This is a genomic window from Plantactinospora mayteni, from assembly GCF_016862935.1.
Lineage (GTDB): Bacteria > Actinomycetota > Actinomycetes > Mycobacteriales > Micromonosporaceae > Plantactinospora > Plantactinospora mayteni.
Genome location: NZ_BONX01000007.1, coordinates 57,202 through 170,651, shown reverse-complemented (window position 1 = coordinate 170,651; position 113,450 = coordinate 57,202). Strand labels below are relative to the sequence as shown.

General features: G+C 72.3%; 106 protein-coding genes (2 of these 106 only partly in view). 46 read left to right on the top strand and 60 right to left on the bottom strand.

All coding sequences use genetic code 11. The annotated features are described in order from the left end of the window. The 6 genes from Pma05_RS06500 to Pma05_RS06475 form a co-directional block, all read left to right on the top strand. Positions 1-310, top strand: the 3' portion of a protein-coding gene (locus tag Pma05_RS06500; RefSeq protein ID WP_203856372.1) for a hypothetical protein. Its footprint begins 239 nt before the window's first position; only the last 310 of its 549 coding nucleotides appear in the window; its start codon lies off the left edge, out of view; it ends in the stop codon at positions 308-310. A gap of 165 nt (positions 311-475) precedes the next feature. Further along, on the top strand, positions 476-1,009 hold the full coding sequence (locus Pma05_RS06495) for a SigE family RNA polymerase sigma factor (RefSeq protein WP_203856371.1): 534 nt from the start codon (positions 476-478) through the stop codon (positions 1,007-1,009). After that, positions 1,006-2,487: a hypothetical protein gene (locus Pma05_RS06490; RefSeq protein ID WP_203856370.1), complete on the top strand. Its 1,482-nt coding sequence runs from the start codon at positions 1,006-1,008 to the stop codon at positions 2,485-2,487. Before Pma05_RS06495 ends, Pma05_RS06490 begins: the two co-directional genes overlap by 4 nt. 94 nt (positions 2,488-2,581) lie before the next feature. Then, positions 2,582-2,767 (top strand): hypothetical protein, encoded by a 186-nt coding sequence (locus Pma05_RS06485; RefSeq protein WP_203856369.1) that lies wholly within the window; start codon positions 2,582-2,584, stop codon positions 2,765-2,767. Between the two features lie 158 nt (positions 2,768-2,925). Then, positions 2,926-3,471: a hypothetical protein gene (locus Pma05_RS06480; protein ID WP_203856368.1), complete on the top strand. Its 546-nt coding sequence runs from the start codon at positions 2,926-2,928 to the stop codon at positions 3,469-3,471. 51 nt (positions 3,472-3,522) lie between these two features. Continuing rightward, on the top strand, positions 3,523-4,326 hold the full coding sequence (locus tag Pma05_RS06475) for a hypothetical protein (RefSeq protein ID WP_203856367.1): 804 nt from the start codon (positions 3,523-3,525) through the stop codon (positions 4,324-4,326). Between the two features lie 48 nt (positions 4,327-4,374). Here Pma05_RS06475 and Pma05_RS06470 read toward each other — a convergent pair whose 3' ends face one another. Continuing rightward, positions 4,375-5,307 (bottom strand): helix-turn-helix domain-containing protein, encoded by a 933-nt coding sequence (locus Pma05_RS06470; protein ID WP_203856366.1) that lies wholly within the window; start codon positions 5,305-5,307, stop codon positions 4,375-4,377. A 505-nt stretch (positions 5,308-5,812) separates the two neighbouring features. On the opposite strand from Pma05_RS06470, the gene Pma05_RS06465 reads away from it, so the two are divergent. The 8 genes from Pma05_RS06465 to Pma05_RS06430 all read left to right on the top strand — a co-directional run bounded on the left by Pma05_RS06465 (position 5,813) and on the right by Pma05_RS06430 (position 12,562). Next, the gene (locus Pma05_RS06465) at positions 5,813-6,064 is read left to right on the top strand and encodes a flavin reductase (RefSeq protein WP_203856365.1); all 252 of its coding nucleotides are present in this window, start codon (positions 5,813-5,815) and stop codon (positions 6,062-6,064) included. A 188-nt stretch (positions 6,065-6,252) separates the two neighbouring features. Next, entirely contained in the window at positions 6,253-6,471 is a 219-nt protein-coding gene (locus Pma05_RS06460; protein WP_203856364.1) for a hypothetical protein, read from the top strand. 10 nt (positions 6,472-6,481) lie between these two features. Beyond that, a complete protein-coding gene (locus tag Pma05_RS06455; RefSeq protein WP_203856363.1) occupies positions 6,482-7,534 on the top strand; it encodes an AAA family ATPase in 1,053 nt (350 codons plus the stop codon). A gap of 92 nt (positions 7,535-7,626) precedes the next feature. After that, the gene (locus tag Pma05_RS06450) at positions 7,627-8,637 is read left to right on the top strand and encodes a DUF58 domain-containing protein (protein WP_203856362.1); all 1,011 of its coding nucleotides are present in this window, start codon (positions 7,627-7,629) and stop codon (positions 8,635-8,637) included. Between the two features lie 10 nt (positions 8,638-8,647). Continuing rightward, complete coding sequence (locus Pma05_RS06445; RefSeq protein WP_203856361.1) at positions 8,648-9,607, top strand: VWA domain-containing protein; 960 nt, start codon at positions 8,648-8,650, stop codon at positions 9,605-9,607. A 56-nt stretch (positions 9,608-9,663) separates the two neighbouring features. Further along, positions 9,664-10,569, top strand: a complete 906-nt coding sequence (locus Pma05_RS06440) for a S1C family serine protease (RefSeq protein WP_203856360.1) — start codon at positions 9,664-9,666, stop codon at positions 10,567-10,569. Between the two features lie 9 nt (positions 10,570-10,578). Further along, the gene (locus tag Pma05_RS06435) at positions 10,579-11,259 is read left to right on the top strand and encodes a response regulator transcription factor (protein WP_203856359.1); all 681 of its coding nucleotides are present in this window, start codon (positions 10,579-10,581) and stop codon (positions 11,257-11,259) included. A gap of 37 nt (positions 11,260-11,296) precedes the next feature. Continuing rightward, a complete protein-coding gene (locus tag Pma05_RS06430; protein WP_239311782.1) occupies positions 11,297-12,562 on the top strand; it encodes a sensor histidine kinase in 1,266 nt (421 codons plus the stop codon). A 122-nt stretch (positions 12,563-12,684) separates the two neighbouring features. Here the strand turns inward: Pma05_RS06430 and Pma05_RS06425 are convergent, their stop codons facing one another. The 4 genes from Pma05_RS06425 to Pma05_RS06410 all read right to left on the bottom strand — a co-directional run bounded on the left by Pma05_RS06425 (position 12,685) and on the right by Pma05_RS06410 (position 17,756). Beyond that, on the bottom strand, positions 12,685-13,425 hold the full coding sequence (locus Pma05_RS06425) for a D-Ala-D-Ala carboxypeptidase family metallohydrolase (RefSeq protein WP_203856358.1): 741 nt from the start codon (positions 13,423-13,425) through the stop codon (positions 12,685-12,687). A gap of 210 nt (positions 13,426-13,635) precedes the next feature. Next, a complete protein-coding gene (locus Pma05_RS06420) occupies positions 13,636-15,732 on the bottom strand; it encodes an MMPL family transporter (RefSeq protein WP_203856357.1) in 2,097 nt (698 codons plus the stop codon). Between the two features lie 131 nt (positions 15,733-15,863). Continuing rightward, positions 15,864-16,586: a response regulator gene (locus tag Pma05_RS06415; protein ID WP_203856356.1), complete on the bottom strand. Its 723-nt coding sequence runs from the start codon at positions 16,584-16,586 to the stop codon at positions 15,864-15,866. A 45-nt stretch (positions 16,587-16,631) separates the two neighbouring features. Beyond that, positions 16,632-17,756, bottom strand: a complete 1,125-nt coding sequence (locus tag Pma05_RS06410; protein ID WP_203856355.1) for a sensor histidine kinase — start codon at positions 17,754-17,756, stop codon at positions 16,632-16,634. Positions 17,757-17,939: 183 nt separating this feature from the next. Here Pma05_RS06410 and Pma05_RS06405 point away from each other — a divergent pair, with 183 nt between their 5' ends. The 3 genes from Pma05_RS06405 (at position 17,940) to fmdA (ending at position 19,903) form a co-directional block, all read left to right on the top strand. After that, the gene (locus tag Pma05_RS06405) at positions 17,940-18,224 is read left to right on the top strand and encodes a DUF427 domain-containing protein (protein WP_203856354.1); all 285 of its coding nucleotides are present in this window, start codon (positions 17,940-17,942) and stop codon (positions 18,222-18,224) included. Between the two features lie 123 nt (positions 18,225-18,347). Beyond that, positions 18,348-18,629: an FmdB family zinc ribbon protein gene (locus Pma05_RS06400; RefSeq protein ID WP_203856353.1), complete on the top strand. Its 282-nt coding sequence runs from the start codon at positions 18,348-18,350 to the stop codon at positions 18,627-18,629. Positions 18,630-18,649: 20 nt separating this feature from the next. Then, positions 18,650-19,903, top strand: a complete 1,254-nt coding sequence (fmdA, locus tag Pma05_RS06395; RefSeq protein WP_203856352.1) for a formamidase — start codon at positions 18,650-18,652, stop codon at positions 19,901-19,903. 60 nt (positions 19,904-19,963) lie between these two features. Here fmdA and Pma05_RS06390 read toward each other — a convergent pair whose 3' ends face one another. The 5 genes from Pma05_RS06390 to Pma05_RS42355 all read right to left on the bottom strand — a co-directional run bounded on the left by Pma05_RS06390 (position 19,964) and on the right by Pma05_RS42355 (position 27,667). Then, a complete protein-coding gene (locus tag Pma05_RS06390; protein WP_203856351.1) occupies positions 19,964-20,920 on the bottom strand; it encodes a diacylglycerol kinase catalytic domain-containing protein in 957 nt (318 codons plus the stop codon). Next, the gene (locus Pma05_RS06385; RefSeq protein ID WP_203856350.1) at positions 20,917-21,972 is read right to left on the bottom strand and encodes an SPFH domain-containing protein; all 1,056 of its coding nucleotides are present in this window, start codon (positions 21,970-21,972) and stop codon (positions 20,917-20,919) included. Before Pma05_RS06385 ends, Pma05_RS06390 begins: the two co-directional genes overlap by 4 nt. Before the next feature lie 209 nt (positions 21,973-22,181). Then, on the bottom strand, positions 22,182-22,934 hold the full coding sequence (locus Pma05_RS06380) for an ABC transporter permease (RefSeq protein ID WP_203856531.1): 753 nt from the start codon (positions 22,932-22,934) through the stop codon (positions 22,182-22,184). A gap of 187 nt (positions 22,935-23,121) precedes the next feature. Beyond that, a complete protein-coding gene (locus Pma05_RS06375) occupies positions 23,122-24,105 on the bottom strand; it encodes an ATP-binding cassette domain-containing protein (protein ID WP_203856349.1) in 984 nt (327 codons plus the stop codon). A gap of 118 nt (positions 24,106-24,223) precedes the next feature. Continuing rightward, on the bottom strand, positions 24,224-27,667 hold the full coding sequence (locus Pma05_RS42355) for an AfsR/SARP family transcriptional regulator (RefSeq protein WP_239311778.1): 3,444 nt from the start codon (positions 27,665-27,667) through the stop codon (positions 24,224-24,226). 104 nt (positions 27,668-27,771) lie between these two features. Here Pma05_RS42355 and Pma05_RS06365 point away from each other — a divergent pair, with 104 nt between their 5' ends. Both Pma05_RS06365 and Pma05_RS06360 read left to right on the top strand, forming a co-directional pair. After that, on the top strand, positions 27,772-28,293 hold the full coding sequence (locus Pma05_RS06365; protein WP_203856348.1) for a 2Fe-2S iron-sulfur cluster-binding protein: 522 nt from the start codon (positions 27,772-27,774) through the stop codon (positions 28,291-28,293). Next, positions 28,290-29,279, top strand: coding sequence for an FAD binding domain-containing protein (locus tag Pma05_RS06360; RefSeq protein ID WP_203856347.1), 990 nt, complete (start codon positions 28,290-28,292; stop codon positions 29,277-29,279). Before Pma05_RS06365 ends, Pma05_RS06360 begins: the two co-directional genes overlap by 4 nt. Positions 29,280-29,583: 304 nt before the next feature. Here the strand turns inward: Pma05_RS06360 and Pma05_RS06355 are convergent, their stop codons facing one another. Both Pma05_RS06355 and Pma05_RS06350 read right to left on the bottom strand, forming a co-directional pair. Beyond that, a complete protein-coding gene (locus tag Pma05_RS06355) occupies positions 29,584-29,805 on the bottom strand; it encodes a hypothetical protein (RefSeq protein ID WP_203856346.1) in 222 nt (73 codons plus the stop codon). Between the two features lie 305 nt (positions 29,806-30,110). Next, positions 30,111-31,109, bottom strand: a complete 999-nt coding sequence (locus Pma05_RS06350; RefSeq protein WP_203856345.1) for a bacteriocin fulvocin C-related protein — start codon at positions 31,107-31,109, stop codon at positions 30,111-30,113. Between the two features lie 488 nt (positions 31,110-31,597). Between Pma05_RS06350 and Pma05_RS06345 the strand changes: the two genes are divergently transcribed. The 4 genes from Pma05_RS06345 (at position 31,598) to Pma05_RS06330 (ending at position 37,302) form a co-directional block, all read left to right on the top strand. After that, on the top strand, positions 31,598-32,872 hold the full coding sequence (locus Pma05_RS06345) for a chymotrypsin family serine protease (protein ID WP_203856344.1): 1,275 nt from the start codon (positions 31,598-31,600) through the stop codon (positions 32,870-32,872). A 656-nt stretch (positions 32,873-33,528) separates the two neighbouring features. After that, complete coding sequence (locus Pma05_RS43405) at positions 33,529-35,865, top strand: AfsR/SARP family transcriptional regulator (RefSeq protein WP_203856343.1); 2,337 nt, start codon at positions 33,529-33,531, stop codon at positions 35,863-35,865. A 73-nt stretch (positions 35,866-35,938) separates the two neighbouring features. Further along, positions 35,939-36,778 (top strand): aldo/keto reductase, encoded by an 840-nt coding sequence (locus Pma05_RS06335; RefSeq protein ID WP_203856342.1) that lies wholly within the window; start codon positions 35,939-35,941, stop codon positions 36,776-36,778. Positions 36,779-37,005: 227 nt separating this feature from the next. After that, positions 37,006-37,302 carry a hypothetical protein gene (locus Pma05_RS06330; protein ID WP_203856341.1) on the top strand — a complete coding sequence of 99 codons (297 nt, stop codon included), beginning with the start codon at positions 37,006-37,008 and terminating at the stop codon, positions 37,300-37,302. 3 nt (positions 37,303-37,305) lie between these two features. On the opposite strand, the gene Pma05_RS06325 is transcribed toward Pma05_RS06330, so the two are convergent. From Pma05_RS06325 to Pma05_RS06290, 8 genes are all read right to left on the bottom strand, one after another. After that, a complete protein-coding gene (locus tag Pma05_RS06325) occupies positions 37,306-39,030 on the bottom strand; it encodes a sensor histidine kinase (protein WP_203856340.1) in 1,725 nt (574 codons plus the stop codon). A gap of 41 nt (positions 39,031-39,071) precedes the next feature. Further along, positions 39,072-39,782 (bottom strand): 2OG-Fe(II) oxygenase, encoded by a 711-nt coding sequence (locus Pma05_RS06320; protein WP_203856339.1) that lies wholly within the window; start codon positions 39,780-39,782, stop codon positions 39,072-39,074. Next, a complete protein-coding gene (locus Pma05_RS06315; RefSeq protein ID WP_203856338.1) occupies positions 39,715-40,695 on the bottom strand; it encodes a class I SAM-dependent DNA methyltransferase in 981 nt (326 codons plus the stop codon). Before Pma05_RS06315 ends, Pma05_RS06320 begins: the two co-directional genes overlap by 68 nt. Then, a complete protein-coding gene (locus Pma05_RS06310; protein WP_203856337.1) occupies positions 40,692-41,963 on the bottom strand; it encodes a response regulator in 1,272 nt (423 codons plus the stop codon). Before Pma05_RS06310 ends, Pma05_RS06315 begins: the two co-directional genes overlap by 4 nt. A gap of 324 nt (positions 41,964-42,287) precedes the next feature. Continuing rightward, positions 42,288-43,382: an FAD-dependent oxidoreductase gene (locus Pma05_RS06305; protein ID WP_203856336.1), complete on the bottom strand. Its 1,095-nt coding sequence runs from the start codon at positions 43,380-43,382 to the stop codon at positions 42,288-42,290. A 52-nt stretch (positions 43,383-43,434) separates the two neighbouring features. Beyond that, positions 43,435-43,902 (bottom strand): hypothetical protein, encoded by a 468-nt coding sequence (locus Pma05_RS06300; RefSeq protein ID WP_203856335.1) that lies wholly within the window; start codon positions 43,900-43,902, stop codon positions 43,435-43,437. A 112-nt stretch (positions 43,903-44,014) separates the two neighbouring features. Further along, on the bottom strand, positions 44,015-44,629 hold the full coding sequence (locus Pma05_RS06295; RefSeq protein WP_203856334.1) for an FMN reductase: 615 nt from the start codon (positions 44,627-44,629) through the stop codon (positions 44,015-44,017). Continuing rightward, entirely contained in the window at positions 44,626-45,720 is a 1,095-nt protein-coding gene (locus tag Pma05_RS06290; protein ID WP_203856333.1) for an LLM class flavin-dependent oxidoreductase, read from the bottom strand. Before Pma05_RS06290 ends, Pma05_RS06295 begins: the two co-directional genes overlap by 4 nt. Before the next feature lie 323 nt (positions 45,721-46,043). Between Pma05_RS06290 and Pma05_RS06285 the strand changes: the two genes are divergently transcribed. The 5 genes from Pma05_RS06285 (at position 46,044) to Pma05_RS06265 (ending at position 52,710) form a co-directional block, all read left to right on the top strand. Continuing rightward, the gene (locus Pma05_RS06285) at positions 46,044-48,179 is read left to right on the top strand and encodes an exo-alpha-sialidase (protein WP_203856332.1); all 2,136 of its coding nucleotides are present in this window, start codon (positions 46,044-46,046) and stop codon (positions 48,177-48,179) included. Positions 48,180-48,350: 171 nt separating this feature from the next. Then, a complete protein-coding gene (locus Pma05_RS06280) occupies positions 48,351-49,706 on the top strand; it encodes a sensor histidine kinase (RefSeq protein ID WP_425567651.1) in 1,356 nt (451 codons plus the stop codon). Positions 49,707-49,779: 73 nt separating this feature from the next. Next, on the top strand, positions 49,780-50,517 hold the full coding sequence (locus Pma05_RS06275) for a response regulator (protein ID WP_203856330.1): 738 nt from the start codon (positions 49,780-49,782) through the stop codon (positions 50,515-50,517). Positions 50,518-50,686: 169 nt separating this feature from the next. Next, a complete protein-coding gene (locus Pma05_RS06270) occupies positions 50,687-51,571 on the top strand; it encodes an ABC transporter ATP-binding protein (RefSeq protein ID WP_203856329.1) in 885 nt (294 codons plus the stop codon). A 95-nt stretch (positions 51,572-51,666) separates the two neighbouring features. Beyond that, complete coding sequence (locus Pma05_RS06265) at positions 51,667-52,710, top strand: ABC transporter permease (RefSeq protein WP_203856530.1); 1,044 nt, start codon at positions 51,667-51,669, stop codon at positions 52,708-52,710. Between the two features lie 14 nt (positions 52,711-52,724). On the opposite strand, the gene Pma05_RS06260 is transcribed toward Pma05_RS06265, so the two are convergent. The 6 genes from Pma05_RS06260 to Pma05_RS06235 form a co-directional block, all read right to left on the bottom strand. Then, positions 52,725-53,822: a CapA family protein gene (locus Pma05_RS06260; protein ID WP_239311776.1), complete on the bottom strand. Its 1,098-nt coding sequence runs from the start codon at positions 53,820-53,822 to the stop codon at positions 52,725-52,727. A gap of 229 nt (positions 53,823-54,051) precedes the next feature. Further along, positions 54,052-54,678 (bottom strand): bifunctional 4-hydroxy-2-oxoglutarate aldolase/2-dehydro-3-deoxy-phosphogluconate aldolase, encoded by a 627-nt coding sequence (locus Pma05_RS06255; protein WP_239311774.1) that lies wholly within the window; start codon positions 54,676-54,678, stop codon positions 54,052-54,054. Then, entirely contained in the window at positions 54,675-55,427 is a 753-nt protein-coding gene (locus tag Pma05_RS06250) for an IclR family transcriptional regulator (RefSeq protein WP_203856328.1), read from the bottom strand. Before Pma05_RS06250 ends, Pma05_RS06255 begins: the two co-directional genes overlap by 4 nt. Positions 55,428-55,443: 16 nt before the next feature. After that, positions 55,444-56,442, bottom strand: a complete 999-nt coding sequence (locus Pma05_RS06245) for a sugar kinase (protein WP_239311772.1) — start codon at positions 56,440-56,442, stop codon at positions 55,444-55,446. Positions 56,443-56,679: 237 nt separating this feature from the next. Continuing rightward, entirely contained in the window at positions 56,680-57,057 is a 378-nt protein-coding gene (locus tag Pma05_RS06240) for an ArsR/SmtB family transcription factor (RefSeq protein ID WP_239311770.1), read from the bottom strand. 96 nt (positions 57,058-57,153) lie between these two features. Further along, positions 57,154-58,215, bottom strand: a complete 1,062-nt coding sequence (locus Pma05_RS06235; protein WP_203856327.1) for a DUF2332 domain-containing protein — start codon at positions 58,213-58,215, stop codon at positions 57,154-57,156. Between the two features lie 266 nt (positions 58,216-58,481). On the opposite strand from Pma05_RS06235, the gene Pma05_RS06230 reads away from it, so the two are divergent. Then, positions 58,482-59,744, top strand: coding sequence for a multidrug effflux MFS transporter (locus Pma05_RS06230; protein WP_239311767.1), 1,263 nt, complete (start codon positions 58,482-58,484; stop codon positions 59,742-59,744). A 76-nt stretch (positions 59,745-59,820) separates the two neighbouring features. Here the strand turns inward: Pma05_RS06230 and Pma05_RS42340 are convergent, their stop codons facing one another. Beyond that, positions 59,821-60,717, bottom strand: a complete 897-nt coding sequence (locus Pma05_RS42340; RefSeq protein WP_239311847.1) for a pentapeptide repeat-containing protein — start codon at positions 60,715-60,717, stop codon at positions 59,821-59,823. 231 nt (positions 60,718-60,948) lie between these two features. On the opposite strand from Pma05_RS42340, the gene Pma05_RS06220 reads away from it, so the two are divergent. Next, positions 60,949-62,154, top strand: coding sequence for an esterase-like activity of phytase family protein (locus Pma05_RS06220; RefSeq protein WP_203856326.1), 1,206 nt, complete (start codon positions 60,949-60,951; stop codon positions 62,152-62,154). 92 nt (positions 62,155-62,246) lie between these two features. Here the strand turns inward: Pma05_RS06220 and Pma05_RS06215 are convergent, their stop codons facing one another. From Pma05_RS06215 to Pma05_RS06175, 9 genes are all read right to left on the bottom strand, one after another. Beyond that, positions 62,247-63,074, bottom strand: coding sequence for an ArsR/SmtB family transcription factor (locus Pma05_RS06215; RefSeq protein ID WP_239311765.1), 828 nt, complete (start codon positions 63,072-63,074; stop codon positions 62,247-62,249). A 203-nt stretch (positions 63,075-63,277) separates the two neighbouring features. Further along, positions 63,278-64,930, bottom strand: a complete 1,653-nt coding sequence (ptsP, locus tag Pma05_RS06210) for a phosphoenolpyruvate--protein phosphotransferase (RefSeq protein WP_203856325.1) — start codon at positions 64,928-64,930, stop codon at positions 63,278-63,280. Next, positions 64,923-65,207 (bottom strand): HPr family phosphocarrier protein, encoded by a 285-nt coding sequence (locus Pma05_RS06205; RefSeq protein ID WP_107256135.1) that lies wholly within the window; start codon positions 65,205-65,207, stop codon positions 64,923-64,925. Before Pma05_RS06205 ends, ptsP begins: the two co-directional genes overlap by 8 nt. A gap of 13 nt (positions 65,208-65,220) precedes the next feature. After that, a complete protein-coding gene (locus Pma05_RS06200) occupies positions 65,221-66,261 on the bottom strand; it encodes a zinc-dependent dehydrogenase (RefSeq protein ID WP_203856324.1) in 1,041 nt (346 codons plus the stop codon). Then, a complete protein-coding gene (locus Pma05_RS06195; protein ID WP_203856522.1) occupies positions 66,261-66,707 on the bottom strand; it encodes a PTS mannitol transporter subunit IIA in 447 nt (148 codons plus the stop codon). Before Pma05_RS06195 ends, Pma05_RS06200 begins: the two co-directional genes overlap by 1 nt. Position 66,708: 1 nt before the next feature. After that, positions 66,709-67,017 (bottom strand): PTS sugar transporter subunit IIBC family protein, encoded by a 309-nt coding sequence (locus Pma05_RS06190; protein WP_203856323.1) that lies wholly within the window; start codon positions 67,015-67,017, stop codon positions 66,709-66,711. 31 nt (positions 67,018-67,048) lie between these two features. Beyond that, positions 67,049-68,224, bottom strand: a complete 1,176-nt coding sequence (mtlA, locus tag Pma05_RS06185) for a mannitol-specific PTS transporter subunit IIC (RefSeq protein WP_203856322.1) — start codon at positions 68,222-68,224, stop codon at positions 67,049-67,051. Between the two features lie 126 nt (positions 68,225-68,350). Then, positions 68,351-69,295, bottom strand: a complete 945-nt coding sequence (gene pfkB, locus Pma05_RS06180; RefSeq protein ID WP_203856321.1) for a 1-phosphofructokinase — start codon at positions 69,293-69,295, stop codon at positions 68,351-68,353. Further along, a complete protein-coding gene (locus tag Pma05_RS06175) occupies positions 69,292-70,053 on the bottom strand; it encodes a DeoR/GlpR family DNA-binding transcription regulator (protein WP_203856320.1) in 762 nt (253 codons plus the stop codon). Before Pma05_RS06175 ends, pfkB begins: the two co-directional genes overlap by 4 nt. 563 nt (positions 70,054-70,616) lie before the next feature. Here Pma05_RS06175 and Pma05_RS06170 point away from each other — a divergent pair. After that, positions 70,617-71,000: a ribonuclease domain-containing protein gene (locus Pma05_RS06170; RefSeq protein WP_203856521.1), complete on the top strand. Its 384-nt coding sequence runs from the start codon at positions 70,617-70,619 to the stop codon at positions 70,998-71,000. A gap of 100 nt (positions 71,001-71,100) precedes the next feature. Then, positions 71,101-71,514 carry a barstar family protein gene (locus Pma05_RS06165; protein ID WP_203856319.1) on the top strand — a complete coding sequence of 138 codons (414 nt, stop codon included), beginning with the start codon at positions 71,101-71,103 and terminating at the stop codon, positions 71,512-71,514. Positions 71,515-71,637: 123 nt separating this feature from the next. Here Pma05_RS06165 and Pma05_RS06160 read toward each other — a convergent pair whose 3' ends face one another. Continuing rightward, a complete protein-coding gene (locus tag Pma05_RS06160) occupies positions 71,638-72,438 on the bottom strand; it encodes an SDR family oxidoreductase (protein ID WP_239311763.1) in 801 nt (266 codons plus the stop codon). Between the two features lie 119 nt (positions 72,439-72,557). Here Pma05_RS06160 and Pma05_RS06155 point away from each other — a divergent pair, with 119 nt between their 5' ends. Both Pma05_RS06155 and Pma05_RS06150 read left to right on the top strand, forming a co-directional pair. Continuing rightward, positions 72,558-72,986, top strand: a complete 429-nt coding sequence (locus Pma05_RS06155; RefSeq protein ID WP_203856318.1) for a hypothetical protein — start codon at positions 72,558-72,560, stop codon at positions 72,984-72,986. Beyond that, complete coding sequence (locus tag Pma05_RS06150; RefSeq protein WP_203856317.1) at positions 72,983-74,533, top strand: multicopper oxidase family protein; 1,551 nt, start codon at positions 72,983-72,985, stop codon at positions 74,531-74,533. Before Pma05_RS06155 ends, Pma05_RS06150 begins: the two co-directional genes overlap by 4 nt. A gap of 9 nt (positions 74,534-74,542) precedes the next feature. On the opposite strand, the gene Pma05_RS06145 is transcribed toward Pma05_RS06150, so the two are convergent. Further along, a complete protein-coding gene (locus Pma05_RS06145; RefSeq protein WP_203856316.1) occupies positions 74,543-75,154 on the bottom strand; it encodes a TetR/AcrR family transcriptional regulator C-terminal domain-containing protein in 612 nt (203 codons plus the stop codon). Positions 75,155-75,389: 235 nt separating this feature from the next. Between Pma05_RS06145 and Pma05_RS06140 the strand changes: the two genes are divergently transcribed. Together Pma05_RS06140 and Pma05_RS06135 are read left to right on the top strand one after the other, a co-directional pair. Beyond that, on the top strand, positions 75,390-77,138 hold the full coding sequence (locus Pma05_RS06140) for a DEAD/DEAH box helicase (protein WP_203856315.1): 1,749 nt from the start codon (positions 75,390-75,392) through the stop codon (positions 77,136-77,138). A gap of 123 nt (positions 77,139-77,261) precedes the next feature. After that, positions 77,262-78,017 carry a class I SAM-dependent methyltransferase gene (locus Pma05_RS06135; protein WP_203856314.1) on the top strand — a complete coding sequence of 252 codons (756 nt, stop codon included), beginning with the start codon at positions 77,262-77,264 and terminating at the stop codon, positions 78,015-78,017. 29 nt (positions 78,018-78,046) lie between these two features. On the opposite strand, the gene Pma05_RS06130 is transcribed toward Pma05_RS06135, so the two are convergent. Next, the gene (locus tag Pma05_RS06130; RefSeq protein WP_203856313.1) at positions 78,047-79,330 is read right to left on the bottom strand and encodes an SGNH/GDSL hydrolase family protein; all 1,284 of its coding nucleotides are present in this window, start codon (positions 79,328-79,330) and stop codon (positions 78,047-78,049) included. A 353-nt stretch (positions 79,331-79,683) separates the two neighbouring features. On the opposite strand from Pma05_RS06130, the gene Pma05_RS42330 reads away from it, so the two are divergent. The 3 genes from Pma05_RS42330 (at position 79,684) to Pma05_RS06120 (ending at position 83,054) form a co-directional block, all read left to right on the top strand. Further along, on the top strand, positions 79,684-80,766 hold the full coding sequence (locus tag Pma05_RS42330; RefSeq protein WP_239311761.1) for a glycosyltransferase family 2 protein: 1,083 nt from the start codon (positions 79,684-79,686) through the stop codon (positions 80,764-80,766). After that, positions 80,763-82,058, top strand: a complete 1,296-nt coding sequence (locus tag Pma05_RS42325; protein ID WP_307836838.1) for a lysylphosphatidylglycerol synthase domain-containing protein — start codon at positions 80,763-80,765, stop codon at positions 82,056-82,058. Before Pma05_RS42330 ends, Pma05_RS42325 begins: the two co-directional genes overlap by 4 nt. Before the next feature lie 99 nt (positions 82,059-82,157). Further along, a complete protein-coding gene (locus Pma05_RS06120; protein ID WP_203856312.1) occupies positions 82,158-83,054 on the top strand; it encodes a class I SAM-dependent methyltransferase in 897 nt (298 codons plus the stop codon). Here the strand turns inward: Pma05_RS06120 and Pma05_RS06115 are convergent. The 3 genes from Pma05_RS06115 to Pma05_RS06105 form a co-directional block, all read right to left on the bottom strand. Continuing rightward, positions 83,014-83,820 carry an AfsR/SARP family transcriptional regulator gene (locus Pma05_RS06115; RefSeq protein ID WP_203856311.1) on the bottom strand — a complete coding sequence of 269 codons (807 nt, stop codon included), beginning with the start codon at positions 83,818-83,820 and terminating at the stop codon, positions 83,014-83,016. The genes Pma05_RS06120 and Pma05_RS06115 overlap by 41 nt on opposite strands. 94 nt (positions 83,821-83,914) lie before the next feature. After that, a complete protein-coding gene (locus tag Pma05_RS06110) occupies positions 83,915-84,631 on the bottom strand; it encodes a polysaccharide deacetylase family protein (protein ID WP_239311759.1) in 717 nt (238 codons plus the stop codon). Positions 84,632-84,701: 70 nt separating this feature from the next. Next, positions 84,702-85,700 (bottom strand): glycosyltransferase family 2 protein, encoded by a 999-nt coding sequence (locus tag Pma05_RS06105; RefSeq protein WP_203856310.1) that lies wholly within the window; start codon positions 85,698-85,700, stop codon positions 84,702-84,704. Positions 85,701-85,979: 279 nt separating this feature from the next. Here Pma05_RS06105 and Pma05_RS06100 point away from each other — a divergent pair, with 279 nt between their 5' ends. The 3 genes from Pma05_RS06100 to Pma05_RS06090 are packed head-to-tail and all read left to right on the top strand — an operon-like array spanning position 85,980 to position 89,325. Continuing rightward, complete coding sequence (locus Pma05_RS06100; protein ID WP_239311843.1) at positions 85,980-87,293, top strand: aspartate aminotransferase family protein; 1,314 nt, start codon at positions 85,980-85,982, stop codon at positions 87,291-87,293. Next, positions 87,287-88,306, top strand: a complete 1,020-nt coding sequence (locus Pma05_RS06095) for an NAD-dependent epimerase/dehydratase family protein (RefSeq protein WP_203856308.1) — start codon at positions 87,287-87,289, stop codon at positions 88,304-88,306. Before Pma05_RS06100 ends, Pma05_RS06095 begins: the two co-directional genes overlap by 7 nt. A gap of 38 nt (positions 88,307-88,344) precedes the next feature. Beyond that, positions 88,345-89,325: a UbiA prenyltransferase family protein gene (locus Pma05_RS06090; protein ID WP_203856307.1), complete on the top strand. Its 981-nt coding sequence runs from the start codon at positions 88,345-88,347 to the stop codon at positions 89,323-89,325. Here the strand turns inward: Pma05_RS06090 and Pma05_RS06085 are convergent. After that, complete coding sequence (locus Pma05_RS06085) at positions 89,322-90,515, bottom strand: RNA-guided endonuclease InsQ/TnpB family protein (RefSeq protein WP_203856306.1); 1,194 nt, start codon at positions 90,513-90,515, stop codon at positions 89,322-89,324. The genes Pma05_RS06090 and Pma05_RS06085 overlap by 4 nt on opposite strands. A gap of 132 nt (positions 90,516-90,647) precedes the next feature. Here Pma05_RS06085 and Pma05_RS06080 point away from each other — a divergent pair, with 132 nt between their 5' ends. From Pma05_RS06080 to Pma05_RS06065, 4 genes are all read left to right on the top strand, one after another. Next, positions 90,648-91,661, top strand: coding sequence for a glycosyltransferase family 2 protein (locus Pma05_RS06080; protein ID WP_203856305.1), 1,014 nt, complete (start codon positions 90,648-90,650; stop codon positions 91,659-91,661). Next, positions 91,658-92,719, top strand: a complete 1,062-nt coding sequence (locus tag Pma05_RS06075; RefSeq protein WP_203856304.1) for a glycosyltransferase family 2 protein — start codon at positions 91,658-91,660, stop codon at positions 92,717-92,719. The genes Pma05_RS06080 and Pma05_RS06075 overlap by 4 nt, the downstream gene beginning before the upstream one ends. Continuing rightward, positions 92,716-94,059 carry an endonuclease/exonuclease/phosphatase family protein gene (locus tag Pma05_RS06070; RefSeq protein WP_239311757.1) on the top strand — a complete coding sequence of 448 codons (1,344 nt, stop codon included), beginning with the start codon at positions 92,716-92,718 and terminating at the stop codon, positions 94,057-94,059. Before Pma05_RS06075 ends, Pma05_RS06070 begins: the two co-directional genes overlap by 4 nt. Positions 94,060-94,340: 281 nt before the next feature. Continuing rightward, complete coding sequence (locus Pma05_RS06065; protein ID WP_372441433.1) at positions 94,341-95,870, top strand: amidohydrolase family protein; 1,530 nt, start codon at positions 94,341-94,343, stop codon at positions 95,868-95,870. Positions 95,871-95,938: 68 nt separating this feature from the next. Here Pma05_RS06065 and Pma05_RS06060 read toward each other — a convergent pair whose 3' ends face one another. The 17 genes from Pma05_RS06060 to Pma05_RS05975 form a co-directional block, all read right to left on the bottom strand. Further along, positions 95,939-96,961: an ABC transporter substrate-binding protein gene (locus tag Pma05_RS06060; RefSeq protein WP_203856302.1), complete on the bottom strand. Its 1,023-nt coding sequence runs from the start codon at positions 96,959-96,961 to the stop codon at positions 95,939-95,941. 587 nt (positions 96,962-97,548) lie between these two features. Then, the gene (locus Pma05_RS06055; RefSeq protein ID WP_203856301.1) at positions 97,549-98,658 is read right to left on the bottom strand and encodes a zinc-binding dehydrogenase; all 1,110 of its coding nucleotides are present in this window, start codon (positions 98,656-98,658) and stop codon (positions 97,549-97,551) included. Between the two features lie 50 nt (positions 98,659-98,708). Continuing rightward, positions 98,709-99,899 carry a DODA-type extradiol aromatic ring-opening family dioxygenase gene (locus tag Pma05_RS06050; protein WP_203856300.1) on the bottom strand — a complete coding sequence of 397 codons (1,191 nt, stop codon included), beginning with the start codon at positions 99,897-99,899 and terminating at the stop codon, positions 98,709-98,711. 23 nt (positions 99,900-99,922) lie between these two features. Then, entirely contained in the window at positions 99,923-100,177 is a 255-nt protein-coding gene (locus tag Pma05_RS06045; protein ID WP_203856299.1) for a hypothetical protein, read from the bottom strand. Continuing rightward, on the bottom strand, positions 100,174-100,881 hold the full coding sequence (locus Pma05_RS06040) for an alpha/beta fold hydrolase (protein WP_203856298.1): 708 nt from the start codon (positions 100,879-100,881) through the stop codon (positions 100,174-100,176). The genes Pma05_RS06045 and Pma05_RS06040 overlap by 4 nt, the downstream gene beginning before the upstream one ends. Then, positions 100,878-102,101 (bottom strand): formaldehyde dehydrogenase, glutathione-independent, encoded by a 1,224-nt coding sequence (gene fdhA / locus Pma05_RS06035; protein WP_203856297.1) that lies wholly within the window; start codon positions 102,099-102,101, stop codon positions 100,878-100,880. Before fdhA ends, Pma05_RS06040 begins: the two co-directional genes overlap by 4 nt. A 69-nt stretch (positions 102,102-102,170) precedes the next feature. Further along, positions 102,171-103,214 carry a Rieske 2Fe-2S domain-containing protein gene (locus Pma05_RS06030; protein WP_203856296.1) on the bottom strand — a complete coding sequence of 348 codons (1,044 nt, stop codon included), beginning with the start codon at positions 103,212-103,214 and terminating at the stop codon, positions 102,171-102,173. Positions 103,215-103,297: 83 nt separating this feature from the next. Next, positions 103,298-104,296: a PDR/VanB family oxidoreductase gene (locus Pma05_RS06025; protein WP_239311755.1), complete on the bottom strand. Its 999-nt coding sequence runs from the start codon at positions 104,294-104,296 to the stop codon at positions 103,298-103,300. 241 nt (positions 104,297-104,537) lie between these two features. Next, positions 104,538-105,212 (bottom strand): response regulator, encoded by a 675-nt coding sequence (locus Pma05_RS06020; protein WP_203856295.1) that lies wholly within the window; start codon positions 105,210-105,212, stop codon positions 104,538-104,540. After that, positions 105,199-107,019, bottom strand: a complete 1,821-nt coding sequence (locus Pma05_RS06015) for a histidine kinase (RefSeq protein WP_203856294.1) — start codon at positions 107,017-107,019, stop codon at positions 105,199-105,201. The genes Pma05_RS06020 and Pma05_RS06015 overlap by 14 nt, the downstream gene beginning before the upstream one ends. A 131-nt stretch (positions 107,020-107,150) precedes the next feature. Continuing rightward, on the bottom strand, positions 107,151-108,857 hold the full coding sequence (ilvD, locus tag Pma05_RS06010; RefSeq protein ID WP_203856293.1) for a dihydroxy-acid dehydratase: 1,707 nt from the start codon (positions 108,855-108,857) through the stop codon (positions 107,151-107,153). Then, positions 108,854-110,392, bottom strand: coding sequence for an FAD-dependent oxidoreductase (locus Pma05_RS06005; protein ID WP_203856292.1), 1,539 nt, complete (start codon positions 110,390-110,392; stop codon positions 108,854-108,856). The genes ilvD and Pma05_RS06005 overlap by 4 nt, the downstream gene beginning before the upstream one ends. Before the next feature lie 57 nt (positions 110,393-110,449). Further along, positions 110,450-110,701 carry a hypothetical protein gene (locus Pma05_RS06000; protein WP_203856291.1) on the bottom strand — a complete coding sequence of 84 codons (252 nt, stop codon included), beginning with the start codon at positions 110,699-110,701 and terminating at the stop codon, positions 110,450-110,452. Beyond that, a complete protein-coding gene (locus Pma05_RS05995) occupies positions 110,698-111,876 on the bottom strand; it encodes a hypothetical protein (protein WP_203856290.1) in 1,179 nt (392 codons plus the stop codon). The genes Pma05_RS06000 and Pma05_RS05995 overlap by 4 nt, the downstream gene beginning before the upstream one ends. Continuing rightward, positions 111,873-112,409 carry a UGSC family (seleno)protein gene (locus tag Pma05_RS44305; RefSeq protein WP_425567654.1) on the bottom strand — a complete coding sequence of 179 codons (537 nt, stop codon included), beginning with the start codon at positions 112,407-112,409 and terminating at the stop codon, positions 111,873-111,875. The genes Pma05_RS05995 and Pma05_RS44305 overlap by 4 nt, the downstream gene beginning before the upstream one ends. Positions 112,410-112,639: 230 nt before the next feature. Beyond that, entirely contained in the window at positions 112,640-112,960 is a 321-nt protein-coding gene (locus Pma05_RS05980) for a muconolactone Delta-isomerase (protein ID WP_203856287.1), read from the bottom strand. A gap of 150 nt (positions 112,961-113,110) precedes the next feature. Then, a protein-coding gene (locus tag Pma05_RS05975) for a 4-carboxy-4-hydroxy-2-oxoadipate aldolase/oxaloacetate decarboxylase (protein ID WP_203856286.1) crosses the window boundary here: on the bottom strand, positions 113,111-113,450 show its end. 455 nt of this gene lie beyond the right edge of the window; the window shows 340 of its 795 coding nt (coding positions 456-795); its start codon lies beyond the right edge, outside the window; it ends in the stop codon at positions 113,111-113,113.

Below are 113,450 nucleotides of genomic sequence, written 5' to 3'. Positions count from 1 at the left end.
CGACAGGTACGCCCTGAAGATCACCTTGACGGCGACCAAGGGCAAGGGCGCCACGGTCGGGACGTACCGCCACGACGTCCTGGACAGCGACGGTACGTGGTGCGCCGGGAAACTGAAGCTGGTGGGGAGCCAACCGGAAGACCTCGAACTCGAGATGGAACGGACCAGCGGCACCGCACGAGCGCTCGGCGGACCCTCCTGTGCGGTGCACACCGAGGTACATCTGCGGATGCTGCCGGATGGAAGAGCCGCCTATACCTACGGCACCCACCTCGGCGCCAATTTCACGGCCACTCTCGCCAGGAGATAGCCACTGACAACGCTTCTCCCAGTACCGGGAGTAACCGGGGTGATTCCGACACCTTAAGCGGGCACCACCACGACAGGTTCTTTCGTACGGCCAGATCGGGTAACTCAACCTTTTGGTCGGCAACTTGCGTTTGAACTCGTTGACGGTCTCGATGACGGAGGTGCGGTGGATCGCTATGAGGGTTTCCGCGAGTTCGTGGGCAGCCGCTCCGCTGCGCTGTCCCGGGTCGCTTACCTGCTGACCGGAGACTTCCACCTGGCGCAGGATCTGCTCCAGTCGGCTCTGGCCAAGACCGCCGCACACTGGGGGCGGATCCGTGACGGTAACCCGGACGCGTACGTCCGTCGGGTGCTGTATCACGAGCACGCCTCCGGGTGGCGACGACGGCGGGTTTCGGAGACCCTGGCCGCCGAGCCGCCGGCTCATCTTGGTTCCGATCCGACGCCGGACGCCACGCTCAGGCTGACCGTGCTGCGGGCACTGGCGCGGCTGCCACCACGGCAGCGGGCCGTGATCGTACTGCGGTTCTACGAGGACCTGACCGAGGTGCAGATTGCCGAGGTACTGGATGTCACGGCAGGGACCGTCAAACGGGCGAAGCATGACGCGCTCAAGCGGCTGCGGACCGACGCCCCCGAATTGTTGGACGAACCCGGGCAAGCGACGCCCGACTCCGAGAGCAGGCAGGTGGTGACATGACGGACCGGCTTCGACGGGCCCTCGCCGACGCGGGTGCGGCGGCTCCGATGGTGGACCTCTACGAACAAGCCCTGGCCGACGGCCGGCGACTGCGCCGTCGGCGGAACGGCCGCGCCGCCCTCGGGGCGACCATCGCGGTGCTACTCGCCGTGGCAATGCCCGGTGCGCTCCTTGGTGCCGGCTCCGAGCCGGGCGAGTTTCCCGCCGCCGGCGGCATCCCGTCGTTGCCCGACCGGATCAGCACATCCTGGCCCTGGACGGCAACGGTCGAGCAGGCCCCGGCCGGGCCGGCGGCGCTACTGATCAACCAGGAACTCGGGATGCCCTCGTCGGTCACGTTCCCGGAGGACACCATCGCGGCGGTCGGCGCCACCGCGAACACATACCGGACTCTCGACTCCGGCGGCCGGATGCGACTCGGTGCCGACGGGCTGCTGTCCCCGGACGGCAACCGGCTCGTCGAAGGCGCGGCCATGCACGACCTGGTGACCGGCCGGTCATACGCCTTGCCCGGCGTCAACGCCACGACCCAGTTCGTTCCGCTGGCCTGGGCACCCGACAGCGGCACCCTCGCGGTGATCCGGGAGACCGGACAACGGTGGAAAGATTGGCTCGTACCCGAGGCCGCCACGGTCGGACTCCTCGATCTGGCCTCGGGCGACTACCGGCCGCTGCTCGACGTCACCGCGCAACTCGACGCGTATCTCGGCACCCCAGCGCACATGGCGGCCTTCACCCCGGACGGATCGCGGTTGGCGGTCCAGTTCGGCGACAAGATCACTGTTTTCACCCGCGACGCCACAACCTGGAGCAGCTTCGTCCTGAGCCATGACAGTCAACTGGCCGGCAAGGGCGCCTTCACCCCGGACGGTAGGTGGATCGCCGTGGTCAGTCGAGCCGCATGTTGCAGCGACCAGCCGGGACAGGGTCGCTTCCCCAGCCAGTGGCGGATCCGGCTACTCGACCCGGCCACCGGAGCCGAACGACCGGGATGGAGCCTGTCGGAGGTCAGCGGCGTGACCGCGCTACGGCTGATCGGCTGGTGGCCCTCTGGTGAGGCGGTCGTCGCCGCCTTCTATCCACACCCGGGGTCCTCTGCGCAGTGGAATCCGGCTACGGCCGACCCCAACCACGACCAGTGGGGGTTCCCCAACTACTACGAACAGGTGGACCGTGTCGAGGTACGGGCGCTGGCCACCGGAGGCGGCTCCCGCGAGTTGCTGAGCCTGCCCGACACCGTGTACGGGGTCGACATCGCCGAGAACATACTCGCCCACGGCGTCGTACGCCCCGGAGGGGACGCACCGGTCCGCCCGGTCCGGACCGGTTGGCTCGTGACGACGGCCGCAGTCGCTATCCTGCTGACGGCCACGCCCGTGACAGTTGTGCTCCTGATCCGCCGCCTGCGCCGGCCCGGACGGAGTTCCCGGCAAGCGAATCCCGCCAGACCGGCGGCAGATGACGCCGAGCCAACGTAACCAACGCTACTGATCGATACCGTGCCTGGCTCGCTGGTGCCGAAAAACCTACCGGCGACGGGTTCCGCAGCAGCGGCTGCGGCTGCCCGCGCAGGTGCTGGTCGAAGAAGGCGGCGAGATACGCCTTCAGCAAGCCGACGACCGGTCCGGGTCGACGGTGCCGATCGAGCCCTCGACCAGGCCCGGCGGCAGTCTGCGGATGTTGCCGGATGGGAAAGCCGCCTACACCTACGGCACCCACCTCGGCCCCAATTTCACGGCCGCGCTCTCCAAGAGGTAGGTAGCTGCCGAGGACACCTGCCCTGCCAGCCACGGTGGACAGCCGACCGGTGCCCCGCCCCCGTCCACCACCGTCCATCGGTTGACCGACGGGGGCGCGACGCTGCCCGGGGGTAACCGGCCCCCCGAGCAGGGGAATCCGCTGTACCGTCTCGGGCCATGGTCGACATTGGAGCCGAGCCGAACCTGCCGGCGGTGACGCCCGCGCCACCGGAACCGCGCCCGAGGGTGTACGCCGTGGCACTGGCGCTGGTCTGGATCGGCGTCGTGATCGGCGCGCTCGACCTGGTGGCCAACACGGTGGGCCTGTTCACCGCGATCTGGGCGTGGCGCGAACACATCGACGATTACGTGATGGTGCTGCTCGCACTCGCCGTACCGGCCATCGTCTGCGTTGTCGCGCTCGCCGGCACTCTCTGGCTGCTCCGGCGTACCCGGGCGCGGAGCAGAACTGGGCGGATCGGCCTGGCGATACTGATGTTCTGCTTCGTACCGGGCGCGGTGGTGAACTACAGCATCACCGAACTCTTCTTCATCATCTGGGCGCTCAGCGACTGGGCCACCAGGGGCAACAGCGAGGTACCGGACCTGGCAGCCGCGCTGCTGGGCGGGTCGATGATCGCGGACGCCGTACTGCTGCTGCTCGCGCTGACCGCCGGGATCCTCCTGGTGCTGCCCGCCAGTGCCCGGTACGCCCGAACCTGACTGCCGGGCGTTGTCGGTGTGTGCTGGCAGGATGTCCGGATGCTCTCTGATGTGGTCTCGCGGGCGCGGGCGATGGTGGCCGCCGGTGAGTTCGATGGCGTGGCGGACATACTGCGGTCGGCTGCGGAACAGGGCGATGTGGATGCCGCGCAGGAGTTGGGTCGGCTGTTGAGCCTGACCGGATCGGCGTGGGAGGACCTGGCGTCGGATGGCCTCGGACCCCTCGGGCGGGAGGAGCGGTGGGAGCCGGAGTGGTGGCTGTCGCGGGTGGTCGCGGAGCGGCCGGACGATCCGGATGCGCTGGTTTTGCTGGCGGGGCTCTGGACCGGGATGTCGGCGTTCGCCGATGTGTTCGGCGGGCCGACCGACAACTTTCGGGAGAAGTCCGCTGGCCGGTATGCCCGCGCCCTGGCCACGCACCCGGACTGTGCTGCTGCCGCGAGCAGTCTGCTCATGTTGCAGGGGTGCGACGATGACGAGTGGGAGTGGGACCCAGCCGAAGCCGGGCTCAGTTTCCTGCTCTTCCGGTCCGAGATCCTGGTCAGCAACAGCGGCGATACCGTCGGAGTGGCCATCGTGGCGACCGATCCCGCCGATATGAGGTGGGCACTCCACCACCTCTTACCCGAGTTCGCCGAGGCCCTCGAGGCCGTCGATGGCCCCGACGCCGCCGAGTTGTTGGTCTACCAGCATGGTGTGCTGGAGACCCGGCTGGACCTGGTGGATCTCGATGTGAAGGAGTGGCCGACGGTGCAGGTTCCGGGGCTGGTGGAGCCACGGTTGCCGCTGGGGCACCCGGTCCGGGTCGGCGATCACACGTACCTGCACGGCTGCACGTTCAATCTGCCCTACTGACCGTTCCCGAGCGCAGCTTCCGGGTGCTCTTGATCCACTCTGCGCCGATCAGATCCACTTCTCCGCCACTTCCCGTATCAACTCGGCAGATTGCCGCTGCGGAAGCGCCTGGCTCCGAACGGCCTCCCATGCCCGCTGTAGTACCGCCAGGTCGTCCGCGTCTTCGATCACCTGCCAAGCCAACTGGTTGTCGAGATAGCCGGTCTCGGTCCGGTCCCGCGCTGTGGCGATCGCGAATGGTCCGTTCAGCCCGGGGTACGCGCCAGTCGATATCGGAACGACATGCAACCGCACGTGGGGCAGAGCGGACGCGGCGACCAGTTCGTCCAACTGTTCCCGCATGACTGCCGGCCCACCGACAGGGCGGTGTAGCAGTTCCTCGTCGAGGACGGCCGTGAAGTCCACCGGGTCGTTCCGGGTCAGCAGCGCCTTGCGGGCGAGGCGCATGGCGAGGCGGCGTTCCGCCTCCTCAAGGTTGGTCAACCCCGCCTCGGTCAGCACCGCCCGGGCGTACGCCTCGGTTTGCAGCAGGCCGGGCACGACCAGAGCCTGGAAGGACCGGAGCGCCACTGCCCCCTCTTCGGCAGTCCACCAGTCGACAAACCACTGCGACGAACCGAGGCGGGCGGCGAGGCGGCCGAGCGCACCCCCCGTCTGTAGAGCACCGTCAACCGCCGCCCAGAAACCAGGCGGTGGTTTGCGTCGACCACTCTCGATCATCCCGACTGTGGAGGCCGCCCACGGGATATGGCGGGCCAGATCCTCCTGGGTCATTCCGCGTGCGTCCCGGGTCAGGCGCAGCTCGTCGAGCAGATAACGAATTCGATCATCCATAATCACACCGTCCCCACAGGTCCGACCGGCGCGCCACACACCAAACACGATCTGCCCTGACCAGACACAATGCGACGCGATGCCTTCCGAGGATAGGGGTCGGCAGGCCATTGTGGAAGGGAAGCGCCCCTGCTCGAAACCAAGCAAATGGAAATGCATCATAAGGCCGGGCGGGGGTTGCCGCGGGGGTGGCGCCGGAAGGGACAGCGGATCCTGGCACCGCCCCCGCTTCCATTTCAGAGAAGGGAGGCAACAATGATTCCGGTAGGTCGAACAAAGCCGCGCCATCGCCGGGACTGGCGGCGGCTCTGGCGGTACTGCCGCTGTGGGTGGCGGTGGCGGTGCCCAGACTCGGTGGAACTCGTCCCGATGCCGTACCCGGCGCCTGCGAGCGTCGGCCGGGCTGTGGTCGTACCTCCGGAGCAGCCGCCACCGACGGGTGTCCGCGCGGCGGTCGGTCCTCCGGACCCGCCGCCTCCGCCGCCGCGTGCTCGGGCCACGAACAGCCGGTTTCCGTTCTGGAACTCGCCGACCGGCTCGCACGAGATCGGCCGGGCCGGTGCGATGACCCCGGCCCAGACCCATCGCGCGGACCGGGGCAGGCACGCGGCGCGGGCGGGGCGGTGAGCCGGCCCGAGCCCGGCGACCCACCATGAGCCGGCCACTTTTCGCTCGCCGCCGCCCGCACACCAACACCCGGCCGCTCTTCCTCTGTCGGGCCTGCGGGGCGAAGTGGCCATGTCAACCGGCACGACTCGTCCTGCTCTCCATGTATCAGGGCGACCACCAGGGACTACGGCTGCACCTCGCCCGCAAGCTGCTGACCGCACTGGCCGACCAGCCACGCACCGACGCCCTCACGCTGGCCGCACACTTCCTCGGCTGGCTGCCCCCGAAGAACTGACGCCTCATCACCCGACCGGCCCGCCCCGGGTCGCCGCCTTCCCCTCTGGCGGCCCGGGGCGGGCCTTACCTTCGGCTTCTTTTCGGTCCTGCCTGATGTCATGGCTCCCGTCGGGCGCCCGGCTTCCCACTCAACCCCGAGCCGGGCGCCCGCACTGGAGAACACATTCGACGGAAGGAACAGGGACCATGCGGATCAAGCGGATCGCCGGGCTGACCCTCGCCGGTGCCGCGGCCGTCGCGGCCGTCGGCATCGCCACCGCGGCGTACGCCGACGACCCGGCCTCGGAGAAGACGGTACGGATCGTCACCGAGAACAACGGCAACGTCTTCGGCGGTACGGCGGACGTGTCGGAGGACTGCCCCGAGAAGGCGGGCGCCGAGACGCCGGCCGAGGCCGGCCTGTGAGGGCTCGCCGATGAGCATCACCGCAGTCGGGCCGGAGGCACCACACGTCGCGCTCGAACAGGCGATGTTCGAGGTCAAGCGGGTGATCGTCGGGCAGGACAGGTTGGTGGAGCGGCTCTTCACCGCGTTGCTGGCCGACGGGCACTGCCTGTTGGAGGGCGTACCGGGGGTGGCGAAGACGCTCGCCGCGCAGACCCTGGCCACCACGGTCGGTGGGGCGTTCTCGCGGATCCAGTTCACTCCGGACCTGGTGCCGTCGGACATCGTGGGTACCCGGATCTACCGGGCGTCGGCGGAGAGTTTCGACGTGGAGCTGGGTCCGGTGATGGCGAACCTGGTGTTGGCCGACGAGATCAACCGGGCGCCGGCGAAGGTGCAGTCGGCGTTGCTGGAGGCGATGGCCGAGCGGCAGGTGTCGATCGGTGGCCGGAGTTATCCGGTGCCGGAGCCGTTCCTGGTGCTGGCGACCCAGAACCCGATCGAGTCGGAGGGGGTCTACCAGCTACCGGAGGCGCAACGGGACCGCTTCCTGCTGAAGATCCTCGTCGACTACCCCACCGACGACGAGGAGCTGGGCATCCTCTACCGGATGGGCACCACCCGGCCGGAGCCCCGAACGGTGCTGGACCCGGCCCGGCTGCGCGCCCTCCAGGAGCGGGCGCGTGGGGTGTTCGTGCACCACGCCATCGCCGAGTACGTGGTGCGGCTGGTGGTGGCCACCCGGCATCCGGACCGGTTCGGCGCGGGCGACCTCTCGGCGCGGCTCGCGTACGGGGCGAGTCCCCGGGCCACCCTCGGGCTGGTCGCCGCCGCCCGGGCACTGGCCCTGCTGCGGGGCCGGGAGTACGTGCTGCCGGCCGACGTCACCGAGCTGGCGGTCGACGTACTGGCGCATCGGCTGGTGCTGTCGTTCGACGCGGTCGCCGACGGGGTCACGGCCGATTCCGTGGTACGCCGGCTGGTCGGCGCGGTGCCACCGCCGCAGATCGCCCCGCATCAGGCGGAGCAGACGCGCCAGGCGGAGCAGGCCGAGCAGACGCGGCAGGCGGGGCAGGCGGCGTGAGGCGCAGGTCGAACCGGCGGGCGGGCCGGGCGGCGGTGGTCCCGCCGCCCGCCACGCCGAACGGACCGGAGAAACGGGAGGGGACGGATCGGATGAACGAGGGATACGCCACCGTGCATCACCTCGCGCCGCACCGTCGGTTGCGCCGGCTGGAACTGGCGATCACCCGGCGGCTCGACGGGCTGCTGCACGGCCAGCACCTGGGTCTGCTGCCGGGCGCCGGGAGCGAGCTGACCGGCAGTCGGGAGTACCGGCCCGGCGAGGACGAGGTGCGCCGGATGGACTGGGCGGTGACGGCGCGTACCGGGGTGCCGCACGTGCGGGAGGTGGACGCCGACCGGGAACTGACCACCTGGCTGCTGGTCGACTCCACCCCGAGCATGGACTTCGGCACCGCCGAGCTGGAGAAGCGGGAACTGGCGGTGGCTGCCACGGCGGCGATCGGCTATCTGACGGCGAACTTCGGCAACCGGCTCGGCGGGCACCTGCTCGGCGCGGACGGGATCCGGCGCTTTCCGGCGCGTACCGGCCGGGAGCATCTGCTCGGCCTGCTGCACACGCTGCTGGCCGCACCGCGCGGCCCGGCCGGGTCCCCGCCACCGGCGCTGGCGGACGCGCTCGCCGGGCTGCACCGCGCGGCGCCGCGCCGGGGTCTGGTGGTGGTCGTCTCCGACTGGCTGGACGGGCTGCCGGACGGCGTGCCGGGTCTAGACACAAAGGACCGGCCGGGGTGGGAGACGGAGCGACCGGAGTGGGAGACCGAGCTGCGCCGGCTCGCGGTCCGGCACCAGGTGCTGGCGGTCGAGGTGACCGACCCGCGCGAACTGGAGCTGCCGGACGTCGGGCTGATCACCCTGGTCGACCCGGAGAGCGGGCGGCGCCGCGAGGTCTCCACCGGGAGCCGGCGACTGCGCGAGCGGTACGCCGACGCGGCGCGTCAGCAGCGCGTACTGGTCCGGGCGGCACTGCGTCGGGCCGGCGCGGCACACCTGGCGCTGCGTACCGACCGGGACTGGGTGACCGACATCGTCCGGCACGTGTACGCCCAGCGCCGCCTGGCGGCGGCAGCCCGCACCCCCGGCCCGACCGGCGGCGCAGCATGAGGGAGAAACGATGACGCTGGAGAGTCCGGGGCGGCTGTGGCTGCTGGCCGGCGTGGCGGCGCTGGCCGTGGCGTACCTGGTGATGCAGCGCCGCCGCAGCCGCTACGCGGTCCGCTTCACCAATCTTCGGCTGCTGGACCGGGTGGCGCCGAGCCGACCGGGCTGGCGGCGGCACGTGCCGGCGAGCCTCTTCCTGGCCATGCTGGGGCTGCTGGTGGTCGGCTTCGCCCGCCCCACCGACGAGGTACGCGTGCCGCGCGAGCGGGCCACCGTGGTGATCGCGGTGGACGTGTCGCTGTCGATGCTCGCCGACGACGTACCGCCGGACCGGCTCAGCTCGGCCAAGGCGGCGGCCCGGGAGTTCGTCGACGGGCTGCCCGAGGAGTTCAACGTCGGGCTGGTCGCCTTCGCCGGCAACGCCTCGGTCTTCGTCGCACCGGGAACGGATCGGCAGATGCTGGACGCCGGCATCGAACGGCTGGTCGAGGGCGGCACCGGGCAGCAGGGCACCGCGATCGGGGACGCGATCGCCACCGCGCTGGAGACGATCGCCACCCTGGACGGGCAGGCCGTCGAGGATCCACCACCGGCCCGGGTGGTGGTGCTCTCGGACGGCGCGAACACCTCCGGCAGCGATCCGGAGGAGGCGGCGGCCGACGCCCGCAGTGCCGGGGTACCGGTGGACGCCATCGCGTTCGGCACCTCGGACGGGGTGATCGAGCAGGGCAGCCGACCGATGACCGTACCGGTGGACGGCGAGACGCTGCGGATGGTCGCCGAGCAGACCGGTGGCGGCTACCACGAGGCGGGCAGCAGCGACGAACTGCGGGCGGTCTACTCCGACATCGGCAGCTCGGTCGGCTACACCTTGGAGCGGCAGGACGTCTCCGCCCGGTTCATCGGGATCGGCCTGATCCTGGCGCTGCTCGCCGCCGCCGCGTCGATGTTCTGGTTCGCCCGGATCCCGTGATCCGGCACGGCACGGATTTCCACCCGGATTTCCACAGTGGAGGGAGTGGCGGAGAGATGGAGCAGGCAGAGGTGACGGCGGCACCACCGGGACTGGGCCGGCCCCGGGGACCGGGCTTCGTCTCCCCCGCGCTGGACGCCTGGCCGGGGCCGGCCGCCCCGGTGGGCGTACCCGAAAAGGAGCCGGCGGCCGGAGCGGCGCGGTGGCGGCGGACGTTGCTGGCCGGGCTGGCGGTGGTGGCCCTTTCGGCGGCCTCGGGGGCGGTGGCCGGCGGATACGTCGCGGCGGACGAGCCGGCACCGGAACTGGCCGCTCCCGCACCGGCGACCCCGCTGTCGCCGGCGCCCGCGCCGAGCGGCGGCGGCACCGTGCCGAACGACCTGGTCGGAGCCGCCGCCACCGCACTGCCGGGAGTGTTGTCGGTGCGGGCCGGCCGGGCCGGCGGATCCGGCTTCGCCGTCGACGAGCGGCACGTCATCACCAACAGCCACGTGGTGGCCGGCGCGACGACGGTGAGCGTGGTCGGCCAGGACGGCCGACGACTGGACGCCGAGGTGGTCGGCCGCGACCCGGGCAGCGACATCGCGGTACTCCGGGTCAGCTCGGCCGGGGTGCTACAGCCGCTGCGGATCGCCGCCGCCGACGTGCGGGTCGGCGAACCGGTGCTCGCGGTCGGCTCCCCGCTGGGGCTCTCCGGCACCGTCACCGCCGGGATCGTCAGCGCGCTCGACCGGCAGGTACGGCTCGGCAACAGCGGTGCCCGGCAGAGCGCGATCCAGACCGACGCCTCGATCAACCCGGGCAACTCCGGCGGACCGCTGGTGAACGCCCGGGGCGAGGTCGTCGGGGTCAACACCGCGATCGCCACCCTGGAGGGCAGCGGCAACATCGGCATCGGCTTCGCGATCCCGATCGACCGGGCCCAGCGGGCGGCCGAGCGGATCATCAGGAACGGCGGATAGCGTCGGATCATGCGGCTACTGGTGGTGGAGGACGAGGAGGACCTGGCCGACGCGGTACGGCTCGGTCTGGTCCGCGCGGGGTACGCGGTGGACGTCGCCACCGACGTCGAGCAGGCGTACGAGCGGTTGGCGGTCAACGCGTACGACCTGATGCTGCTCGACGTGAACCTGCCGGACGGGGACGGATTCGCGGTCTGCCACGCGATCCGCCGGGGCGAGGTACCGGTCGAGGGCGGCAGCGACCTGCGGGTACTGATGCTCACCGCCCGGGGCGCGCTGCACGACCGGGTACGCGGGCTGGACGAGGGCGCCGACGACTACCTGGTGAAGCCGTTCGCCCTGGCCGAACTGCTGGCCCGGGTACGCGCGCTGCTGCGCCGGGACTCCGGCGGTGGGTCGGCGGTGCTGCGGGTCGGCCCGCTCCGGCTCGACGTGGCCCGGCAGGAGGCGAGCCGGGACGGCAGCCGGCTGCACCTGACCCGCAAGGAGTTCGGGGTGCTGGAATACCTGATGACCCGCCCCGGTCACGTGGTCTCGGCGGAGGAACTGCTGGAGCACGTCTGGGACGCCAACGCCGACCCGTTCACCCAGACGGTCCGGGTCACCGTCGGTACGCTGCGCCGCAAGCTCGGCGGCGAGGCGATCGAGACCGTGGTGGGACGCGGCTACCGGCTGCGGGAGGTGGCCTGATGTCGGGCCGCTGTCCACGGCTGCGGGAGGTGGCCTGATGCCGACCTCGGAACCGGTGGTCACGGGAGGTGGCGTGATGTCCGCGCCGGGTCGGCGGTTGCGGGGCTGGCTGCCGTTCGTGCAGTCGATCCGGTTCCGGCTCACCGTGCTCTATTCCACGCTGCTCTTCGCGCTGGCCGGGGCCGGGCTCGCCGTCACCTATCTGGCGGTGGAATACAGCACCAACCCGAAGCCGATCACCAACCAGTACGAGGCGGACGTGGTGAAGCACGGCCGGACGGTCGGGACCCTGACCGTGGCCGAGGTGGACGAGATCGAGTCGGAGGTCAACTTCCGTACCCTGGAGACTCTGCGCAACTACTCGCTGATCGCGCTGGCCGGGCTCTTCGTCGCCAGTCTCGGCATCGGCTGGGTGTTGTCCGGGCGGGCGCTGCGACCGGTGGGCGCGATCGCGCGTACCACCCGGGAGATCCAGGCCACCGATCTGTCCCGGCGGATCCGGCTGGCCGGTACCCGGGACGAGCTGCGCGAACTCGGCGACACCATCGACTCGATGCTCGACCGGCTGGAGGAGGCGTTCCGGACCCAGCGCCAGCTCATCGACGACGCGTCGCACGAACTGCGCAGTCCGCTGGCGATCATCCGGGCCAACCTGGACGCCTCGCTGCTCGACGCGCCGGACGCCACCGACGCGGAACGGACCCGGGCGGTCGCGGTCATCGACCGGGCCACCAACCGGATGTCCCGGCTGGTCGAGGACCTGCTCGCCACGGCACGCCGCCGGGCCGACGCGCTCGCCGACACCGACGTGCTGCTCGGCGAGGTCGCCCGTGAGGCGGGCGAGGAGTTCGCCGCGGTCGCCGCCGCCCGCCAGGTCTTCGTCCGGTACGACGTCCGGCCCGACCTGCTGCTGATCGGTGACCACGACGCGTTGCGCCGAGCGGTCGGCAACCTGCTCTCCAACGCGGTACGCCTCTCCCCGGCCGGCGGTACGGTCACGGTGGCGGCCGGGCGGATCGGCGGCTGGCTCTGGGTCGGTGTCGCCGACGAGGGGCCGGGGATCGCCGCCGCCGACCAGTCCCGGGTCTTCGACCGGTTCTGGCGCGGTCGGACGGATCCGGCGGCGAGGGCCGAGCGGCGTACCGGACTGGGGTTGGCGATCGTCCGGCAGATCACCGAGTCACACGGCGGTCAGGTGGCGCTCTTCTCCTCGGTCGGCCGGGGCAGCACCTTCGTACTCTGGCTGCCGGCGGCGGACCGCACCGACGACGCCGAGCCGCCGTCGTCCTCCCCGCTGTCCTGAGGGTTCGACGGTCCCCTGGCCTGAGGGCGGGGCCCCTTCCGGGTTAGGCCGGAAGGAGCCTCGCCGTGCGTTGTGGGCCCGCCGCTGCCCGTCCCGCCGCCGACGGGCGGCCGGCGGTGCGGTCAGGAGACGCCGCAGGTGCTCGCCGACCAGGTACGGCTCGACTTGTGCGCCACGTGGGTGTGGTCGCTGTGTCCGGGGTAGCCGGGGCCGAGGATCTCCCGCCAGCCGTGGTTGCGGGCCTGCTGGGCGAGCCGGCACAGGCTGTGCGGCCCGGCGCCGAGGTCGACCGCGTCGCCGTAGAGGTGCCGGCTGGTGGCCGAGCCGCCGACGGCGTTGTTGCAGGCGTGGCTGCGGAAGGCGCTGGTGACGACGATCTGCTGGTCACCGAGGGCGTGCCGCATGGCCTGGAGCTTCCACATGTTCACCAGTGCGTTGGCTCGGGCGGTGGCGGCCGAGACGGCGCCGCCGGACCAGTCCGAGTTGCAGTCGTTCAACTCGGCGTAGCTGAAGCTGACCGGGGTGCAGTCGTCGTCCTGGAGGGCGTAGATCCGGTCGAACGTCTGCGGGCCGGCGATGCCGTCGGCACCGAGCCCGTACGCCTGCTGGAAGCGGACCACCGCGGCCCGGGTGGCCGGCCCGAAGGCGCCGTCGATGCCGAGTACCGCGTTGTAGCCGGGGTAGCCGGCGACGCGGATCTGCAACTGCCGTACGTCCTCGCCGGACATTCCCTCGGAGAGGGTCCGGCCCCAGGTGTAGCAGCCGTCGGCCTGGGCGGGGCCGGCCGTGGCAACGGTCGCGACGAGGGTTGCCGCGGCAGCCATGGTGAGCGCCGCGAGTATTCGAACGGTACGTCTGAGCATGGGGTCCTCCATACCGAGCGGGGGTTGAATATCGACGAGGATGGCTTCCTGTCGATCACAAGTCAACATCCTCCAAGGATCTTTTAAGGCTCGGCGGTTTCCTTCATTCGTCGGAGGTACCCCGTTCACCGCCCCGCCGCCGCCGAACCTTCCCCGGATTCGAGGTGGCGTCGGCGACGGCGGGACGGTGTCGGAGCAGCGCGGCAGCGGTTACCGGATCAGGGCCGGGGCGGGTGCCGGCGGTGCCGGCTCGGCCTCCCGCAACTCGATCCGGGCGTGCAGCCGGCGCAACGGCCCAGGCGCCGACCAGTTGTACCGGCCGAGCAGGGTCATGGTGGCCGGCACCAGCAGCATCCGGACCACCGTGGCGTCCAGGGCGATCGCCAGCACCAGGCCGAGCCCGATCGCCTTGACCGGGGCGAAACCGCCGACCAGGAACCCGGCGAAGACCACCACCAGCAGCAACGCCGCCGAGGTGACGATCGCACCGGTCCGCTGCAACCCCTCGGCCACCGCCCGCTGCGGATCGGCGCCGGCGAGCCAGCGTTCCCGGATCCGGGACAGCAGGAACACCTCGTAGTCCACCGAGAGCCCGAACGCGATCGCGCCGACCAGTACCGGCACGGTGAGGTGGGTCGAGTCGAGCCGTACCGTGCCGAGCAGGCCGGCCAGGTGGCCCTGCTGGAAGACCCAGACCACCACCCCGAGCGCGGCACCGAGGCTGAGCACGTTGGTGAGGACGGCCTTGATTGGCAACAATATCGAGCCGGTGAGCGCGAAGAGCAGCACCAGGGTGGCGAGTACGACCACCAGGATCGCCCAGGGCAGCCGGTCGGCGAGCATCTGCCGGTAGTCCACCAGCCGGGCGGCGTTGCCGGTGACCACCACCTCGAACGGCGCCGGCAACGCGCGGATGGCGGTGACCGTCTCCCCGGCCGCCGCCTCCTCGGGCGGTGCGGTGGGCGCCGCGCGCAGCACGGTCAGGTTCGGACCCGCCGGCACCGTCTCGACCCGGGTCACTCCCGGTACGGCGGCGACCCGGTCCTGCCACCGGGCCAACTCCGGGTCGGTGGCCGGCACCGAGGCCAGCACCACGATGTCGGCCGGGGCGGTACGGTCCGGGAAGTGCGTGCCGAACGCGTCCCACATCTGTCGGGTCTGGGTGCTGGTCGGCAGCAGCCGGGGGTCCCCGGTCGACAGCCGCAGATCCAGCACCGGTACGGCCAGCGTGCCCATCAACCCGACCGTGGCGAGCAGGGTCAGCACCGGCCGGCGCTGCACCAGCCCGGCCACCCGGGCGAACACCCCGACCCGGGTACGCGGCTTCGCGGCCGGGATCCGCCGGCCCACCAGTACCAGCAGCGCGGGCAGCAGGGTGAGCGCCGCCAGCATGTCCACCGCGACCACGGCGGCACCGGCCAGCCCCATCGAGCGGAGGAACGGATCCGGGAAGACCAGCAGGCCGGTGAGCGCCACCGCCACGGTCAGCCCGGCGAACAGCACGGTACGCCCGGCGGTGGCGACCGTCCGGGTGACCGCGGTCGGCACGTCCGGCGCGGTGACCCGCTCCTCGCGGAACCGGCTCACCATCAGCAGCGCGTAGTCCACCGCCAGCCCGACCGCGAGCATCGTGGTGACCTGGACGGCGTAGACCGAGACGTCGGAGACGAGGCTGAAGGCGTACAGCAGGCCGAAGGTCCCGCCGATGCCGACCACGGCGACCAGCAGCGGCAGCCCGGCCGCGACCAGGCCACCGAAGATCAGCAGGAGCAGTACCAGCACCACCGGCATGCTCAGAGCCTCCGCCCGGGCCACGTCCTGCTGGGCCTGCGAGTTGAACTCCTGGTCGCTGATGGGTCCGCCGCCGACCACCACCGACGGTGCCTCGATCCGGTGCAGCCGGGCCGCCGCCGCCTCGGCCGCCTCGGTCTCGTCGTCGCCGGGAGCCAGGGTGACCGAGATCAGCAGTGCCTGCCCGGTCGTCGTCGACGGGATCGGGTCGGAGACCTCGGCGATGCCCGGCATGGTGCGTACCTCGGCGATCGCGGCGGCGGCACTGGCCTGGACGGCCGGATCGGTGGCGGGTCGGCCGGTGACGACGGCGGTGATCCGGACCGGCTCCGGCGGGGCGTCGGCCAACCGCTGCTGGGCGATGTCGGACTCGCTGCCCGGTACGCCGCCGACGTCGGCGGTCAGGCGCTCGAACACTCCCACCCCGACCCCGAAGCCGCCGACCAGGACGGCCGCCCAGAGCAGGAGGACGACGACGGGCCGCCGGATGGCGTACCCGGTGATCAGACGTGTCATGGCAACTCTCCAATATGGATCCTCCCACCTCCGGGAGCTGCCATGATGGTGGTCCGCGAGGGGGGCCGACCGGATCGCCGTACGGAGCGGATCTGCGATCCGTCGCGCGGGTGGGGTCGCCCCCGGACGGCTCACTCCGGGGAGCGAGCCCCCGCCGGACCGCCCTCACCCGGTACGCCGAGATCGCCGGGCAGCACCAACCCCGACTCGTACGCCAGCACCACCGCCTGCACCCGGTCCCGCAGTCCGAGCTTGGCCAGCAGGTTGCTGACGTGCGTCTTCACGGTGTGCTCGCTGACGAAGAGCGCGGCGGCGATCTCGGCGTTGGAGAGCCCCCGGGCGACCTGGCGCAGCGTCTCCGTCTCCCGGGTGGTGAGCACCGCCAGCCGGTGCGGCGCGGGATCGCGTCGGGCGGGACGGTCCCGGGAGACCACGTCGGCGATCAGCCGCCGGGTGACCGTCGGCGCCAGCAGGGCCTCCCCGCCGGCCACCACCCGGACGGCGTTGACCAGTTCCTCCCGGCGCATGTCCTTGAGCAGGAAGCCGCTGGCACCGGCCCGCAGCGCGTCGTAGACGTACTCGTCGAGGTCGAAGGTGGTCAGCACGAGCACCCGGGCCGACGTCTCGGCGCAGATCCGGGCGGTCGCCGCTATACCGTCCATGTGGGGCATCCGGACGTCCATCAGCACCACGTCCGGGCTCAGCTCGCGGGTCCGGCGCAGCGCCTCGGCGCCGTCGGCGGCCTCGCCGACCACCGTGATGTCCGGCTGCGCGGTCAGGATCATGCCGAAGCCGTCCCGCACCAGCGCCTGGTCGTCGGCGATGAGCACCCGCAGTGTGGATCGCTCGGACATCTGCCTTTTCCCCCCGCGCGCTGACCGGCCGTCGGCGGTGCGTTCCTACCGTAGTGGCAGCGTCGCCGCTACGCGGAACCCCGTGCCGTCCGGCCCCGGGCCGGTGCTGAGGGTGCCGCCGGCCGCCGAGACCCGCTCCCGCATGCCGACCAGCCCGAGCCCGCCCGGCCGGCCGTCGCCGGACGGCCCGCGCCCGTCGTCGCTCACCTCCAGCCGGAGCGCGGCGTCGGCCCAGTCCATCCGGACCCGGACCGCACCGGCCCGCGCGTGCCGCAGCGTGTTGGTCAGCGACTCCTGCACGATCCGGTACGCCGTCACCCCCAGGTCCGCCGGCACCGGGCGGCGCTGCCCGTGCTCCTCCAGGGTGGCGACCAGACCGGCCCGCCGGGCGCTCTCCACCAGCGGCCGTACCGCGTCCAGGTCCGGCAGCGGCGCCCGGGCCGGCCCATCCGAGCGGAGTACCCCGAGCGCCCGGCGAAGCTGCACCAGCGCCTCCCGGGCGGTGCTGGAGATGGTGTCGAAGACCTCCTCGGCCTTGTCCGGGTCGGACCGGACCACCACCGGCCCGGCCTCGGCCTGCACCACCACCAGGCTCATCGAGTGGGCCAGGATGTCGTGCACCTCCCGGGCGAGCCGCTCCCGCTCCCGGGCGGCGGCGGCGTCCTGCTCCTCGGTCAGCCGGTGGGCCCGCTCCTCCAGCATCGCGATCCGGTCCCGGCGGGCCCGGGCACTGGTGCCCATCGCGTACGCGACCAGGAACGCGATCGCGGTCGGGCCGAACGACAGCACCTCGTCCTTCGGTACCACCGAGACGGCCACCCCGACGAGCGTGCCGACCACCAGGACGATCCGCTGCACCGGCGGGCAGAGCGCGGCGAACGTGTAGGTGGCGACCAACTGTGCGGTCGGTACGTTGCCGAGCGCACCCGCCAGGGCCAGCCAGGTGGTGCCGATCCCGGTCACGGTGGTGACCCAGAACGGATAGCGCCGGCGCCAGACCAGCGGGGTCACGTTCAGCCCGGCGAGCAGGAACACCCACCACTCGGTGCGCTGATGCGAGAACGCGTTGATGATGATGATCAGATAGCAGGCGATCGCCACCAGCGCGTCCACGACCAGCGGCGGCCTGGACCGCCCCCACTCGACCAGCCGGTCCCACCACGCGCGCATCGCCCCAGTATCGCCAGCCGGGTCCGCCGGCACCTCCCTCGCAGGAGCGAGTTCCGGCAGCCTCCCGGGAGCGAGTTCCGGGCCACCCTCGCGGACCACCCGCCCACGACCTCCGGCACCGGCCGCGCCGGCCCGCCCCCGTTCGGCACTGGCACGACCGGGCCGCCGACATAGTGTGGGGGGATGCCGAAAGCCATCTGGAACGACCTGGTCATCGCCGAGAGCGCCGACACCGTCGTGGTCGAGGGCAACCACTACTTTCCGCGTACGTCCCTGCGCGACGACCTGGTGCGGGATTCGGAGACGCACACCTTCTGCCCCTGGAAGGGCACCGCGTCGTACTACACGCTGGAGCACGAGGGGCAGCGCAGCGCCGACGCCGTCTGGTATTACCCCGAGCCGAAGCCGGACGCCGAGATGGTCCGGGACCGGGTCGCCTTCTGGAAGGACGTCACGGTCGTCGACTGATCCCCCACCGTCCCAGCCACACCCCTTGAGACTGGGGCGGACACCACCGTACGACGGCACCGAAAGGTCGGCATTTGCGGCATTAGCCTGCGAAGTCCCCGCACCGGGTCCGATCCTGAAGCCGTGGCGACGTACGAGTACCGGTGTCCCCGGGACGGGATCTTCTCGGCCCGGTTTCCGATCGGGCAGGCCCCCGCGCGGCACCGCTGCGCGACCTGCGCGGCGGAGGCCGCCCGGGTCTTCTCGACGCCGTCGCTGCGCGCCATGCCGCGGCCACTGGTCGCGGCCCTCGACCGGGCCGGCCGCAGCGCCGAAGCACCGGAGGTGGTGTCCCGGATCCCCGGCCGACCTGGCAGGGCGACCCGGCCGGTCCATCCCGGGCACGCCCGTCTGCCACGACCCTGACGGGTGAAAGGGAAGCCGCGATGCCCGAGCTGTTGTTTCCGCTGGACTCGACGAAGAAGTTCACCGAGCAGGCGTTGATGGGCCACAACCGGTGGCATCCGGAGATCCCGCCGGTCGTCACCGTCCGGCCCGGCCAGTCGTTCCGGGTGCACTGCCGGGAGTGGTTCGACGGCGCGATCCACAACGACGACTCGGCCGAGGACGTCCGGGACGCGCCGCTGCCGATCGTGCACGCGCTCAGCGGCCCGTTCTCGGTCAGCGGCGCGGAGCCCGGCGACCTGCTGGTGGTCGACATCCTCGACGTGGGCCCGATCCCGCAGGAGGACTCGGGCCCGCTCGCCGGACAGGGCTGGGGCTACACCGGCATCTTCCCGACGCAGAACGGTGGCGGTTTCCTGACCGACTACTTCCCGGACGCGTACAAGGCGATCTGGGACTTCAGCGGGCAGCAGGCGACGTCCCGGCACGTTCCCGGGGTGACCTTCACCGGGATGATCCACCCCGGGCTGATGGGTACCGCCCCGTCGGCGGCACTGCTGGCGAAGTGGAACGAGCGGGAGGGCGCGCTGCGGGCCACCGACCCGGACCGGGTACCGCCGTTGTCGCTGCCGCCGCTGCCGGACGGGGCGATCCTCGGCTCGCTGACCGGCGCCGACTTCGACCGGGTCGCGGCGGAGGCGGCCCGGACCGCGCCGCCCCGGGAGAACGGCGGCAACCAGGACATCAAGAACATGACCAAGGGGACCAGGGTCTTCTATCCGGTGTACGTCCCCGGCGCCAACCTGTCCATGGGAGACCTGCACTTCTCCCAGGGCGACGGTGAGATCACCTTCTGCGGTGGGATCGAGATGGGCGGCTTCCTCGACCTGCACGTGGACGTGATCAAGGGCGGGATGAGCACGTACGGGGTGTCCGAGAACGCGATCTTCCTGCCCGGGATCGTGGCTCCGCTGTACAGCCAGTGGCTGGCCTTCTCCGGCATCTCGGTCAGTACCGACGGGGAGCAGCGCTACCTCGACTCGCAGCTCGCGTACCAGCGCGCCTGCCTGCACGCGATCTCCTACCTGACCCGGTTCGGCTACAGCTCGGAGCAGGCGTACCTGATCCTCGGCGCCGCCCCGATCGAGGGTCGCTTCTCCGGGGTGGTGGACATCCCGAACTCGTGCGCGACGGTCTACCTGCCGACCGCGATCTTCGACGTCGACGTACGCCCCTCGGCCGCCGGGCCGGCCCGGGTCAGCCCCGGCCAGGGCGTCCCGAAGGCGACCTTCTGACGCCAACGGCCTGGCTGGCTCTAGCCGACACGCCGTCAACAACGCTCATGGTCGCTACATCTAGCGCCGACGGCGGCGCCGCGACGGGTGCCGCGAGTGGTCGGTCGGCGCGGACGCCGGCTCGACCAGGCGCAGCCGCCGGGCGGCCGGGCCGACGGTCAGCCGCTGCCCCCAGGCCATCGTCAGGTGGTCGGTCTCCAGCCCGTCGGCGAAGACCACCAGCCGCTCCCGCTCGGCGACGATCTCCAGCGTCTCGTCCGGGCCGAGCCGCCCGGCGGTCAGCGACGCGCCGGTCGCCGGGGACGGCCACGCCTCCCGGACGAACCAGCACAGTGCCGGTTCGTCCGGCGCCGGCAGCGGCGGCGCGGCGGCGCGTTCCCGGGCGATCGAGGCGCACCAGCCGGTGGCACCGGTCCCGGTGCCGACGACCAGCCCGGAGGAGGACTGGCGTTCCCGCTGGCCGTCGGCGGTGGAGAGCAGGTATCGCGCCGACTGGTGGCCGGGGTGCCCCGCGTAGACCTCGTTGAGCCCGATCAGCTCCTGGCCGTCGTCGAGCGCGGCCCGGACCATGGTCCGCTCCCGGATCGGAGCACGCCCGGCGACCACCGTGGGCAGGAGCCGGGCGACCGCGACGGGCCCGAACCGGACGAGTACTCCGGCGTTCTGTCCCGGCTCCGGGTCCACCCCGATCACCGGCTGCCCGTCGAGATACTTGGCGACGTTGGCGACCAGCCCGTCCTGGCCGACCGCCACCACGATGTCCTCCCGGGCGAACGGGAACCGGGCCAGGTCGTCCCGGTCCGCCTGGCCCCGCCGCCAGTCCGCCGGGATGGCCGCCCCGACGGCGGTCAGCGCGGTCTGGAGCGTCTCGTGCCGGGTCACCACCTCGGCCAGGTCGCGCCCCCGCTGCCGCAGGTAGTAACCGGCGGCGGCCCGGGTGCCGTGGTGGGCCAGCAGCTCGTCCAGCTCGCTGCGCCGGCTCACCACCACGACCCTCGGCGCCAGGGTGGCACTCACCGGGACAGCCGGCCCAGCAGGCCCGTCAGCACGTCGGGGGTGACCGTGAGCTGGCCGATCTCGGGAAGCTGACCGGCCACCTCGCGGAGCGCGAGCGCGTGCAGCACCTCCGGCGGCAGATCCCGGTACGCCGCCAGCCGGGCCGCCTCCGCCTCGGCCTCGGCGAGCCCGACCAGGCGTACCCCGTCGGCCTTGGCTCCGGCGAGGGTGCGCTCCTTCTCCGCCTCGGCGGCGGCGAGTATCCGGGCCCGCTCGGCGGCTGCCGCGTTCGCCACCTTCTCCCGCTCGGCCTTGCCCTGGGCCACCGCCAGCTCCGCCGCGGCCTCCAGCTCGACCTTGCGCCGGGAGTTGGCGCCGTGCTGCTCCACCAGTTGCTGCTCCCGGCGGGCCAGCTCGATCTTGTTCTGCAACTCGTTCTCGGCGATCGCCCGCTCCTGCTCGACCGCCTGCGCCCGCCGGGCGTAGGTGGCCCGGTCGGCCTCGACCTGCACCGTCTCCCGGGTCGGCGTCTGGAGCGCCCGCTCCAGCTCCGGCTCGGGCCGCACCGCCACCACCCGGGCGCTGACCACTGAGACACCGACGTCGGTCAGCCGGCCCTCGTCGCCCAGCGCCGCCGAGACCGCCTCGCGGACCGCGGCGATGTCGGTCAGCGCCTCGGCCAGCGGTACCCGGGCAAGCAGGTCGAGCGCCGGCTGCTGGGCCAGCTCGGCGAGGAGCGTGGCGACCTGGTCGAGCGGGCGGCCCCGGGCGACGCCCTTGTACGGGTCGACCGAGAAGTCCAGCCGGCTCGCCGCGAGCGCCGGGTCGGCGATCCGGTACGTCACCGTCGCCTGCACGGTGACGTCGGCAAAGTCGCTGGTCCGGGCATGGAACAGCAGCGGAAGCTCCCGGTCGTCGACCGGCACCTCGCTCAGTACGCCGACCAGCGGCCGGTACCAGAACGACTGCCCGATTCCCTCGTGCCGCACGTTGCCCCGCACGGAGTGCCGGATCCACATGGTCGGCGCCCCGCGCAGGTGTCGCAGGAACAGCCGCCTGGTCACGTCGGCCATGACGCGCCCCCTCCCCTGTTTTCGTCGCCACGACGATAAAGGAGGACCTATTTCGCGTCAAGCCGCCGATAAATCGGCTTCTTCCTCGGGGCCGGGAGCTGCCCGACACAGATCCGGCCCGTACCCGCCAGAGGTGCGGGTACGGGCCGGATCCCCCCGAGCGACCGCCGCGCGCTATCCCCCGGCGCGCGGCGGTACGTGGTCCGCCGTCAGCGGCTCAGCCGCTGGTAGCGCCGCACGGCCAGCGGCGCGAAGACGACGATCAGCAGCAGCGGCCAGCCGACCGCCAGCAGCATCGGGTGCTGCGCCGCCCAGGAGTCCCCGCCGGTCCCGGGGTTGCCGAACAGCTCACGGCTGGCCGCCACCGTCGCGGACAGCGGGTTCCACGACGAGATCACACCGAGCCAGGTCGGCATCAGGTCCGGGGCGACGAAGACGTTGGAGAGCGCGGTCAGCGGGAAGGCCAGCGGAAAGACGATCACCCCGACCGTGTCCGGGTTCGGCACCATCAGGCCGAGGAAGATGCCGACCCAGGTGAGCGCGAGCCGCAGCAGCAGGATCAGCCCCACCGCGGCGAGCGCGTCGAGCAGACCGTTGTGCCACTGCCAGCCGACCAGCAGCCCGCAGACCACCAGGATGGTCATCTCCAGCAGCGCGCGGAGCAGGTCGGCACCGGTCCGGCCGGTGACCAGCGCGGTCCGGGCCATCGGGATGGACCGGAACCGGTCCACCACGCCCCGGCTGACGTCCATCGCGATGCCGCTGGCGGTGGCGCCCAGGCCGTACAGCATGGTCATCACGAAGACACCCGGCAGGAGGTACTCCCGGTAGTTTCCCGCGCCGGCCGCCATGCCGCTGCCGAAGACGTAGCCGAAGACCAGCACGAACATGATCGGCAGGGTGAAGTAGATCACGATCTCCTCGGGCGACCGGATCACGTGCGCCATGTTCCGGCCGGTCATCACCCGGCCGTCGGCCAACGCCCAGCGGAACCGGGTCAGCGGCCCGGCCGGCCGCCCAGCGCTCCGCCCGGCCGCAGACACCTCCGGTGCCCGGTGCTGCGCCTGCAACGTACTGGTCATGCCGCCACCTCGTTCCGATCGTCGTCGTACCCGCCCGGCCCGGCCGGCCGGCCCGTGTCCCGCCCGGTCACGCCGGCACCCCCGCCTCGGTCGGCTGCGCCGCTCCGGACCGGTGCCCGGTCAGGTGTAGGAACGCCTCGTCGAGGGTCGGCCGGCGCAACCCGATGTCCTCGACCGCGATCCCGGCGTCCCGCAGCGCCCGCATCACGTCGCCGAGCGCCGCCACCCGGTCCAGGACCGGGGCGCTGAGCTGCCGGATCTCCGCGTCGAGCGTCACCGGCCCGGCGGAGGAACGTTCGACGATCCCGGCGGCGGTGCCGAGTTCCGCCGCGTGCCGGACCACCACCTCGATCCGGTCCGCTCCGATCCGCGCCTTCAACTCGGCCGAGGTGCCCTCCGCGACCACCCGCCCGGCGTCGACCACCAGGATCCGGTCGGCGAGCTGGTCCGCCTCGTCCAGGTACTGGGTGGTGAGCAGCACCGTGGTGCCGTCGGCGACCAGGCTCCGCACCGCGGACCAGAGCTGGTTGCGGCTGCGCGGGTCGAGCCCGGTGGTCGGCTCGTCGAGGAAGAGCACCCGGGGCGTCATGATCAGGCTGGCCGCCAGGTCCAGCCGGCGGCGCATCCCGCCGGAGTACTCCGCCGCCGACCTGCCGGCCGCGCCGGTCAGCCCGAACTGCTCCAGCAACTCGTCCGCGCGACGCCGGGCGACCCGGGCCGACAGATGGTGCAACCGACCGAAGAGGATCAGGTTCTGCCGTCCGCTGAGCACCTCGTCGACCGCCGCGTACTGCCCGGTCAGCCCGATCACCCCACGGACCTGGTCGGGCTGCCGCACCACGTCGTACCCGGCGACCCAGGCCCGGCCGGCGTCGAAGCGCAGCAGGGTGGAGAGGATCCGTACCGCCGTTGTCTTGCCGGCGCCGTTCGGACCGAGCAGCCCGCACACCGTACCGGCCGGGACGTCGAGGTCGAACCCGTCCAGGGCCCGGGTCTCGCCGTACCGCTTGTGCAGTCCCTCGGCCACGACCGCTGATGTCTGCGTTGTCATGCCCCGACGGTCGCCGACCGCGCTGACCGGCCACGCACCGATCGCTGACCGAGGCACCGAGCGGTCCCGCACCGATCGCTGACGGCGGCACCGGGGCGGTTCCCGCACCGATCGCGGGTCAGGCGGTGTCGAGCGCGGCGAGCGCCTGTTCCCGGGTCAGGGCCGCACCTCGGGCCAGCACGCGCCGGTACGCCGGATCACCGAGCCGGGTCCGGGTGGCGGCGGCGACCGGCGCGGCGTCGATCGCCCCGGCGCTGCCGACACCGTTCTGCAACACCGCTATCGCGCCGAGCAGCACGCCGGCCCGTTCGGCGCCACCGGTCCGGAGTACCGGTCCGACCAGGCCGTCGACCGCGACGGTGAGGGTACTCAGTTCCCAGACCCCGACCGTGGCACCGAGCACCTGCCGGAACCGGGCGCGGGCCCCGACCCGGTCACCGGTCGCCGCCAGGATCTGCCCCAGCGCGACGAGCACGGCGAGCCGGATCCCCTCCGCCCCGAACCAGCCGGTCGGGCACTCCGCCAACGCCTGCTCGCACAACCGGCGCGCGCGAGCCAGGTCGCCGCGCCGCCGGGCGATCTCGCCCAGCCCGAGGTGGGCCGCGGCGAGCAGTTCCGGCGCACCGGCCGGCGGGGCCAGTTCCACCACCCGCTGGTAGTCGTCGTTCGCCCCCACCAGGTCGTCGACGCTGAGCCGGCCGTCCCCCCGGGTACGCAACAACTCGGCCATGTCGAGCCTCGAGCCGAGTTCGTCGGCCAGCCGCAGCGCCTCGTCGACGAATTCCATGTGGCTGTGGTCGCCACGCCGGTAGGCCAGCTCGGTCAGGATCGTCAGCACCAGGATCGTGCCCCAGCGCTCTCCGATGGCCCGGAAGTCGGCCAACGCCTCGCCGAGCTTGACCTGCGCCTCCTCGTACCGGCCTTCGAGCATCCAGACCATTCCGAGGCCGAGCGCCCCCAGCGCCCGGCTCCACGGGTCGGTACCGAGCAGTCCGACCCAGCCTTCGGGGGTGGTGAGCACGGTCTCCACCATCTCCGGTGGTGGACCGTTGGCGACCCCGGAGAGGTAGAGCAGGAACGGCTGCCGGGGCGGCCGGCCCAGGCTCCACAGGATCGTGGCGACCGGCTCGACACCCTGCGGGCCCGAGCCGTACCCGCCGAGCGAGGCGTGCAGCAGGCAGAGCGCGTACTCCTCGGCCAGCTCGGGTGGCGCGGTGCCACCGACCCGCTCGACGAGTTGGGCGGCCAGCGCCGCCCCCTCACCGCGTAGGCCGCGCAGCCACCAGTAGAACGACAGCGCGGCGACCAGCTTCAGCGCGGTCCCGACGTCTCCGGCGGCCATCGCCCGGCGCAACGCGGCGTGCAGGTCGTCGCGGTCGCCGTCCAACCGGCGCAGCCAGTCCAACTGCTCCGCGCCGCGCAGCCGCAGGTCGGCGGTACGGGCCAGTTCGAGGAAGTACGCCGCATGCGCCCGCCGCAGCTCGTCCGCCTCGCCGGCCTCGGCCAACCGTTCGGCGCCGAACGCGCGCACCGTCTCCAGCATCCGGAAGCGCCCGCCCCCCGCCTCCACCAGCGACTTGTCGACCAGACTGGAGAGCACGTCGAGCACGTCCGCGTCGAGTGGTGCGCAGACCCGCTCGACGGCGTCCAGGTCGGCGCCGCCGGCGAAGACCGTCAACCGGCGGGCCAGCCGCTGTTCGGCCTCGTCCAGGAGGTCCCAGCTCCACTGCACCACCGCGCGCAGCGTCTGGTGCCGGGGTTGGGCGACCCGACTGCCCCGGGTCAGCAGCCGGAACCGGTCGTCGAGCCGGGCCGCGACCTCCGCGACCGGCAGGGCCCGCAGCCGGGCCGCCGCCAGCTCGATCGCGAGCGGCAGGCCGTCGAGGGTACGACAGATCCGCAGTACCGCCGGGAGGTTGTCGGGGCCGAGGGCGAATCCCGGTGACACGTCCGCGGCCCGTTCGACGAAGAGCCGGACCGCCGCGTACGCCGGGGCGGCCTCGGCCGTCGTCTCGGCCGGCGGCAGGGTCAGGCCGGAGACCGGGCACAGCGCCTCGCCGGTGAGCCCGAGCGGTTCCCGGCTGGTGGTCAGGACCCGAACCTTCGGACAGGCACCGAGCAGCCGGGCGACGAGCCGGGCGGCGTCGGCGACCAGGTGTTCGCAGTTGTCCAGTACGAGCAGGAGGTCGCGGTCGGCGAGCGCCGTGACCAGTCGGTCGGCGGCGTCCCGGGGGCCGCCCTGGGCACGCAGCGCGGCGTCCCGCAGGTTCAGCGCGGCCAGCACCGCCGAGGCGACGTCCGCGCCCGCGGTCACCGCCGCGAGTTCGACCAGGAAGACCGCGCCGTGCTGCCGGCCGGCCGCCTCGATCGCCAATCGGGTCTTGCCGGCGCCACCGGGGCCGTGCAGGGTGACCAACCGCGCCTCACCGAGCAGCTTGCCGACCCGGCCCAGCTCCTCCTCCCGCCCGACGAAGCTGCTGAGCTGCCCGGGCAGCCCGCCGGCCGAACCGGACGACACCTCGGCGTCGACCGTGACAGGACCGGACGACACCTCGACGTCGGACGTGGGCGGCGCGACGGCCGGGCGGGCCGGTGCGTCGGCCGGACAGGGCCGCTCGCCGAGCGGGGTGGCCGCGTCGGCCGGTACCGGATCGGCCGCGACCGGAGCCGCGGGCGCCACGCCGGGCGGGGCGGCGCGGTGCGGGGTGGGCGGAAGCAGGGCGGGATCGTCGCGCAGTACGGCCACGTGCAGCGCGGCCAGTTCCGGCGACGGGTCGGTGCCGAGTTCCTCCGCGAGCAGCCGGCGGGCCTCCTCGAAGGTGGCCAGCGCCTCGGCCCGGCGACCGCCGGCGTGCAGGGCACGCATCAGCAGGCCGCGCAGTCGCTCCCGCAGCGGGTACGCCGCCACCAGCTCGCGCAGCTCGGCCACCGAGGGTCCGCCTGACCCCGCTCCGGCCAGGTCGAGTTCCGCCGTCACGCGCTCCTCGACGGCGGCCAGCCGCAGCTCGTCGAGGCGGGTCGCCTGGGCCCGGGCGAACGGCGCCTCCCGGACGTCGGCCAGCGGCTCCCCGCGCCACAGTCGCGATGCCGACCGCAACAGCTCGACCGCGTACCGCCGGTCGCCGCCGGCCAACGCGCGCTGGCCGTCGGCCACCAGCCGGGTGAACCGGTGCAGGTCGACCTCCTCCGGGTCGACCGCGATCCGGTAGCCCGCCGGATGGAACTCCACCAGCGGCTCCGGCCCGTCGACGCCGGAGAGCACCTGGCGCAGCCGGGAGACCTGGGACTGCAACGCGTTCGCGGCCCGGGCCGGCGGGTTGTCGCCGTAGAGAGCCTGGATCAGCCGGTCCGCCGAGACCACCCGGCCGGCGTCGAGGAGCAGCAGCACCAGCAGGGCGCGCAGGCGCGGGCCACCGACGACGAGTCGCCGGCCATCGCCCGCGTACACCTCGGTCGCGCCCAGGATGCCGAACCGCATGGCGTCGATTGTCGCCCACCCCCGCCCGGCGACCGTCACGCGCTCGACCGGCAGCCCTCGGGCGTACCGGTCCAGCGTGCCCACGCAGGACTCCCGGGGGCTTTGCCCATTTCGCCCCTTCCACACACTGCTATGGCTACCTTGGGGGTGTTCGTCCGCGACTCGATCCCACCGAGGAGGCCGGAAGGATGGATGCCGAGGTCAGCCTCCGAGTGGACGGGACCGATCACCGGGTCACCGTCGACACCCGGACCACCCTGCTGGACGCCCTGCGGGAGCGGCTGGGCAACACCAGCCCGAAGAAGGGCTGCGACCACGGCCAGTGCGGCGCCTGCACGATCCTGCTGGAGGGGCGGCGGGTGAACAGTTGCCTCGCCCTCGCGGTGGCACACGACGGGGCCGAGATCGTCACCGCGGCCGGCCTGGCACCCGACGGCGAACTGCATCCGATGCAGCGGTGCTTCATCCAGTACGACGCCTTCCAGTGCGGCTACTGCACGCCCGGGCAGGTCGTCTCGGCGGTGGCGATGCTCCGCGAGGCCGAGGCGGGCTGGCCGAGCGCGGTGACCCTGGACGGTGTCGCGGCCGGCGACGGGAGCCGGGCGAGGCTGGACGCCGACGAGATCCGGGAACGGATGAGCGGCAACCTCTGCCGCTGTGCCGCGTACGCGAACATCGTGCCGGCGATCGAGGAACTCGCCCGCCGATGAGGCCCTTCCGGTACGCCCGCGCCGACGACGTGACCGGTGCCGTCGCGCTGCTCGCCGAGTCGCCGGACGGCGCGTTCCTCGGCGGCGGAACCAACCTGGTCGACCTGATGAAACTCGACGTGGCCACCCCGGACCTGCTGGTGGACGTACGCCGGCTCACCTCCGACCAGGTCGAGGAGTTGCCCGACGGTGGCATCCGGATCGGCGCCGCCACCCCGAACAGCGACCTGGCGGCACATCCACTGGTCCGGAGCCGCTATCCGGTGCTCTCCCAGGCGCTGCTCTCCGGCGCCTCCGGCCAACTGCGCAACCTGGCGACCGCCGGCGGAAACCTGCTGCAACGCACCCGCTGCGTCTACTTCCAGAACGTCACCACCCCGTGCAACAAGCGGGAGCCCGGCACCGGCTGCCCGGCGATCGACGGGCACCACCGGGAACTCGCGATCCTCGGCGCCTCGCCGGAGTGCGTCGCGACCCATCCGTCGGACTTCGCGGTCGCACTGGTCGCGTTGGACGCCACCGTGCACACCGAGGGTCCCGACGGCGGGCGGCGCATTCCGATCACCGAGTTGCACCGGCTGCCGGGCGGCGAGCCGCACCGGGACACCGTGCTGGCACACGGGGAGCTGATCACCGCGATCGAGGTACCGCCACTCGCCTTCGCCACCCGATCCCGCTACCGCAAGGTACGCGACCGGGCCTCGTACGCCTTCGCGCTGGTCTCGGTGGCGGCGGCGGTCGACATGACGGACGGGATCGTCCGGGACGTCCGGATCGCGCTCGGCGGGGTGGCACCCAAGCCGTGGCGGGCCAGCCGGGCCGAGGAGTTGCTGCGCGGTGGCCCGGCCCGGGAGGACCGGTTCCGGGCGGCTGCCGAGGCGGAACTCGCCGAGGCCGTACCGCTGCCGGGCAACGCCTTCAAGGTGCCGCTGGCCCGCAACACCCTGACCCGTACCCTGCTCGACCTGGTCGACGGACCCGCCTGAGCACCGCTCGGGGCTGGCTGTGACGTAGTTGGTTGGCCCCGGGGTGACGGTTGTAGCCGGCCCCGGCCGCAGTTATGGGTGTTGATGGGTGCGACGGCTATATCTGGCCCAACCCAGTTTCGTCCGGTGTGTCGTGTCAGTCATACTTGGCCCCATCTTGATCACGTCCTAGGCTCCGGAGTGTGTGATCCGTGACCGTCTGGTGGGGGCGGGTGAGGCCGAGACTGGAGTTGTTCAAGGCGATCCCGCCGTGACGCCCGCCGCGAGGAGCTGTCGATCCGGGCGTTGGCCGTGTGGCACGGGGTCATCGACGGACGGTCCGCCAGGCGCTGGCGTCGGCGGTGCCGGCGCCGCGCAAGCGTCGGGTGGCACAGGCGCCGAAGCTGGATCCGATCCGGTCGGTCATCGCCCAGATGTTGGTGGCGGATCTGACGGCGCCGAGGAAGCAGCGGCATACGGCGCGGCGGATCCATGCCTGCGCGTCGGCACCGCCACCGCAGACGTGGTAGCGGTCGAGGGCCCGCAAGGGCGCCCAGCAACGACCCGGACCACTCAACCACAACCACACGCAACCGGAACCGTGTGCGGCGGACCGGGCCGCACGGGTGGTCAGCCTGACCGAACCGCCTCTTGCCGGGACTGGTCCACCAGAGACTGCGGGACCTCGCCGGTCAACGCCGTCTTCTCACCGGCCGGCGCTGCCGTCTTGGCTGTCGCCGGCGAGCCAACGCTCACTGCCGTGGGAGGATCGCACATATCGATCCCGCCGTCACCCAAAGCCGTCACTCTCGCGGTTCTTTCCCTTCGCAGTGCGGGTTCCCGTGGTGACGATCAAGGGCATTTGCCGGTGCACGCATACAGCCACAACGACCCACAGCCAGAATCGGAGCAGCAGCAGTACGTGCCGCAGTTGTTACATGCTCCGCAGCAGAGACAGAAGCGCCCGGCGCAGTAGTCGCTTACGCAGCTGCAATTGCAGTCGGGGACACCAACGCCGCAGTTGCTCGCGCTGCCGTCGGCGGAGGCAGGAGACGTTGCGGGAGTGGAAGTGCCGAGCTGCGCCAATATCGAGCGAGCCCTTTCCAGCCCGAATGCGGCAATGGCCGCTTCCCTGATCTCTTCGAGCACGGCATGTTGTTCGTCGCTGATCGGTGTGACGAATGTCTGTTCGTCATTACTCAGGGCGATCGCCCGGTCGATAACGCGCCGCTGGTCGGCGGACATGCTCGTCATCTCCGCGCGGTGCCGGCTCAGATGCTCGACCCACAGCTCCTTGCGGCTCGGCGGTGGCAGAGCCCGGTAGATCGCTCGCCGGTACGTCGGGTCGAAGGCGCTCAGCTTGTCGTAGTCCGTCGGCAAGCTGCCGAGGTTGGCGTTCACCCACTGCTCGGCGGGGCTGGAGTGTGCGCCGTCACCGAATGCCGGTGACCGGTTGAAACCGAGGATGCTCATCGCGATACCGGCACCCGCCGCCAGCTTGAGGAAATCCTTGCGCGCCATCCCAGTCCTCGCCTGTGCCTCGCGATTCTTTACCTCGCCGAGGTTGCGAAGAATCCGTAGTGCCGAGCGCGGGCCCACCCTTTTCGCCAGTCGAACGCCCATGCGAATGCCGGTCCAGGCCGCCACGCGATCCCCGCGGACGCGGAGGAGCGTGGGCGCGGATGGTGCGCCGGCGCCGAGTGCGGAAGACCGCCATCGAATGACATCGCCGTCACCAAGCGATTTGACGGTGAGGACGTCACCGCATTCGCGTGCCACGATGGTGGAGACGGCTCGGCAGGTGGCACACGAACCATCAAAGGCCAGAATCCAGGTTTGCTCTCCGCTCATCGACTGTCCTCCTGCATCTCTGAATGTCGGACTCGGGCAGCCTAGCCAGAGTCGCCTTTCAAGCACCTTTCAAGCACCTATCATGCGCTTAATGGCCCGTAGCTCAACACGTGATCGTTTGATGGTATGGGTGTTACGGTGCGGGATGCGAGCCGGTATGGACAGCATCGGGCAGGACCAGCATCCGGACGCGGTGGCTAAGCTCGGACAACGCCTCGGGCAGGGACCGGCAGTGCTCCGCGATCCTCGGCGAGGCTGCGGCCCGACTGGCCGCCGAGGGATGCGTCGCAAGGAAGGCCGCCACGAAGAGGCCGAAAAGGTCCGCGCTGTGAGTTCCCCCGCTTTGATGGAGCGGTGGTTACCTGCTGCCGGCTGGCGCAGGGATGACGATAGGTCGTTGTAAGCCGGGCGAAAGCGCGGCCAACCACCATGGACGGAAGGGTTGCTTGCATCCCTTAGCCCTTAATCCTTGCGGAGGGAACGCTTACATGGCACAGAGAAGACGGCTGGCCACAGCGGCCGGAACGGTGATCATGGTGCTGATGGCCGGCCTCGCGGTTGGTTCTCCGGTGGTGGCTCAGGATCAGGCGGGCGCATCGACTGCCGGAGCGTCACCGACGGGCGTGTGGGACCAATCGCGGCAAGACGCCATCTGGCGCGACGTCAACGACTTTGTGGACAACGCCAAGGTCAGCGGATTCGCCGGTGGCCGGTACGAACCGGACGGTCGCACTGTGCGGATCTTCTGGGCTGGTGACCCGCCGGCGGCACTGCACCAACTGGCGGCGCGGCACGCCGAGACACAGGCCGCGATGACCATTCACCCGGTGGCATTGGATCGCAGGCAGTTCGTCGCTGCGGCGAGAGAGGTGGTCGCCCAGGCAAGGCAGGCCGGCATCCCTGTGGTCTCGGCCGGAAGGACGCCCGACTTTGCCGGCATGAGAGTACGGCTCGAAGGCACCGCAACCACAGTACAGAAGGAAACCCTGCGGGCTCTCGGGGCGACCGAAATAGTCGAAAACGAGGGCGCCCACGTACCCCTTATCGGGCGGTACGACGATACCCCGCACTTCTATGGCGGATCAGTCATCACCGCGAGGGCCGGCATCTGTTCGACCGGATGGGTGGTCCGCAGGGCGGACAACACCAGTGCCATGGTCACCGCCCAGCATTGCGGCGAGAATGCGGCCTGGTTCACCTGGGGCAGCCCGGCGGGCGGCAGCGGCAACAGCAACGGCCTGTACGTGGGGCAGTCAGGTACGGGACATGCCCTCACCGATTCCGTGCTGATCAGCGGTGTGCGCTACTACCCCGCCACCTACGTCGGCCCGTGGAACTCTACCAGCGGCCGGGACATCAACGAGGCCCGCGAGCCGGCCTACTGGTCGGAGTTCTGCGCCGAGGGCGCGCTGTCCGGAGAGGTCTGCAGCGTGCGCGTGGAAGAAATCGACGCAGTCGGTCCGGACGGAGCCGGACCGGGCTTCTACGGGCGCAGCGTCGACGGCGTCACGGCAGTGGCCGGCAGGGGTGACAGCGGTTCGCCCGCCATCGCATACAACAACGGCCGCGTCGTCCTAGGCGGCATGGTACAGGCGGCAAGCGGAGGCCACCCAGCGGACTGCGCCAAGGACGGCGGCAACCCGTGGTACGCATGGAAGGATCCAAGTAGCGGGAGCTATCGAACCTGCTTTTCCCGGGTCTTCTTCGTCAACCAGAGCGCCATCCACGCTGCTCTCAACGTGGAACCGAGACTATTGCCCTGAGCCGGCCAACACTGATCACTACGGCGGAGAAGAGACAGCCGTCTCTTCTCCGCCGTGACTGGCAGACCCGGGATCTTCAAGTCGTTGAGCTGAGCCTGAATCGACCAATCTTGAGTGGACTAGAGGTTTCTGGCGAGGAGCGGCGTCGCTCACGGCAACGCCGGACATCTCCCGATAGCGAAGATACAGGCACCGCGAGTTCGGAGTAACGACGTCAAATCGGGATGACCGGCATGTCGTCGGAGTTGCCATACACCTTCGGCTCCCCGTCAACACCCACGCCGTCCAGTGAAGCGCCTCCACAACGCTGTGGCGGCGTCCACCCGGCCCAGGATCCGACTTCACTCGGCGAGCACCTGCCAACAAGCCTGGGGCCAGTTACGGCCGACACGCCCATCGACAACAACCGACACGGGTGGGGCCAAGTAGCACTGCCACAGATCGGGCGCCTCGCCAGCGAATGGGGCCAGCATCAGGTGTCAGCCTGGGGCCAAGAAGGCCCGTCACCGCCACTCCGGGCCGCCTCCTGCGACGGCACCCGAGGTGGACGCTGCCGACCGTACGCCCAGTGACCGGTCAATGTCCGGTTGCGGACCTGTTCCACCACCCGCCGCGCCAGGAGGCTGTGCGTACCGGCAGACGACGGAGGCGGGCCGATGATCGATTCCTCGACCGGACCGGCCCGGCCGGCCCGGCTCGGAGCCACCCGGCCCGGACAGGCCGGCGAGAACCGCCCACCGGCCACCGACGGCGACAGCGACAGCGGCGACGGCGACGGCGACGGCGACGCAGCGTCGCCGCTGTCGTTCCGGCTGCTCGGACCGCTGGAGATCCAGGGTGGCACCGGGCCGGTGACGCCGCAGGGCGTCCGGCAGCGGGTCGTGCTGGCCGCCCTGCTGCTCCGCGCCAACACCGTCGTCACGGTCGACGATCTCGTCGGGTCCGTGTGGCCCGGCGCGGCGCCGGCCACCGCCCGGCAGCAGGTACTGACCGTCGTCTGCGCGATCCGGCGGCTGCTCGGCGAGCAGGAGCGCCGGACGGGACCCCGGTTGGTGCTGACCCGCAGCCCGGGTTACCTGGCGCGGATCCAGCCGGGGCAACTCGACACCCGGCGCTTCGAGACGCTGCTCCGGGAGGCGGACCGGGAGCGGGACGACCGTCCGGCCCGGGCTGCGGAACTGCTCCGCGCCGCGCTGGCGCTGTGGCGGGGCGACGCGCTCGCCGACGTGCCGGCACCGTTCGCCGTCTCCGAGGCGCGACGGCTGGCGGAGCTGCGGTGGGACGCGACGGAACGCCTGGTGGAGGTGGAGTTCCGGCTCGGCCGGCACCGTGAGGTGCTGCCGAGGCTGGCCGGGCTGGTCGCCGAGGAGCCGCTGCGGGAGCGGTTGCGCGGTCAGCTCATGGTCGCGTTGCACACGGTCGGCCGGACCGCCGAGGCGTTGCAGACCTATCGGGTCGGACGCCAGCTCGTCGTCGCGGAACTCGGCCTGGAGCCCGGCGCCGAGCTGCGGCGGATCGAGCGCGAGATCCTCTCCGACGGCGGTGCCGAGCCGACCGGTACGGGCCGGTCGCGCGCCGTCCCCGGCGCATCGGCCAGCCCGGCGATCCCGCGCCATGGCGCGCCGGAGTACGGCGACGGTGCTCGCCCCGCCGACCCCCGCCCGCTGGACCTGGCGACCCTGCCGGCGGTGCCCGCAGAGCCGGCAGTGCCCGCAGAGCCCACGATGCCGGCGGTGCTCGCAGAGCCGGCAGTGCCGGCGGTGCCTGCAGTGCCGGCACAACTGCCCCGCAGCGGCGGTGACTTCGTCGGGCGGCGGGCGGAGATCGAGGAGATCGTCGGCGAGCTGCGCCCGGAGGCGGGCTCGACGCGCCCGGCTTCGACGAGGACGACGAAGGCGCTCGGTGCGCCGCTCCCCGTTCGCAGCATCGGCGGGCAGCCCGGGGTCGGCAAGACGGCGCTCGCCGTACGGGTGGGACACCTGCTCCGGGACGCCTTTCCCGACGGGCAGTTGTTCGTCGCCCTGCACGGCAGCCGGGACCGGCCCGAGGCACCGGCCGACGTGCTGGTCCGGATGATCGGCGCGCTGGGCGTACCGCCGGGGTCGGTTCCGGCCGGCCTCGACGATCGGGCCGGGCTGTTCCGTACCCTCACCGCCGACCGTCGGATCCTGGTCGTCCTCGACGACGCGGCCGACGTGGCTCAGCTCCGGCCCCTGCTGCCCGGCGGCCCCGGCTGTGCGGTCCTGGTCACCGGTCGGCGCGACCTCGCCGAGTTGGCCGGCGCGCGGCAGACCCGGCTCGACGTACTGCCCGGGGCGGACGCGGTGCGCCTGCTGGCCGTACTCGCCGGAGCGGGTCGGGTCGCGGCGGAACCGGAGGCGGTCGGCCGGCTGGTCGAACTCTGCGCCGGACTGCCGCTGGCACTGCGGATCGCCGGTTCCCGGCTGGCCGCCCGACCGCACTGGTCGATCGCGCGGCTGGCCGAGCGGCTCGCCGATCCGGAGCACCGGCTCGCCGAGCTGCGGATCGGCGACCTGGATCTCCGGGCCGTCCTGGACGCCGACCTGCGGCGGCTGGCCCCCGAACTGTCCGGCGCGGCCCGCCGGCTGGCCGGGCTGGACGTACCAGCCTTCTCGACCTGGCTGGCCGCCGCCGCACTCGACCTGCCACCCGCGGCGGTCGACGACCTCGTCCACCGGCTGATGGATCGGCACCTCGTCCAGTACGCCGGCCGGGACGACCGGGGCATGCCCCGGTTCCGCCTCCCCGACCTGGTCCGGCTGGCGCTGCGCGGCGGTGCGGTGCCCGGAGCGGGCGCTGCCCGCGCCACCGGCCCCCGGCGACCCGCCACCGAGGGTGCCCGGGGAGCCGACACCCGACCTCCGCCCCCGCAGCGTCGTCCCCGGCGTAGCGGATCGGCCGGGGGCGCCGGAGCAGCTTCGCTCACTCCCCCGGCGCCGCCACCTCGGCGGTCGGTACGCCGGCGCGGGTAGGTTGATCTGGAGGAACGTCGCACCGCATCGGCCCGTACCGCCGGGGCGGACTGGATCGCAGGAGATCAACCAGATGAACGCAGAGCCGACCGTGCCGACGCTGGCGCTGGCGAACGGCGCCCGGATACCGCAGGTCGGTTTCGGGACCTGGCCGCTGACCGATGCCGAGGCCGAGCGGGCCGTCGGCGAGGCGATCGAGGCCGGTTACCGGCTGATCGACACCGCCTACAAGTACGGCAACGAGGTGGGGGTCGGCCGTGGCCTGCGCGTCTCCGGGGTACCCCGGGAGGAACTCTTCGTCACCAGCAAGCTGAACGGCGAGTGGCACGGTCGGGACAGGGTGCGGGAGGCGTTCCGGGACAGCATCGGCAAGCTCGGCGTCGACTACCTCGACCTCTATCTGATCCACTGGCCGATGCCCTGGCAGGACCGGTACGTCGACGCCTTCCTCGGCCTCACCGACTTGCTCCGGGAGGGCCGGGTACGAGCCATCGGGCTGTCCAACTTCAAGCCGGCGCACATCGACCGGATCCGCGCCGCGACCGAGGTGACCCCGGACGTCAACCAGATCCAGTTGGACCCGACGCTGACCCGGGACGCCGCCCGGGCGTACCACCGGGAGCACGGCATCGTCACCCAGTCCTGGGGGCCGATCGGGCACGGCGGCGAACTCCTCGCCCACCCGGTGGTGACCGGGATCGCCGACCGGTACGCCCGGACGCCCGCGCAGGTCGTGCTGCGGTGGCACCTCGAACTGGGGCTCGTCCCGATCCCGAAGACCTCCTCGCCGGGGCGGATGAAGAGCAACATCGACGTCTTCGACTTCACGCTCGCCCCGGAGGATGTCGCCGCGCTCTCCGCGCTCGACCGGGGCGAGGCGGCGGCCACCGACTCGGACACGACCGGCCACTGAGACCACCGGCCACTGAGCCCACCGACCACTGATCGGCCGGACGCCGAGCCGCCGGACACCGAGCGGACAGACACCGAGCCACCGCACACTGAAGCCACCGGACACTGAGGCCACCGGTCCCCGCGTCCGTTCCACACCGGACCCGTCACGGTGCGAGGGCAAGGTGCCAGCGTTAGGCAGAGCCGCCTGCAAGTGCCCACCAAGAACACGAGCCCACCATCGGTTTCATGGAGCTCCTGGTCGAGGAGGTACTCGTGGAACTCGGTTCTCTGGAGGTCGCCGCCTTCCTGGCGGCGGCAGTCGTCAGCACCATCCAGCTCGGCCTGATCTGGTGGCGCCAGTACACGGTCCAGCGGTTCCTGCGGCGTTGGCTGGAGCTGGCCGAGCTGGCGGCGCGGACCGGCCGGCCGCAGCCGGACCACCGGGTCCTCTGGATCATCCTCGTCGTGCTCGGCGGCGGGAGCGCGGCGGACGAGGTGGGGCAGCAGCCCGAGCTGCCACCACCGCCGGACGAGAGCGGCTGACGTTCAGTCCGCCACCCGGCCCGCCGGCAGCAGCATCCGGAAGTGCGCGCCGCCCAGCTCGGAGGCGCCCTCCAGCAGCTCGACGGCGCCGCCGAACATGCCGACCAGGCCACGGGTGTGGAAGAGGCCGTGCCCGTGACCCTCGCCCCGGGTGGTGAAGCCGAACTCCCACACCCGCTGGCGGAACTCCGGCTGCACGCCCGGGCCGGAGTCCTCGACGTCCAGGCACACGATGTGTCGGGGCTTCCCGTCCCACTCCCGCACGATCGGGTACGCGGAGATCCGCAGGTCGCCACCGCCGTCCGCCTCGATCATCGCCTGCACCGCGTTCCGGACGAGGTTGCCGAGCGCCTCCCGGAGCAGGTATTCGCTGGCCTCCACCGACACCGACGGATCGATCCGGTGCTCAAGGACGATCTTGTCGTAGTAGTCCCGCTCCACGATCCGGGTGACGATCCGGACCGACTCGCACAGGTTCAGCATGGCCGGCTCGTCGATGTTGACGTTCAACCTGATGAGTTCCCCCATCACCTGGCCGAGCCGGTCCGCCGAAGCCTGGATCTGCTCCAGGCGGCGCCGCGCCTTGCCGGTGATCCCCTCGACGCCGACCAGTTCGTCGTTGAGCGAGTCGACGGCCAGCTTGGCGAGTCCGGCCTCGTTGCCGACGGTGTGCAGCACGGACTGGATGATGGCGTGCCGGATCCGCTCGGTCTCCTCGTGCCGGCGCCGCTGCTGCTCCCGGGCCAGGCTGGCCATCACCAGCGCGACCGCGGCGTAGCTGCTGAAGTGCGGGATCAGCTCCTGGTCGGGCTCCGGCATCGGCGACTCGGCCCGGAAGAACATGATCAGGGCGCCGCGCAGGTCGGTGCCGAACCGCAGCGGTGCGACAATCGCCGACCGGAAGCCGTCGCCGCCGTCGTCGACCAGCCGCTCACCGTCGGCCACGATGGTCAGCGGAGTACTCATGCTGTCCCGGGTCAGGATCAGGTTGGTCTCCGGAAACGCCGGGGTGCCGGGCAGCTCGTCGGAGCCCGGCGCCAGCCGGGGCGTCTCGGCGTCGTCGAACAACCACACCCGGCAGAGCGGCTCGCCGGAGAGCATCGCGTGCACGCCCTCCCGCATGGAGCGTACGACCCGTTCCAGCCCGCCGTCGTCCGGGCGGTTCAGGGTCGCGATCGCCTCGTTGAGCGCGTTCAGGCCACGGAGGATCTTCATCTGGTGCCGCGTGTCGCCCTGCAACACCGTCATCTGCCGCATCTGCTCGACCTGGCGGCTCAGATCATCGAAGTCGGAGATGTCGATGCCGACCTCGGCCACGATGTAGCGCTCACGGTGCGGATCCCAGACCCGGAACGAGTTGCCGAGGATGGTCCGGACCGTACCGTCCTTGGTGACGTCGTCGGCGGCGAAGTTCCAGCCGAACTCCTTGCCGGTCTCAATGGTGCGCTGGTGGTCCTCGATCGCCTTCGCCCGCTCCTGCGGGTTGACGAAGAGGCTCAGATAGTTCCGCCCGATCGCCTCGGTGTTACGGAACCCGTAGATCCGCTGCGCGCCCTGGGTCCAGAGCCGGATCGCGAAGTCCGCGTCGGAGTTGTCCGCCGCCCAGACGGCGAGCTTGGCCTGCTGTAGCACCTCCAGCAGCAGACTGACCTCGGCGTCGCCCAACGGCTCGGTGGCGACGCCGGCCGGCGCCCTCCCCCGGGCCGACGCGCCCCTGGAGCTGTTCATCCCTGGCTCGCCTCCGTCCACCGCCGCTGCCGCCGTGCGGGTCACTCCCCGTACAGATACCGGTCGAGGTCGTCCGGGCGGGTGACGCCCGCACCCGCGAAGTAGAAGTTCATCGGTACGGTGAGGCGCTCCGTCGCGCCCCGCACCGGTCGTACCGAGTGCGCCGCCTCGCGGCCGTCGAAGAGCAGCAGGTCGCCGGCCCGGGGTACGACGGCCAACTCCCAGTCCTCGGTCGGCCGGGTCACCGGATCGGGCCGGAAGACGAGTTCGCCCCCGGTCCCGGCCGGCTGGTCCGTGCCGAACAGCAGCGCGGTGACCGGGTTGCTGTCCACGTGCCACTCGTACTCGCTGCCCGGCGGCAGGACGTTGACGTTGATCGCGGACCGCTCGTCGGCGGAGGGCTCGAACGTGCCCAGCCCGAGCCCGTTGGCCAGGTCGAGCAGCTCCTCCCGATAGAGCGCGTCCAGCCAGGACAACTCGGCGCCGACCACCTTGCCGGTGACCACGCCGACCGGGCAGGACGCGGCGCTGCCGAGCTGCCGCTGCCGCGAGGTGACCGACTCGCCGCCGAGCAGGCTCCACTCCCGATAGGTCTCCGCACAGTCGACGACCTGCCGCTGCCAGCCGGCGGGCAGCCGACCCCGGTAGTCGAGCCGGACGATCGGGAAGCCGGTGTGCAGGCGCTCAGCGGAGACGTGCGGGCGACCGGCGGACGTGGGCCGGTGCTCCGTACGGGGTGACGCGGTCGACATCTGGATCCTTCCTCAACAACGTTTCGATGGTGTGCGCCCGATCCGGCGCAAGCCGCGCGGCGAGCCGCCCGAGATGCCAGAACGCGGGCTGCTCGAAGAGACCGGAGAGCACGTTCATGCCGGCGGACCGGACGACGGTGAGCCGGGACCGGCGGGCGAGTTCGCGTACCCGGGCGACGTCGAGCCGGCGCACCGGCACCGCCACCTGCGGGCGGCGGTCGCCCCGGGTGCGGTACATCCCGAGCGGTGCGCCGCCCCGGACCCGGCTCAACGCCCGGTCACTCAGCACGGACAGGTACGCCCACCCGCCCGGGCGCAGCGTCCGGGCCACCTCGGCGAAGACCCGCCCGGTGTCGTAGCCGTACGACACCGACGAGAAGAGCCCGAGGGCCACGTCCACGCTGCCGTCCGGCAGGAACGAGAGGTCGTCCATCGTGCCGAGGTGCAGGGTGGCCAGCGGGTCGCCGACCCCGTGCACCATCTGGGCCGAGACGTCGACGCCGACGTACCGGGCGGCCGGGTTCAGCCGGCGGACCATCCGCAGCCCCAGGCCGGTGCCACAGCCGAGGTCCAGCACCGTCGGCTCGGCCAGCCGCCGGAGGAAGCCCAGCCGCCGCTCCACCCAGGCGTCCTCCAGCCGGCTCCACCGCCCGGCGTAGAGCCCGTTGTAGTGGTCCGAGATGCCGTCCCAGTAGCGCTCCTGCCGCTGACGCCAGGCCGCCGCCCCGCCAGCCAGCGCCGGGCCCCCAGCCAGCGCCGCCCCGCCAACCAGCGCCGCGTCGCCAACCAGCGTCCCGTCCCCAGCCAGCGCTGTCCCGTCCACCAGCGCTGTCTCGTCGTCGACCAGTGCCGCCGCCTCGTCGACCAGTGCCGTCGAGCCGCACGGGGACCGGAGCAGGTCGGCGGCGTTCATCCGGCGCTCTCCGCCCTGCGCTGCGCCAGTGGCCATCGCGCGACGAACCCGACGATCACCTCGTCCAGCCCGTCGGTCGAGGCGGCGACGAGTCGGCCCCGCAGCTCGTCGCTCTCCTCCTCGAACCGCGCCATCCGGTCGGTCGCCCGTTCGAGATCACCGTACGAGGTGCGCTCGCCCGCGCGGATCCCCCGGCGGGCGGTGACGATCTGCTGCCGCAACTGGCGCTGGATCTGCACGGCGTGCGACTCGAACTCGGCGACGGACCGCCGCCGGACCGCCTCCTCGGACTCGTTGAACATCACTCCGACGGCGTCCCGTACGCCGCTCGCGCTGTAGCCGTCCGCGCCCTTGACCAGGATGTCGACGATCCCGTACGTGCGGCGCATCTGCTCCTGGGACCCGGGCGGCGGACTGGCCGTGATGAGCAGCCGGGGCAACTCGGGCCGCCGGTCGCGGATGTACGCCAGCACCTCCAGCCCGGCCGAGTCGAGGCGCTCGGTCAGGTGCAGGTCGATCAGGGCGCCGTCGACGTCGGCGAGCTGTTCGGTGACCACCCGCATCGCCTCTTCCAGGTTCATCGCGATGACGGTCTGGTAGTCGTAGAGGATGGAGGCGAGCATCTTCGCCACCAGGGGTTCGTTCTCCACGATGAGCAGTCGGCGCTGACGCTGTGCCGGCACCGGGGCCGAGAGCCGGATCGCCTCCGCGACCTCGGGAAACACCTCGCCGAAGACGCCGAGCGCGGGCCGGAGCACCCGGGCGTCCTCGACGGAGAGCCGCCCGAGGTGCTCGGCGAGCCGGCCCACCGCGCGTTGCAGGGCGCTCCACTCACTGTCCGGAAGCGAGCCGAAGACCACCCTCGGGTCGCCGCGCCAGAGCGAGACGAGCCGGAGCAGCTCGGGTACGGGCAGCTCGTCGGCCTGTACGGCGTCGATGAAGTCGAGCGCGTCCACGTCCCGCCGGATCAGGTCCAGCCGGTAGAAGGCCTGTCCCCGGCGCGGTGGGATGGGCATCCCGAGCTTGCCACGGAGCCGACTGACCGGGCTCTCCAGGCTCTTCGCGCCGCGGTTGAACGAGTCGGAGCCGGGCCAGACGACCGCGATCAGGTCGTCGATCCGGCGTGGCTGGCCGGCGCGCATCGCGAGGGCGACGAGGAGTCGTTGCATGACCCGATCCGCCGGCAGTTCGACGGCGGTGCCGTCGGCGGCGAAGACCTCCAGCTCACCGAGGAGTCTGATCCGGTGCACGCTGGCCACATGCTCCATCGGTGTCCTCCGCGTTCGTGAGACCTGGACAGATGCGAGGGCAGATGGCTCTGACGCTACATTCTGTGCCGCCACCACCCGCAGCACGCTTGCAGGGCGCTTGTGGACTTTCTGTCGGCTCCGGGCGGCGGTGGCCGGGCGGACACGCCGCCACCGCCGCCGGCACGGTTTCCAGTGCGTCCGCGCCCGGCCTCGCTTGCACGGCGCTTGGAACGGTCGGCCGGCGGCGAGCGGCAAACGGGGCAGACCTGGCCGAGCGGGCCCGGCCCCGACACCGAGAATGGTCAACCGGCGCCGAGAACAGTCAACCGGCCGCGAGAACGGTCAACCGGCGGCAAGCGTGGCCGCCTGGTGGCCGGTGGTCAGCACGAACTTGAAACCGTGCCCGGAGCAGGCGCTGAGCACGACGACCCCGGGGATCCGAGGCCAGTTCGCGACGAGGAACCGACCGTCCTCGGTGGAGGTGTAGTGGCAGACCAGCCGCTGAACCGGCGCGATCCGGATCCCGGCACCGAGCCGTCGGCGTACCCCGTCGAGCTGGGCCCGCAGCGGCTCGGCCCCGTCGTCGGCCGGGGTGGCCCGCTCCGGCGTCCCGACCGGGCCGGGCGCGTGGCTGCCGAGCAGATGCTGCCCGGCCGTACCGTTGACGACTCCGTAGGCGTCGTCGCCGTCGAGGTCGACCCAGGCGAGTGGCCGGCCGGCCCCGATCGCCCGGTCGGTCGCGTAGACGAGTTGGTGCTGCCGGGTGACCCGCAGCGGCGCGGCCGGCACCAGGTCCGGCGCCCAGGGACCGGCGGCCACCACCACCCGGTCCGCCGGATAGCTGCCCCGCTCGGTCCGGACCAGGAGATCGCCCGTACCGGCGCTGATCTCCCGGACCCGCGCCCCGGTCACGATCCGGCCGCCGCCGGCCCGGACCACCCCGGCCAGCGCGGTGAGCACGGCCGTCGGGTGGAGGAGTCCGGCGGCCGGTTCGAGGATCGCCTCCTCGCCGGGAAGCAACCGGACGCCGAGCCGGTCGAGACGCCGGCTGTCCGGGCGGATCACCTGGTGGGTCCGCCCGGCCGCCTCCAGCGAGCGCACGATCGCGGCCAGCGAGTCCGCGCCGCCCTTGGCGATGTTGAGACCGGGACACGGCAGCAGCAGCCGGCGGCCACTCAGCTCCTCCAGCCGCCGCCACCGCCGCTCGGTCTCGGTCAGCAGGTGGGCGAGGGCGGCGTCCTCGTAGGCGTACCGGAAGATCTTGGCCCAGCCGGTCGAGCTCGCCGCGGGATGGCCGACCTGACGCGCTTCGAGGCAGGTCACCGAGAAGCCGAGGCCGAGCGCGGCCCAGGCCGCCGAGAGCCCGGCAGCACCCGCCCCGACCACGACCATCCGGCCGAGTGCGCCGCCAGATCCGACCAAGGAATCGACCTCCATATCGAAGTATATGGAGGTCTGCCGGTCCGTCCGAGAGCCGGCCCCGGCGGAGCTACGGCAGTTCCATCGTCTCCGCGACGGCGATCTCGGAGAGTGCGGCGGCCAGGTAGTCGCCGACCGTTCCGCCGGTGACGGCGAGCAGGTCGGCGACGAGCAGCGGGGCGTGCCGGGCCACCGCCGCCGGATCGGGCGGCGGCGCCTCGTCCGCCATCTGGTGTACGCCGAGCGCGCCGGTCAGCAGCAGCGCCAACACCCCGACGTCCAGCCCTGGCAGCCAGCCCGCGTTGCTCCGGGCACACCGCACGAGTACGGCCTGCACGTCCTCCCCGGCCAGCCCGTCCGGGTGCGCCTGCTCCAGCAGCAGCCGCAGTACCGCGCCGAGCACCAGGCCGACCTGCTCGGCGGGGAGCGGGGCCAGCTCGCCGACCGCCTCGTCGAGGGCGTCCGGGTCCTGCGCCCGGACCGCCTCGACGGCACGGACGGTGGCCTGCGTGATGGCCCGGGGCACCGGTGGGGTCATCAGCCCATTCAACCGGACGGCGCACCGGCCCGGTCCCAGGCACCCCGAGCCGGGCCGGCACCGCTCGGCAGTTTGGCAGAGATCCTGGTGAGCCGGAACGGGCCGGCGCCGCTCAGTCGCCGGTCAGCAGTTGGTCGAAGGTGGTGGTGAGCCGGAACGGGTCGGCGGCCTCGGTCGGTTCGCGGCGGGCGATCTGCTCGGCGAGTTCCCCGGCGGCCCGGTCGATCCGGCCGCGCAGCGTGCCCTGCGCGCTGCCGCCGGCCCAGTCCTCCGGTGCGGCGAAGACCGAGGTCGGCACCACCACCGCACGCAGATAGCTGAACATCGGCCGGAGCGCGTGTTCGAGCGCGAGCGAGTGCCGGGCGGTGCCGCCGGTCGCGCCGACCAGCACCGGCCGGTCGACCAGGGCGTCGTCGCCGAGCACGTCGAAGAACGCCTTGAACAGCCCGCTGTAGGAGGCGTTGAAGATCGGCGTCACCACGACCAGCCCGTCCGCCGCGGCAACGGTGTCCAGGGCCCGCTTGAGCGCCTCCGACGGAAAGCCGGCCAGCAGGTGGTTGACCACGTCGTGCCCGTGGTCGCGCAGCTCGACCACCTCGGTCCGGACCGGCACGCCCCGGCGGTCGAGTTCGGCGCCGGTGGCCGAGGCGAGCTGGTCGGCGAGGAGCCGGGTGGAGGACGGCACCCGCAGCCCGGCCGAGACGACCACGAGGCTCCGGGTCGTCATCGGACCGTCTCCGCCGCCGCGTCCCGCTCGGCCTTCATCGACGCGTGCGTCGGCGCCTCGGGTACGTGCGCGGGGCGGAGCGCGGCGAACTCCCGCCGCAGCACCGGTACGACCTCCTCGCCGAGGATGTCCAACTGCTCCAGTACGGTCTTCAACGGCAGTCCGGCGTGGTCGACCAGGAAGAGTTGCCGCTGGTAGTCGCCGACGTAGTCCCGGAAGGTGAGGGTACGGTCGATCACCTGCTGCGGGCTGCCGACGGTCAGCGGGGTCTCCCGGCTGAAGTCCTCCAGCGACGGGCCGTGCCCGTAGACCGGCGCGTTGTCGAAGTACGGCCGGAACTCGCGTACCGCGTCCTGGGAGTTCTGCCGCATGAAGACCTGGCCGCCGAGGCCGACGATGGCCCGGTCGGCGTCGCCGTGGCCGTAGTACTCGAACCGCTGCCGGTAGAGGCCGACCATCCGCTGGGTGTGCTCCTTGGGCCAGAAGATGTGGTTGGCGAAGAACCCGTCGCCGTAGTACGCGGCCTGCTCGGCGATCTCCGGACTGCGGATCGAGCCGTGCCAGACGAACGGCGGGATGCCGTCCAGCGGCCGGGGCGTCGAGGTGAACGACTGCAACGGGGTGCGGAACTTGCCCTCCCAGTCGACGACGTCCTCCCGCCACAACCGGCGCAGCAGGTCGTAGTTGTTGATCGCCAGCGGGATGCCGTTCCGGATGTCCTGCCCGAACCACGGGTACACCGGTCCGGTGTTGCCCCGGCCCATCATCAGGTCGACCCGGCCGTCGGCCAGGTGCTGGAGCATGGCGTAGTCCTCGGCGATCTTCACCGGGTCGTTGGTGGTGATCAGGGTGGTCGCGGTGGAGAGCAGCAGCCGGCTGGTCCGGGCCGCGACGAACCCGAGCATGGTGGTGGGTGACGACGGCACGAACGGCGGGTTGTGGTGCTCACCGGTGGCGAAGACGTCGAGGCCGACCTCCTCCGCCTTCAACGCGATGGTCACCATGGCCTTGATCCGCTCCGCCTCGGACGGCTCCCGTCCGTTCGTCGGATCGGTGGTCACGTCCCCCACGCTGAAGATCCCGAACTGCATCGCCAGCTCCTCACTCGCTCCCGGGCGCCAGCCCCCCGGATCGCCCCGCACAACATGCTTGCCGAGTCAACTATTCCACCGGACCGCGCCGGTCGCCCTCGCCACCCCTGGTACCCCGGCCGCCACCGGCCCCGGAGCGACGGTCCTGGCCGATCCCGGCAGACTTGGCGTGCCCGCGACGAACGGGATGAAACTTCCCCGAACGGTAGCGGCGGAGTAGCACCGGAATAGGGCGGCGGTAGCGCGGGGGCGTAGGAAGGACCGGCCGGACCGGCGCCCGGACCCGGATCGGGAGCAGCACCGAGAGCTAGGGAGAAGCCTGGATGGTGGGTGTCCGAAGAGGACTGGCCGGCGCGCTGGCCGGGATCGTGCTGGCGGTGGGTCTCCCGCCGGCAACCCCCGGCCTGGCCGCGACCGCGCCGGTGACGGTGTTCAAGGACGGCGACGGCGGGTACGCCTGCGTCCGCATCCCCGCCGTGGTACGCACCGACGTCGGCACGCTGCTCGCCTTCGGCGAGGGGCGCAACGGGGACTGTGGCGACACCGGCGACATCGACATCGTGCTGCGCCGCTCCATCACCGGTGGGCGTACCTGGGAACGGCTCCAGGTGATCGCGGCCGGCAACGGCAGTACCCGGCACAACCCGACCCCGGTGGTGGACGCCGACAGCGGCCGGATCAGCCTGCTCAGTACCCAGGATTACCGCACCCCCTGGCTCCAGCACAGCACCGACGACGGGCTGACCTGGACCGACCCGGACGACATCTCCGACCAGGCCCGGCTGCCCGGCTGGGGCAGCATGATCACCGGGCCGGCGCACGGCATCCAGCTCACCCGGGGCGACCACGACGGGCGGCTGGTGGTCGGGATGAACCACCAGACGAACGGGCGCAAGGGCGGGGTGCTGCTCTACAGCGACGACGGCGGCCTCAACTGGCAGATCGGCGCCGAGTCGCAGGCCGCCGCACCCGCGCTCCAGGTGCAGGAACTCAGCGTCTTCGAGCGGCCGGACGGCTCGCTCTACGCCCTGGCCCGCAACGAGCGCAGGTCCGCCACCTCCACCGCGCACACCGCGTACGCGGTGTCGACGGACGGCGGGCAGAGCTGGCGGGCGCCGTTCACCGCCGTACCCGGGCTGGTGATCGACGACGTGCAGGCGTCCACGCTGGCGATCCGGGCCACCGACCAGGGCAGCGCGTACGACCGGGTACTGGTCGCCGGGCCGGCGGGCGACAACGGCCAGCGGGAGCGGATGACCCTCCGCTCCTCGTTCGACGGCGGACTGAGCTGGCAGGACGCCTCGGCGGGGCTGCTGGTGCACGCCGGGGCGGCGGCGTACTCGGATCTGCTCGACCTCGGCGACGGCAGCTTCGGGGTGTTCTACGAGGCCGGCGAGGGCAGCAGCCCGTACGACTCGATCAGGTTCGTCCGGTTCACCGAGGGTGACCTGGACCTGCCGCCGAACCCGTCGTCGCTGACCGGCAACCAGCGGTCGGCGGCGCTGCTGACGGCGGATCCCGCCCAGCGGCACGTCTTCGCGGCCTCGCCCGGCGGCGGCCTCTACCACTGGTTCCAGGAGCCGACCTTAGAGGTGAAGCGCGGCACCTGGGGCTCCGGGATCACCGGCAAGGTGGCCACCTTCGTCGACCGGAACCAGCAGCACGCCTTCGCCCGGGGCACCGACGGCTCGCTGGTGCACCGCCTCTGGGACTCGGGCAGCTCGTCGCTGCGCTCGGAGGTGTGGGCGGGCGCCGGATCGCTGGCGGGTGCCCCGACCGTGCTGGTGACCGACTACCAGCAGCACGCCTTCGCCCGAGGCACCGACGGCAGCCTGCGGCACTGGTGGTACGACCACGGCACCCGCGCGCTGCGCAGCCAGACCTGGGCCGGGCCGGGCAGCCTGGCCGGCGACCCGGTCTCGATCCGGTACGGCGACCAGCAGCACGTCTGGGCGGCCGGCCCGGACGGGACGCTCCAGCACTGGTGGTGGGATCCGGACGTCCCGGTCGGGGTCCGGCAGGAGTCCTGGGGCGGCTCGGTCCGGGGCGGGCTGACCGCCTTCGTGCACAACGGCCAACTGCACGTCTTCGGCCGGACCGCCGACAACGCGCTGGCGCACTGGTATCGCAGCCCGGGTGCGCTCACCGTCGCCCGCCAGGTCTGGGCCGGCGGGTCGGCGCTGGCCGGCGACCCGATCTCCTTCGTGCACGGCGCCCAGCAGCACGTCTTCGCCCGGGAGGCGGGCAACCGGCTCGGGCACTGGTGGTGGGACCCGGACTACTCGGTCCGGTACGCCGCCTGGCCCGGCACGGTGCACTCCGACCCGATCGCCCTGGTGGTCGGCGCCCAGCAGCACGTCTTCGGCGCCACCGCAACCGGTGAGCTGGGTCACTGGTGGTGGGACAGCGCCGCCGGCATCCAGCAGGAGAACTGGGGCGGCGAGATCGCCACCGGATAGCAGCCGCACCCGAGGCACGGTCGAGATCGCCACCGGACAGCAGCCGCACCCGAGGCACGGTCGAGATCGCCACCGGACAGCGGCCACGCGCGGTCGACTACCGTGGGTGATCTCCGCCATGCCGGCAGGTCGGAGATGCGCGAGACGCGGCGGATACGTTATTCATGTCGGGTGGAGGCTGGCAGCGCAGGACAGGACGACGCGACACCGACCGGCGCGCCGGGGAACGCCCCGGCGCGCCCGTGGGTCCGCCCCGGGCCGACCCGGCAGCAGCGCCGGCGAGACCTCTCCCTGGGCCTGTCGATGGCCGCACTCGGCCTGGTCAGCGTGGTGCTGTCGAACAGCATGGGCAGCTTCCCGCTTGGCACGCCGCCGTCCTGGCCCGAGCAGGTGGCCTGGGCGGTCGCCTGCGGCCTGCCGCTGGTCTGGCGGCGCAGCCATCCCGAACTCAGCACGGCGGTGCTCGCCGTGATCTTCATCGCGGCCCAGGTCCGGAACAGCCCGGAGACGCTGGTCGCGTCCGCGACGCTCTTCGTCGCCGTCTACAGCCTCGGCGCCTGGGGGCGGGACCGCCGGCTGGCCGCCCGGATCAGGATCGGGGTCATCGCCGCGATGTTCGCCTGGCTGGCGATCGCGGCCGGGCTGAGCGTCGCGTCGGTGGAGTCGAACTTCCCGGGAGCGGCCGGCCCGATCTCCCCGCTGGTCGCCGCCGCGATCACCACCGTGCTGTTCAACTGCGCCTTCTTCCTGCTCGCCTACCTGCTCGGCAACCGCACCTGGACCTCGGCGCTGCGGCAGCACGAGTTGGAGGTACAGGCCGAGGAGCTGCGCCGGTCCCGGGCCGAGAACGCCGAGCGGGCGGTCACCCAGGAACGGGTACGGATCGCCCGCGAGCTGCACGACGTCGTCGCCCACCACGTCTCGGTGATGGGCGTACAGGCCAGCGCGAGTCGGCGGGTGATGGACAAGGACCCGGACAAGGCCAAGACCGCGCTCGCCGCGGTGGAGCAGAGCGCGCGTACCGCCGTGGACGAGTTGCGCCGGATGCTCGGGGTGCTGCGCGACGCGGGCGCCGCCGACGGGGCGCTCGGCTACGGGCTGGAGCAGGTCGACAGCCTGCTCCAGGGGGCCAGGGACGCCGGGCTCGCCGTCGAGTACACGATCTACGGCACGCCGGTGCCGGTGCCGGAGTCGGTCTCGCTGGCCGGCTACCGGGTGGTCCAGGAGGCGATGACGAACACCATCAAGCACGCCCGGGCCAGCGCTGTCGACGTACGCATCCGCTACCTGCGCCGGGAGGTCGAGGTGGAGGTGACCGACGACGGCCGTACCGGGCTGGCCGCCGTACCGGCCCGGTCCGTTGGCAGTACTGGGCTCGGCCTGATCGGCATGCGGGAACGGGTCGCCGCGCACGACGGCAGCCTGGAGGTGGGTGCCCGGGCCGGCGGCGGTTTCCGGGTACGGGCCCGCTTCCCGATCGCCCAGGCCGGTGCCGCCGACGCCTCCGCCGCGACGGCGACGGCGTGACCGGGCGGAGCGCCGGCCCTGGCCGGCCCGCCCCGGCGGGTCGACACGTCGACGAGCGAGCCGAGGAGAGGTCATGACCGAGCCGACCCCGGAGACCCCGATCCGGGTACTCCTCGCCGACGACCAGCACCTGGTCCGGGCCGGCCTGCGGATCATCCTCGAGACGGAGGAGGACTTCGAGGTGGTCGGCGAGGCGGCGGACGGCCGGCGGGCGGTCGAACTGACCCTGGCCGAGCGGCCCGACGTCGTACTGCTGGACGTCGAGATGCCGCACCTGGACGGGCTGGCCGCGACCCGGCAGATCGTGGCGGGCACCGGGGCGGACGGACCGGCGGTGCTGATCCTGACCACGTTCGACCGGGACGACTACCTGTTCGCCGCGCTCCAGGCCGGGGCCAGCGGATTCCTGCTGAAGAACGGCTCACCGGAGGAACTCGTCGAGGCGGTGCGGATCCTGGCCCGGGGCGACGCGCTGCTCGCGCCGCAGATCACCCGACGGGTGATCGCCACCTTCGCCACCCCGGCCGGGGCGGCCGGCCCGACCAGCGGCCGACCGGGGGCGGGCGGTGGGCCGTCGGAGCTGGACCGGCGCCGGCTGGCCGAGCTGACCGAGCGGGAACGGGAGGTACTGGTGCAGCTCGCCGGGGGCGCCTCCAACGCCGAAATCGCCAAGCGGCTGCTGCTCGGCGAGGCGACCGTGAAGACGCACGTGTCGCGGGTACTGATGAAGCTCGGGCTGCGCGACCGTACCCAGGCGGTGGTCTTCGCGTACGAACACGGCGTGGTGACCCCGGGCGGTGCCGGCGGCTGACCGTTCCGGCCGCCGGGCGCGGTGCCCGGTCATCCTCGTGGCGCAGCACACCGGAAGTGGATCATCCCTGCGGTTCCGCCACAAGATGGACGTCAGGCGGGTCCGGCCGGATTAACGTCGTCTCCGCTGGTGCAGGGTGTGCCGGCGGAGACCTGGCGAAGGAGGCCGGATGCTGCGCGTGGCGTCCGTCGATCGGTCGTTCGGCGACCGGAGAGTGCTCGACGACATCTCGTTCGAGGTGGTCCCGGGCCGGATGACCGGGTTTGTCGGCGCCAACGGTGCCGGCAAGACCACCTCGATGCGGATCATCCTCGGCCTGCTCGCCGCCGACTCGGGCACGGTGACCTGGAACGGCGCGCCGGTCACCCGGGCCGTCCGGCAGCGCTTCGGCTACATGCCCGAGGAGCGCGGCCTGTACCCGAAGATGAAGGTCCGGGAACAGCTCGTCTACCTCGGCCGGCTCTACGGGCTGACCGCCCCGGCCGCCCAGCGCAGCGTCGACGAGCTGCTCGACCGGATCGGTCTGGCCGAGCGGGCCGACGATCCGGTGGAGAAGCTCTCCCTCGGCAACCAGCAGCGGGCCCAGATCGCGGCGGCGCTGGTGCACGATCCCGAGGTGCTGATCCTGGACGAGCCCTTCTCCGGGCTCGATCCGATCGCCGTCGAGGTGATCGCCGGAGTACTGCGGGAGCGGGCCGCCCGAGGGGTACCGGTGCTCTTCTCCAGCCACCAGCTCGACGTGGTGGAGCGGCTCTGCGACGACCTGGTGATCATCGCCGCCGGGGCGGTACGCGCCGCCGGCAGCCGCGCCGACCTCCGCTCCCGGTACGCGACCCCGCGCTACGAACTCGTGCTCGACGCCGACGCCGGCTGGGTACGCGACCTGCCCGGGATCTCCATAGTGGACCTGGACGGCGCACGGGTAGTAATCGAACTCGCCGATCCCGACGACGACCAGACGGTGCTGCGGGCGGCCCTCGCCCGGGGCCCGGTACGCGCCTTCGGCCCCATCATCCCCTCGCTCGCCGAGATCTTCCGGGAGGTAACCCAGTGACCGCGCTCGCCCCGTCCCCGACCCGGCAGCGGGCCGAGTCGGCCACCGGCACCACGCTGTGGGCCGCGACCAAGCTGGTCGCCGGCCGGGAGATCATGGTCAAGGTCCGGGACCGGACGTTCCTGATCAGCACCATCCTCTTCCTGGTGATCGCGGCGGCCAGCACGGTGCTGCCGGCGCTCTTCGCCAACAGCAGCTCGACGGTGGCCGTGGTCGGCTCGGCCGACGCCGGCGGCATGCTGGACCGGGCCGGGATGGAGGTGGTGGCCGCCGCCGACGTCGCGGCGGCGGAGCAACTGGTCCGGGACGGCGACGTGGACGCCGCCGTGGTGCCGGGCGACGGGGCCGGCACCATCCGGGTACTGGCGATGGACCGTACCCCGGACTCGGTGGTCCGGGCGCTGAGCAGCGCTCCCCCGGTGCAGCTCCTCGACCCGGACGCGGTCGACCCGGTGCTGGCCTTCATGGTGCCGATGGCCTTCGCGATGGTCTTCTTCTTCCTCTCCATCGGCTTCGGCGTGCAGATCGCGCAGAGCGTCACCGAGGAGAAGCAGACCCGGATCGTGGAGATCCTGGTGGCGGCGGTGCCGGTCCGGGCCCTGCTCGTCGGCAAGATACTCGGCAACGGCGCGCTGGCGTTCGGCCAGGTGGTGCTGATCGCGCTGGTGGCGGTGGTCTCCATGCAGGCGGTCGGTGGCGACACCGGACTGCTCGGTCAGCTCGGCCCGGCGATCGCCTGGTTCGTTCCGTTCTTCGTGGTCGGCTTCGTGCTGCTGGCCTCGCTCTGGGCGGTCACCGGGGCGCTGGTCAGCCGGCAGGAGGACATCAGCGGGGCGTCCGGCCCGGCCCAGTTGGTGATCATGGCACCGTTCTTCCTGGTGCTGTTCCTCAACGGCAACCCGGCGGCGATGACGCTGCTCTCCTACGTGCCGTTCTCGGCGCCGACCGCGATGCCGCTGCGGCTCTTCTTCGGCGACGCCGCCCCTTGGGAGCCGATCCTGGCGCTGCTGCTCCTGCTCGGCGCCGCCGCGCTCTGCATCTCGCTCGCCGGCCGGCTCTACGAGGGGTCGCTGCTGCGTACCAACGGCAAGACCTCGCTGCGGGCCGCGTGGCGGGAGCGGGAGACCCGGGTCTCCTGACGAGCCGGTCGGGATCAGGATCGTTTCGCGGCGAGGCCCGAACAGCGCCTCGCCGCGGCGATCCGGTCCTCGATCCGCTCCTTGGCGGCGCCTGAGACGACAACCGGCTGACCGGTCCGGGAGACGGTGGCCGGCAGGAACTCGTTGCGGACCACCGTACGGCCCCGGACGGTCAGCCGGAGCACCCCGGAGTCGGTGCTCTTGGAGTCGCCGTACCAGAGGAAGTTGCCGAGCCCGTAGTGCACGTACGTCCGGCCGAGCCAGCCGTCGGCGAGCAGGGTGTGCGCGTGCGTACCGAGCACGATGTCGGCGCCGGCCCGGGACATCCGACCGGCGAAGCTCGTCATCTCGCCACTCGGGCAGGAACTCCCCTCGATCCCCCAGTGCATGAAGACGATCACCAGATCGGCCTGCTCCCGGGCTGCCCGGACGGCTGCGGTGGCCCGGGCGGTGTCGAACGCCATCGCCACCCCGGGCCGGGTCGCGGTCGGCTTCCACTGCCCGGCCAGCTCGTGCACCTGCGACATGCCGAGTACGGCGATCCGCACCCCGCGTACCGTGGTCAGCCAGGGCGCGTACGCCGCATCGGCGTCGCGGCCCGCCCCGAAGACCGGGAACTTCGCCTCCGCCGCCGCGTCGAGAGTGTCCCGCAGCCCCACCTGCCCGTAGTCCAGCACGTGGTTGTTGGCTACCGAGGCGGCGTCCACCCCGGCGGCCCGCAGTGCGGCGTAGGCGCTCTTCGGTGCCCGGAAGTGGAACCGCTTCGGCTGTGGGGTGCCCCGACCGGTCACCGCCGTCTCCAGGTTCAGCAGGGTCAGGTCGGCGTCCCGCAGGGTCGGCGCGATCCGGCCGAACGCCGTCGCCGGCTCGTCGAGCAGCCGCAGCGTACGCCCGGTGAAGTGGACGTCACCGGCGAACGCCAGCCGCAGCTCGACCGGCGCGGCCGGGGTCGGTGACGCCGCCGGGGTGGTGGGCGCCGGAGCCGGCGCACTCACCGACGAGCCGGGTGCCGCCGGATCGGCCTCCGGCGCCTCGGAACATCCGAGCAGGACGGCCCCAGCCGTAACCCCCGCCACCATCGCCCGCCACGCCCGCACCGCGCCCCCGCTCATCGGCAGAGGGTACGCGGCGACGCGGCGGCACGCTGTCCGGTGAGCCGCCCGAGGTGGCTGGTGGGCTGGGCCGCCGAAGATGGCCGATGGGCCGGACCGCCAGAGGTGGCCGATGGGCTGGGCCGCCAGAGATGGCCGACGGGCTGGACCGCCGAAGGTGGCCGACGGGCTGGACCGCCGGGGTGCGTGCCGGGGTGACCGTGTGCCGGGCGGCCCCGGCGCGGGGCGGTTAGCGCTGGAGGAGCCGGCCGAGCAGGTCGAGTTGGCGGGAGTCCTGCAACGCGGAACCGACCGCCACCACCCGGGCGCCAGCGGATAGGAAGTCACCCGCGTTGTCGGCGTCCACCCCGCCGGTGGCGACGAACCTGACCGCCGGGAACGGGCCGCGCTGGGCCCGGAGCCAGCCGGTGCCGAGTTCGCTGGCCGGAAACGCCTTGAGCCAGGTGTGCCCGGTGCGGAGCGCCTGGCCGATCTCCGAGGAGGTGGCGACCCCGGGCAGGTGGGCGAGGCCGAGCCGGGAGCACTCGGCGGCCACCTCCGGGTCGTACCCGGGTGCGACGGTGAAGACGGCGCCGGCCTCGTACACCGTGTGGACCAGTTCGGGGCTGACCACCGTGCCGGCGCCGACCGGCCGGTCCCGGTCCCGGCCGGCCGCGATGGCGGCGTGCAGCGAGGGCAGCGCGTCCGGGCTCTGCACCGGTACCTCGACCACGCCGATGCCGGCGTCCCAGGCCCGCTCGCAGAGCGCGACCGTACGGGCCGGGCCGAAGCCACGCAGGATCGCCATCACCGGCTGGTCGACGAAGAGGGTGTCGAAGAAAGTCGTCGAGGAGTTGGGCACGGTCGCTCCGTTCACGGTCGGTCTTCTCCGGTCCAGCCGAGGTCCCGGGAGATCGCGGCGCAGGTCGCGGTCAGCTCCGGCAGGTGTTCGCGGAGCCGCTCCAGCGGGGCCAGGGCACGCAACGCGGTGATCGACACCGCGCCGACCACCCGGCCCCGGGCGTCCCGGACCGGTACGGCGACACAGCTCACGAAGTCCTCGAACTCGCCGTCGTCCTCGGCCCAGCCGCGCTCGGCGATCCGGGCCAGCTCCGCCCGGAACTCGGCCGGGCCGGTGATCGAGGTCTCGGTGTGCCGGGGGTACGTCAGCCGGCCCAGGAAGCGTTCCCGGGCCGGCTCGTCGAGGTGGGCCAGGATCGCCTTGCCGACCCCGGAGGTGTGCGGGTCGACCGGCTGGCCGACCCGGGACCGCATCCGCAGCGCCCCGCGACCGTCCACCTTGGTCACGTAGACGATCTCGTCGTCGACGAGTTGGGCGAGGTGCACGGTGTGGCCGTACCGGTCGCCGAGCCGGACCAGGTGCGGGTGGGCGACCGGGTGCAGGTCGAGCTGCTCCACCGCGTGCTGCGCGATCGCCACCATCCGGAAGCCGATCGTGTAGCGGCCGTCGACCGGGCGGGCGAACCCGGCGTGTTCGAGGGTCTGCACCAGCCGCGAGGCGGTCGACTTGTGCACCCCGAGGTCGTCGGCGATCTCACCGAGCGAGCGGGGCCGCTCGGCGAAGAGTTCGATGATGCGCAGTGCGCGCTGGACGGTCTGGGACATCGTCGCCTCCCCCGGGTCAGGCCGGACCGGCGGGCCGGTGCCAGTCGTCCGGCGTGATGCCCAGCACCGCGCAGATCGTCGGCACCGGTGGCACCTCGGCGAAATCCGAGACGGAGCCGAGCGCGGCACCGGCGACCAGGTGCCCGAGTCTCAGCCGGGCGGCGGGGTCGAGGCCGCGCAGCGCGCCGGAGAGCCAACCGGCGGCGAACGCGTCGCCGGCACCGACCGGCTCCACCACCTCGACCGGCCGGGCGGGCTCGACGGTGACCCCGTCGGCCGAGAACGCGACCGCCGCCACCGCGCCGTCCTTCACCACCAGGGTGCCGGGCCGGTCGACCAGGGCGCGGACGTCCTCCGGCGCCTTGACGTCCCAGAGCCGGGCCGCCTCGTCCAGCCCGACGAAGACCACGTCGGCGGCCTGGGCGAGCCGGAGCAGTTCGGTGGCAGCGGTGGAGAGGTCGGGCCAGAGCGCGGGCCGGTGGTTGACGTCGAAGGAGACCAGCCGCCGTCCCGCCGGCCGGGTGCTGATCAGCCGCTCGACCAGCGCGCGGCAGCTCGCCGAGAGCGCCGGGGTCACCCCGCTCAGGTGCAGTACGGCCGCCGGCACCGCCTCGACCCGGGTGGCGTACCCCGGATCCATGCCGGCGGCGGCGGAACCGCGCCGGTAGTAGTAGACCTTCGTGCCGTCGGGGCCGGGGTCCTTGAGGTAGACGGCGGTCGGCCGGGTCGGGTCGACCTCGACCAGCGAGGTGTCCACCCCGGTCGCCCGGAGCTGCCCGACGACCAGCTCGCCGAGCGGGTCGGCACCGACCCGGCCGGCCCAGCCGGCCCGGTGGCCCAGCGCGGCGAGGAACATCGCGACGTTGGACTCGGCGCCGCCGGCCCGCAGCACGAAGGTCGACTCGGCGTCCAGCCGCCCACCGGGGGTAGGGGTCACCATCACCATCGTCTCGCCGACGCAGACCGCGTCGAGCACCGTCGCAGGGTCGGCGTCGGTCCTCGTGACCAGGCTCACCGCGCCTCCCTCCGTTGCATATGTTGCAACCGCTGCTCATCATGTGCCGCCATGTCGTCCGGGCACAGGCTAGATCAGCGACCGGGCACGGCGCGACAGCCGGCGGGACCGGAGAGCCGACAAAGTGGCGATGAACACTGCCCCGCCGCCCCCGGCGCCCGGCGTCTCCCAGCGACCGGCTCGATCGGCTCGGGCGGATCGGCAGGCTCGGGCGGGCTCGGGTGGGCAGGGTCTCTGTCAGTCGTGGTCCGGGGCGCCGGTGAGGTGGTGGTCGGCGGCGTACAGCACCTCGGCGACCAGCCGCCGGACGTGGCCGCCGCGCGCCCGGTAGACCGCCCGTCGGCCGTCCCGCCGCACGCCGACCAGGCCGGCGAGCAGCAGCTTCGCCAGATGCTGCGACACCGCCGGCCGGGCCGCCCCGACGGCCAGGGCCAGGCTGCCCACGTCGTACTCGGCGTCGCGGAGCAGCCACAGCAGGCGGAGCCGGGTCGGTTCGGCGAGCATCCGCAGCGCGGTCACCGCCGTCTCGATCTGGGCGTCAGTGGGCAACTCCTGCCCGTTGTCGGAGGTCGCTGGCTCGTCGGGTGCGTACACGAGCACCCAGTCTGCTGTCACCACGCCAGCCCGTCCACTTCCTGGGCTCCCAGCCCGTCCACTTCCCGGGCTCGCTGACCGGGCGGGAGCGGCGCCGAGTTGGCTGACCCCGCCCGGTCAGTCGGCCGGATCGAGCGGGCCCAGCCAGCGTAGGTGACCGTCGACCCGGAGCAGCGGTACGACCACGCCGTCCGGGCCGTGCATCGCCAGTTCACCGCGCGGATCGGCGGCGTGCCCACCGTGCGGCGCGGACGGCGGCTCCTGCCAGACGTGGTAGAGCGGGCCGCCGTCGCCGATCGAGTCGATCGCCCGGTCGAAGGCCACCCGCCGATCGGCCGGCACGTGCATCCGGGTCGCCGCGTGGAACACCACCCTCGGCTCGCCGGGCGGCAGGCCACGGCCCAGGTCGCGGCAGACCCGTACCGCGTCACCCGCGACGACGGCCGGTGGCTCGGTCGCCACCGCGTCGAGGGCGGCGTGGAGCAGCGTCGCCGCGTCCTGGTTCTCCGGCCAGACCAGCGCCCGCAGCCAGCGCCGCGCACGCTCGTCGGTGACGTCCACCGGATTCAGGTCCACCCCGGTCCGGCTGGCGATCAGGGGTACGTCGTCCAGGTCCGGCGGCGGCGTCCGACCCAGCCACCGGCTGTCCAGGCTGACCGTGGCGTCGGCGGGTCCGAACACCCGGTCGCCGAGGAGGTAGCGGTAGCGGTCGACGTGCAGGTGGATGCCGGCGCTCGACCCGACCTCGACCAGGTGCACCGGGTCGGCACAGCGCTGTCCGATCGCCCAGAGCGCGTACCGCAGCGCGACCGCCCGGCGTACGACGTTGGTCTGCACCAGGCGGGTGCGGACGAGTTCACCGAGTTCGGTCCGGTACCGGCGGCAGAAGTCCCGCAGCACCGGCCCGGCATCCGCCGGCTCGGCGGCCGACGAGCCGACCAGCGACGGGTAGAAGTCGCGCAGCGGATGCGCCACTCCGGCCAGCAGCAGATAGTGTGCCGCCCCGAAGAACAGGTACGACGCCTGCTGCCCCGGCCGTCGGCCGGTGAGCAGTTCGAGGGTCGACCGGTCCCCCGCCACCACCGGACAGAGCGCCCGGTAGAGCGGTGAGGTGGTGAAGGTCGCCGGCGCGGCGGCGAAGTGTTCGGAGAGTACGTCGATCTCCCGCCCCGTCGCCATGTCCCTCGTTCCGAGTCCAGGTCCGCCGTGTAGTGGTCGAGGTCCGCCGAGTAGTAGTCCAGATCCGAGTCGCCCAGGTCCGAGTGGTCCAGGTCCCCGAGGCCAGTTCGGACGTTGTACCAGTATCCGATCCGGGGCGGCCCGGGGGATGTGAGCTGAAGCACCGTTCGATCAAGCGGGAATGTGCCGGAGCCCCAGCGGTTGGAGGCAGGTGTGATCTTCGCTGTCCGCGTCCAGACGTACGACCGCCCGCCGGGAAGGACCTCATGACCGCGACTGCCGCGCACGTCGAGGCGTCCGGGCCACCCGCCACGCCCGGCGACCTGATGACCGGCCGGGAACGGCTGCGGCTCGTCCTCGTACTCGGCTCGCTGATCGCGATCGGGCCGTTGACCATCGACATGTACCTACCGGCCCTGCCGGCGATCACCGCCGACTTCGGTACCGCCGAGGCGGCGGTCCAGTTGACCCTCACCGGCACGCTGGCCGGGCTCGCCCTCGGCCAACTGCTGATCGGCCCGTTCTCGGACGCGGTCGGCCGGCGGGTCCCGCTGCTCGCCGGGCTGGTGCTGCACGTGGTCGCCTCCGCGCTCTGCGTCGTCGCCCCGAACATCGGGGTGCTCGGCGTGCTGCGGGTGTTGCAGGGGCTGGGCACCGCCGCCGCCTCGGTGGTGGCGATGGCCGTGGTACGCGACCTGTTCAGCGGTACCGCCTTCGCCAAGATCTTCTCCCGGCTGATGCTGGTGATGGGCGCCGCCCCGGTGCTGGCACCCACGCTGGGCAGCGCGGTGCTGCGCTGGACAGACTGGCGCGGGGTCTTCATCGCGCTCGCCGTGTTCGGGATCGTCCTGGTCACCCTCGCGGTGTTCAAGCTGCCCGAGACGCTGCCGGTGCACCGTCGGCGCAGTGGCGGCGTACGCGGCACCGCCCGGGTCTACCGCTCGCTGCTGCGGGACCGTACGTTCGTCGGCCTCGTCCTGGTCGCCGGGCTGGCGATGGCGGCGCTGTTCGCGTACGTCTCCGGCTCGTCCTTCGTCTTCCAGGAGGAGTACGGCCTCGACGAGCAGCAGTTCGGGATCGTCTTCGGCGCGGGCGCGGTGGGACTGATCGGGGGCTCCCAGCTCAACGTCCGGCTGCTGCGCCGGTACGCCCCGCAGCGGATCCTGGTCAGCGCGCTGGTCGTCGGCAGCCTGGCCGGGTTCGCGCTGCTCGCCTTCGCCGCGACCGGGCTGGGTGGGCTGCCCGCCGTACTGGTGTCGCTCTGGGTGGTGCTCACCGCCTCCGGCCTGGCCATGCCGAACGCCCCGGCCCTGGCGCTGAGCCGGCACGGTGAGGCGGCCGGCACCGCTGCGGCGCTGCTCGGTGCGGTCCAGTTCGGCATCGGCGCGATACTGGCGCCGCTGGTCGGCGTACTCGGCAACGGCAGCGTGGGGATGGGCCTGGTGATCGCCGCCGGCATGGTCGCCGCGCTGACCGTGCTCCACCTCGTCGTCCGCCCCACCCACCTCTCCCCCGCCCCCACCCACTGACCCCAGCCACCCGGCGCCGGCGGGCGGATGTCGGTAGATCTAGACGACTTGTGGCTGCTCGGGCAACCACAAGTCGTCAAGATCGGGAACGACCCGCCCTGCGGCGGCGGGGCGGGGTGGGTGGTTGGTGCCAGTGGGGCGGGCGGCGCAGGGCGGGCGGTAGGGCGGTCCGGGCGTCGCCGGTGGCGGCGTCGAGTTGGGCTTGGGTGAGGAAGAGGGCACCGGTCAGGTCGGCACCGCGCAGGTTGGCGCCGCGCAGGTCCGCCCCGGTGAGGTCGGCCAGGGTCAGGTCGACGCCGCGCAGGTCGGCCCCGATCAGGTACGCCCCGCGCAGGTTGGCGCCGACCAGGTCGGTACGGCGCAGATCGGCCCCGATCAGCTCGGCTCCGCGCCGGTCGCTCCCGCTGCGGCCGGCTCGGGACCGGATCTGCTCGCTGGCGCGCAGCAGCAGCTCGTTGACGGCTCGGCGGTGCGTCGGGACGTCGAGGGCGACCAGCGAGGACGGGTCGCCGTCGGCGAGCCGTTCGGTCGTGGCGCGGGCGGTGGCCAGCTCGGTGTGCAGCGGTTCGGCCGGGCGCAGCGCCAGGGCCTCGGTCAGATACCAGAGCAGTTCGTGGAGCTGCCGCACGACCGGGAACACCTCGAACATCCCCGCCGCGATCTCCGGGTTGGTCCGCCAGTCCCGGCCCTGGTAGGTGACCTGGGCGATCTGCTGGCCGGCCCCGAAGCAGTCGAAGACCGTACACCCGGCGAAGCCACGCTCCCGCAGATCGCGGTGGATGCCGCAGCGGTGGTCGGCGCGGAGATTGGGGCAGGCCCGGCCGGCGGGCTTGTCGATGGCGAAGTCCGACGAGGCGGCGAAGGCCGGCACCACGCAGCACAGCCCGAAGCAGCGCTCGCAGTCGGCGCGCAGTTCCCGCCGCCGCCCGGCCGCCGGGCCTGGCGACTCGGCCGGGCCGGTCGGGGGTGCCACGGGCTCGGAGGTGCCGGACACGACAGTCGATCTCCAGGGAGTGGGCGGGGTGGCAGGTCCCGCGACGGGTCCGCCTCGGGGCTGAGCTGGCTAAAGGGTACCTACCGGGCAGGCCCGGCCGCGCACGCCGGGCGCGGCCGGAGCGTTTCGGTAATGCGTGCCTGGTGGACAGCCCGCATTAACCGGCCCCGCCTAGCCTCCCAGCGAGTTCCGGATACGAAAGAAGGACCGATGGGAATAATGAAGCGGGTCGGCATGGGTGCCGCGGTGGCCGCCCTGGCGATCACCGTGCCCGGGGTGGCCTTTGCCACCGACCGGAGCACCTGGGACCGCGCCGAGTTGCTGAAGTTCGCCGCGCTGCCGGCCGAGACCTTCGTCCCGGGCAGTGAGCCGTCCGGATCCCTGCTCGGCGGTACGCCCAGCAACGGCGTCGTCCCGCCCTTCGCCGACCAGCCGGTGCAGGGCTTCAGCGGCGTACTGCGCAACAGCGACGGCAGCTTCGACGTGCTCTCGGACAACGGGTTCGGCAACAAGGGCAACAGTGCGGACTTCCTGCTCCGGATCCAGCGGGTCGGCCCGAACTTCGACTCCGGCACCGTCGACGTGCTCGGCGGGATCACGCTGACCGACCCGGACGGCAAGGTGCCGTTCGCGCTGACCCGACCGGACCGGGTACTCACCGGCGCCGACTTCGACGTCGAGTCGATCAGCCGGACCGCCGACGGGACGTACTGGATCGGCGACGAGTTCGGGCCGTGGCTGCTGCACTTCGACCGGGCCGGTCGGCTGCTCGCGCCGCCGGTGGCGCTGCCCGGGGTCTTCGCCCCGGAGAACCCGACCCGGGGCGAGACCCCGGCCAACCTGAACAGCAGCAAGGGTTTCGAGGGGATGGCGCAGTCCCCGGACGGGCGTACCCTCTATCCGCTGCTGGAGGGGACGGTCGCCGGTGACGCCCCGGGCACGCTGCGGCTGCACGAGTTCGACATCGCCGCGAACGCGTACACCGGGCGGCGCTGGACCTACCTGCTGGACGCGCCGGGCAACGCGATCGGCGACGCGATCGCGGTCGACAAGGACCGGTTCCTGATCATCGAGCGGGACAACGGCGAGGGGGCGACGGCCAAGGTCAAGAAGATCTACCTGGCCGACCGGCGGGACCGCAACCGCGACGGCCAACTCGACAAGACGCTGGTCGCCGACCTGATGGATATCGCCAACCCGAAGCGGGTGGGTGGCTTCGGCAAGACCTTCACGTTCCCGTTCCAGACCATCGAGGACGTCGTGATCCTCGACGACCGCACCATCGCGGTGCTGAACGACAACAACTTCCCGTTCTCCAACGGCCGGGTGCCGGGGCAGCCGGACGACAACGAGTTCATCGTGCTCAAGCTCGACCACGACCTGGACGCCGACAAGCGGGTGCTGCGCCGGTACTGAGACCGGGACCGGTCCGCCGCCGACCCGACGGCGGACCGGTCCACCCGGGTCAACCGGCCGACGGCGGGCCGGTCTGCCGCGCGTCGGGCGGGTCAGCCGGCTGCCGGGGTGGCCGGCTCGGGCTCGCCCTGCGGCAGCGGCTCGCCGGTCTCCAGCAGCGTCTTCATGCTGGAGAGCAGCTCCGACCAGCCCTCGCTGACGCTCTCCAGCAACGAACTGCCCGGCACGAAACCCTGGTGTACGACGGTCAGCCGCACCGCCCCACCCCGAGGCTCGATCTCGAAGCTCACCCTGCTGCGCGGCTCCTCGGCCAGCTTCGCCACCTCGGCCGGATCCATCTCGTACGCCCTGGCGAACTCGGGGCTGAAGTCGTGCCAGGCGTACGACAGCCGGCGGTAGGGCTCGGCCTCCAGCACGACCTGCTCCGGCCCGACGATCCGTACGCCGTTGTGCACCCAGACCATCTCCGAGCCGACCTGCCAGTCGGTGTCGAAGGTGATCCCCCAGTACTGGCTGGTGAAGGCGGGATCGGTCAACGCCTGCCAGAGGCGTTCCGGAGTGGTGTTGATGTAGCTCGTGTAGACGAATTCGCGCTCGCCCATGGGTCCCTGCTCCAATGCGCTCTTGAGGTCGGCGAGTGCCCGCACCCGCCCCCGGTCGTACTGCTCGATCCAGCGGTCCGCGATGGCGTTGATCGGCTCGGCGTTGAGGTAGTGCAGCTTCTCCCGGCCGCGCCAGAGCGTGCTGACCAGGTTGGCCGCCTCCAGCACCGCGAGGTGCTTGCTGACGGACTGCCGGGTCATCGCAAGCCCCGCGCACAGCTCCCGCAGACTCTGCCCGGTACGGGTGTTCAGGCTGTCCAGCAGCCGTCGGCGGCTGCCGTCGGCCAGCGCCTTGAACACCTCGTCCATCCTCGCCATCCCCCGAACATGCAGCCAACTGGTTGCCTAAAACCATAGGCAGCCATCCGGCTGCATGTCAACGGAACCCCGCACACCCACCACGACCACCCACACGCGTCCCGCCGACGTAGCGGGTCAGGCAACGTAGCGGATCACGCGACGCAGCAGGTCAGCAACGTAGCCGCTCAGGCGACGCAGCGAGGTCAGGCGACGTAGTGCGGTCAGGCAACCGCTTTGCGGGCGCGTTGGGCGTCGTCGGCGTCCAGGGCCAGCCGGGCCAGCCGCGCGCAGTCGGCGGACGATCGCGCGGCGAGGGCCGCCCGCACCGGACCCAGCGCGCGGCCCGACATCGACAGGCTGGTCATCCCGAGGCCGACCAGGACCGGGGCGAGCAGCGGATCGGCCGCCGCCTCGCCGCAGACTCCGACCGGCTTGCCGGCGGCACGTCCGGCGGTACCGACCTCGGCGATCAGCCGCAGCAGGGCCGGCTGCCACGGGTCCAACAGCTCGGCCAGCAGGCCGGACTGCCGATCGGCGGCGAAGGTGTACTGGCTGAGGTCGTTGGTGCCGATACTCAGGAAGTCGACGACCTCCAGCAGTTGACCGGCGCGCAGTGCCGCCGCCGGCACCTCGACCATCACCCCGGCCTTCGGCAGTCCTGCCGCGTGCACGGCGTCGGCGAACTCGGCCGCCTCGGCCCGGGTGGCGACCATCGGCGCCATCACCCAGACCTCCGCCCCGGTCTGCTCGGCCGCCCGGGCGATCGCCGCCAACTGGGTACGCAACAGCTCCGGGCGCTGCCGGACCAGCCGCAGGCCGCGTACCCCGAGGGCCGGGTTCGGCTCGTCGGCCTGGTGCAGGAACGGCAACGGCTTGTCGGCGCCCGCGTCCAGGGTGCGGATCACCACCCGCCGCCCGGCCAGCGCCGCGAAGACCTCCCGGTACGCCTCGGCCTGCTCGGCCAGCTCCGGTTCCCGGCTCCGGTCCAGGAAGAGCAGCTCGGTACGGAACAGCCCGACCCCCTCGGCGCCGTCCGCCGCCGCCAGGTCCCGGGCCGAGCCGATGTTGGCCAGCAGGGCGACCGGGCGCCCGTCCGAGGTACGCCCCGGGCCGGAGATCGCGGCCACCGCCGTCCGGTGCTCCCGGTCGGCCGTCTCGGCGGCGGTCACCTCCACCGGGTCCACGTCGACCCGGACCAGTCCGGTCGCGCCGTCGACCAGTACCGTCGTGCCGTCGGCGAGGTCGCGGGCGCCGGGGCAGGCGACCACGGCGGGCAGCCCGAGCGCGCGGGCCAGGATCGCGGTGTGGCTGGTCGGGCCGCCGGACTCGGTGACCAGCGCGACCACCTGCTCCGGGTCCAGGTCGACGGTGTCGGCCGGGGCCAGGTCCCAGGCGGTGAGCACGTACCGGTGGCCCGGGGAGGGCACTCCGGGCATCGGCCGGCCGAGGCAGACCGCCACCGCCCGGTCGCGCAGGTCGTCCAGGTCGGCGACCCGCTCGGCCAGGTATCCGCCGGCCGCCTCGAACGCGGCCCGGTGGGTGGCGAAGGCCGCGTCGATGGCGTGCGGGCCGTCCGATCCGGCCAGCACCTTCTCGCGTACGGCCTCCAGCAGCAGCGGATCCTCGGCCATCATCGCCTGGGCCCGGAGTACGTCGACCAGGGTCTTCTCCCCCGACCGGCCGGCCCGGCGGTGCAGTTCGGCGACCACCTCGCGCAGCGCCGCCACCGCCCGCCCGGCCTCGGCCGCCGGGTCGGTCACCGGGGCGGGTGCGGGCAGCGCCGGCACCCCGGCGACCCGGAGCACCGGCCCACCGGCGACTCCCGGGCTGACCCCGATCCCGTGCAGCGGTGCCGGCTCGGCCGAGTCAGGCATCGGCCGGCTCCTCCGCGTCCAGGTCCCGGGCGAGCAGCTCGGCGAGACCGTCCAGGGCCGCCTCGGCGCCCTCGCCGTCGGCCTCGAGCACCACCTCGGTGCCCTGCTTGGCGCCGAGCGAGAGCACCGAGAGCATGCTGTTGGCGGGTACCGCCCGCTTCTCGCCGGTCCGGATGGTCACCGGGACCGGTGCCGCCCCGGCCGCCGCGACGAAGAGCGCCGCCGGCCGGGCGTGCAGGCCGCTGGCGGAGCCGACCGTGACCGTACGCGTAGCCATGTTGGCCTCCCTCTCAGGGTTCGATCGTGACCTTGATTGCCTCGCCCCGGGCGACCACGCCGAGGGCGTCGATGGCCTGCTCCAGCGGAAGCCGATGGGTGATCAGGTCGGACACCGGTACCGAGCCGGTGGCGATCAGCCGCAGCGCCTCGGCGTTCTGCGCCGGGCTGGAGCCGTTGGCACCGACGATGGTCAGCTCGCGGTAGTGCACCAGGTTGGAGTCGAGCGAGATGACCGGGTTGTCCTTGGGTAGGCCGCCGAAGAAGCTGATCCGGCCCTGCCGAGCGGCCATCTGCACCGCCTGCTCCTGGGCCGCCCCCGAGGCCGCCGCCGTGATGATCACGTCGGCGCCGCGCCCGTCGGTCAGCTTCAGTACCTCGTCGATCGGGTCCACATCGGACCCGCAGATCGCCGCGTCCGGGTGTACCAGCGCGGCGGCCAGTTCCAGCCGCTCCCGGTTCAGCTCGACCAGGAAGACCCGGGCGGCACCCCGGGCCCGGGCCAGCCGGACGTGGAGGCAGCCGATCGGTCCGGAGCCGACCACCACCACGTCGTCGCCGGGGCCGACCCGGGCCAGCTCCTGTCCGTTGAGTACGCAGGCCAGCGGCTCGGCCACCGACGCCTCGGCGTACCCGACCCCGTCCGGGATCCGGTTCAGCCCGTCCACCGCCAGTACCTTCGCCGGCACGACCAGGTACTGCGCGAAGCCGCCCTCGTAGTGGTAGCCCATCGACTCCTGGTGGGGGCAGACGGTCATCCGGCCCCGCCGGCACTCCGCACAGGTGCCGCACGGGATCGCCGCGATCACCTGCACCCGGTCGCCGGCCGCCCAGCCGGTCACCTCGGCCCCGGTCTGCACCACCTCACCGGCGATCTCGTGCCCCATCACCCGGGGCGGGTGGATGTGGTGGTGCCCGAACTTCGAGATCTTGACGTCGGTACCGCAGGTGGAGCAGTTGCGTACCCGGATCTTGACGTCGCCGGGGCCCGGCGTGGGCTCGGGGACGTCTTCGATGCGTACGTCGCCGGGGGCGTGGAATCGAACGGCCTTCATCAGGTACTTTCCTCCCGTGCCGGCGTAAGCAGGGCCAGCACGTCTTCGGGGTCGGTGGCCTCGCGCAGCGCGCGGGCCCGGTCGGTGTCGAGCAGGATCTCGGCGAGGCTGGCCAGCAGCTCGACGTGGCCGTCGCCACGGGCGGCTATCGCCACGCAGACGGTGACCGGCTGGCCGCCCCAGTCGACCCCGGCCGGGAACCGGAGCACCGCGAGCGCGTCGTGGTGCACCAGGTCCTTGCCGGCGAGCGTGCCGTGCGGGATCGCCACCCCCTCGCCCACATAAGTGGAGACGGAGCGTTCCCGGGCGAGCATGGTCTGCACATACTCCGGGTGGACCGCGCCGACGTCGACCAGGACCTCGCCGCAGCGCCGGATCGCGTCGTCGCGGTCTTCGGCCACCTCCGCCAGCCGGATCGCCCGCCGGTCGAGCAGGTCGCCGGTCAACTCAGCCACTGACCTCACCGCCGGACTCGATCGCCTTGACCACGGCGGTCACCGCCGGGTCGCCCAGGAAGACCTGGAACGGCACGACGATCTTGTCGGGCGCGGCGGCCCGGGCCCGGGCGGCCAGCCCGTTGTGCGTGATCACCACGTCGGCGTCGCCTGGGATCGAGTTGACCGGGGTGTGCTCCACCGTGACCGAGTACTTCTTGAGCTGCTTGCGGAGTTGGCTGGCGAGCATGACGCTGCTGCCCATCCCGGCGTCGCAGGCGACCACGACCTTGTGGATGTCCTTACCGTTGATGCTGCCCATGGCAGTACCCCTCTCCTTCGTACGGTTCCGGTCAGCTCTCGGCGGCGGCGGACCGGGCCACGGCCGGGCTGGTCTCGCGGTCCCGGCCCTCGGTCGCGGGTTGTGCCGGCGTCGGGTCGTCGGTCTCGCCGTCGGCGACCTCGTCGGTCTTCGGCTCGCCGGTCAGCTTGCCGAAGCCGAGCAGCGCCGAGGCGACCACGAAGGAGACCGCGGTGGCGATCAGCACGCCGAGCACCATGCCGAACCAGCCGCCCCGCGGGGTGACCGCCGCGTAGGCGAAGATGCTGCCCGGCGACGGGGTGGCGACCAGACCGGCCCCGGTGACCATGAAGGTGCCGACTCCGGCGGCGCCACCGGCGATGGTGGCCAGGATCAGGCGCGGCTTCATCAGCACGTACGGGAAGTAGATCTCGTGGATGCCGCCGAGGAAGTGGATGATGCCGGCCGCCGGTACGCTCGGGCGCAGCGAGCGCGGCCCGAAGAGGAAGAACGCGAGCAGCAGGCCGAGACCCGGGCCGGGATTCGACTCGATCATGAACAGGATCGACTTGCCGTTCTCCTGCGCCTGCGCCACCGCCAGCGGCGACAGTACGCCGTGGTTGATCGCGTTGTTCAGGAACAGCACCTTGGCCGGCTCGACGAGTACGGAGGCGGCCGGCAGCAGGTTCTGCCCGATCAGCCAGTCCACTCCGCTGCCGGCCCAGTCGCTGAGCCTGCCCACCACCGGGCCGGCCCCCCAGACGCCGAACAGTGCCATACCGCCACCGACGATGCCGGCGGAGAAGTTGTCGACCAGCATCTCGAAGCCGGGTCGGATCCGGTCCTCGATCAGCTTGTCGAAGAGTTTGATCAGGTACGCGGCGGCCGGGCCCATGATCATCGCGCCGAGGAACATCGGGATCTCCGCGCCGACGATCATGCCGACCGTGGCCACCGCGCCGACCACCGCACCGCGCTGGCCGTGCACGATCCGGCCGCCGGTGTAGCCGATCAGGATCGGCAGCAGACTGAAGATCATCGGATCGACCAGCTTGGCCAGGTGCTCGTTGGGCAGCCAGCCGGTCGGGATGAAGAGCGCGGTGATCAGGCCCCAGGCGATGAACGCCCCGATGTTGGGCATGACCATTCCGGCCAGGTGACCGCCGATTCGCTGGACCTGGGCTTTGAAGCCGGTGCCCCGGACCTCCGGGGTGTACGACATGGCCATGAGGGGGACTCCTTCGCAGAGGTTGGCCCGCGTTACCGAACGCGGCCGGGTGCGGATGTCATGCCGTCGGCACCGGGGGTCGGCCGACGTCGGAAGTGCTGTCGCTGTCTTGCTGGCATGACCGGCTCACCCCTGCGGCAGCAGCGGCCGGACCAGGTCCGGTCGGGGGTGGAGTCGGACGGTTTTCCGGAGCAGGTCGCCGGGGCCGGGCATCCGGCTGCCGGGCAGGCTGACCGCCGCCGCACCCCAGGCGAGCCCTTCGGCGAGGGCGTCCGGGCCGCGCGCACCGGCCGCCAGGAAGCCGGCCAGCAGCGCGTCGCCGGCCCCGACCGTGCTCTTCGGCTGCGGCACCGGCGACTCGCCGGTGAGCACGCCCTTCGCGTCGACCAGCACCGCGCCGTCGGCGCCGAGGCTGGCCAGCACGGTGCCGGCGCCCCAGCTCCGGAGCTGGACGGCGGCGTCGACCACGTCGCCGAGGGACCGCAGCGGGACGCCGACCGCCTCGGCCAACTCCTCGCGGTTCGGCTTGACCAGCGCCACGCCGGCCTCGGCGGCGGCCCGCAGCGCCGGCCCGCTGGTGTCGACCGCGAGCCGTACCCCGGCGTCGACCAGCCGGGCACAGAGGTCGCCGAAGGCCGTCGCCGGCAGCCCTGGCGGCACGCTGCCGCAGGCCACCACCCAGTCGGCCGAGCCGGCCGCCGCCAGCACCGCCCTGGTGACCTCGGCGAACTCCGATCCGGCCAGGACCGGGCCGGACTCATTGATCTTGGTTACCGTGCCGTCCGGCTCGGCGAGGGTGATGTTCGACCGGGTACGACCGGCGATCGGCACCACCAGCAGTTCGACGCCCTCGCCCTCCAGCAGCCGGACGAGCTGGGCCCCCTCCTCGCCACCGACCGGCAGCACGGCCCGGGACGGTACCCCGTTGGCCAGCAGTGCCCGGGAGACGTTGACGCCCTTGCCACCCGGGTCGAGGTGTGCGGAGGCGGCCCGGATCACCTCGCCCCGGGCCAGTAGGTCGATCTCCATCGCCCGGTCCAGGCTGGGGTTGAGCGTGACGGTGAGGATCATGCCCGCACCACCCGTACGCCGGCCGCCTCCACGTCGTCGGCCAGTTCCTCGTCCACGCCGTTGTCCGTGATCAGCAGGTCGAGGTCGGCCAGGGTGCCGAACCGGGCCAGGTAGTCGTTGCCGATCTTGGTGTGGTCGGCGAGCAGTACCACCCGGCGGGCAGCACCGATCATCGCCCGCTTCACCGCCGCCTCGGCCGGGTCCGGGGTGGTCATCCCGCGCTCGACCGAGCAGCCGTTGGTGCCCATGAAGGCGACGTCGACGTAGAGCTCGGCGAGCGGGCGCAGTGCCCAGTCGTCCACGGTGGCCAGCGTCTTGCCGCGCAGCCGGCCGCCGAGCAGCAGTACCGTGAGGTTGGGCTTCAGGCCGAGCGCGGAGGCGAGTACCGGCGAGTTGACCACCACGGTCAGTTCGCGGTCCGAGGGCAGCAGGTGGGCCAGCCGGGCGGTGGTGGTGCCGGCGTCGAGGATGACCGCACCCTCGTCGGGTACCTCGGCCAGCGCCGCCTTGGCGATCCGCTCCTTCTCGGTGATGAGTACGGCGTCCCGGGCGGCGAGTGCGGGCTCGAACCCGATCCGCTCGACCGGGATCGCCCCGCCGTGTACCCGACGGAGCACTCCGGCCCGCTCCAGCACGGTCAGGTCCCGGCGGATCGTCTCCGCGGTCACGTTCATGCCCTCGGCCAGCGCCATCACGTCGACCCGACCCGCCTCGCGGGCCAGACGCAGGATCTCCTGCTGACGTTCCTCGGCGTACATCTGTTGGATCTCCCGCCCGATCGTTTTTGCTTGCCTTCTGTTTACGCCCGTTCCTGTGGGCAGTCAACATCCGGCCGTAACAGTTTGGTCATCTGCCGGACGCAGCAGCGCGTGATCCAGGACATTCCGCCCGTGGTGGCACTCCTGTTCTCCCGGGGGCGACCACCCGCTGGGCACTACTGACCACCGGAGGCGATGACGGAACCAAACCGACAGCAATCTCCGTTTGTGTGGTTTCACCCGGGGCCGCTTCCCGGACCCTGGCTCGACCACTGTCCGGCCCGGTGCCTGGCGTCGCGGACCTCCGCCCCGGAGCCGCCAGCAGTCGTCGCGCGCCGAACGCAGTGATCTTCGGCGGGAACAGCCGGTGGCGCATCGATTAACTTCACCGCCTGCCCCTACCGGTCGGGACCTCGGCTGTCGAAGATGGAGCCGACCCGCACACCCCGCGGGCTCCGTCCGAACTGGAGGACACCTTGGCCGTATCCGCCACTCCCCGCTGGACCGTCCGTCCCCTCCCGGCCACCCCGGCCCGGGCCCGCCGGTTCCTGACCAGCTTCGCGATGCTGGCCGCCCTGGTCGCCGGCCTGCTGGTCGGACCGGCGGTGGTCGCGCCGACCCAGACCGACTCCGCGTCGGCCGCCGTCTACAGCTCCTGCACCATGGCCCGCTGCGCGGACGCCCGGACCGCCCGCAGCGGCTGGGCCAGCCGGGGCTTCCCCACCGCCCGCAACTGGTACTCGTGGAGCGGCGGGCTCTACAACTACGCCGGTGGCCAGCACTTCAACCGCGAGGGCCAGTTGCCGACCAACGCCACCTACTACGAGTACGACGTCTACCCGCGCAACCGTGGTGCGGCCCGGGACGCGTACCGGATCGTGGTGAACAAGGCGACCGGGGCGACCTGGTTCACCCCGAACCACTACACGGACTTCTACCGGCTCTGACGACCGCACCACCGGACGCCCGGCCTCCCGCCCCCGGCGTACCGTCGCCGTGGCAGCAGCACCTGTCCGGTCGGGAGGCCGGACCGACCGAGGGATCACGATGCCCGACCAGTCCGACGTCGTACTTCCGCGCTGGCTGACGGTGTCGGCCGACCCGCCGGCCCGGGACGCCACCGTGCTCGGCGGGGCGGGCAGTCGTACCCGGGCCGCCCTGTTCACCGAGTGGGCGGCCCGGCTGGGCTTCCCGGACTACTTCGGGCGGAACTGGGACGCCTTCGAGGAGTGCCTCACCGACCTCGTCGCGGAGCGGCCCCGGACGCTGGTCGTGACGGACCCGACGGAACTGCTCGCCGACGAGCCGCCGGAGCAGCTCGGCGTGCTGCTCGCCGTCCTCGACACGATCGCGGCCGACACGACCGACCCGTCCGGCGGGCCGGGGCTACGGGTGCTCCTGCACGCCGGTCCCGGCGACTCCGCCGGACTCCGCCGACGGATCGGGGCCGCGCTCCCCTGACGGCGGGGCCGGATCGCCGGTAGCGACCACTCGGTGAACCCTTTTCAACCTGAACCGCGCGGCGCGCACGCACCGCCGCTGACCTTGCGGCTCGTCGGACCGCACGGGGAGGTTGAAAAAGGTTCAGTCCTCGGCCGACCGTTCGAGGTCGCGCTGTACCCGGTTCATCCCGTGCAGCCAGCGGTCCGGGTCGGTGGCCCGCCGGGTGTAGTACGTCGCCACCTCTGGATGTGGCAGCACCAGGAACCGGTCGTCGGTCAGCGCCGCCACCACCAGCTCGGCGACCTGCTCCGGGGTGATCGCCCCGGCGGTGAGCAGGGCGGCGCCGGGGCCTTCGCCCTGCTCCAGCATCGGCGTGCGGACACCCTGTGGGCAGAGCGCCTGCACGACGATTCCCCGGTGGGCGTAGCTCGCCCGCAGCCACTCGGCGAACGCCACCGCCGCGTGCTTGGAGACCGAGTACGGAGCGGCGCCGAGCAGGGTGAGCAGGCCGGCCGCCGAGGCGGTGACGAGGAGTCGACCGCGCCCGGCCGCCAGCCAGTCGGGCAGCAGCTCGCGGGCGGCGTACACCTGGGACATGGTGTTGACCCGCCAGGCGTGCTCCCAGGTGTGGTCGGCGGCGTCCAGCCCTCCGGTGCCGGGCACTCCGGCGTTGGCGCAGAACAGGTCGATCCGGCCGAACCGGCCCCGGGCGTACCCGACCAGCGCGGCCACCGCAGCCGGGTCGGCCATGTCGGCGGGGAAGACCTCGCCGCCGATCCGGGCCGCGACCGCCCGGGCCGCGTCGGCGTCGAGGTCGTTGACCAGCACCCGGGCACCCTCGGCGGCGAACCGGGTGGCCAGCGCCGCGCCGATGCCGGAACCCGCCCCGGTCACCACCACGGCCGCGCCGGGCAGGACGAATCCGGGACTTCCCGTGTTCACGATGTGGATGGTATCCGCACCGCGCCCGCCACCCGGGTCCGCTCGGATGGCGGGGCTGGTTCCCCGGGCACCCTGGTGGTACTTTTCTACGTCGTAGAAGAACCCGGGGGGCGGAAGCGATGCGTGGTGCACCGAGACGGAACGTCCACTGGTTCCTCTGGCCGTACCGGGTCCTGCTCACCCTGGTCGCCCTGCTCTGCTACCTCCAGGCGATCCTCGCCGGGCAGTTCCTGTCCGGGACGTACGGGTCGCTGCTCGCCCACCAGAACACGGCCGCGGTCATCGACATGCTGTTGATCCTGGCGATCCCGACGGCGCTGGTCATCACGCTGTGGGGCCGCCGACCGTGGTGGCCGGTACTGTTCGCGGCCGGCCTGCTCGGGCTCACCTCCACACAGAACTGGCTCGGCTTCGGCCGGATCCTCACCGTGCACGTACCGCTCGGGGTGGCGATCGTGATCGCCGCGACCGGCGTGGCGGCCTGGGCCTGGCGCGCGTCGCCACGGGCCGACGCCGCGCCGGTCGGGACACCGGGGACCGACCGGTGACCGGGGTGAGCCGCCGCCACCTGCTGGTCGGTGCCGCGATCGGCGCTGGCGCCGCCGGCCTGGGCGTACCGCTGCTCACCGGCCTGGCCGGGTCCTCCTCGACCGGTACGCTGCTGCGCAGCCGCCGGCCACTGCCGAGGCCGTTCAGCCGGCGGCTGACGATCCCCGCCGAACTCGCCCCGGTCCGCCGGGAGGGCGAGGCGGACGTCTACGAGATCGAGCAGCGGGTCGGCCGGGCCGACATCCTCGACGGGGTCGGCACGCCGATCTGGGGCTACAACGGCACCTTCCCCGGCCCGACGATCCGCAGCCGCAGCGGCCGACCCGTCGTGGTCTACCACCGCAACGCGCTGCCGGTGCCGACCGTCGTGCACCTGCACGGCGGCCACACCCCGGCCGAACACGACGGCTACCCGACGGATCTCCTGCTGCCGGAGGGCAGCGCCGGGCAGCACCCGGCCGGGCACGGCGGGGCGGTGACCGTGGGGCGGCGCGGCTACGCGTACCCGATGAACCAGCCGGCGGCGACGCTCTGGTACCACGACCACCGGATGGACTTCACCGGACCGGCGGTCTGGCGTGGCCTGGCCGGCTTTCACCTGGTCGGCGACGCCGAGGAGGAGGCGCTACCACTGCCCCGGGGGCAGCGCGACCTGCCGCTGATGATCGCGGACCGGGCCTTCGACCAGGACGGCACGCTGCGCTATCCCAGCCGCTCCGACGACCTGCTCGGCTCCCCCGGCGTGCACCCGCCCTACCAGGCCGGAGTGCTCGGCGACGTGATACTCGTCAACGGTCAGCCGTGGCCGACCGCCGAGGTGGCCGGCACGCACTACCGGCTTCGGCTGCTCAACGCCTCCAACGCCCGCCGGTACCGGCTGCGGCTCGACCCCGCCCCGCCCGGCGCGCTGGTGCAGATCGGCTCCGACGGCGGCCTGCTGCCCGGCCCGGTACGCCACGACAGCATCGACCTGGCGCCGGCCGAGCGGGTGGACGTCGTCGTCGACTTCGCCCGCTGGCGCCCCGGGCAGCACGTCACGCTGGTCAACGACTTCGGCGAGGACGCCGGCACCGGCCGGGTGATGCGGTTCGAGGTCGGCGACGCGGTGGCCGATCCGGCCCGGGTGCCGGCGCGGCTCTCCGCAGACCACCGGACGCTGCGGCGCGCCGACGCGACCCGCACCCGCAGCCTGGTCTTCCAGTCCCGGGACACCGGTGGCGCCCACCACTGGCTGATCAACGGCCGGCCGTTCCACCCCGAGCGGGTCGACGTGGCGCCGAGGCTCGGCAGCGTCGAGATCTGGCGGCTCGTCGGCGACCTGCACCATCCGATCCACCTGCACCTGAGCCACTTCCAGGTGCTCTCCCGCGGCACCGGCGGGCCGCGCGGCACCGACGCCGGCTGGAAGGACACCCTCGACCTGCTGCCCGGCGAGCCCGCCGAGATCATCGTGCCGTTCGCCGACTACCCCGGCCGGTACGTCTTCCACTGCCACAACCTCGAACACGAGGACATGATGATGATGGGCAACCTCACCGTCGGCTGAGTCCGTCGATCAGCGCCCGCCGAGTCCGTCGATCAGCGCCCGCAATCCCAGGTCGAACTGCCCGTCCGGGTCGTAGCCCTGGGCCATCCCCGCCGCCAGCGCCGGGTAGGCCGCCATCACCTCGGCCGGGGCGACGTTCGCCTCCGGCGGCGGACCGGCCGGCACCCCCACCTCGACCAGCAGATGCCCCAGGGTGTACGCGCGAGCGCAGGTGAGGATCCGCAGCCCCTCCGGCGCCGACAGCCCGGTGTCGACCAACTGTCTGATCAGCAGGTCGCTGCTGGCCAGCGTCCTCGGGGTCAGCACCGGCCGGGTACCGATCAGCGGCACCGTGTGCGGATGCCGGCGCAGCACCGTACGCAGCCGTTGGCAGGCGTCCCAGACCACCGACTGCCAGGTCGCCCCGGGCGCCGGCTCCGGCAACCCGACCTCGTCGAGGACCGCCTCGACGACCGCGTCGAAGAGCGCGCCCTTGTCCGGCAGGTAGTAGTAGACGGCCATCGGGTCGACGCCGAGTTCCGCGCCGAACTTGCGCATCGTCAGCCCGGCCACCCCGTCGCGGTCGATCACCGCCAGCGCGGTACGCACGATCGTGTCGCGGTCCAGGCTGGGCCGGCCCATGCTCCCACCTCCCGGACGACGACAATCCGACACGCTACGCCGAGGGCGGTCGCCGGCCGCGTCCACCTCCCGGAACGACCTTTCGGGACGAGGGCGGCACCCGGACGGGCGGGCGCCGCGCCGGTACCGGCGCGGTCGAGCCGGACCCGCCGGTACCCGTGGGTCCGGGCCGGCGGCGCGCCGGGATCGCCGGTCGCCGCGTCGGCCGGTTGGGCGTGGTGAAAAGCTGACGGGTATGAGTTCCGACAGCGCACCACCCGCTCCGCCGGTCAGCACGATCCCGAACGACCCCGACGACGACTCCGGCACCTTCGCCGACCTCGGGCTGCGGACCGAACTCCTGGACGCGCTCGGCACGCTGGGCTACGAGGAGCCGACCGCCATCCAGCGGGCCGCCATCCCACCCCTGCTGGCCGGCCGTGACCTGCTCGGCCAGGCCGCCACCGGGACCGGGAAGACGGCAGCCTTCGCGCTGCCGCTGTTGCAGCGGCTGCCGGAGGGGCAGCGTTCCGGTGCGCCGGTCGCGCTGGTCCTGGTGCCGACCCGGGAGCTGGCCGTGCAGGTCTCCGAGGCGGTCCACCGGTACGGCCGCGACCTCGGCGTACGGGTGCTGCCGATCTACGGGGGCCAGCCGATCGCCCGGCAACTGCGGGCGCTGGACGGCGGGGTGGACGTGGTGGTGGCCACCCCGGGGCGGGCGCTGGACCACATCGCCCGGGACACCCTGCGGCTGGACAGCCTCGACACGGTGGTACTGGACGAGGCCGACGAGATGCTCGACATGGGATTCGCCGAGGACATCGAGGCGATCCTGCAACACGTACCCGAGCAGCGGCAGACGGTGCTCTTCTCCGCCACCATGCCGGCCCGGATCGACGGGATGGCCCGGCAGTACCTGCGGGACCCGGCCCGGATCGAGATCGGCCGGCAGCCCGCGCCCACCGGCACCGCCCCGCTGGTCCGGCAGACCGCGTACGTGGTCGCCCGGGCGCACAAGCCGGCCGCGCTCGGCCGGGTACTCGACGTCGAGGCGCCGACCGCGGCGATCGTCTTCTGCCGCAGCCGGGAGGAGGTCGACCGGCTCACCGAGACCATGAACGGTCGCGGCTACCGGGCCGAGGCGCTGCACGGCGGGATGACCCAGGAGCAGCGGGACCGGGTGATGGGCCGGCTCCGCGCCGGTACCGCCGATCTGCTGGTGGCGACCGACGTGGCCGCCCGGGGGCTGGACATCGAGCAGCTCACCCACGTGGTCAACTACGACGTGCCGCCGGCGCCGGAGTCGTACGTGCACCGGATCGGGCGGGTCGGCCGGGCCGGCCGGCAGGGGGTGGCGATCACCCTGGCCGAGCCCCGGGAGCACCGGATGCTCAAGACCATCGAGCGGACCACCGGGCAGCGGATCTCGATCGACAAGATCCCGACCGTGGCCGACCTGCGGACCCGGCGGCTGGAGATGACCCGGGCGGCGCTGCACGAGAGCCTGCTGGAGGACGACCTCGAACCGTTCCGGGTGATCGTGGAGACCCTCACCGACGAGTTCGACGTGATGGAGGTGGCGCTGGCGGCGGTGAAGCTGGCGCACGAGTCGGCCGGCGGCCCGGTCGACGAGGAGGAGGACATCCCGCAGGTGGCGTTCCGGGCCGACCGGGACGGCCGGGCCCGGCGGGACGGCGGTCGGGACGGTGCCCGGGACGGGCGCGGCGGCCGGCCCCGCTCCGGCGACATGGCCTGCATCTTCATCGGGGTCGGCCGGCGGGCCGGCATCCGCCCGCAGGACCTGGTCGGTGCGATCACCGGCGAGACCCAGGTCAGCGGCCGGGAGATCGGCTCGATCGAGATCGCCGACCGGTTCTCCCTGGTCGAGGTGCCGAGGTCCGCGGCGAACGAGGTGATCACCCGGCTCCGGCAGAGCACCATCAAGGGCCGCAAGGCGACGGTACGCCGGGACCGCGAGGTCGGCCGCGACCAGCGCGACGGCTGAACCGAGGCGGCAACGGGATCCCGGGCGAGTGGCCGCCCGGTTGTCCTCTTCCCGCCCGGCGAGGGCGGGAGGGTGTGCACCGGGGCCGGCCGCCCCGGTCGACCATCGTCGGAGGAGGGGCAGGTGGACGGGGCGGACCCGGACCGCTGGTCGGCGGTCGCGGCGGGCTGGGCCGAACTGTGGGGCAGCTTCGCCGAGCCGGTCTGGCGGGCCGTGGTGGCGGCGGCCGGGATCGGACCTGGTTCCTGGGTACTCGACGTCGGCTGCGGCGGTGGTGACCTGCTCGGCTATCTCGACCGGCTCGGCGCGGCGACCGCCGGGGTCGACCCGGCGCCCGGCATGGTGGCGCTGGCCCGGTCCCGGGTACCCGCCGCCGACCTGCGGATCGGCGACGCCGAGCGGCTGCCCTGGCCGGACCACACGTTCGACCTGGTGGCCTCGGTCAACGCCGTGCAGTTCGCCGACGACACCCTGGAGGCGCTGGCCGAGTTCGTCCGGGTCACCCGGCCCGGTGGACTGGTGGCGATCGCCAACTGGGCGGAGGGGCGGCACAACGACCTGGACGCGGTCGAGCGGGCGGTCGCGTACGCCGCCGGCGAGGAGCCGCTGCCCGACGGCGAACTGCGGGAGCCGGGTGGTCTCGAACGACTGCTCGCCGACGGTGGGCTCGACGTGGTGGCGGCGGGACTGGTGGCGGTCCCCTGGTACGCGCCCGACGACGACGCGCTGGTCCGGGGCGTCCTGCTCGGCGAGGATCCGGAGACGGTGGCCGGCACCGCGTCGACGGTGCGGGACGCGGCCCGGCCGTTCCGGCAGCCGGGCGGCGGCTACCGCCTGGACAACGCGTTCCGGTACGTCGTCGGACGTACCCCGCGCTGACCGCCCGGCCACCGGCTCGTCCGGTCGGCTCAGCGCAGCGCCCGGGCGACCTCGGTCGCGATCAGCTCCGCCCCGGCGTCGTTGAGGTGCAGCCGGTCACCGGCGTCGAACTCCGGTCGCAGCGCGTCCGAGTCCGCCGGGTCGGCGAGGAGCCGGTCCAGGTCGACCAGGGCGTCGTACCCGACACCGGCCCGGAGTGAATCGTTCACCCGGTCCCGGACCGCCTCGTTCGCCGGGGTGTCGTAGCCGAACGCGCCCTTCCACGGCGGGATCGTCAGGCCGACCACCTGGATCCCCTGTCGGTGCGCGGCCCGGACCAGCGCCCGGTGCCCGTCGACGACCTCGGCGGCGGTCACCACCGGCGAGGCGCCGCAGCCGAAGTCCGGGAAGCCGCCCCCGCCGATGTCGTTCGTGCCGATCAGGACGACCACGGCCCGCACGCCGGGCTGGCCGAGCGCGTCCCGGTGGAACCGGGTCACTCCCCGCTCGCCGTAGCAGGGCGAGTCGGCCAGCAGCTTGTTGCCGTTGATTCCGACGTTGACCACGCCCAGGCGGTGGCCGCCGGCCACGAGACGCTCGGCCAACTGGTCCGGGTATCGGTTGTCGGCACCGGGAGTGCTGCCGTAGCCGTCGGTGAGGGAGTCGCCGAACGCGACCACCGTGTCCCGGGCGGCGTCCCGACCGTCGGACCCGCCCCGTCCCGCCCCGCGCGGCGGCGGCCCGGAGACGTCGACGCCGGCCAGGTAGTACCACGAGTGGCTGGTGTCGCCGCCGAACGCGTCGGCGCCCGGCTCGGAACGCCGGTCACCGGTCGCCCGGTAGGTGGTGGTGAGGCCGCCCTGGTGGAACGTGGCCGGCCCGGTCGGGTCGGCGAAGTAGAAGGTGACGGTCAGCCGGTCCAGCGCCGCGACCCCGAACCGGACCGGGTCGGACACCAGCTCCGCCCCGACCGGGACGGTCACCGATGGCCGGTGCCGGAAGGTCAGCGGTCGCAGGGTACCGGGTCGGACGGCGGCGCCCGGACCGGAGCTGCCGACGGTCGCACCGGTCAGCCGCAGCGGCTGCGTGCCGTACCGGTTGGAGAGTCGGACCCGCAGTTGGGAGCCGCCGGTGCTGACCCGCACCACCTGCCGTACCGACTCGCCGGTGAAGCCGTCGACCGACCAGTTCGGCCCGTCCCAGTCGTTGCCCGGCACCGGGTGGTGCAGGCCGGTCGCCCAGGCCGCCGACCAGTCCCCGGCACCGGCTGGCCCGGCCGCCCCGGCCGTGCCGGACGGTACGGCCAGCACGGCCGCCGTCACGATCGCGGCCACCGCAAACCGCCTTGCTCTCGAAAATCTCACAGTACTGTCCCCTTTTCGGATGGTCCGTCGATCCGGCGTCCCGTGCCGCCGGCCTCGACGCCTCCTACTCTGCGGAGCGGGCCTTACGATTTGTTTACGCTCCGACCGTAAGCCGTCCTCGTCGTGATCGGTCGCAGCCGGGTCCTCCCTCGTCCGCTCGACGGCCCGTCAACTGTGCGGGCGCTGGCTTGCGGTTTGTTTACCGTCGCCCGCCGGCTCGCCGTCGCCGTCGCACTCGGTAATCCAGGCCGACTCCAGAAATCGCGGTACGCCGATTGCTACCGTTTACCGGCCCGGTGGGGCAAAGGGGGTGACCAGGCGCATTGTCTCCACTCGACCACACCGTCGACCCGCAGTTCGCGCGGGTGTCGGTCATCGTCCCGAACTTCAACAAGGAGAAGACTCTCCGGGCCTGTCTCGCGGCGATCTACGCGCAGACCCGGCCGGCGGCCGAGGTGATCGTCGTCGACGACGCGAGTACCGACCGGTCCCGGCAGATCGCGGCCGAGTTCCCCTGCACCCTGCTGGCGTTCCCGGTCAACCGGGGCGTCTCGGCGGCCCGGAACGCCGGAGCCGCCCGGGCCGGCGGGGACCTGCTGTTCTTCGTCGACTCGGACATCGCGCTGGCGCCGGACGCGCTCGCCGGGGCGGTGGCGGAGCTGCGGGCACATCCCGGCTGCGGCGTGGTGCAGGGGATCTACGACCTGACGCCACTCTTCGCGGACGGGCCGGTCGAGTCCTACAAGACGCTCTTCGAGCACTTCTGGCGACGCCGCGACGTCGGGGTCACCGCGATCACCATGTTCGCGCTGACCGCCGTCCCCCGGCACGTCTTCGAGCTGGTCGGCGGCTTCGACGAACGGCTGCGCGACGCCGAGGACGTCGAGTTCGGCACCCGCCTGCCGGCGTCGTACGAGATCCGCACCAGCGACCGGATGCTGGGCCGGCACGACGACGTGGACCGGTTGGGGCCGTACCTGTCGGAACACTTCCGCCGCGCCCGGACGTACGCCGGGGCGGTCGTCGCGGCGCGCTGGACGCCCCGGCCGGCGACGCCCAGCGTGGAGTCCGCCGACCGGCGGGCCCCGCACCGGATCGACCTCGGCTCGGTGGTCGGGCTGCTGGGCAGCGCCGTGACGGTGACCGGGCTGCCGCTGGCCGCCTGGTCGCCGTGGCTGCTGCTGGTGCCGCTGGCCGGGTTGTCCGCCTTCCTCGGCGCGGACCGGGCGCTGCTGGGTTTCGCGCTCCGGCAGCGCGGACCGGGCTTCCTGCTCTTCGCCACCGCGATGCGGTTCCTGACCCACCTGACCGAGTTCGTCGGGCTGGCCCTCGGGCTGGGCCGGGCCCTGCTGCGGCGCCCCCGGCCCGGCCGGGTCGCCCCGCTGGCCCCGGAGTCGACCCGGTGAACCGCGCGACGGATCACCCGGACGCCGTCGACCCCGCCGCGCCCCAACCGGCGACGGCACCGGCCCCGGGCGGCTCGAACGACCCGACCAGCCGGACCAACCCGTCCAGCTCAGGCAGCCCGTCCAGCTCGGGCGACCCGACCGGCACAGGCGACCCGACCAGCACAGGCGACCCGACCAGCACAGGCGACCCGACCAGCTCGGGCGACCCGACCGGCACAGGCGATTCGACCAGCCCGGACGCCTCCGGCAGGCCGACCGGGGCGGGCGGCGGGCCTGGCGGCGGCGGGCCGGTCGAGTTGGTGCGACGGCTGGCCGGGCGGGGGTCAGGCTGGTGGCGGCGAGTCAACCAGTTGCTGGTCGTGGTCTTCGTGCTGGCCCTGACGGTCGGGCTGGCGCTGTTCCTGCGGGACCAGGACTGGACCCCGGTCCGCGAGCTGGCGCAGCGACTCGACCCGGTCCAGGTCGGACTGGTGCTGGGCGGCGCCCTGCTGGTCAACTCGGTCGGGCTGCTGCTCGGGTACCACTCCTGGCAGGCGCTCTTCGTCGACCTCGGCGCGGCGGTGGACCGGTGGACCGCCGCCCGGCTGTTCTTCGTCGGGTTCCTCGCCAAGTTCGTCCCGGGCCGGTTCGTCGCGCTGCCGGTGCTGCTCAGGATGGGGAAGGAGATCAACGTCGGGGCGGTCCGGCTGGCCGGTGTCTTCCTGCTCAGTTGGGTGGTGGTGGCGCTGACCGGGATGACCGTCGGCCTCGCGGCCGGGCCGGCGGTACTGGACCGGGCGACCGGCTGGATGCTGCTCGCCGTACTGCCGCTGGTGGCGCTCTTCGTCCGCCCGGAGCTGCTCAACCGGGGGCTCGCCGGGGCGGCACGACTGCTGCGGCGGCCACCGCCACAGGTCAGCGCGTCCCGGACCGGCATCCGGCGGGCGATCACCACGCAGTCGCTCTCCTGGGTGATCTCCGGGCACCACCTCTGGCTGCTGGCGGTGACCGCCGGCGCCCCGCCGCTGCGCTCCTACCTGGTCTGTGTGGCCGGCTTCGCCGCCGCGACCGTGGCCGGGCTGCTGGTGATGGTCGTACCGGACGGGCTGGGCGTCCGGGAGGCGGTACTGATGGTGGGACTCGCCACCGTGATGCCGGTGTCGGTCGCCGCCCCGGTGGTGCTGACCAGTCGACTGGTCTGCGCGCTCAGCGAGGTGGCGGTCGGCGCGGGCGGGCTGCTGCTCGCCCAGTACGTGCACCGGCGCCGGCTCGGCCCACGCCGGGGTGTCGACCCCGCGCTGACCGGCTGACCCGAGCCCCTTCCGCCGGGTCGGCCAGCCAGGAACGTCGATAGCGTCAGTCCCGGAGCCGTCGGGATCCGTCCCACGTCGAGAAATGTCGGTGACACCATGTCGAATGCGCTGGTCCGTGCGGTGGCACGGCTGATCCGAGTTCCGGTACAGGTGCTGATCCGATCGAACCCCAGGCTCAACCGGGCGTGGTGGAACGCGCAGTACGCGTTGGGGTTCTGGCGCTATCTCGACGACATGTCCGACGGGAACATGCCGCTGGCGCTGATCGAGACCTGGGCACCCCGGCCGACGATCCTGGACCTGGGCTGCGGTACCAGTGCGAACCTGCCGCTGGCGCCGGGTCGCTACCGGCACTACCACGGCGTGGACCTCAGTTCGCGGGCGATCGAGGCGGCCCGGGCGCTGGACCGGCCGGACAGCACCTTCGAGGTGGCCGACATCCGCACCTTCGACACCGCGTGCCGGTACGACGCGATCCTGCTCCGCGAGGTCGTCTACTACCTGACCGAGGCCGAGGCCGCCGACCTGCTGCGCCGGCTGCCCGCGATGCTGACACCCCGGGGCCGGATCGTCGTGCAGATCTACGACGACGCCCCGGCCGAAGAGTTCGCCCGGATCGTCCGGGCCTGCGGTCTCTCCGCCGCCGAGGAGGTCCCCGCGCGCCTCGGGGACAGTCCTGCCGGTGCCTTCTTCGTGCTGACCGGTCCGGAGGGGACCGAGCCGGCCGATGGCCGGAGGCGCGGCGGATCCGCCGGGTGGGATTCCGCCGAGCCGGCCGTCGAGCCGGGCCACGTCCAACAGGGCCACGTTCAGGCGGCCGTCGAGCCGGGCCACGTCCAACAGGGCCACGCCCAGTCGGCCGTCGAGCCGGGCCACGCCCAGTCGGGCCACGCCCAGTCGGCCATCGAGCCGGGCCACGTCCAGCCGGGGCGTGCCGGGCCGGTCGCCGGGGTTAGACCGGGACCCGCCGCTCCCACCACGGCCGCACCGTGACCGGTTCGCTGCGCAGCAGCCGCCGGTGCAGGTCCTGGAGCCGGTGCCCCGGCTCCACGCCGAGCCGGTCGGCCAGGGTGAGCCGGGCGTCCTCGAAGGCGGTGAGCGCCTCGGCCCGCCGCGACGTCTGGCCGAGGACGACCAGCAGCAGTTCCCAGAGCCGCTCCCGCATCGGCTGCTCGGCGAGCATGCAGCGCAGTTCGGAGACGAGGTTCTCCACGTCGCCGAGGAGCAGGCGTACCCCGGTGGCCTCCTCCACCGCGTCCTGACGCAGCTCGGTCAGGCGGATCCGTTCCGCCTCGGCCAGTGGCCCGGTCGCCTCCTGGAGCGCCAGGCCGGACCAGCGGGCCAGCGCCTGCTGGAAACAGTCGAGCGCCCGGGACAGCTCACCCTGGGCCCGGGCCGCCCGGGCCACCCTGACGTCGTGCTCGAACCGGGTGACGTCGACCGCGACCGTCGGGATGTCGAGGGTGTACCCCGGGCGGGTGGAGCGGAGTACCCGGGCCAGTGCCGGCGGGCGGCCGGGATGCTCCAGCACCCGGCGCAGCCGGCCGATGTAGGTGTGCACCATGTTCTCCACCGAGTCGGGCCGGCGCCCGTTCCAGATCGCGTCGACGATCTGCGGCACCGACATCACCATCCCGCAGCGCAGCGCCAGCACGGCGAGCACCTCCCGTTGCCGGGGAGTACCCAGGTAGAGGTTGGTACCGCCCCGTTCGGCCCGGATCGGGCCGAGCAGCAGGATCTTCAGGTCGTCTTCCGACATCTTCGTTTCCCCCTAGACAGGCATCGCTGCTTCCCCCCGCACTGCCGGGCGGCACTGCCCGGCGTCGTCGTACGACAGAACGGCACGTCGTCACCTACCGGTCGGCACCGGGTACGACGAACCGCAGTCCCCGGTCGAGCAACCGGGGCAGTACGGTTTCCAGGGCCGCCACGGTCTGCGACCGGTCGCCGCCGCCGTCGTGGCAGAGCAGGACGTGCCCGGGTCGACTCCGGGACAGCCGCCGGACGATCCGGTCCACTCCCGGGCTGCGCCAGTCGCTCGGGTTGACCGTCCAGTCCACCGGCACCAGGCCGAGGTCGGCGCTGGTCCGCAGTACCGCCGGCGACCAGTTGCCGCCCGGCGCGCGGAACAGCCGGGGCGTGATCCCGACGGCGTCCTCGATCCGCCGCTGCGCCGCCACGATCTCGGTACGCAGCCGCCGCGCCGGCAGCGCCGCGAACGGCTGCGGATGCGACATCGAGTGGTTGCCGACCAGGTGTCCGGCGTCACGGATCCGGCGAGCCAGCTCGGGGTGTTCGGCGACCCGGTCACCGATCAGGAAGAACGTGGCCCGGACCCGGTGCCGGTCGAGCAGGTCCAGCATCCGGGGCGTCCACTCGGGATGTGGCCCGTCGTCGACGGTCAGCGCCACGCTGTGCCCGGACACCCCGAAGACCGGCCGGTGCCCGTCGCCGAGCATCGGCCGGCGGGACCGGAACTGCTGGGCCCGGAGCGCGAACAACAGGTAGTGCAACGCCTGGGCCGACAGGTATGGCCAGGAGATCCGCCCGGTGCCCGGCTCCGCGGTCATCGCCGCCCCGCCTCGTCCGGGCCGAAGTTCCGCCGGACCGGGAACCGCGCCCGCCCGGCGATCGAGCCGCTCATCGCGGCGATTTCGCGGCCACCCGGGCCGGGCCGAAGTCCCGGTCCACCAGGTGCCGCAGCCCGCCGACGACGGCACCGGCGACGATGGTCAACTGGACGAGCAGGTGCACCGCGTAGAAGAAGGTCGCGAAGCCGGGGCCGCGCCGGCGTAGCACGAAGCGCAGCAGTCCCGGGTCGGCGGCGACGAAGACCGCCAGCAGGGCGGCCGGCACCGCCAGCAGCGCCGGGGTGAGCAGGCCGAGCGGCAGGGTCAGCGGTACCAGGGCGGCGCTGAGCAGTCCGGCCGGCGTGTTGGCCCGGATCCCGGCCGGTCCACGCTCGGCCCGGGCGACCGGCACGAGTAGCTGGGAGCGGCCGAACTGCTTGCGCAGCAGCCGGCCCAGGTGGCTGTCGTCGTCGTGCCGGCAGACCACGGTGTCGGTGAGCACGATGCCGTAGCGGTCGCCCATCCGGTCGCCGAGTTCGACGTCCTCGGAGGCGCGCAGCTTCTCGTCGAAGAGGCCGACGTCGGCGAAGACCGTCCGGCGGATCAGGCAGACCGCGAAGAGCGTGGTCCGGACCCGCCCGACGTGGCGCAGCCGCCAGTAGTGCCCGTGCAGCAGCCGGTACGCCTCGACCGGGCCGTCGTCGAACAGCGGCCGGAGCGCGTAGATGCCGTGTACGCAGGCGACGTCGGGCTGCGCGGTGAGGATCGCCAGGGCGTTGCCCAGGGCGTCGGGCTCGGGTGCGCAGTCGGAGTCGAGGAAGAACAGCAGCTCGCCGCCGCTGGCCCGGATGCCCCGGTTGCGGGCGGCGGCCGGTCCGGTGTTGCGGTCGGTGACCAGCAGCCGGCACGGGAACTCGGCGGCGATCTCCCGGGTGTCGTCGGTGCTGGCGTCGTCGACGACGATGACCTCGGTGACCGGGTGCCGTTGCGCGTAGACGGCCGCCAGGCACGCGCGGAGAGTCTTCGAACCGTTGTGTACGGGGATGATGACCGACACTGTCGGCGACATGTTCGCCCACCTCACCGGGAGTGCGGTACAACCGTCAGGGACATTGACATTCCGAGATCTACTCCGTCGCGACCAAGCTATCCAGTGTATTGTCGACTGGCAAGCGTTGCCTTACGTAGTCAAGGTTGCGTACAGCACCGATCCAGAGAAGATCCCGTACCAATCGATAGCGTCACCGACATGCCCAATCTGGTCAGCCTGTCCGATTGCGAGCGACTCACCGTTCGCGAGGTGCACGACCTCTATCGACGTTACGTCAACGCGAGCCAGGTCAGCCTGATGACCTCGTTCGGGTTCGGCCGGGAATTGGTCGACCACGCCGAAGGCGCACACCTGGTGCTCCGGGACGGCCGCCGCGTCCTCGACCTCACCGGAGGCGTCGGGGTACTCAACCACGGCCACAACCATCCGCGCATCCTGGCGGCCCGGCAACGGTTCGCGGAGCAGCGCCGGATGGAGGTGCACAAGACGTACTTCTCGCCGTACCTGGCGGCGCTCGGCCACAACCTGGCCCAACTCCTCCCCGGTGACCTGCGGATGTCCTTCCTGCCCAACTCGGGTGCGGAGGCGGTCGAGGGGGCGGTGAAGCTGGCGTACAAGTATCACGGCGGCCGGCGTGGCACGATCCTGCGGGCCGACTGCGGGTTCCACGGAAAGCTGCTCGGATCGGGTGGGCTGACCGGACAACCGTCGTTCAACTTTCCCACCATTCCCGGCATAGTTCCATTTACCTATGGGAATCTGGACTCGGTCCGGGAGGCGGTCGAGGCACATCCCGGCGATGTCTACGCTCTCATCGTCGAGCCGTTCAGCGCCTCCACGGTGACGTGGTGCGACGAAGAGTTCCTCCGCGGCATTCGTGAGCTGTGCGACCGGCACGACATCGTGCTCATCTTCGACGAGATCTACACCGGTTGGGGTAAGACCGGCAGCCTCTTCTACTTCATGCGGTATCCGGGGCTGGTGCCGGACGTCCTTACCACATCGAAGTCATTCGGCGGTGGAAAGTCATCGATTTCTGCATTCGTCGCCCGGGAAAGGGTGTTCCGGAAGGCGTACGACAACCTGACCGACGCGCTTCTCCAGAGCACCAGCACCACCTACTACGGGATGGGCGAGGAGTGCGTCACCGCGCTGGAGGCGATCAACATCGTGGTGGAGGACGACTACCCGGCCCGGGCCCGCGAGCTGGAGCGGGTACTGGAACCGGCGCTGAAACGGCTGGCCAAGGAGTACCCGGACGCGGTGGGCCGGGTCGCCGGGGCGGGCGCGCTCTGGGGCGTACAGATCGACGGCGGGCCGAAGATCCTCGACCTGGTGGCCCGGCTCGCCCCCGCCGGGATGGCCCGGGACCCGAGGTTCAAGGCGAAGCTGGTCACCTGCGCGGTGATCAACGCGCTCTACCGGGACCACGACATCTTCACCTACTACACCCTGAACGGCCGCAACCCGCTGATCCTCGGGCCGTCCCTGGTCACCGACCCGGCCGACGTGCAGCGCGCCACCGACGCGCTCGGCGAGGTGCTGGAGCAGGGCCTGGCCAAGCTGGTCACCCGGTTCGTCGCGCAGAAGGTGGGGTCCACATTGTGGTGATCACCGTGACCGGGGCGGCCGGGATGCTCGGCTCCCGGCTGGTCGACCGGCTCACCGCCGACGGGCACCAGGTGTGCGGGGTGGACCTGCGGGCCGAACCCGGCGTCACCGTGGTCGGCGACATCCGGGACCCCCGGGTGATGGACCGGGCCACCGACGGCGCGAGGGCGGTACTGCACTGCGCGGCGGCGCTGCCCAGCTATCCGGCCGCCGAGATCCGCTCGATCATCGTGGACGGCACCCGGAACGTGCTGCGGGCCGCCCGCAAGGCCGGGGTGGACCGGGTCCTGCACGTCTCGTCGACCGCCGTGTACGGGCTGCCCCGCCAGGTGCCGACGCCGGAGGAACACCCCCGGGAGCCGGTCGACACGTACAGCGCGGCGAAGGTGGCGGCCGAGGAGATCGCCGAACGGTACCGGGCCGACGGGCTGCCGATCGCGATCCTGCGGCCGAAGACCTTCCTCGGGCCGGGCCGGATGGGACTCTTCGCGATGCTCTTCGAGTGGGCCGAGGAGGGCCGGAACTTCCCGGTGCTCGGCCGGGGCGACGTGCGGATCCAGATGTTCGCCGTCGACGACCTGGTGGAGGCGGTGCTGACCGTGCTGGCCGCACCGGACGAGCTGGCCAGCGACACCTACAACCTGGCCGCCGAGCGGTTCCGTACCCTGCGGGAGGACTTCCAGGCGGTGCTGGACGCGGCCGGGCACGGCAGGCGGGTGGTCGGGGTACCCGCCCGGCCGGCGCTGGTCACCCTGGAGCTGCTGGAACGCAGCCGGCTCTCCCCGGTCTACGGGCGGCTGCTGCACAAGCTCCGGCACGACTCCTACGTGAGCATCGACAAGGCCGTCGAACGGCTCGGCTTCGCCCCCAAGCTCTCCAACGAGGACGCGATCCTGCGCACCTACGAGTGGTGGCGGGCCGAACGCCACCTGACGCGGCCGTCGCGGGGCGGACGGACCAGCCGCGACCCGTGGCGGCAGGGCGTGCTCTCCCTCGCGAAGATCTTCTTCTGATCGGAGTCGAAGGTGTCTGCTGCTGATCGGAGTCGAGGGTGACCGCCGTCGAAACCGTCGTCGAAACCGCCGTCAAGGCCGCCGTACCGGCTGCCCAGAGGCGGAGCCTCCGGATTCCCCGGCTCGCCCGGCAGCTCGTGGTGCTGACCCGGCCCGGCCACGCGGTCAAGAACCTGCTGGCCGTACCGCTGGCGCTGCTCGACACGCCACTGTGGACCGGGTTGGCGGTGCTGCGTACCGGCTGGGCGGTGCTGGTGTTCACGGTGGCCGCGTCGACGATCTACGTCGTCAACGACATCGTCGACCGCCGACTGGACCGCCTCCATCCGGTCAAGCGGCACCGCCCGGTGGCCGCCGGGCTGGTGTCGGTGCCGCTGGCCTGGCTGCTCGCGGTCGGCCTGGCCGGACTGCTGCTCGGGCTGGTGCTGCTCGGCCCCGAGCTGCCGTGGTGGCCACTGGTCGGCTACCTCTGCCTCAGCGTCGCCTACAGCAGGTGGCTCAAGCACCTGCCGATGCTGGACATCTGCGTGGTCGCCGCCGGCTTCGTGCTGCGGGTCCTCCAGGGGTACGCGGCCACCGGGGCGCCGCCGTCCGGGCTGCTGCTCACCGCCGTCTTCGCCGGCTGCCTGGTGCTGATCCTCGGCAAGCGGCGGCACGAGCTGGCCGCCGCCGGATCGGCGCACCGGCCGGCGTTGGCCGGCTACAACGTGCTGCTCGCCGACCACCTGCTCGGGCTGAACACCGCGCTGGCCGGCACCACCTTCCTGCTCTACCTGAACACCGACGCGCCGCTCGGGGCCTGGCGCCCGGTCACCCTCGCCGTGGTGGTGCCGCTCGGCCTGCTCGCCGCGTTCCGCTATCTCCAGGCTGTACTGGTCCGGCAGGCCGGCGGGGATCCGATCCGGGCCCTGCTGCGGGACCGGATGATCGTGGCCAGCGGCGTCCTGATCGGCACCACGCTGACCCTGGCGGAACTCGGTGCCCGCTATCCCGCCCTGCTGAACTGGATGGACCGTTAACGCTTCCCCATGGCTGGAAGCCGGGGGATTTCTGGCTCGGACCGCACGAGAGCGCCGTCCCGGAAGGAGGTGATCGCATGTCTCACGTCGTCAGCACCAGCACGGCCGCGCTCTGCCGTGGCGAGGATCGTCCCCGCGGCGTTCCGGTTCCGACACGCGGTATACCCGCAGTCGTCGCACCGGAAGACTCTGACACCCAGCCCGAGGCGGTGCTTGGCTCTCGTACCACAACGCGAGCAGGTCATCGTAGTGAAAGCGGGCGGCACCAACACCACCCTCCGGCCCGCCCGCAAGCCACGGTCGACCAACTCCCGCTTCGCCGCACCGATCGCCGCATCGGCGGCCTTGCGCGCCATCCGGGACCTGGCGAGGAACCTAGGCTTGAAGTCCTCCACGGCGATGGTCGCGTGGTTGTCGACGACCTTATTCGCCCAGACCCGGGCGTCGTGGATATTCTGCCGAGCCGCCCTCTTCGCCCTCTTCGCCGCCCGACGCTTGGCCCGCAGGTAGCCGTTCGACGGCGGGGCGCCCTTCACCCGGCGACGCCGGGCCATCCGGCGCTGCATCTTTGCCAGTTCGGCGGCGCACCGTTTCCGGTGGCCGAGGTACGGCAGGTCGTAGGCAGCATCCGTCGTGGTCGCGGTCGTCGTGACACCCCAGTCGATACCGATCGCCCCCTCGACGTCAGGCGCGGGCGTGGTCTCCCGGCGGACGACGAAGGAGGCATACCAGTACCCGAGGCAGTCCTGGTAGATCCGGACACTGGTCGGATCGGACGGCAACTCGCGGGACCAGACGACCGGGATACTGATGCCGCCGGGCAGCCGCAGCCGCTGGCTGCGGATCGAGAATCCGCGCGTCGTGTATTCGAGGCTGGCCAGGGTGTCCTTACGCCGCTTCGGTCTCGGCCGGCCCCGTCCCTTCACCTTGAAAGAGTGCTGAAGAGCCAGAGCGTAGGTACGCAACATCTGCTGCTGCGCGACCTGGGAGCCCTCCCGCAACCACGACGAACGGGCCCGCGCCTCGGTCAGCAACTTCGACAACCTGCAGAACGTCGGCCCACGCCCGGATCGCTGCTGGTGGACGGCCTCGTTCCACAGCCAACGACACCGCCCCCACTCGGCCAACAGCGCCGCCTCCGCAGTCGCGCCAGGGCGCAACCGGAAGGTGTACCGCACCGTCTCGCCCACACCTAGCAGCATCCCAGCCGCATCCGACAGTTTCGCCCACGGAGGAGTCGACCCCATGCCGAAAACCAACACCACGCCGGACCGCCCATTCCTCCCCCTGGCTGAAGCCAGGGGTTTCTCGGGCGGCTCTTGATGAACACACCGCTCGTCTCGGTCATCGTGCCGAACTACAACTACGCCAGAGCGCTCGGGCTCTGCCTCGGCGCGCTCCGGGCCCAGACCTATCCGCACCTGGAACTGATCGTGGTCGACGACTGTAGTACCGACGACTCGGTCGCGGTCGCCGAGTCGTACGGGGCACGCGTGCTGCGTACCCCGACCAACTCGGGACCGGCGGCGGCCCGGAACCTCGGCGCGGCGAACGCGCACGGCGAGGTCCTGTTCTTCGTCGACTCGGACGTGGCTGCCAAGCCGGACGCGGTCGCCAACGCGGTCGAACTGCTCGACGCCGACCCGGAGATCGGGGCGATCTGCGGCAACTACGATCCGGTGCCGCTGGTCCGGGACAGCCTGCTGGAGGAATACCGCTGCCTCCAGCAGTCCTACTGGCTGATCGCCGACGAGGGGCGGATCTTCACCCTCTACACCGCGCTGCTGGCGATCCCGGCCCGGGTCTTCGCCGAGGTCGGGCCGTTCAACCCTCGGCTGCGGGAGACCGAGAACGCGGACTACGGGATGCGGCTCGCGCAGCGGTACCAGATCTGGCTCTCCCCCCGGGTGCGCGGCGTGCACGACCACGACGCCGACCTGGGGGTGCTGGTCCGCAAGGTCTTCACCCGCACCGCGCTGCACATCCCGATGTACGCCCGCAAGCCGGAGTTCCCCGGCGGGCTGAGCAGCGGGCCGCGCGCCTGGGTGAGCGTGGCCGCCCTGCTGACCGTGTTGACCCTGGTCCTGCCGGTGCTGTTCGGCCCGGTGTACCTGGCGGTGCCGCTGGCCGCGCTCGCCGCCTGTCTCGCCGGCGACCTGCCGATGTACCGGTTCGTACGCCGGGAACGCGGGATAGGATTCCTGGGCTATTTCGTCGCGATGCACTTCTTCCTGAACCTGGTGATCGCGGTCGCCGCGATCTCCGGGGTGGCCGCCTGGCTCGCCTCGGGCCGGTTCCGTGGGCTCTACGACCGGCCGGAGGTGGCCACCCGATGACGACGGTGAACGGTGCGCGACCGGGCGACGGCCCGCTGGTCTCGGTGATCGTGCCGAACTACAACTACGCCGAGTCGCTGGATCTCTGTCTGCGGTCGATCCTGGACCAGACGTACCCGAACGTCGAGATCCTGATGGTCGACGACTGCTCGACGGACCAGTCCGTGGCGGTGGCCGAGGCGCTCGGCGTACGGGTGGTGAGCACCGGGCGCAACGGCGGCTGCGGCCGGGCCCGCAACATCGGCGCCGCGCACACCACCGGCGAGTTGATCTGCTATGTCGACTCCGACCTGGTGCTGGCGCCGGACGCGGTGGCGAACGCGGTACGGCTGATCCTCGGCGACCGCCGGATCGGCGCGGTCTGCGGGATCGAGGACCCCGAGCCGCTGCTGCACGACACGGCGGTGGCCCGGTACCGTGGCCTGCAATATCACTATTGGTCGATCAGCTCGGAAGGTGACGTGTCGTTCCTCTTCCCGGCCGTCTGCGTGCTGCGCCGGCCCGTATTCGAGGAGATCGGCCCGTTCAACCCGGAGCTGCGGCACACCGAGGAGGTCGACTACGGCTACCGGCTGAGCCGCCGCTACCGACTGGTGCTCACCTCGCTGGTCCGGGGCCGACACGACCACGACCACGAGCTGCGCGGGCTGCTCCGCAAGCTGTTCCACCGGGGCCGGCTGCGGATTCCGCTGTACGCCCGGGCCCGCCGGTTCGGGCAGGGCTTCGAGACCGCCGCCCGGGCCTGGGGCAGCCTGGCCGCGTTCGGGGTACTGCCGGCGCTAGCGCTGCCGCTGCTGCTCGGCCCGTGGGGGCTGGTCGTCCCGGCCGGGCTGCTGGCCGCCTCGCTGGCCTGCGACGCCGGCATGTACGGCTTCGTCCGGCGCCGGCACGGCGTGGCCTTCCTGGTCTTCTTCGCCGGGCTGCACTTCCTGGTCAACGTCACCATCACCGCCGGGGTCGCCACCGGTACGGTGCAGTGGCTCGCCTCCGGCACGTTCCGCCGGCTCTACGACGCCTCGTTCCCGGTCGACCCGACCCCGCTGCGGGGCCCGGCGTGACGATCGCCGCCCCCGGCAGCGACGGACTACTGCCCGGAGGACCGGGCACCGCCTCTCCGGGCACCGGCTCTCCGGCCACCGGCTCTCCGGGCACCGTCGCCCCGGCCGAGGCCAGCACCACCTCGCCGGCCAGCCACCCGGGCTCGGTCAGTGGCGGCGCGGGCTCGGTCAGCGACGGCGCGAGTGCGGTCAGCGGCACGGAGTCAGTCAGCGGCAGACGGCCGGTCAGCGGCGCACCGTCGGCCGGTGCGGGGCCGGTGGCCGGGGGGTCCCGGGCGGGGCGGCGTGGGTGGCGGTGGTGGCTCTACACCGGACTGGTCGCCGCCGGGGCGCTCTGGCTGGCCTTCACCGTGGCGCACCTGGTGCTCAGCGGTCAGTGGTGGCTGTGGCTGGCGGTCGACGCGGTGCCGCCGCCGGCCTTCCTCGGCGTACCGCTGCTGTTGGCCGGGGCCGCCGCGCCGTGCCGCCGGTCGCGCCGGCCGGTGGCGCTGCTGGCCGCCGCCGCGCTGCTGCTCGGTGGGCCGCTGGCCGGACTGAACCTGCGCGGGTTCTCCGATGGCGACGGCCCGGCCCCGGCGGACGCGGTCCGGGTCTTCAGCTGGAACACCGGGTACTGGGACGAGGGCGGCCAGACCGACGTGCTGTACGCGATGCTCCGGGCCGCCGACGCCGACGTCTACCTGCTCCAGGAGTACTGGTACGAGCACTCGTCCGGGCCGGATGTGGCGGAGTTGGCCCGGCTGCGCGCCGAGTTCCCGGGCTTCCACGTCGCGGTCGTCGGCGAGTTGGTGACGCTGTCCCGGTACCCGATCCTGCACCAACTGCCGCTGGACGCCCCGGACATGCCGCCGCCACTGTGGGGCACGACCGAGCAGTGGCGGTACAAGGTGCTGCGTACCGATCTCGACCTGGGGGCGGGGCGGGTGCTGTCGGTCTACAACCTGCACATGCCGGTGCAGTTGGTTCCGGACCACAGCCCGCTGGGCGGGGAGTTCTACCGGGTGATCCGGCAGCAGCACACACAGCGCGAACCGCAGTGGCGGGCGCTGGCCCGGGACGTGACGGCAAATCCGCTTCCGGTGCTGGTCGCCGGCGACCTCAACACCAGCCCGGCAATGGGTGACCTGGCCAAGCTGCCCGACCGGCTCCGGGACGCCAGCTACGCGTCGTCGGCGCGCTATCCGGCGACCTGGTCGGACGCGTCCAGTTGGCCGCGCTGGTGGCGGTTGGACTGGGCGTTCGTCTCGGCGGCGGTCCGGGTGCACTCCTACCGGATCGGCGGGTCGACGAACGGCGTCTCCGACCACCGCCCCCAACAACTGGTGGTCTCGCTGCGTTAGCGCATCGACCCCGGTCGGACCGTCGGCCGGGGTCGATGGTCGGGCGTGCTGGTTCTGTTGATGGCGGCCGGCAGGCTCAGCAGCATCAGCACGAACGCCCAACCGAGCAGCCTGAACCGGTATCGCCGGTTCAGGCCGCCATTCCTCGCTCCGCCAAGCGCGGGCGCGTAGTGGGGGGGTAGGCCCTACCTCCGTTCCGGGACCTAGGTCCAGTGACATCGCGCCCGATCCCGACGAGCGTGATTGGCACACGGTGACGGCAGCTACCAGAGGAGGAGTTAGTGCTGCACAGCATCTCTCGTCGGAATGTCTTGCGGGCCGGGTTGGCCGCGGGCGCTGGCGCAGTGATAGGACTGACTCAATCGGCGCCCGCGAGTGCGGCGAGGCGAAGCGTGATCGCGTTCGTCGGGGTCACGGTGATCGACACCACCGGTGGGCCGTCAAGGCCAGACCAAACCGTGGTCGTCGAAGGGGATCGGATCATCGGGCTGGCTGGGCGGCACGATATCCGCGTACCGGCTGGTGCGACGGTCGTCGACGGCACGGGAAGGTTCCTGATCCCGGGTCTGTGTGACATGCACGTCCACAGTGACGTGCATGAGGCGATCATCCCACCGCTGTACATCGCGAACGGGATCACCACGGTGCGCGAGATGGCGGGAGCCGACCATCTCCACCGGTGGCGGGATCGGGTCGAGGCCGGCAGCCTACTGGGCCCACGCTCGATCATCGCGAGCCCTTTGATCGACGGCGCGCCGAGTCTCTGGGCGGACCTGAACGCGGTGTCGTACATCGAGGTGACCAACGAGGCGGAGGCGCGAGCGGCGGTCCGCCGGGTCGTGCGGGAGGGTGCGGACTTCGTCAAGGTCTACTCACGACTGTCTCCCGAGGCATACTTCGCCGTTGTCGACGAGGCTCGACGCCAACAAATCCCGTTCGCCGGGCACTGCCCTGACAACGTGCCGATCACCGAGGCCAGTCAGGCCGGGCAGCGCAGCCTCGAACACATGTGGGGGACGTGGTATTCGACCTCCAGCCGGGAAGCGGAGATACGCCGGGCGATCGCCGAGATCCGGATCGAGCCTGGTGACTACAATAGCTGGTTCAACCAGGTACATCCGTTGAACTGGCTGGCCGCGCAGAGCTACCATCCCGGCAAGGCGGCTGCGGTCTTCGCCGGATTCGTCGCCAACCAGTCCAGGCAGGTCCCGACCCTCATCGCGATGCGGGCAATCGCCATGCCCGACGAGGTGTCGCGAACCGACGAGCGGCTGAAATATCTGCCGGCCGTCACGGCCGGGGAATGGTGGTGGGCGCTGGACGAGTTGTTCGCGGCCGGCCGCGGTCCGACCGAGGTTGCCCAGCACCGGGAGCTTTTCGACCGCCAGCTCCGGCTGGTCGACGAGATGCGCCGGGCCGGGGTGCCGATGCTGGCGGGCACCGACAGCGCCACGCCGGGGTGCTTTCCCGGGTTCGCCTTGCACGACGAGCTGGCGCTGCTCGTGCGGGCGGGTCTCACCCCCATCCAGGCGCTTCAAGCGGCGACCCTCGAGCCGGCCCGGTTCCTCGGCCGGCAGGACCTCGAGGGGACGATCCGGCGCGGCAATCTGGCCAACCTGGTGCTACTGGACGCCAACCCGCTCGACGACATCCGCAACACCCAGCGGATCCGGGCGGTGGTGGTGCGGGGCCGATACATCTCCGCCGAAGAGCGGGAGCGCATGCTCGCCGAGGTCGAGGCCGCGGCGAGGGCGGTCCCCGCCGATGCCCCCGCCACGGTGGGCTGTCCCTGCATGGGCCGACCACGCTGATCACTGCCACTACTCTGATCACTACCCTGCGGTACCTGCGTATCGCGGGGTAGTGATCAGCTCCGTGGTCAGGAGACGGTCGGGGCGTAGTCAGCGTTCAACCACTGCACCGGGTCCTTGCCGGCCGGTACGAGCCCGGACTTGGCCATCTCGTCGTACGTCGAGCGCCAGGTCTGCGGGTTGGTGTGTACGACCTTGTCGACGCCGTCCACGGTCCACGACTTCACGAAGAGCTTCAGCGCCTCGACCGCGACTCCCGGATCCTTGAAGGACGGGACGTCGTGCTTGCTGCCGATCAGCCGCAGCGTCTCCTTGAACTCGTTCTTCTCGTCGTCGACCATGAAGGTGATCGCGTCGGCGATCGCCTGGAGGAACTTGCGGATCCTGTCCTGGTTGCCCGCCTCCGCCAGTTGCGCCTTCGAGGTGGCGTACGCCTGGCTGCCGGCCGCGATCACCGAACTGGGCGCGAAGGCCACCGCGTCCGGCTGCTGCTGGAGCACGGACAGCGAGGTGTCCAGCGAGACGATGTAGCCGTCGATCCGACCCGACTTCACCAACTCGAACACACCCGGCGCCAACCCGACCACCTGCCGCTTAACGGAGTCCTTCGGGATACCCGCCGAAGCCAGCACCAGATCGAGGGTCTTCTCGCTCGTCCCACCCGTCGACGGCAACCCCATCGTCACGCCCCGGAAGTCCTCCGGCTTCGTCAGCGGCTTCCGCTTGCTCGACATGAACCGCAGCAGGCCCTGCTTCTCCACCCCACCCAGATTCACCAACGGAGCGTTCTTGTCCGAGATCGCGGTGATCGTCTCGATGTCACCGATCTTCGTCAGCAGGGCCGAGCCGGCCAACACCGTCTGGATCGCCGGCGGGGAACCCTGGGTCACCTGGAACGTGACGTCCAGTCCCTGCTTGGCGAAGTGACCGCCGGTGTCCGCGAGCAGTTCCGGTGCGTTGGAGATGCTCGCCAGCGGGATGACGCTGAGGAAGGTCAGCTTGGACGAGCCACCGCCGGAACCGCCGCCGCCGGCGGCCGAGTCGTCGCCGCAGGCCGCCAGCACCGGCGCGCCGAGTCCGAGCGCGACCATACCGAGAAACGCCCGGCGACCGTGGGGAAGTGAACTCTTTTCGACCTCCCCCTGCGGTCCGTCGTGGCCGCGGGCGGAAGTCGGGGCGCACCCGCCGCGCGGTTCAGATGGAAGAAGGTTCAGTGACCGAAGCCCGCGGTTCCGGGAAGCCGACGTGTCCATTCGCTGTCTCCTATGCGTCAGGTGCCCAGGAACGGGCAAGCGAGCCGTCGGAGGTCCGGCAACGGGACGCGGCCCTGGCGGGACGTCACGACGGCGGTGCTGATTTCCGGCAGGTTGCGGGCGTCGATCGCGGCGCGGACCACTGTCGACGGTCGGGCTGGGCGTCATCCGTAGGAGGGGCGACCGGTGCCCAGGGGATGCGTGCAAGAGTCGTACCTGGTGGTGCCGCCGCCCCTGGTCGTGTCGACGCCAACCGGCGGTCCGCGACACTCCAGGTCGACCGGGATCCCTGACGTTCGTCAAACGTTACGTCCCGGTTAAAATATGAAACGGTACGGGACCGGTCGATACGCAAATGACGGGCCGCCACCGCCAGTCCGGGTCGGTCCAGCCAGGTCAATTGACTCGTGCAGGCCGCGCCCACGTCACTCCAGGTCGGCGACCTCGACCACGGCCCGCCCGACGATCTCGCCCCGGTCCAGGGCCGCGTACGCCGCCGCCGCGTCGGCCAGGCCGTACCGCCGGCTGATGACCTGGCCGGGCCGGATCACCCCCTGCGCCACCAGGTGCAACAGCGCCGGCATGTCGGTACGGGCCCGCGCGCCGTACGAGCCGAGCACCTGGAGCTTGCGCCGGACCAGCCGGGTGATGTCGATCCGCCCGGTCACGCCGGCCGGGGCGATCCCCACCATCACCGCCCGGCCACCGTCACCGAGCAGGTCCAGGGCCAGTTCGAAGGTCTCCGTCCGGCCGAGCACCTCGAACGCGACGTCGACACCCCGGCCGCCGGTGATCTCGGCGATCCTGGCCCGGACGTCCTCCCGGGCGGCGTCCACCAGGTGCGTCGCGCCGAGGTCGGCCGCGGCGGCGAGCTTGTCCGGGCTCCGGTCCACCGCGATCACCGTGGCCGCGCCGCTGGCCCGGGCGAGCGGCACGATGTTGGAGCCGACCCCGCCGACCGCGACCACCGCCACCGTCTCGCCCAGTCGCAGCCGGGCGACGTTGTGCACCGCCCCGTAGGCGGTGAAGACACTGCACCCGAGTACCGCCGCGTCCCGCAGCGAGAGGTTGTCCGGCACCCGGAACACGGCGGTGGCCGGTACGACGGCGTACTCGGCGAGGCCGGCCATCGAGTACATCCAGACCGGGGAGCCGTCCGGCCGGGCCAGCCGGGTACGCCCGTCGTAGAGCGTGCCCCGCAGCCGGTTGTACGCGAAGAACGGCTCGCAGAGATCCTCGTGCCCGCGTACGCAGTGCCGGCAGGCGCCGCACGGCATGATGAAGCTGCCGGCGACCCGGTCCCCCTCGGCGAGGCCCGTGACCCCGGCCCCGGTACCCCGGACCAGCCCGGAGACCTCGTGCCCCAGTACCGCAGGGGTGGGAAAGGCCACCTCGCCCTTGAGCACGTGCAGGTCGGTGTGGCAGACCCCGCAGGCGGCGACCTCGACCAGTACCTCCCCGGGCCCCGGCTCCGGACGGACCAACTCCGCCAGCCGCAGTTCCCCCGACGCGCCGGTCAGCAGCACAGCTCTCACGGGTAACCCTTTCGTCTGGCAGGTCGCGCCGGCTGACAGGTCGCGCCGGCTCAGGTCGAGGTCGGGAAGCTCGGCGGTGCCGCCTCGACCGTCGCGGTGGGCGGGGCGGTCCCGGTGGGCGCGTCCTTCTGGAGTTCCAGCGCCACGACCTGCCGGGCGGAGAGTGCGAGCAGTGGATGGGCGCCGACCAAGACAAGTTCGTCGAAGCCCTCGGCCAGCAGCGCCCGGCGTTCCGGATCGGTCAGCTCGGCCGCGCCGACGACGGCGGCCCGGTTCCGGACGAACTCGGAGCGGAAGGCCGGGTTCACGATGATCTGGTGCAGCAGCCGGTTCAGGGCAAAGCTGCTCGGCTCGGGAAACCTGTACCAGCGGTAGTCGGTCTGGGTGAAGACGTGCCCGCCATAGCGCGGCACCGTCGGCTCCGGCGGCGGCGCCGTGGCGGCGACCGGCGGGACGAGCTGCACCACGCCGTGCCCGTGGTGCGAGAGCGCCTGGTAGGAGAGCATCGACGCGGGCAGTTCGCCGGTGATGCCGAGCATCACGAACCAGGTGAGCAGTTCCCCCTCCCCCACCTCGTCGAGCTGCACCGGGGTCAAATCCAGCAGTTCCTGCCAGCGGCCGGCGCCGACCTCCTGCAACACCCACTCGTCGAAGGAGAGCTGCGGGTCGTGGTAGCGGGCGGTGCCGGGGAAGTGCGACATGCCACCGCTGGCGAGTACGGCGACCCGCTCCGGCCGGGACGCCAGCACGTCGGCGATCGCCCGGCCCAGCGCGTAACAGCGGCGCGGGCTCGGCAACGGTGGCAGGTAGACGTTGACCAGCAGCGGCACCACCGGAATCGGCCGGTCCTGTAGGACGTACTGGAACGGGGTGAGGAAGGCGTGCCCGAGGGTGCCCTCCTGGGAGAAGGTCATGTCGAAGTCGCGGGCGACCAGCCCCTTGAGCAGGTCCACCGCGAGATCGGTGTGCACCGGCACCTTCCGGTGCACCCGCCCGGCGTAGTCGGCCTCGGCGTGCTCGCCGACGAAGACGGTGAAGGTCGGCGCCGCACCGAGCCAGAACGTCTCCAGGTGGTCGAGACCGATCACCAGCAGCACGTCCGGCGCCGTCTCGTCGAGTACCCGGCCCAACCGGTGCAGCGCGTCGGTGCCCCGGTCGAGCTTCGCCAACTCCTCGTTCTGCGGCCGGCTGATGAGCTGCGGCGCGTGCACGGCGGCGGCTGCCGCGACGATCTCAGCCATGTCGGCTCCCCGATGTGCTCATGTCACAGTCCTCCCTCTCGGTCCGGGCCGGCCATGGTGGGCGACCTGGCGCCTCCCTCTCGGTCCGGGCCGGCGTGGTGGCTCTGCGGGTGGCCGTCCAGCCAGTCCCACATCGCCACCGGGTCCGGGTCCTGGTGCCGGGCGCCGCAGAAGCAGGTACCGGTGAGGTCGGTCGACCCGGGCGTCCAGGTGGCGGAGAACTCCGGCACCGCCGGCCCGTCCGCCGGCCGGACCCCGGCGTCCGGTCCGTTCGTCATCGCAGTCGCAGCAGTGTCTCGGCGAGCGCCTTCGGGGCGGTCACCATCGCCTCGTGCCCGGTAGGCAGTTCCACCACCGGCCAGCCACGCTCCCGGGCCCGCCCGGCGTACGGGGTGAAGACCCGCATCCAGTCGACACACTCGACGAACGCCCCGGGCACCTTGTCGACGGCGGTACCGATCCGCAGCGGTTCGGTGTAGCTGCGCCACGGGTGCGGGGTCAGCCTCGGGGCGAGCCAGGCCAGGTCCTCCGGTTCGGTGACGCCGAGCACCTGGAGCGAGCGCGGCGGGATCAGCCAGCCGTGCCCGGCACCGGCGACCGAGTCCCGGTAGTGCCCGGCGATCCGCTCGGGCAGCAGCCCGATCCCGGACTCGCCGTCGGCCGGCAGGAAGGCGTCGAGGTAGATCCGCCGGGCCACCTTCGCCGGCCGCCGGTCGGCGACCCCGGTGACCACCAGTCCGGCGTAGCTGTGCCCGACCAGCACCACCTCGCCGTCGGCCTCGGTCTCCACGTCGATCGTCCGGAGCACGTCCTCGACGTGGGTCTCCAGCCCGACCAGCGGGCTGATCAGGTGTGCCCGGTCGCCGACCCCGGTCAGCGTCGGCGTCAGCACCTCGTGGCCGGCCGCCCGCAGCAGCGGGGTGACCCGTCGCCAGCACCAGCCGCCGTGCCAGGCACCGTGCACCAGCACGAACGTGCTCATGCGGTGCTCCCGACCAGGCCGTGCGGGTCGATGACGTACTTACGGGCGGCACCGCCGTCGAAGTCCGCGTAGCCCCGGGGCGCGTCGTCGAGCGAGATCACGGTGGCGCCGACGACGTCGGCGATCGAGACCCGGTCGTGCAGGATCGCCGTCATCAGTCCCCGGTTGTAGCGCATCACCGGGCACTGGCCGGTGGTGAAGGAGAGCGACTTCGCCCATCCGGTGCCGAGGCCGAGGCTGAGCGAGCCGCGCCGGGCCGGCTCGTCGACCGCGCCGGGGTCCTCGGTGACGTACAGCCCGGGGATGCCGATGGCGCCGCCGGCCGCGGTCAGTTCCATCAGGGAGTTCAGCACGGTGGCCGGTGCCTCCTGGGCCGCACCGGCACCATGACCGCGCGCCTCGAAGCCGACCGCGTCGACCGCGGCGTCCACCTCGGGTACGCCGAGAAGCTGCGCGATCTGGTCCTTCGGGTCGCCGAGCGAGACGTCCACCGCCTCGAAGCCGGCCTTGCGGGCCCGGTCCAGCCGGTCCGGGACGAGGTCGCCGACGATCACCACTGCCGCGCCGAGCAGCCGGGCACCGGCCGCGGCGGCCAGCCCGACCGGACCGGCCCCGGCGACGTACACGGTGGATCCGGGCCGGACCCCGGCGGTGACGGCGCCGTGGAAGCCGGTCGGGAAGATGTCCGACAGCATCGTCAGGTCGAGGATCTTCGCCATCGCCTGGTCGCGGTCGGGAAACCGGAGCAGGTTCCAGTCCGCGTACGGCACCATCACGTACTCGGCCTGGCCGCCGACCCAGCCGCCCATGTCGACATAGCCGTACGCCGACCCGGGGCGATCCGGGTTGACGGTGAGGCAGATCCCGGTCTTGCCCTCCTTGCAGTTGCGGCACCGGCCGCAGGCGATGTTGAACGGCACCGAGCAGAGGTCGCCGAGCTTGACGAACTCGACGTCCCGGCCCACCTCGACCACCTCGCCGAGGATCTCGTGCCCGAGTACCAGGTCGCGGGGCGCACTGGTCCGGCCCCGCACCATGTGCTGGTCGCTGCCGCAGATGTTGGTGGTGACCACCTTCAGGATCACCCCGTGCTGGCACTGCCGGCCGACGTTGGCCGGGTGCACCCCCGGCCCGTCCCGCAGTTCCAGCGTCGGGTACGGGATCTCCTGCACCTCGACCCTGCCCGGCTCGACGTACGCCACCGCCCGGTTGCCTGCCATCGCCACCCTCTCCCGTCGTCTCGTCGTCCGCTCGCCGTACTCGTCCCGCCCGTCCTGCTCGCCGGGCGGCTACCGGGCCGCCGGCATCCGACCGGCCGCCGCTTCCTCCTCCGCCGCCTCGGCGGCCAGCATCTTCCGGAGTACTCGCCGGCCGCGCAGCGCGGCCAGGTCGGAGCGGATGCTCGACTCGGCCACCCGGCGCCGCTCGGTGGCGTACATGACCTCCTGCACCTCCAGCGCCTGCACGTCCTCGGCCATCACCGCGAGCTGCTGCTCGTGCTGGAAGGTGGTGAGCTGCTCGTCGTCGATCGCGTAGTCCCGGGCCAGCGCGTAGAAGTCGTGGCACTCGTGCTCGGTGGCCGGGGTCATTCCATAGAGGACCTTCATGTGGAAGCCCTCCGGCTCCTCGGTGCCGGTGGCGGCCAGCCGGATGTTCAGCACGAAGATCCCCGGCGGGTGGAACTCGCCGTCCTGCCAGCGGTCGACCAGTCCGGTCAGCCCCATCGACTTCTGGTAGAACGGCGGCGCCGGCACCCCGATCATGCGGCGCTGGAAATAGACCTTCGGGCCGGCGGTGGTGACCTCGATCGGGGTGGCGGCCACCGCCGCGTTGCCGATCGTCGTCGGGTGCAGGAACGTCTCGTGCGACAGGTCGAGCAGGTTCTCCACCAGCAGCAGGTGCCGGGCCTTCAGCGGCAGTACGCCCTGGACGTGTGTCCAGTTCGGATCGGTCAGCCAGGAGGTGTCCGGAAGCTGCGACTCGTCGGCCCGATCCGGGTCGCCGGGCCAGATCCACACGATGCCGTCCCGTTCCAGCAGCCGGAACCGCCGGGCGGCGGCCCGGGGCCGGTCCTGCTGCTCGGCGACGCCGACGCAGGCGCCGGTGCCGTCGAACCGGTAGCCGTGGTAGTTGCACTCCAGCACGTCACCGTCGAGCCGGCCCAGCGAGAGCGGGAACTTCCGGTGCGGGCAGCGGTCCTCCAGGGCGACCGGGGTACCGTCGCCCAGTCGGTACAGGCAGACCGGGTTCCCGGCGATCCACCGCTGGGTCAACGTACGCCCGACCTCGTCGGACCAGGCGGCCAGGTACCAGCCGTTCTGCACGTGTGGCATCAGATCTCCTTGACAGTCTCCGGGACGCCCCGGACCCGGCCCGGGTACTCCCACTTCGCCGACGGCATCGCTGCGGCCACGGCTCAGAGGTCGAGGACGAGACGGTCACCGCGGGCCCGGGAAACGCAGATCATCATCGTGTCGCCGGCCGCCCGCTCCTCCTCGGTCAGCAGCGAGTCCCGGTGCTCCGGCACGCCGTCGAGCACCGTCGTCTCGCAGGTTCCGCAGATCCCCTCGGTACAGGAGGAGAGGACGTCCAGGCCGGCCCGGCGTACCGCGTCGAGGATGCCGCACCCGGCCGGCACCGGGACGGTCAGCCCGGACGCCTGGCAGAGCACCTCGATGTCCCGGTCCGCCCCGTCGTCGACCGGCTGGCTGACGGCGGTGAACCGCTCGACCCGCAGGGTTCCGGCCGGCAGCGACCGGCAGCGGTTCTGCATCGCGTCGATCAGTCCGGCCGGCCCGCAGCAGTAGACCAGGGTGCCCGGCCCGGCGTCGGCCAGTACCCCGGCCAGGTCGAGCAGGCCGGACTCGTCTTCGGGGCGGATCCGCACCCGGTCGCCGTACCGGGTCAGTTCGTCGAGGAAGGCCATCGAAGAGCGGTGGCGTCCGCCGTACCACAGCGTCCAGGGTCGGCCGGCGCGGTCGGCCGCGTGCACCATCGGGAGTACCGGGGTGATGCCGACGCCGCCGGCGACGAAGACGTACCGCTCGGCGTCGACCAGTGCGAAGTTGTTCCGGGGGCCGCGCAGGGTCAGCGAGGTCCCCTCGACGGCGTGTTCACACAGCCACCCGGACCCGCCACGTCCGGCCGGCTCCCGCAGTACGCCCAGCCGCCAGCTCCGGTCGTCGGCCGGGTCGCCGCAGAGCGAGTACTGCCGGACCGCTCCGGTCGGCAACAGGACGTCGACGTGGGCGCCGGGAGTCCACTGTGGAAGCGGCTCGGTCGCCGGTCGGGCCACGGTCAGCTCGACGACGTCGGCGGCGGCCATCCGACGGCCGACCACTGTGACGTCGATCGGCTCGGCCGGGCCCGGCACCCGGGAGACGGGTGCCACCCGGGCCGGCGCTGCTGGTCCCACCGCCAACGAAGTCCCTCCCGGCCGGCGGGGGAGCCTTCCTCCCCCGGCACCGAACGTTTCCGACCTGGGCGGCGCGTGCCCGCGCCCCGCGTTTCCCGGGGCCGCGGGACCCGCGACGGGGAGGTCGAAAAGAGGTTCACGGCGAGACTAGGTCGGCCGAACGGGCATGGGCCTCACGCGAATGACGGCACCCGACGGACACTCTGGAGCAGTCCGGCTACGTCATCCGTCGCGTTCGGCGTCAGTCCGCGCCGGGTGGCGGCACCAGCCCTTCCCGGATCGCGACCAGCGCGGCCTGGGTCCGCGACGAGAGGTTGAGCTTGCTCAGCACGTGACTGACGTGGGTACGCGCGGTCCGCTCGCTGATCACCAACTGCTCGGCGATCTGCTGGTTCGACCGGCCCTGCGCGACCAGGGCGAGGATGTCCCGCTCCCGTGGGGTGAGCGCGGAGAGCCCGACGTCCCGGGAGACCATCTGCCGGGTCAGTCGACGGGTCACCGCCGCGTCGAGGTGCACCTCGCCCCGGGCCGCCGCGAAGATGGCCTGCATGACCTCCTCCGGTTCGGCGTCCTTGAGCAGGTAACCGGCGGCACCGGCCTGCAACGCCGTCTGCACCCGCTCCACCTCGCCGAAGCTGGTCAGCACCACCACCCGTACCTCGGGGTGGCGGCGGGCGATCTCGCGGGTCGCCGCGATCCCGTCCATCCGGGGCATGACGAGGTCCATCAGCACCACCTCGGGCGCCCGCCGCTCGGTGGTCAACCGGGCGATCCGGTCGAGCGCCTCCTGCCCGTCACCAGCCTCGGCGATCACGTCGATCCCGTCCACCACCTCGAGGTACGCGCGCAGGCCACGGCGTACCACCGCGTGGTCGTCCACCACGAGTACGCCGATCCGGTTGTCACGGTCGGTCAAGCCGGCTCCTCTGCTCGCGGTCGCCGGCACCGGGTTCGGCGCCGGCCAGCAGTCGGGGGAAGACGGCCCGGACCTGGAACCCGCCGTTCGGCAGTCGGCCCGCCTGGAGCGACCCGCCCCACCGCTGGGCGCGTTCCTTCATCGACACCAGGCCGAGCCCCAGGGTGTGGTTGCCGCGCCGGCCGTCGCCGCACCCGTCGTCCCGCACGTCGAGTTCCAGTCCTTCGCCGGCCGGCCCGGTGACCCGCAACCGGACCCAGGCGGTCTCCGCCCGGGCGTGCTTCACCACATTGTTCAGCGCCTCCTGGACGATCCGGTACAGGTCCTCCTGCGCCTCGGTCGGTACCCCCTCCAGCGACTCCGGCAGCCCGATCCTGATCCTCATCCCGGTACGCGCCTCGGTGGAGCGCACGTGCATCCGGAGCACCTCCAGCAGGCCGGCGTCGACCAGCTCGGCCGGGCGCAACTCGAAGATCAGATCGCGGAGGTCGGCCAGCGCCGTCCGGGAAAGGGTTATCAGCTCGTCGGCGATCGGGCCGAGGTCGCCGGCAGACTCCGGCGCCCGCTGGTTGATCCTGGCCCGGAGCGCGGTGGACTGCATCCGCATCGAGAAGACCCGTTGCACCACCGAGTCGTGCAGGTCCCGGGCGAGGCGCTGGCGCTCCTCCCGGCGCGCCTCGTCCCGGGAGGCGGCGAGCAGTCCGGCGTAGTCGACGGCCATCGCGGCCTGGTCGGCGATGGCGGTCAGGAACTCCAGTTCGGCCGGGCCGGGGTCCTCGCCGGGGGTGAAGAAGGCGTTCAGCACCCCCACGCAGGAGTCCCGGGCCGACAGCGGCATGCTGACGAAGCTGTCCCAGTCGACCGCGCCCATGATCCCGTGCAGGGGTACCCAGGCGGGATCCGCCATGATGTCCGGCTTGCGATGCAGTACGACGATCGGTTCGCACCGCACCGCGGCCTCGAGCATCTTGAGTTCGGCGCCCCGGCGGCGGCACTCGGCGAGCTTCTCGCTGAAGCCGTCGATGTCGAAGAACCCGGCCTCGCCCATCATCCGCAGTTCCCGCTCCTCGCCGTGCAGGGTGAGGATCTGCACCGCGGCCAGCCCGGTGGACTCGAAGACCGCCCGGGCCAGCGCGTCGAGGGTGGCGCTGAGCTGGCCCGCGTCCGCGACACTCGACGCGGCCCGGGCGACGGCGGCCAGCCGCCGCTGCTGCCGGCGGCTCTCGGTCAGGTCGGTGATCGACACGACCACCCGCCGGGCCCCGTCCACCCGCACCCAGGCGGCCCGGTACTGCACCACCCGGCGCGTCCCCGAGCCGTCCAGGCTGACCCAGGCGTCGTGCGGACCCGGCTCCCGGCCGCCGAGCACGTCCGCGAGCGCCTGGCCGGGCGAATCGGCGAGCGTCTGGCCGGGCAGGTCGGCGAGCGTCTGGCCGTCGGGATCTGTGAGCGCCCGGCCGGGCAGATTCGCCAGCGTCTGGCCGTCGAGATGCGTGAGCGCCTGGCTGGGCAGGTCGGTGGGCGCTCCGCCAGGAAGGTCGGCGGCGTCGCCGGGCTCTGTTGGTGCCGGGTGGTCCGGTGGGGTGTCGTCGAGCGGGGTCAGCTCCCACGGCCAGGGCCGGCCGAGCAGTTCCGACGCCGGCTCACCGAAGAGGCTGGCCGCGCCGGGGCTGAGCCAGACCACCCGGTGCCGCTCGTCCAGCAGCGCCAGCCCGCCGGCCGCGACCCGTCCGACGGCCTGGAGCAGCGCGAACTCGGGCCCCGGGGCGGCGGCCCCGGTCCGGGCTCGCGGTAGCGCCGTCGTCATGGTCCTTCCTGTCCCGCCGGCCGACGATTGCCGCGCTGACCAGCGACAACGTGGTTCGACCAGGATATGGCGATCGTCAAGTGCCCACCGCCACCGCCACTGGCTCATCAGCCGCCGCTGTCGCCACCTGTTCAGCCACCGCTGTCGGCGGTCGCTTGCGGTGGCCGGCCGCCGAGGGTGGCGCCCTCGGTCAGCGGGCCGACCTCGCGGGCGTACACGTCGAGCCAGCCGCAGCCGACGGCCGGGACGAGTGGCGGGAGTCGATCTCGGCGCGCGGCGAGGATCTTCTCGTCCACCAGCAGGTCGACGCGGCGCTCCGGTACGTCGACCAGGATCTCGTCGCCCTCCTCGACCAGCCCCAACGGGCCGCCGGTCGCCGCCTCCGGCGCCACCTCGCCGACCACCAGCCCCTTGTTGACCAGGCCGGAGAGCTGCCCGTCGGTGATCACGGCAACGTGTTCGCCGAGGCCAGCGCCGTCCAGCGCGAAGACGAAGGCGGAGGTCAGCCCCATCCCGGGCGAGCCGCGCAGGCCGAGCCCGCGCAGCACCAGTACCTCGCCCCGGCGTACGTCGCCGCGCCGGATCGCGGTCAGTCCCTCCTCGCGGGAGGTGAAGACCCGGGCCGGGCCCCGGAACCGCAGCGGGGCGTCGTCGGCGACCGTACGCTTGATGATCGCTCCGTCCGGCGCCAGCGAGCCGCGGACCACGACGATGGCCGGATGCCGGGCCAGCGGGTCCTCCAGTGGGCGGATCACCTCGGGGTCGGCCACCCGCACGTCCGACAGCAGTTCGCCGAGCCGGGGCCCGGTGACGGTGGGCGCGTCCAGCCGGAGCAGCGGCGCGAGCTGCTTCAGCAGCGCCGGGGTGCCGCCCGCGTCCTCGAACTCGTCGACGTGCCGGTCGCCGTTCGGCTTGACCCCGGTCAGCAGCGGTACGTCGCCGGCCAGTTCCTCGAAGAGGCGCCAGATGTCGACGTCGCGGCCGGCCTCCACGGCGACCGCCTGGAGATGCTTGAGGCAGTTGACCGAACCGCTGACCGCCAGGATCGCGGTCACCGCGTTGCGGAACGCGTCCGGGGTGAGGATCTGCCTCGGCCGGACGTCCTCGGTGACCAGCTCCACGATCCGGGTACCGGCCGCCTGCACCGCCCGCCACATCCGGTCGCCGTTGGCCCGTACCGGGGTGCTGCCGGCCATCGCCATCCCGAGCGCCTCGCAGGCGATGTGCATCGAGTTGGCGGTACCCATCCCGGCGCAGACCCCGGGGCCGCCGATCGCGCACTCACTCATCTCGCCGAGTTCGGCGACGGTGAGCCGGCCGCTGGCGACGTGCCCGGCCCGCAGGAAGATGTCCTCGAAGTCGACGTGTTCGCCCCGATAGCGGCCGGTCGCCTGGTAGCCACAGGCCAGCACGATGGTCGGCAGGTCGAGCCGGGCGGCGGCCATCAGGTGTGCGGGCGCGGTCTTGTCGCAGGAGGCGAGGCAGACCATGCCGTCGAGCTGGGCCCCCTCGACCGCCACCTCGATGTCGTGCACCACCAGGTCCCGGCTGGGCAGGATGTACTGGCCGGCCCGGCCCGCGCTGGTGATCGCGTCGCTCGGTGCGGCGGTGCGTACCTCGAACGGCACCCCGCCGGCCGACCTGATCGCCGCCTTGAGCGGTGCGACGATGCCGTCCAGGTGGCTGAAGCAGCTCGCCAGCCCGGACGAGCTGTTCACGATCGCGATCTTCGGCTTGACCTCGTCCTCGGCGCTCAGCCCCATCGCCCGCCACTGGGCCCGGCGCATCGCCCACCGGGTGGTACCCGGCTCGAAGTTGCTGCGCAGCGGCCGGCTCATCGGCGCTGCCCCGTACCGCCGGTCCGGGCGACCTCCGGCCCGCCGTCGGCGCCGGGCATGAAATCCCGGCCCAGCCCGCCGTCGATGCCGGCCGCGGCGACCCGGTCCGGTGGCAGATCGGTGCCGGCCGCAATGCCCCGGTCCGGCGGGAGGTCGGTGCCGGCTGCGGTGTCCCGGTCCGGCGGGAGGTCGGTGCCGAGGTAGGCGCCGTCGTCGGCCAGCCGCTCGCGCAGCGTCGCCACGTCGACGTCGCGCAGCGGGACCCCGGCCGAGAGGGCGAGGTCGGCGGCGGTGCCGGCGGCCTGACCCATCGCGAAGCACGGCCCGGTGACCCGGGCCGAGGACTGGCCACGCTGGGTCATCGAGGCGCACCGGCCGGCCACGAGGAGGTTCTGCACCACCTGCGGCAGCATCATCCGGTACGGGAGCTGGTTGAACCCGCGGGACGCCAGGTCGGCGCGGGGGAACCGGAACTCGACGTCCCCGGCGACGTGTGCCTCCACCGGCCAGCCGTTCACCCCGATGGTGTCCGGGAAGTCGACGCAGTCCAGGATGTCGTCCTCGGTGAGCTGGTACGGGCCGACGATCCGCCGGGTCTCCCGGATGCCGATCTGCGGCGAGAGGTCGACGACGTACGAGTCCTCGAAGCCGGGGGTGTGCTCGCGGATGAAGGCGAAGGCGTCCCGTACCTGCCGGCGGCCCTGGATCTCGCCGTGGGTCAGCCCGTCGACGTCGGTGCCGTCCACCGCGCTGCCGTCCGGATTGCTCAACTGGGTCAGGTTGGCCCGCCACTCCAGCGGGTTACGCTGCGGCCGCACGATCGGCTTCTTACGCGGGAAGCGGTGCGTACCGGCCCGTTCCGCCTCGTCCATCAGCCGGGCGACGGTCTTCCACGCCTCGCCGGCCCGGCCCGGATCCACCCCGTTGATCCGGAACATCAGCGACGGATAGAGCAGCTTCGGCGAGACCTCGTACGGCGCTCCGGCCCAGGCCGCGAGGTCGCCGTCGCCGGAGGCGTCGACGAAGACCCGCCCCCGGATGGCGCTGCGGCCGGACTTCGACTCGACGATCACCGCGTCGATCTCGGTCGGGTCGGCCATCGACACCCCGACCGCCATCGCGTGGAAGAGCAGCTTGCCGCCGCCGGCCAGTACGAGGTCGTCGGCGGCCATCTTGTACGCCGAGATGTCGAACGCCTGCGCCATGATCCGGTCGGCGACGGAGAGGTGCGGGGCGTTCAGCCCGTCCATCCGCGCCAGCCGGTCCAGCAGTTCGTCGGTGAGTCCCCGGACCACCCGGCGGTGCTCGCCGTGCACCCGGGCGTGCAGCCCGCAGAAGGTGCTCAGTCCACCCATCGTGCCGGCCCCGCCGAGGAAGCCGTACCGCTCCAGCAGGATCGTCGAGCGGCCAGTCCGGGCCGCCGCCGCGGCGGCCATCAACCCGGCCGGACCACCGCCGACCACCACCACGTCGTACTCGCCGCGTACCGGGGTGGCGCGGGCCGGTTCGCTGATCTGGGACTCTCGGATTGCCATGGATCGCCTTTCACCCGGGTGGCGGCGGGCGCGGCCGGGCTGGTCGGATGGGAAGGGTCAGTGCTCGGCGGGGAGTTCGACCCGGCCGACCCGGTAGCCGGTGCCCTCCAGCGCGCTGCCCAGGATGGCCTCCATCACCGGGGCCGGGACGAGGCACTCGGCGCAGGCGTTCTCGGTGGCGGCGACCCGGAAGGTCACCGCGCCGTCGGGGTCCAGTTCCCAGGCGGCGGCGTAACCGTCCCGGGCCAGCACGGTCACGATGTCGGCGAACGCGGCGTCCAGGGCCGGATCCTTCTGCTCAGTGCTCATCGCGCATCCTTCACTCGGGCGGTGGCCGGGCGACCACCGCGGGGTCCGAACGTCTCGGCCACCGCCGAGACGCCCGCGTTGGAGGCACCGGCGACGACGACCAGCACCGCGTCCGGGGAGTTGAGCACCCGGACCTGGTCCGTCTCGCCGTCCAGTACCGCGTCCGGGTGGTCCCGGGGAATCCGCCAGCGGGTGTTCCGGGAGACCGCGCCCTTGCCGACCGCGTCCAGCGACGCCCGGCTGTGCACCGCCCGGCCGAAGAGCGCCCGGCGTACGTCCGCTTTGGACAGACCGGTCCGGGCCAGCAGGTGCGCGTGCTCCGGCCCCAGTACGACGCAGGCGCTGATCGTCTCGTGCACCAGCGCGCCGGTCCGGGCCACCGTGTTGGCGAGGTCGTTCAGCAACTGGTCCGCCTCGATCGTGTGCCGGGCCTCGATGTGCACCACCGAGCGGGTCATCATCGCGGTCACCGTGCTCTCCCCGGCCGGGAAGCCGAGTTCGGCGGGCAGCGCCGGCCAGGGGCTCTCCTCCTCGTTCTCCGCAATGCAGCAGGTGTACTTCGCCGGGGTCCCCTGGGTGGCCTGGTCGAGGACGTGCGGGCGGAGCCCGAAGGCGTTGATCGCGGTCAGCCGGATGGCCCGACCGATCGTCGCGTTCGCCCGGAAGCCGGAGCCGAAGATGTTGCCCCGGCTGTTGATGCCGAGCCGCTCCCGGGCCGGTCCGTTCACCACCAGCATGGTGCCGTTGCCGGTGGTGCTCTGCCAGATGCCCCTGCCGGCGTACCCCTCCTCGGTCAGCGCCGCCCAGGCCGCCAGCACCACCGGGAAGTACTCCGGGCGGCAGCCGGCCATCGCGGCGTTGACCGCGGCGAGCCGTACCGAGCAGGTCCGGTTGAGGTGCGGCATCGCGAAGACGGTCTCGTCCGGGTCGGCGTCCACCTGGGCGAGGAACTCGGCGAGCAGGCTTTCCGAGCAGGGCACCACCGGCAGCCCGTCGGTCCAGCCCTGGTCGTAGTAGTGCTCGATCACCTGCCGCGCCGAGACCGGGTCGAACGCGTTCGGCACCTCCGCCGCCGGCTCCGGATCCGCCACTCCCACTCCGGCCGGATCCGCCATCCGCGCCGGCTCCGCCACCCGGTTCGGGTCCGCCACCTGGCGGGCAGCGGCGGTGGTCACTGCTCCACTCCCAGGATCCGCAGCAGCCGGGGCATCATCTCTCGAACCCTCTCCTGTACCTCGGGCAGCGTCAGGCTGGCCACCGGATGCGGAACGGTCACGTACTCGAAGCCGGGGAACCCGAGCGCCCTGGCCATCGCGTCGGCGGGCACCCGGAAGGCGTCGGTGCAGACGCTCACCGCCGGGATCCCGGCACGTTCGAGCAGAACTCCGTCGGCCAGACTGGCCGCGCTGCACGAGCCTCAATCGCCGACCGCCGCGACGGCGAAATCACACTCCTGCACGATCCGCTCGACCTGGGTCTGCTCGACCGGCGTACCGAAATAGGGCTTGGTGTAGAGAATTACCTCGCGTACGCCGTATCCGCGCTTGAGTTGTTCGCCGACTTCCTGGAGCAGGACCGCCGCATTCGGCTTCGTATTGTTCAACAGGCCGAGAGTACGGCCGCGTAATGTTCCCGGCCGGGGCGCCAGAGTGGTGTTCGAGGTGAGATCGCCGTTACCGGTCGGATCGATCAGTGGTTCGAATGCCATCGTGGTGACGATCCTCCCCGGATTCCGTGATGCCGCCAGCCGTCCTGTCCCGTCGGGTAGAAACCTGTCAGGTAGAAAATAGGGAAGCCGGCCGGGCGGGGTCGATACGCAAATGACGGGCCGGCATGGCCGGTCGGGGCGGGTCCAGCTACGTCATTTGACGCATCCGGCCGCCCCGCCCCGGCCCGACGACCCGAATTGCCGGGTACGCCCCACAGCCGGAGCGCCGGCTATCCCGCCGTGCCGGAGCCGGCGGCCGGCCCGGGTGGCGCCCCGCGCTCCTGCGGGTGCACCGCCAGCGGCTGGATCTCGATCTCCAACCACGGGAACATCGGCAGCGACGAGAGCGCGTCGTGCAACACGGTGGCGTCCTCGGCCTCGTACAGCCCGATCGCGTGCTGGGTGCCCGGCACCCGCCACAGCCGGCGCAGGATGCCCGCGTCCCGCAGTTGCCGCGCGACCTGTCGCTCGCGGGGCCGCAGTTCCTCGCGGAGCCGGCGGGACTCCTCGTCCGCCGGCATCCGGTTGAGCTGTCGTACCAGAAACTCCATTCGGCCGTGGCCTCCTCGGTGCGACTCGGCCGCCGCCGGTCGCGAGGGTTCCGCGACCGGCGGCCGAGTATGGGCTGGTCAGGACGTGTCGCTGGCGACCAGGCAGGACATGTTGTCGGCGACCGGTCAGGCCGCGTGGTCGGCTACCGGTCAGGCCGGGCCGGTGGAGCCGGCTCCGGCCGTGGCCGGGTCGGCGGCAGTGGTCGGACCGGCGGCGGTGGTGGTGGTCGGCACGGTGGTGGTCGGCACGGCGCCCTGGTCGGTGGCGTCGACGTACCGGACGCCAAGCCGGTCCAGCAGCGGGCGGAGCTGGTACATGTCCAGTCCGAGCACGCCGTCGGCGAGTTGGCGGCGCTTCTCCTCCTCCTTCGCCTCGCGCTCGGCCCCGGCCGCGGCGACCTCCCGGGCCCGCTCACGCGGCACCACCACGACCCCGTCGTCGTCGGCCACGATCGCGTCGCCGGGACGGACGTAGGCACCGCCGAGCACG

Bases quoted from the DNA above. Each gene is read 5' to 3' on its own strand.
- Pma05_RS06060 (WP_203856302.1), bottom strand. From the start codon at position 96,961: ATGGTCGCGCTCGGACTCGGCGCGCCGGTGCTGGCGGCCTGCGGCGAC.
- fdhA (WP_203856297.1), bottom strand. From the start codon at position 102,101: ATGGCAGGCAACCGGGCGGTGGCGTACGTCGAGCCGGGCAGGGTCGAG.
- Pma05_RS06440 (WP_203856360.1), top strand. From the start codon at position 9,664: ATGGAGCAGGCAGAGGTGACGGCGGCACCACCGGGACTGGGCCGGCCC.
- Pma05_RS06205 (WP_107256135.1), bottom strand. From the start codon at position 65,207: ATGGCTACGCGTACGGTCACGGTCGGCTCCGCCAGCGGCCTGCACGCC.
- Pma05_RS06275 (WP_203856330.1), top strand. From the start codon at position 49,780: ATGACCGAGCCGACCCCGGAGACCCCGATCCGGGTACTCCTCGCCGAC.
- Pma05_RS06415 (WP_203856356.1), bottom strand. From the start codon at position 16,586: ATGTCCGAGCGATCCACACTGCGGGTGCTCATCGCCGACGACCAGGCG.
- Pma05_RS06105 (WP_203856310.1), bottom strand. From the start codon at position 85,700: ATGTCGCCGACAGTGTCGGTCATCATCCCCGTACACAACGGTTCGAAG.
- Pma05_RS06120 (WP_203856312.1), top strand. From the start codon at position 82,158: ATGTCGAATGCGCTGGTCCGTGCGGTGGCACGGCTGATCCGAGTTCCG.
- Pma05_RS06410 (WP_203856355.1), bottom strand. From the start codon at position 17,756: ATGCGCGCGTGGTGGGACCGGCTGGTCGAGTGGGGGCGGTCCAGGCCG.
- Pma05_RS06320 (WP_203856339.1), bottom strand. From the start codon at position 39,782: ATGTCGACCGCGTCACCCCGTACGGAGCACCGGCCCACGTCCGCCGGT.
- Pma05_RS06270 (WP_203856329.1), top strand. From the start codon at position 50,687: ATGCTGCGCGTGGCGTCCGTCGATCGGTCGTTCGGCGACCGGAGAGTG.
- Pma05_RS06260 (WP_239311776.1), bottom strand. From the start codon at position 53,822: ATGAGCGGGGGCGCGGTGCGGGCGTGGCGGGCGATGGTGGCGGGGGTT.
- Pma05_RS06435 (WP_203856359.1), top strand. From the start codon at position 10,579: ATGCGGCTACTGGTGGTGGAGGACGAGGAGGACCTGGCCGACGCGGTA.
- Pma05_RS06115 (WP_203856311.1), bottom strand. From the start codon at position 83,820: ATGTCGGAAGACGACCTGAAGATCCTGCTGCTCGGCCCGATCCGGGCC.
- Pma05_RS06040 (WP_203856298.1), bottom strand. From the start codon at position 100,881: ATGAGCACGTTCGTGCTGGTGCACGGTGCCTGGCACGGCGGCTGGTGC.
- Pma05_RS06335 (WP_203856342.1), top strand. From the start codon at position 35,939: ATGAACGCAGAGCCGACCGTGCCGACGCTGGCGCTGGCGAACGGCGCC.
- Pma05_RS06235 (WP_203856327.1), bottom strand. From the start codon at position 58,215: ATGGCGACGGGGCGGGAGATCGACGTACTCTCCGAACACTTCGCCGCC.
- Pma05_RS06345 (WP_203856344.1), top strand. From the start codon at position 31,598: ATGGCACAGAGAAGACGGCTGGCCACAGCGGCCGGAACGGTGATCATG.
- Pma05_RS06285 (WP_203856332.1), top strand. From the start codon at position 46,044: ATGGTGGGTGTCCGAAGAGGACTGGCCGGCGCGCTGGCCGGGATCGTG.
- Pma05_RS06405 (WP_203856354.1), top strand. From the start codon at position 17,940: ATGCCGAAAGCCATCTGGAACGACCTGGTCATCGCCGAGAGCGCCGAC.
- pfkB (WP_203856321.1), bottom strand. From the start codon at position 69,295: ATGATCCTCACCGTCACGCTCAACCCCAGCCTGGACCGGGCGATGGAG.
- Pma05_RS06075 (WP_203856304.1), top strand. From the start codon at position 91,658: ATGACGACGGTGAACGGTGCGCGACCGGGCGACGGCCCGCTGGTCTCG.
- Pma05_RS06350 (WP_203856345.1), bottom strand. From the start codon at position 31,109: ATGAGCGGAGAGCAAACCTGGATTCTGGCCTTTGATGGTTCGTGTGCC.
- Pma05_RS05980 (WP_203856287.1), bottom strand. From the start codon at position 112,960: ATGGAGTTTCTGGTACGACAGCTCAACCGGATGCCGGCGGACGAGGAG.
- Pma05_RS06375 (WP_203856349.1), bottom strand. From the start codon at position 24,105: ATGACAACGCAGACATCAGCGGTCGTGGCCGAGGGACTGCACAAGCGG.
- Pma05_RS06465 (WP_203856365.1), top strand. From the start codon at position 5,813: ATGAGCCGGCCACTTTTCGCTCGCCGCCGCCCGCACACCAACACCCGG.
- Pma05_RS06050 (WP_203856300.1), bottom strand. From the start codon at position 99,899: ATGGCTGAGATCGTCGCGGCAGCCGCCGCCGTGCACGCGCCGCAGCTC.
- Pma05_RS06295 (WP_203856334.1), bottom strand. From the start codon at position 44,629: ATGACGACCCGGAGCCTCGTGGTCGTCTCGGCCGGGCTGCGGGTGCCG.
- ilvD (WP_203856293.1), bottom strand. From the start codon at position 108,857: ATGAGCCGGCCGCTGCGCAGCAACTTCGAGCCGGGTACCACCCGGTGG.
- fmdA (WP_203856352.1), top strand. From the start codon at position 18,650: ATGCCCGAGCTGTTGTTTCCGCTGGACTCGACGAAGAAGTTCACCGAG.
- Pma05_RS43405 (WP_203856343.1), top strand. From the start codon at position 33,529: ATGATCGATTCCTCGACCGGACCGGCCCGGCCGGCCCGGCTCGGAGCC.
- Pma05_RS06015 (WP_203856294.1), bottom strand. From the start codon at position 107,019: ATGACGACGGCGCTACCGCGAGCCCGGACCGGGGCCGCCGCCCCGGGG.
- Pma05_RS06145 (WP_203856316.1), bottom strand. From the start codon at position 75,154: ATGGGCCGGCCCAGCCTGGACCGCGACACGATCGTGCGTACCGCGCTG.
- Pma05_RS06385 (WP_203856350.1), bottom strand. From the start codon at position 21,972: ATGGCCGACGTGACCAGGCGGCTGTTCCTGCGACACCTGCGCGGGGCG.
- Pma05_RS06425 (WP_203856358.1), bottom strand. From the start codon at position 13,425: ATGCTCAGACGTACCGTTCGAATACTCGCGGCGCTCACCATGGCTGCC.
- Pma05_RS06310 (WP_203856337.1), bottom strand. From the start codon at position 41,963: ATGGAGCATGTGGCCAGCGTGCACCGGATCAGACTCCTCGGTGAGCTG.
- Pma05_RS06365 (WP_203856348.1), top strand. From the start codon at position 27,772: ATGGATGCCGAGGTCAGCCTCCGAGTGGACGGGACCGATCACCGGGTC.
- Pma05_RS06290 (WP_203856333.1), bottom strand. From the start codon at position 45,720: ATGCAGTTCGGGATCTTCAGCGTGGGGGACGTGACCACCGATCCGACG.
- Pma05_RS06250 (WP_203856328.1), bottom strand. From the start codon at position 55,427: ATGTCCCAGACCGTCCAGCGCGCACTGCGCATCATCGAACTCTTCGCC.
- Pma05_RS06330 (WP_203856341.1), top strand. From the start codon at position 37,006: ATGGAGCTCCTGGTCGAGGAGGTACTCGTGGAACTCGGTTCTCTGGAG.
- Pma05_RS06490 (WP_203856370.1), top strand. From the start codon at position 1,006: ATGACGGACCGGCTTCGACGGGCCCTCGCCGACGCGGGTGCGGCGGCT.
- Pma05_RS06305 (WP_203856336.1), bottom strand. From the start codon at position 43,382: ATGGAGGTCGATTCCTTGGTCGGATCTGGCGGCGCACTCGGCCGGATG.
- Pma05_RS06080 (WP_203856305.1), top strand. From the start codon at position 90,648: ATGAACACACCGCTCGTCTCGGTCATCGTGCCGAACTACAACTACGCC.
- Pma05_RS06220 (WP_203856326.1), top strand. From the start codon at position 60,949: ATGGGAATAATGAAGCGGGTCGGCATGGGTGCCGCGGTGGCCGCCCTG.
- Pma05_RS06005 (WP_203856292.1), bottom strand. From the start codon at position 110,392: ATGGCAATCCGAGAGTCCCAGATCAGCGAACCGGCCCGCGCCACCCCG.
- mtlA (WP_203856322.1), bottom strand. From the start codon at position 68,224: ATGGCCATGTCGTACACCCCGGAGGTCCGGGGCACCGGCTTCAAAGCC.
- Pma05_RS06140 (WP_203856315.1), top strand. From the start codon at position 75,390: ATGAGTTCCGACAGCGCACCACCCGCTCCGCCGGTCAGCACGATCCCG.
- Pma05_RS06445 (WP_203856361.1), top strand. From the start codon at position 8,648: ATGACGCTGGAGAGTCCGGGGCGGCTGTGGCTGCTGGCCGGCGTGGCG.
- Pma05_RS06110 (WP_239311759.1), bottom strand. From the start codon at position 84,631: ATGACCGCGGAGCCGGGCACCGGGCGGATCTCCTGGCCATACCTGTCG.
- Pma05_RS06430 (WP_239311782.1), top strand. From the start codon at position 11,297: ATGCCGACCTCGGAACCGGTGGTCACGGGAGGTGGCGTGATGTCCGCG.
- Pma05_RS06460 (WP_203856364.1), top strand. From the start codon at position 6,253: ATGCGGATCAAGCGGATCGCCGGGCTGACCCTCGCCGGTGCCGCGGCC.
- Pma05_RS06000 (WP_203856291.1), bottom strand. From the start codon at position 110,701: ATGAGCACTGAGCAGAAGGATCCGGCCCTGGACGCCGCGTTCGCCGAC.
- Pma05_RS06265 (WP_203856530.1), top strand. From the start codon at position 51,667: ATGGTCAAGGTCCGGGACCGGACGTTCCTGATCAGCACCATCCTCTTC.
- Pma05_RS06030 (WP_203856296.1), bottom strand. From the start codon at position 103,214: ATGCCACACGTGCAGAACGGCTGGTACCTGGCCGCCTGGTCCGACGAG.
- Pma05_RS06300 (WP_203856335.1), bottom strand. From the start codon at position 43,902: ATGACCCCACCGGTGCCCCGGGCCATCACGCAGGCCACCGTCCGTGCC.
- Pma05_RS06175 (WP_203856320.1), bottom strand. From the start codon at position 70,053: ATGTACGCCGAGGAACGTCAGCAGGAGATCCTGCGTCTGGCCCGCGAG.
- Pma05_RS06455 (WP_203856363.1), top strand. From the start codon at position 6,482: ATGAGCATCACCGCAGTCGGGCCGGAGGCACCACACGTCGCGCTCGAA.
- Pma05_RS06170 (WP_203856521.1), top strand. From the start codon at position 70,617: ATGCTGGCCGCCCTGGTCGCCGGCCTGCTGGTCGGACCGGCGGTGGTC.
- Pma05_RS06420 (WP_203856357.1), bottom strand. From the start codon at position 15,732: ATGACACGTCTGATCACCGGGTACGCCATCCGGCGGCCCGTCGTCGTC.
- Pma05_RS06360 (WP_203856347.1), top strand. From the start codon at position 28,290: ATGAGGCCCTTCCGGTACGCCCGCGCCGACGACGTGACCGGTGCCGTC.
- Pma05_RS06325 (WP_203856340.1), bottom strand. From the start codon at position 39,030: ATGAACAGCTCCAGGGGCGCGTCGGCCCGGGGGAGGGCGCCGGCCGGC.
- Pma05_RS06315 (WP_203856338.1), bottom strand. From the start codon at position 40,695: ATGAACGCCGCCGACCTGCTCCGGTCCCCGTGCGGCTCGACGGCACTG.
- Pma05_RS06155 (WP_203856318.1), top strand. From the start codon at position 72,558: ATGCGTGGTGCACCGAGACGGAACGTCCACTGGTTCCTCTGGCCGTAC.
- ptsP (WP_203856325.1), bottom strand. From the start codon at position 64,930: ATGCCTGACTCGGCCGAGCCGGCACCGCTGCACGGGATCGGGGTCAGC.
- Pma05_RS06215 (WP_239311765.1), bottom strand. From the start codon at position 63,074: ATGGCGAGGATGGACGAGGTGTTCAAGGCGCTGGCCGACGGCAGCCGC.
- Pma05_RS06380 (WP_203856531.1), bottom strand. From the start codon at position 22,934: ATGACCGGCCGGAACATGGCGCACGTGATCCGGTCGCCCGAGGAGATC.
- Pma05_RS06230 (WP_239311767.1), top strand. From the start codon at position 58,482: ATGACCGCGACTGCCGCGCACGTCGAGGCGTCCGGGCCACCCGCCACG.
- Pma05_RS06480 (WP_203856368.1), top strand. From the start codon at position 2,926: ATGGTCGACATTGGAGCCGAGCCGAACCTGCCGGCGGTGACGCCCGCG.
- Pma05_RS06200 (WP_203856324.1), bottom strand. From the start codon at position 66,261: ATGAAGGCCGTTCGATTCCACGCCCCCGGCGACGTACGCATCGAAGAC.
- Pma05_RS06100 (WP_239311843.1), top strand. From the start codon at position 85,980: ATGACCTCGTTCGGGTTCGGCCGGGAATTGGTCGACCACGCCGAAGGC.
- Pma05_RS06045 (WP_203856299.1), bottom strand. From the start codon at position 100,177: ATGACGAACGGACCGGACGCCGGGGTCCGGCCGGCGGACGGGCCGGCG.
- Pma05_RS06190 (WP_203856323.1), bottom strand. From the start codon at position 67,017: ATGGGCAGCATCAACGGTAAGGACATCCACAAGGTCGTGGTCGCCTGC.
- Pma05_RS06450 (WP_203856362.1), top strand. From the start codon at position 7,627: ATGAACGAGGGATACGCCACCGTGCATCACCTCGCGCCGCACCGTCGG.
- Pma05_RS06165 (WP_203856319.1), top strand. From the start codon at position 71,101: ATGCCCGACCAGTCCGACGTCGTACTTCCGCGCTGGCTGACGGTGTCG.